At 68.9% G+C, this 111,922-nt stretch carries 102 protein-coding genes, 1 tRNA gene and 4 pseudogenes (2 of these 107 cut by a window edge); 60 read left to right on the forward strand and 47 right to left on the reverse strand.

Features of this window, described 5'->3' with window-relative positions:
• The 9 genes from MZV50_RS05215 to MZV50_RS05255 all read left to right on the forward strand — a co-directional run.
• Positions 1-1,854, forward strand: the 3' portion of a protein-coding gene (locus MZV50_RS05215; protein WP_252633351.1) for an indolepyruvate ferredoxin oxidoreductase family protein. Its footprint begins 1,590 nt before the window's first position; only the last 1,854 of its 3,444 coding nucleotides appear in the window; its start codon lies off the left edge, out of view; its stop codon occupies positions 1,852-1,854.
• 41 nt (positions 1,855-1,895) lie between these two features.
• Positions 1,896-2,204, forward strand: coding sequence for a hypothetical protein (locus MZV50_RS05220; protein ID WP_252633352.1), 309 nt, complete (start codon positions 1,896-1,898; stop codon positions 2,202-2,204).
• Positions 2,205-2,215: 11 nt separating this feature from the next.
• Positions 2,216-2,488: a type II toxin-antitoxin system RelE/ParE family toxin gene (locus MZV50_RS05225; RefSeq protein WP_252633353.1), complete on the forward strand. Its 273-nt coding sequence runs from the start codon at positions 2,216-2,218 to the stop codon at positions 2,486-2,488.
• Between the two features lie 44 nt (positions 2,489-2,532).
• Positions 2,533-2,820 (forward strand): hypothetical protein, encoded by a 288-nt coding sequence (locus tag MZV50_RS05230; protein WP_252633354.1) that lies wholly within the window; start codon positions 2,533-2,535, stop codon positions 2,818-2,820.
• Positions 2,821-2,827: 7 nt separating this feature from the next.
• Entirely contained in the window at positions 2,828-3,946 is a 1,119-nt protein-coding gene (locus tag MZV50_RS05235; RefSeq protein WP_252633355.1) for an NAD(P)/FAD-dependent oxidoreductase, read from the forward strand.
• An 85-nt stretch (positions 3,947-4,031) separates the two neighbouring features.
• Complete coding sequence (locus tag MZV50_RS05240; RefSeq protein WP_252633357.1) at positions 4,032-7,286, forward strand: S41 family peptidase; 3,255 nt, start codon at positions 4,032-4,034, stop codon at positions 7,284-7,286.
• Positions 7,287-7,399: 113 nt separating this feature from the next.
• The gene (locus MZV50_RS05245) at positions 7,400-8,452 is read left to right on the forward strand and encodes a glycosyltransferase (protein ID WP_252633359.1); all 1,053 of its coding nucleotides are present in this window, start codon (positions 7,400-7,402) and stop codon (positions 8,450-8,452) included.
• Positions 8,453-8,496: 44 nt separating this feature from the next.
• Positions 8,497-8,573: transfer RNA gene (locus MZV50_RS05250), tRNA-Met, on the forward strand.
• A gap of 69 nt (positions 8,574-8,642) precedes the next feature.
• Positions 8,643-9,104 carry a hypothetical protein gene (locus tag MZV50_RS05255; RefSeq protein WP_252633360.1) on the forward strand — a complete coding sequence of 154 codons (462 nt, stop codon included), beginning with the start codon at positions 8,643-8,645 and terminating at the stop codon, positions 9,102-9,104.
• Here MZV50_RS05255 and MZV50_RS05260 read toward each other — a convergent pair.
• The 3 genes from MZV50_RS05260 to MZV50_RS05270 all read right to left on the reverse strand — a co-directional run bounded on the left by MZV50_RS05260 (position 9,037) and on the right by MZV50_RS05270 (position 12,301).
• Complete coding sequence (locus MZV50_RS05260) at positions 9,037-10,056, reverse strand: glycerophosphodiester phosphodiesterase family protein (RefSeq protein WP_252633361.1); 1,020 nt, start codon at positions 10,054-10,056, stop codon at positions 9,037-9,039. The genes MZV50_RS05255 and MZV50_RS05260 overlap by 68 nt on opposite strands.
• A 278-nt stretch (positions 10,057-10,334) precedes the next feature.
• Complete coding sequence (locus MZV50_RS05265) at positions 10,335-11,771, reverse strand: sensor histidine kinase (RefSeq protein ID WP_252633362.1); 1,437 nt, start codon at positions 11,769-11,771, stop codon at positions 10,335-10,337.
• A gap of 71 nt (positions 11,772-11,842) precedes the next feature.
• A complete protein-coding gene (locus MZV50_RS05270) occupies positions 11,843-12,301 on the reverse strand; it encodes an Lrp/AsnC family transcriptional regulator (RefSeq protein ID WP_252635183.1) in 459 nt (152 codons plus the stop codon).
• 120 nt (positions 12,302-12,421) lie between these two features.
• Between MZV50_RS05270 and MZV50_RS05275 the strand changes: the two genes are divergently transcribed.
• On the forward strand, positions 12,422-13,627 hold the full coding sequence (locus MZV50_RS05275; RefSeq protein WP_252633363.1) for a methionine gamma-lyase: 1,206 nt from the start codon (positions 12,422-12,424) through the stop codon (positions 13,625-13,627).
• A gap of 94 nt (positions 13,628-13,721) precedes the next feature.
• Positions 13,722-14,075 carry a PilZ domain-containing protein gene (locus MZV50_RS05280; protein WP_252633364.1) on the forward strand — a complete coding sequence of 118 codons (354 nt, stop codon included), beginning with the start codon at positions 13,722-13,724 and terminating at the stop codon, positions 14,073-14,075.
• Between the two features lie 97 nt (positions 14,076-14,172).
• Here the strand turns inward: MZV50_RS05280 and MZV50_RS05285 are convergent, their stop codons facing one another.
• Positions 14,173-14,607, reverse strand: a complete 435-nt coding sequence (locus MZV50_RS05285; protein WP_223393193.1) for a helix-turn-helix domain-containing protein — start codon at positions 14,605-14,607, stop codon at positions 14,173-14,175.
• A gap of 215 nt (positions 14,608-14,822) precedes the next feature.
• On the reverse strand, positions 14,823-15,632 hold the full coding sequence (locus MZV50_RS05290; RefSeq protein WP_252633365.1) for an acyl-homoserine-lactone synthase: 810 nt from the start codon (positions 15,630-15,632) through the stop codon (positions 14,823-14,825).
• 144 nt (positions 15,633-15,776) lie between these two features.
• Between MZV50_RS05290 and MZV50_RS05295 the strand changes: the two genes are divergently transcribed.
• On the forward strand, positions 15,777-16,103 hold the full coding sequence (locus MZV50_RS05295; protein WP_252633366.1) for an Mpo1-like protein: 327 nt from the start codon (positions 15,777-15,779) through the stop codon (positions 16,101-16,103).
• Here MZV50_RS05295 and MZV50_RS05300 read toward each other — a convergent pair whose 3' ends face one another.
• The 3 genes from MZV50_RS05300 to MZV50_RS05310 form a co-directional block, all read right to left on the reverse strand.
• Positions 16,104-16,832 carry a helix-turn-helix transcriptional regulator gene (locus MZV50_RS05300; RefSeq protein ID WP_252633367.1) on the reverse strand — a complete coding sequence of 243 codons (729 nt, stop codon included), beginning with the start codon at positions 16,830-16,832 and terminating at the stop codon, positions 16,104-16,106.
• A 134-nt stretch (positions 16,833-16,966) separates the two neighbouring features.
• A complete protein-coding gene (locus tag MZV50_RS05305) occupies positions 16,967-18,502 on the reverse strand; it encodes a response regulator (protein WP_252633368.1) in 1,536 nt (511 codons plus the stop codon).
• Between the two features lie 206 nt (positions 18,503-18,708).
• Positions 18,709-21,543, reverse strand: a complete 2,835-nt coding sequence (locus MZV50_RS05310) for a TonB-dependent receptor (protein WP_252633369.1) — start codon at positions 21,541-21,543, stop codon at positions 18,709-18,711.
• Positions 21,544-22,030: 487 nt separating this feature from the next.
• Between MZV50_RS05310 and queC the strand changes: the two genes are divergently transcribed.
• The 3 genes from queC to MZV50_RS05325 all read left to right on the forward strand — a co-directional run bounded on the left by queC (position 22,031) and on the right by MZV50_RS05325 (position 23,827).
• Positions 22,031-22,759, forward strand: a complete 729-nt coding sequence (queC, locus tag MZV50_RS05315; RefSeq protein ID WP_252633370.1) for a 7-cyano-7-deazaguanine synthase QueC — start codon at positions 22,031-22,033, stop codon at positions 22,757-22,759.
• On the forward strand, positions 22,756-23,388 hold the full coding sequence (queE, locus tag MZV50_RS05320; RefSeq protein ID WP_252633371.1) for a 7-carboxy-7-deazaguanine synthase: 633 nt from the start codon (positions 22,756-22,758) through the stop codon (positions 23,386-23,388). The genes queC and queE overlap by 4 nt, the downstream gene beginning before the upstream one ends.
• 73 nt (positions 23,389-23,461) lie before the next feature.
• The gene (locus MZV50_RS05325) at positions 23,462-23,827 is read left to right on the forward strand and encodes a 6-carboxytetrahydropterin synthase (RefSeq protein ID WP_252633372.1); all 366 of its coding nucleotides are present in this window, start codon (positions 23,462-23,464) and stop codon (positions 23,825-23,827) included.
• A 122-nt stretch (positions 23,828-23,949) separates the two neighbouring features.
• On the opposite strand, the gene MZV50_RS05330 is transcribed toward MZV50_RS05325, so the two are convergent.
• From MZV50_RS05330 to MZV50_RS05360, 7 genes are all read right to left on the reverse strand, one after another.
• Positions 23,950-24,159: a hypothetical protein gene (locus MZV50_RS05330; RefSeq protein ID WP_252633373.1), complete on the reverse strand. Its 210-nt coding sequence runs from the start codon at positions 24,157-24,159 to the stop codon at positions 23,950-23,952.
• An 86-nt stretch (positions 24,160-24,245) separates the two neighbouring features.
• A complete protein-coding gene (locus MZV50_RS05335; RefSeq protein WP_252633374.1) occupies positions 24,246-24,782 on the reverse strand; it encodes a response regulator in 537 nt (178 codons plus the stop codon).
• Positions 24,783-24,962: 180 nt separating this feature from the next.
• Complete coding sequence (aroC, locus tag MZV50_RS05340) at positions 24,963-26,081, reverse strand: chorismate synthase (protein WP_252633376.1); 1,119 nt, start codon at positions 26,079-26,081, stop codon at positions 24,963-24,965.
• Positions 26,082-26,258: 177 nt separating this feature from the next.
• On the reverse strand, positions 26,259-27,611 hold the full coding sequence (locus MZV50_RS05345; protein ID WP_252633378.1) for a pectate lyase: 1,353 nt from the start codon (positions 27,609-27,611) through the stop codon (positions 26,259-26,261).
• Positions 27,612-27,711: 100 nt separating this feature from the next.
• Positions 27,712-29,043 carry a M56 family metallopeptidase gene (locus MZV50_RS05350; RefSeq protein ID WP_252633380.1) on the reverse strand — a complete coding sequence of 444 codons (1,332 nt, stop codon included), beginning with the start codon at positions 29,041-29,043 and terminating at the stop codon, positions 27,712-27,714.
• 24 nt (positions 29,044-29,067) lie between these two features.
• The gene (locus tag MZV50_RS05355) at positions 29,068-30,708 is read right to left on the reverse strand and encodes a M56 family metallopeptidase (RefSeq protein WP_252633382.1); all 1,641 of its coding nucleotides are present in this window, start codon (positions 30,706-30,708) and stop codon (positions 29,068-29,070) included.
• The gene (locus tag MZV50_RS05360; RefSeq protein WP_252633383.1) at positions 30,708-31,079 is read right to left on the reverse strand and encodes a BlaI/MecI/CopY family transcriptional regulator; all 372 of its coding nucleotides are present in this window, start codon (positions 31,077-31,079) and stop codon (positions 30,708-30,710) included. Before MZV50_RS05360 ends, MZV50_RS05355 begins: the two co-directional genes overlap by 1 nt.
• 140 nt (positions 31,080-31,219) lie before the next feature.
• Here MZV50_RS05360 and MZV50_RS05365 point away from each other — a divergent pair, with 140 nt between their 5' ends.
• The 4 genes from MZV50_RS05365 to MZV50_RS05380 all read left to right on the forward strand — a co-directional run bounded on the left by MZV50_RS05365 (position 31,220) and on the right by MZV50_RS05380 (position 33,901).
• A complete protein-coding gene (locus MZV50_RS05365; RefSeq protein WP_252633384.1) occupies positions 31,220-31,702 on the forward strand; it encodes a hypothetical protein in 483 nt (160 codons plus the stop codon).
• 67 nt (positions 31,703-31,769) lie between these two features.
• Entirely contained in the window at positions 31,770-32,726 is a 957-nt protein-coding gene (locus MZV50_RS05370; RefSeq protein ID WP_252633385.1) for a bifunctional helix-turn-helix transcriptional regulator/GNAT family N-acetyltransferase, read from the forward strand.
• Between the two features lie 6 nt (positions 32,727-32,732).
• The gene (locus MZV50_RS05375; RefSeq protein WP_252633386.1) at positions 32,733-33,242 is read left to right on the forward strand and encodes a GNAT family N-acetyltransferase; all 510 of its coding nucleotides are present in this window, start codon (positions 32,733-32,735) and stop codon (positions 33,240-33,242) included.
• A 98-nt stretch (positions 33,243-33,340) separates the two neighbouring features.
• Complete coding sequence (locus tag MZV50_RS05380) at positions 33,341-33,901, forward strand: hypothetical protein (RefSeq protein ID WP_252633387.1); 561 nt, start codon at positions 33,341-33,343, stop codon at positions 33,899-33,901.
• A gap of 4 nt (positions 33,902-33,905) precedes the next feature.
• Here MZV50_RS05380 and MZV50_RS05385 read toward each other — a convergent pair whose 3' ends face one another.
• Positions 33,906-35,213, reverse strand: a complete 1,308-nt coding sequence (locus MZV50_RS05385) for an aspartate aminotransferase family protein (RefSeq protein ID WP_252633389.1) — start codon at positions 35,211-35,213, stop codon at positions 33,906-33,908.
• A 95-nt stretch (positions 35,214-35,308) separates the two neighbouring features.
• Here MZV50_RS05385 and MZV50_RS05390 point away from each other — a divergent pair, with 95 nt between their 5' ends.
• The 9 genes from MZV50_RS05390 (at position 35,309) to MZV50_RS05430 (ending at position 46,109) form a co-directional block, all read left to right on the forward strand.
• Entirely contained in the window at positions 35,309-36,019 is a 711-nt protein-coding gene (locus MZV50_RS05390; RefSeq protein ID WP_252633390.1) for a GntR family transcriptional regulator, read from the forward strand.
• A 64-nt stretch (positions 36,020-36,083) separates the two neighbouring features.
• Positions 36,084-37,574: an aldehyde dehydrogenase gene (locus MZV50_RS05395; RefSeq protein ID WP_252633392.1), complete on the forward strand. Its 1,491-nt coding sequence runs from the start codon at positions 36,084-36,086 to the stop codon at positions 37,572-37,574.
• Positions 37,575-37,584: 10 nt separating this feature from the next.
• Positions 37,585-39,036: an NAD-dependent succinate-semialdehyde dehydrogenase gene (locus tag MZV50_RS05400; RefSeq protein WP_252633393.1), complete on the forward strand. Its 1,452-nt coding sequence runs from the start codon at positions 37,585-37,587 to the stop codon at positions 39,034-39,036.
• Complete coding sequence (locus MZV50_RS05405; protein WP_252633395.1) at positions 39,033-40,388, forward strand: aspartate aminotransferase family protein; 1,356 nt, start codon at positions 39,033-39,035, stop codon at positions 40,386-40,388. Before MZV50_RS05400 ends, MZV50_RS05405 begins: the two co-directional genes overlap by 4 nt.
• Complete coding sequence (locus MZV50_RS05410) at positions 40,385-41,764, forward strand: glutamine synthetase family protein (RefSeq protein ID WP_252633396.1); 1,380 nt, start codon at positions 40,385-40,387, stop codon at positions 41,762-41,764. Before MZV50_RS05405 ends, MZV50_RS05410 begins: the two co-directional genes overlap by 4 nt.
• A 52-nt stretch (positions 41,765-41,816) precedes the next feature.
• Positions 41,817-42,911 (forward strand): ABC transporter substrate-binding protein, encoded by a 1,095-nt coding sequence (locus MZV50_RS05415; RefSeq protein ID WP_436792208.1) that lies wholly within the window; start codon positions 41,817-41,819, stop codon positions 42,909-42,911.
• Positions 42,912-43,038: 127 nt separating this feature from the next.
• Positions 43,039-43,959: an ABC transporter permease gene (locus tag MZV50_RS05420; protein WP_252633399.1), complete on the forward strand. Its 921-nt coding sequence runs from the start codon at positions 43,039-43,041 to the stop codon at positions 43,957-43,959.
• Positions 43,960-44,130: 171 nt separating this feature from the next.
• Positions 44,131-44,994 carry an ABC transporter permease gene (locus tag MZV50_RS05425; protein ID WP_252633400.1) on the forward strand — a complete coding sequence of 288 codons (864 nt, stop codon included), beginning with the start codon at positions 44,131-44,133 and terminating at the stop codon, positions 44,992-44,994.
• Positions 44,991-46,109: an ABC transporter ATP-binding protein gene (locus MZV50_RS05430; RefSeq protein ID WP_252633401.1), complete on the forward strand. Its 1,119-nt coding sequence runs from the start codon at positions 44,991-44,993 to the stop codon at positions 46,107-46,109. The genes MZV50_RS05425 and MZV50_RS05430 overlap by 4 nt, the downstream gene beginning before the upstream one ends.
• A 10-nt stretch (positions 46,110-46,119) precedes the next feature.
• Here MZV50_RS05430 and MZV50_RS05435 read toward each other — a convergent pair.
• Positions 46,120-46,197 (reverse strand): annotated as a pseudogene (locus MZV50_RS05435) (hypothetical protein); the annotation flags it as partial.
• A 58-nt stretch (positions 46,198-46,255) separates the two neighbouring features.
• Here MZV50_RS05435 and MZV50_RS05440 point away from each other — a divergent pair.
• Positions 46,256-47,659: an aspartate aminotransferase family protein gene (locus tag MZV50_RS05440; RefSeq protein WP_252633402.1), complete on the forward strand. Its 1,404-nt coding sequence runs from the start codon at positions 46,256-46,258 to the stop codon at positions 47,657-47,659.
• Positions 47,660-47,661: 2 nt separating this feature from the next.
• On the opposite strand, the gene MZV50_RS05445 is transcribed toward MZV50_RS05440, so the two are convergent.
• Positions 47,662-47,937, reverse strand: coding sequence for a type II toxin-antitoxin system RelE/ParE family toxin (locus MZV50_RS05445; RefSeq protein WP_252633403.1), 276 nt, complete (start codon positions 47,935-47,937; stop codon positions 47,662-47,664).
• Positions 47,925-48,107 (reverse strand): antitoxin, encoded by a 183-nt coding sequence (locus tag MZV50_RS05450; protein WP_252633404.1) that lies wholly within the window; start codon positions 48,105-48,107, stop codon positions 47,925-47,927. Before MZV50_RS05450 ends, MZV50_RS05445 begins: the two co-directional genes overlap by 13 nt.
• Positions 48,108-48,170: 63 nt before the next feature.
• On the opposite strand from MZV50_RS05450, the gene MZV50_RS05455 reads away from it, so the two are divergent.
• From MZV50_RS05455 to MZV50_RS05485, 7 genes and pseudogenes are all read left to right on the forward strand, one after another.
• Positions 48,171-49,571 carry a glutamine synthetase family protein gene (locus MZV50_RS05455; protein WP_252633406.1) on the forward strand — a complete coding sequence of 467 codons (1,401 nt, stop codon included), beginning with the start codon at positions 48,171-48,173 and terminating at the stop codon, positions 49,569-49,571.
• Positions 49,564-50,834 (forward strand): annotated as a pseudogene (locus MZV50_RS05460) (NAD(P)/FAD-dependent oxidoreductase). The gene MZV50_RS05455 and the pseudogene MZV50_RS05460 overlap by 8 nt, the downstream one beginning before the upstream one ends.
• A 2-nt stretch (positions 50,835-50,836) precedes the next feature.
• A pseudogene (locus tag MZV50_RS05465) lies at positions 50,837-52,857 on the forward strand (tetratricopeptide repeat-containing sulfotransferase family protein).
• Between the two features lie 131 nt (positions 52,858-52,988).
• Positions 52,989-55,352, forward strand: coding sequence for a TonB-dependent receptor (locus MZV50_RS05470; RefSeq protein WP_252633407.1), 2,364 nt, complete (start codon positions 52,989-52,991; stop codon positions 55,350-55,352).
• A gap of 69 nt (positions 55,353-55,421) precedes the next feature.
• Positions 55,422-56,741 carry an APC family permease gene (locus MZV50_RS05475; protein ID WP_252633409.1) on the forward strand — a complete coding sequence of 440 codons (1,320 nt, stop codon included), beginning with the start codon at positions 55,422-55,424 and terminating at the stop codon, positions 56,739-56,741.
• Complete coding sequence (locus MZV50_RS05480; protein ID WP_252633410.1) at positions 56,738-58,027, forward strand: Xaa-Pro dipeptidase; 1,290 nt, start codon at positions 56,738-56,740, stop codon at positions 58,025-58,027. The genes MZV50_RS05475 and MZV50_RS05480 overlap by 4 nt, the downstream gene beginning before the upstream one ends.
• A 139-nt stretch (positions 58,028-58,166) precedes the next feature.
• Entirely contained in the window at positions 58,167-58,406 is a 240-nt protein-coding gene (locus tag MZV50_RS05485; RefSeq protein WP_252635184.1) for a hypothetical protein, read from the forward strand.
• A gap of 195 nt (positions 58,407-58,601) precedes the next feature.
• Here MZV50_RS05485 and MZV50_RS05490 read toward each other — a convergent pair whose 3' ends face one another.
• From MZV50_RS05490 to MZV50_RS05510, 4 genes are all read right to left on the reverse strand, one after another.
• Positions 58,602-59,213 carry a TetR/AcrR family transcriptional regulator gene (locus MZV50_RS05490; RefSeq protein WP_252633411.1) on the reverse strand — a complete coding sequence of 204 codons (612 nt, stop codon included), beginning with the start codon at positions 59,211-59,213 and terminating at the stop codon, positions 58,602-58,604.
• A gap of 40 nt (positions 59,214-59,253) precedes the next feature.
• Positions 59,254-60,408, reverse strand: coding sequence for an aromatic ring-hydroxylating oxygenase subunit alpha (locus tag MZV50_RS05495; RefSeq protein WP_252635185.1), 1,155 nt, complete (start codon positions 60,406-60,408; stop codon positions 59,254-59,256).
• 121 nt (positions 60,409-60,529) lie between these two features.
• Positions 60,530-62,161, reverse strand: coding sequence for a phytoene desaturase family protein (locus MZV50_RS05505; protein ID WP_252633412.1), 1,632 nt, complete (start codon positions 62,159-62,161; stop codon positions 60,530-60,532).
• 100 nt (positions 62,162-62,261) lie between these two features.
• Entirely contained in the window at positions 62,262-62,903 is a 642-nt protein-coding gene (locus MZV50_RS05510; RefSeq protein WP_252633413.1) for a glutathione S-transferase family protein, read from the reverse strand.
• A 103-nt stretch (positions 62,904-63,006) separates the two neighbouring features.
• Between MZV50_RS05510 and MZV50_RS05515 the strand changes: the two genes are divergently transcribed.
• Entirely contained in the window at positions 63,007-63,573 is a 567-nt protein-coding gene (locus tag MZV50_RS05515; RefSeq protein WP_252633414.1) for a TetR/AcrR family transcriptional regulator, read from the forward strand.
• Positions 63,574-63,689: 116 nt separating this feature from the next.
• Here MZV50_RS05515 and MZV50_RS05520 read toward each other — a convergent pair whose 3' ends face one another.
• The 3 genes from MZV50_RS05520 to MZV50_RS05530 form a co-directional block, all read right to left on the reverse strand.
• The gene (locus MZV50_RS05520) at positions 63,690-64,631 is read right to left on the reverse strand and encodes an alpha/beta hydrolase (protein ID WP_252633416.1); all 942 of its coding nucleotides are present in this window, start codon (positions 64,629-64,631) and stop codon (positions 63,690-63,692) included.
• 136 nt (positions 64,632-64,767) lie between these two features.
• A complete protein-coding gene (locus tag MZV50_RS05525; protein ID WP_252633417.1) occupies positions 64,768-67,836 on the reverse strand; it encodes an efflux RND transporter permease subunit in 3,069 nt (1,022 codons plus the stop codon).
• A 3-nt stretch (positions 67,837-67,839) separates the two neighbouring features.
• Positions 67,840-68,931, reverse strand: a complete 1,092-nt coding sequence (locus MZV50_RS05530; protein WP_252633418.1) for an efflux RND transporter periplasmic adaptor subunit — start codon at positions 68,929-68,931, stop codon at positions 67,840-67,842.
• A gap of 84 nt (positions 68,932-69,015) precedes the next feature.
• On the opposite strand from MZV50_RS05530, the gene MZV50_RS05535 reads away from it, so the two are divergent.
• Both MZV50_RS05535 and MZV50_RS05540 read left to right on the forward strand, forming a co-directional pair.
• A complete protein-coding gene (locus tag MZV50_RS05535) occupies positions 69,016-69,648 on the forward strand; it encodes a TetR/AcrR family transcriptional regulator (protein ID WP_252633420.1) in 633 nt (210 codons plus the stop codon).
• A 50-nt stretch (positions 69,649-69,698) separates the two neighbouring features.
• Positions 69,699-69,911 carry a hypothetical protein gene (locus MZV50_RS05540; RefSeq protein WP_252633421.1) on the forward strand — a complete coding sequence of 71 codons (213 nt, stop codon included), beginning with the start codon at positions 69,699-69,701 and terminating at the stop codon, positions 69,909-69,911.
• A 144-nt stretch (positions 69,912-70,055) separates the two neighbouring features.
• On the opposite strand, the gene MZV50_RS05545 is transcribed toward MZV50_RS05540, so the two are convergent.
• Together MZV50_RS05545 and MZV50_RS05550 are read right to left on the reverse strand one after the other, a co-directional pair.
• The gene (locus MZV50_RS05545; RefSeq protein ID WP_252633422.1) at positions 70,056-70,418 is read right to left on the reverse strand and encodes a nuclear transport factor 2 family protein; all 363 of its coding nucleotides are present in this window, start codon (positions 70,416-70,418) and stop codon (positions 70,056-70,058) included.
• Between the two features lie 11 nt (positions 70,419-70,429).
• Positions 70,430-71,185: an SDR family NAD(P)-dependent oxidoreductase gene (locus tag MZV50_RS05550; RefSeq protein ID WP_252633424.1), complete on the reverse strand. Its 756-nt coding sequence runs from the start codon at positions 71,183-71,185 to the stop codon at positions 70,430-70,432.
• Positions 71,186-71,301: 116 nt separating this feature from the next.
• Here MZV50_RS05550 and MZV50_RS05555 point away from each other — a divergent pair, with 116 nt between their 5' ends.
• On the forward strand, positions 71,302-72,207 hold the full coding sequence (locus MZV50_RS05555) for a LysR substrate-binding domain-containing protein (RefSeq protein ID WP_252633425.1): 906 nt from the start codon (positions 71,302-71,304) through the stop codon (positions 72,205-72,207).
• Here the strand turns inward: MZV50_RS05555 and MZV50_RS05560 are convergent.
• Positions 72,182-73,612 (reverse strand): aminotransferase-like domain-containing protein, encoded by a 1,431-nt coding sequence (locus MZV50_RS05560; RefSeq protein ID WP_252635186.1) that lies wholly within the window; start codon positions 73,610-73,612, stop codon positions 72,182-72,184. The genes MZV50_RS05555 and MZV50_RS05560 overlap by 26 nt on opposite strands.
• Between MZV50_RS05560 and MZV50_RS05565 the strand changes: the two genes are divergently transcribed.
• Positions 73,611-74,021 carry a DUF983 domain-containing protein gene (locus MZV50_RS05565; protein ID WP_252633427.1) on the forward strand — a complete coding sequence of 137 codons (411 nt, stop codon included), beginning with the start codon at positions 73,611-73,613 and terminating at the stop codon, positions 74,019-74,021. The two genes, MZV50_RS05560 and MZV50_RS05565, sit on opposite strands and share 2 nt — an antisense overlap.
• A 160-nt stretch (positions 74,022-74,181) precedes the next feature.
• Here the strand turns inward: MZV50_RS05565 and MZV50_RS05570 are convergent, their stop codons facing one another.
• A complete protein-coding gene (locus MZV50_RS05570) occupies positions 74,182-74,640 on the reverse strand; it encodes a carboxymuconolactone decarboxylase family protein (protein ID WP_252633428.1) in 459 nt (152 codons plus the stop codon).
• Between the two features lie 94 nt (positions 74,641-74,734).
• Here MZV50_RS05570 and MZV50_RS05575 point away from each other — a divergent pair, with 94 nt between their 5' ends.
• Positions 74,735-75,610 (forward strand): sigma-70 family RNA polymerase sigma factor, encoded by an 876-nt coding sequence (locus MZV50_RS05575; protein ID WP_252633430.1) that lies wholly within the window; start codon positions 74,735-74,737, stop codon positions 75,608-75,610.
• Here MZV50_RS05575 and MZV50_RS05580 read toward each other — a convergent pair.
• Positions 75,607-75,915, reverse strand: a complete 309-nt coding sequence (locus MZV50_RS05580) for a polyhydroxyalkanoic acid system family protein (RefSeq protein WP_252633431.1) — start codon at positions 75,913-75,915, stop codon at positions 75,607-75,609. The two genes, MZV50_RS05575 and MZV50_RS05580, sit on opposite strands and share 4 nt — an antisense overlap.
• A gap of 116 nt (positions 75,916-76,031) precedes the next feature.
• On the opposite strand from MZV50_RS05580, the gene didA reads away from it, so the two are divergent.
• Both didA and MZV50_RS05590 read left to right on the forward strand, forming a co-directional pair.
• On the forward strand, positions 76,032-76,253 hold the full coding sequence (gene didA / locus MZV50_RS05585) for a DNA damage-induced SOS-independent cell division inhibitor A (RefSeq protein WP_252633432.1): 222 nt from the start codon (positions 76,032-76,034) through the stop codon (positions 76,251-76,253).
• A 44-nt stretch (positions 76,254-76,297) separates the two neighbouring features.
• A complete protein-coding gene (locus tag MZV50_RS05590) occupies positions 76,298-77,299 on the forward strand; it encodes a dipeptide epimerase (RefSeq protein ID WP_252635187.1) in 1,002 nt (333 codons plus the stop codon).
• 121 nt (positions 77,300-77,420) lie between these two features.
• Here MZV50_RS05590 and MZV50_RS05595 read toward each other — a convergent pair whose 3' ends face one another.
• Positions 77,421-78,374: a winged helix-turn-helix transcriptional regulator gene (locus tag MZV50_RS05595; protein ID WP_252635188.1), complete on the reverse strand. Its 954-nt coding sequence runs from the start codon at positions 78,372-78,374 to the stop codon at positions 77,421-77,423.
• 122 nt (positions 78,375-78,496) lie between these two features.
• Between MZV50_RS05595 and MZV50_RS05600 the strand changes: the two genes are divergently transcribed.
• Both MZV50_RS05600 and MZV50_RS05605 read left to right on the forward strand, forming a co-directional pair.
• A complete protein-coding gene (locus MZV50_RS05600; RefSeq protein ID WP_252633433.1) occupies positions 78,497-79,720 on the forward strand; it encodes an acetyl-CoA acetyltransferase in 1,224 nt (407 codons plus the stop codon).
• Positions 79,721-79,811: 91 nt separating this feature from the next.
• Positions 79,812-80,618 carry a DUF1295 domain-containing protein gene (locus MZV50_RS05605; RefSeq protein WP_252633434.1) on the forward strand — a complete coding sequence of 269 codons (807 nt, stop codon included), beginning with the start codon at positions 79,812-79,814 and terminating at the stop codon, positions 80,616-80,618.
• A gap of 86 nt (positions 80,619-80,704) precedes the next feature.
• On the opposite strand, the gene MZV50_RS05610 is transcribed toward MZV50_RS05605, so the two are convergent.
• From MZV50_RS05610 to MZV50_RS05640, 6 genes are all read right to left on the reverse strand, one after another.
• A complete protein-coding gene (locus MZV50_RS05610; RefSeq protein WP_252633435.1) occupies positions 80,705-81,460 on the reverse strand; it encodes a DUF72 domain-containing protein in 756 nt (251 codons plus the stop codon).
• A gap of 74 nt (positions 81,461-81,534) precedes the next feature.
• Positions 81,535-81,900 carry a VOC family protein gene (locus MZV50_RS05615; protein WP_252633436.1) on the reverse strand — a complete coding sequence of 122 codons (366 nt, stop codon included), beginning with the start codon at positions 81,898-81,900 and terminating at the stop codon, positions 81,535-81,537.
• A 167-nt stretch (positions 81,901-82,067) separates the two neighbouring features.
• Positions 82,068-83,471 carry an L-serine ammonia-lyase gene (locus tag MZV50_RS05620; protein ID WP_252633437.1) on the reverse strand — a complete coding sequence of 468 codons (1,404 nt, stop codon included), beginning with the start codon at positions 83,469-83,471 and terminating at the stop codon, positions 82,068-82,070.
• A 191-nt stretch (positions 83,472-83,662) separates the two neighbouring features.
• The gene (locus tag MZV50_RS05625; protein WP_252633439.1) at positions 83,663-85,318 is read right to left on the reverse strand and encodes a M28 family metallopeptidase; all 1,656 of its coding nucleotides are present in this window, start codon (positions 85,316-85,318) and stop codon (positions 83,663-83,665) included.
• 185 nt (positions 85,319-85,503) lie between these two features.
• Positions 85,504-86,694, reverse strand: a complete 1,191-nt coding sequence (locus MZV50_RS05630; protein WP_252633440.1) for an alanine racemase — start codon at positions 86,692-86,694, stop codon at positions 85,504-85,506.
• Positions 86,695-86,853: 159 nt separating this feature from the next.
• Positions 86,854-87,831 (reverse strand): threonine ammonia-lyase, encoded by a 978-nt coding sequence (locus MZV50_RS05640; protein ID WP_252633441.1) that lies wholly within the window; start codon positions 87,829-87,831, stop codon positions 86,854-86,856.
• Positions 87,832-87,931: 100 nt separating this feature from the next.
• On the opposite strand from MZV50_RS05640, the gene MZV50_RS05645 reads away from it, so the two are divergent.
• The 6 genes from MZV50_RS05645 (at position 87,932) to MZV50_RS05670 (ending at position 95,822) form a co-directional block, all read left to right on the forward strand.
• A complete protein-coding gene (locus MZV50_RS05645; protein WP_252633442.1) occupies positions 87,932-88,555 on the forward strand; it encodes an acyloxyacyl hydrolase in 624 nt (207 codons plus the stop codon).
• Positions 88,556-88,669: 114 nt separating this feature from the next.
• Positions 88,670-89,956 carry an adenylosuccinate synthase gene (locus tag MZV50_RS05650; protein WP_252633443.1) on the forward strand — a complete coding sequence of 429 codons (1,287 nt, stop codon included), beginning with the start codon at positions 88,670-88,672 and terminating at the stop codon, positions 89,954-89,956.
• Between the two features lie 20 nt (positions 89,957-89,976).
• Entirely contained in the window at positions 89,977-90,777 is an 801-nt protein-coding gene (locus tag MZV50_RS05655) for a polysaccharide deacetylase family protein (protein WP_252633444.1), read from the forward strand.
• 98 nt (positions 90,778-90,875) lie between these two features.
• A complete protein-coding gene (locus tag MZV50_RS05660) occupies positions 90,876-92,021 on the forward strand; it encodes a hypothetical protein (RefSeq protein ID WP_252633445.1) in 1,146 nt (381 codons plus the stop codon).
• Positions 92,022-92,176: 155 nt separating this feature from the next.
• Positions 92,177-92,914, forward strand: a complete 738-nt coding sequence (locus MZV50_RS05665; protein WP_252635189.1) for a response regulator — start codon at positions 92,177-92,179, stop codon at positions 92,912-92,914.
• 238 nt (positions 92,915-93,152) lie between these two features.
• Positions 93,153-95,822, forward strand: a complete 2,670-nt coding sequence (locus tag MZV50_RS05670) for a TonB-dependent receptor (protein WP_252633446.1) — start codon at positions 93,153-93,155, stop codon at positions 95,820-95,822.
• A gap of 10 nt (positions 95,823-95,832) precedes the next feature.
• Here the strand turns inward: MZV50_RS05670 and MZV50_RS05675 are convergent, their stop codons facing one another.
• The 4 genes from MZV50_RS05675 to MZV50_RS05690 form a co-directional block, all read right to left on the reverse strand.
• Positions 95,833-96,558, reverse strand: a complete 726-nt coding sequence (locus tag MZV50_RS05675; protein ID WP_252633447.1) for an alpha/beta fold hydrolase — start codon at positions 96,556-96,558, stop codon at positions 95,833-95,835.
• Between the two features lie 30 nt (positions 96,559-96,588).
• Positions 96,589-97,050, reverse strand: a complete 462-nt coding sequence (locus MZV50_RS05680; RefSeq protein ID WP_252633448.1) for a hypothetical protein — start codon at positions 97,048-97,050, stop codon at positions 96,589-96,591.
• 91 nt (positions 97,051-97,141) lie between these two features.
• On the reverse strand, positions 97,142-98,038 hold the full coding sequence (gene rpoH / locus MZV50_RS05685; RefSeq protein WP_252633449.1) for an RNA polymerase sigma factor RpoH: 897 nt from the start codon (positions 98,036-98,038) through the stop codon (positions 97,142-97,144).
• Entirely contained in the window at positions 98,035-98,139 is a 105-nt protein-coding gene (locus MZV50_RS05690; RefSeq protein ID WP_252633450.1) for a hypothetical protein, read from the reverse strand. Before MZV50_RS05690 ends, rpoH begins: the two co-directional genes overlap by 4 nt.
• Positions 98,140-98,243: 104 nt before the next feature.
• On the opposite strand from MZV50_RS05690, the gene MZV50_RS05695 reads away from it, so the two are divergent.
• From MZV50_RS05695 to MZV50_RS05710, 4 genes are all read left to right on the forward strand, one after another.
• Positions 98,244-98,606, forward strand: coding sequence for a phage holin family protein (locus MZV50_RS05695; RefSeq protein ID WP_252633451.1), 363 nt, complete (start codon positions 98,244-98,246; stop codon positions 98,604-98,606).
• 217 nt (positions 98,607-98,823) lie between these two features.
• Positions 98,824-99,372 carry a VOC family protein gene (locus tag MZV50_RS05700; protein WP_252633452.1) on the forward strand — a complete coding sequence of 183 codons (549 nt, stop codon included), beginning with the start codon at positions 98,824-98,826 and terminating at the stop codon, positions 99,370-99,372.
• Entirely contained in the window at positions 99,372-100,007 is a 636-nt protein-coding gene (locus MZV50_RS05705) for a carboxymuconolactone decarboxylase family protein (protein WP_252633453.1), read from the forward strand. Before MZV50_RS05700 ends, MZV50_RS05705 begins: the two co-directional genes overlap by 1 nt.
• 160 nt (positions 100,008-100,167) lie before the next feature.
• Entirely contained in the window at positions 100,168-101,991 is a 1,824-nt protein-coding gene (locus MZV50_RS05710) for a putative bifunctional diguanylate cyclase/phosphodiesterase (RefSeq protein WP_436792209.1), read from the forward strand.
• Here the strand turns inward: MZV50_RS05710 and MZV50_RS05715 are convergent.
• The 3 genes from MZV50_RS05715 to MZV50_RS05725 all read right to left on the reverse strand — a co-directional run bounded on the left by MZV50_RS05715 (position 101,892) and on the right by MZV50_RS05725 (position 105,323).
• Positions 101,892-102,911 carry a threonine aldolase family protein gene (locus MZV50_RS05715; protein ID WP_252633454.1) on the reverse strand — a complete coding sequence of 340 codons (1,020 nt, stop codon included), beginning with the start codon at positions 102,909-102,911 and terminating at the stop codon, positions 101,892-101,894. The genes MZV50_RS05710 and MZV50_RS05715 overlap by 100 nt on opposite strands.
• A gap of 166 nt (positions 102,912-103,077) precedes the next feature.
• The gene (locus tag MZV50_RS05720) at positions 103,078-104,226 is read right to left on the reverse strand and encodes an epoxide hydrolase family protein (RefSeq protein ID WP_252633455.1); all 1,149 of its coding nucleotides are present in this window, start codon (positions 104,224-104,226) and stop codon (positions 103,078-103,080) included.
• A 203-nt stretch (positions 104,227-104,429) separates the two neighbouring features.
• Positions 104,430-105,323 (reverse strand): EamA family transporter, encoded by an 894-nt coding sequence (locus tag MZV50_RS05725; RefSeq protein WP_252633456.1) that lies wholly within the window; start codon positions 105,321-105,323, stop codon positions 104,430-104,432.
• A 154-nt stretch (positions 105,324-105,477) separates the two neighbouring features.
• Between MZV50_RS05725 and MZV50_RS05730 the strand changes: the two genes are divergently transcribed.
• Both MZV50_RS05730 and MZV50_RS05735 read left to right on the forward strand, forming a co-directional pair.
• Positions 105,478-106,545, forward strand: coding sequence for a DUF2855 family protein (locus MZV50_RS05730; protein ID WP_252633457.1), 1,068 nt, complete (start codon positions 105,478-105,480; stop codon positions 106,543-106,545).
• Positions 106,530-106,607: pseudogene (locus MZV50_RS05735) on the forward strand (hypothetical protein); the annotation flags it as partial. The gene MZV50_RS05730 and the pseudogene MZV50_RS05735, both read left to right, overlap by 16 nt.
• Positions 106,608-106,681: 74 nt before the next feature.
• On the opposite strand, the gene MZV50_RS05740 reads toward MZV50_RS05735, so the two are convergent.
• Complete coding sequence (locus tag MZV50_RS05740) at positions 106,682-107,386, reverse strand: ArsR/SmtB family transcription factor (protein ID WP_252633458.1); 705 nt, start codon at positions 107,384-107,386, stop codon at positions 106,682-106,684.
• Between the two features lie 84 nt (positions 107,387-107,470).
• Between MZV50_RS05740 and MZV50_RS05745 the strand changes: the two genes are divergently transcribed.
• Together MZV50_RS05745 and MZV50_RS05750 are read left to right on the forward strand one after the other, a co-directional pair.
• Positions 107,471-108,820 (forward strand): MFS transporter, encoded by a 1,350-nt coding sequence (locus tag MZV50_RS05745; RefSeq protein ID WP_252633459.1) that lies wholly within the window; start codon positions 107,471-107,473, stop codon positions 108,818-108,820.
• A gap of 62 nt (positions 108,821-108,882) precedes the next feature.
• On the forward strand, positions 108,883-109,485 hold the full coding sequence (locus tag MZV50_RS05750) for a methyltransferase domain-containing protein (protein WP_252633460.1): 603 nt from the start codon (positions 108,883-108,885) through the stop codon (positions 109,483-109,485).
• Positions 109,486-109,610: 125 nt separating this feature from the next.
• On the opposite strand, the gene secA is transcribed toward MZV50_RS05750, so the two are convergent.
• Positions 109,611-111,922: the 3' portion of a preprotein translocase subunit SecA gene (gene secA / locus MZV50_RS05755; RefSeq protein WP_252633461.1), read on the reverse strand. The gene runs 457 nt beyond the window's last position; 2,312 of the gene's 2,769 nt are visible here — the last part of the coding sequence; the start codon falls outside the window, past its right edge; its stop codon occupies positions 109,611-109,613.

Genomic DNA, 111,922 nt, shown 5'->3' on the forward strand with positions numbered 1-111,922 from the left:
GCCGTCGCCATGACCGGCGGCCAACGCGCCGAGAGCGGCTTCACCCCCGCCCAGATCACTCGCCAGCTGGCGGCCGAGGGGGTGACCAAGACGGTCATCGTCGTCGACGAGCTGGAGCGCTATCAGGGCGTCACCGACCTGGCCCCCGGCGTCGAGATCTTTCCGCGCTCGGACCTGATGCGTGTGCAGGAGATGCTGCGCGACACCTCGGGCGTCACGGTGCTGCTCTACGACCAGACCTGCGCCACCGAGAAGCGCCGCCGCCGCAAGCGGGGGTCGATGCCCAAGGCGACGAAGCGCGTCTTCATCAACCCGCTGGTCTGCGAAGGCTGTGGCGACTGCTCGGTCAAGTCCAACTGCGTCTCGGTCGAACCGCTGGCCACGGAGTTTGGCCGCAAGCGCAAGATCAACCAGTCATCCTGTAACCAGGACTACTCTTGCGTCGAGGGCTTCTGCCCCTCGTTCATCACCCTGGAGGGCGCCGAGAACGCCCAGTCCAAGACGCTGCCGGCGGCCCTGACCGCCGAGTCGACGCCGCTGCCCGAGTTCGAGCCGCTGCACGGCGTGCGCAAGATCCTGTTCACGGGCGTGGGCGGCACCGGCGTCACGACCGTGGCCTCGATCCTGGCCATGGCCGCCCATATCGACGGACGGGCCGGCAGCGTGGTCGACATGACGGGCCTCGCCCAAAAGGGCGGCTCGGTGTTCAGCCACGTCAAGATCGGCGAGACGGAAGAGACCATCGTCGGCGGCCGCGTGCCGGCCGCCAGCGCCGACGTGCTGATCGCCTGCGACCTGCTGGTCGCGGCCTCGCCCGAGGGGCTGTCGCTGTACGCCAAGGACCGCACGCGCGCGTTCGGCAACAGCGACTTCGCGCCGACCGCCGACTTCGTCACCAGCCGCGACGTCCGCTTCGACAGCGGGGCCATGGCCCGGCGGGTCAAGGGCGCGACCAACACCTTCGACGCCTGCCCGGCCCAGCACCTGGCCGAAAGCCAGTTCGGCGACGCCATCTATGCCAACATGATCATGGTCGGCTTCGCCTGGCAGCGCGGGGTGATCCCGGTCTCCAGCCGCGCCCTCTATCGCGCCATCAAGCTGAACGGCGTCGACGCCGAGGCCAATCTGCAGGCCTTCGAGCTGGGTCGCCGCGTCGCCCATGATCCGTCGTCGGTCGAGGTCAAGGAAGACAAGACCCCGACGCCGGAGATGATGCCGCTGGACGACCTGATCGCCCACCGTACGGCTGAGCTGACCGCCTACCAGAACGCCGCCTACGCCCGGCGCTATGCCGACAAGGTGGCCAAGGTGCGCGCGGCCGAGGAGGCCGTCAGCGGTCCGGACGGCGCCCTGCCGCTGACCCGCTCGGCGGCGGTGAACCTCTATAAGCTGATGGCCTACAAGGACGAGTACGAGGTCGCTCGTCTCTATACCGACGGCCGCTTCAAGGCCGAGCTGGCCGGGACCTTCAAGGGCGGTCAGGCCAAGGTCTGGCTCTCGCCGCCGCTGCTGGCCCCCAAAGACAAGGATGGCAAGCCCCGGAAGATCGCGTTCGGCGGCTGGATGCTGGACGTCGCCTTCCCGCTGATGGCCAAGATGAAGGGCCTGCGCGGCGGGGCGCTGGACCTGTTCGGCCATACCGAGGAGCGCAAGATGGAGCGCGGCCTGATCGCCAGCTACGAGGTCGCCCTGGACCGCCTGACCGCCGGGCTCTCGAAGGAGAGCCTGCCCCTGGCCGTGCGCATCGCCGAGATCCCGCAGCAGATCCGCGGCTATGGCCACGTCAAGGATGCCTCGGTCGTCACGGCCAAGGCGGCCGAGGCCAAGCTCTGGGAGCAGTTGGGCGGTCGCTGACCACCCTGGCGTGGCGGGAGGTTCGTGCTAGGCTTCCCGCCATGAACAAGCTGGTGCGGACAGGTTCGGTCTCGGTCACCCTCCCGACCAGCGCGGTCGAGGAACTCGAGACGCGTGTCGCGGCCGGCGAGTTCGCGACCTTGGACGAGGCGGTGACGGCGGCGTTGCTGGAGCTTGAACACTTCCGCGCCATCGAACTGGTCGGCGGGGAGGCGGCGTTCCAGGCTTTGGCCGAAGAGATCGAGGTCGATCCGAGCGCGGGCATGGGCGAGATCGACGCCTTCGAGTTCCTGCACGCGCTCAAGGCGAAGTATGACGGCATGGCGGATGCGCGGGACGAGCGCGCTTGAAGCCTGTCCGCTTGAGCGCCCCGGCCGCCAAGGACATTCAAGGAATTGGCGACGAAATCGCGGCGGATAAACCCAAGGCCGCGTCGGCGTTCGTCGTGCAACTGCTTCAGCGTTGCCAGAGCCTCGCCAATGCGCCGGAAGGTTATGGCCTGAGGCCGGAGTTCGGTGTGGCCGTCAGAGGCGTGACCGTGCCGCCTTATGTGATCCTCTATCGTGTCCGTCCCCGTGACATCCTAATCCTCGGCGTTCGACACGGTGCGCGACAGCCGGTTGTCTTCAAGTGACGCGCGCGATGGCGTGGCGGGAGGTTCGTGCTAGGCTTCCCGCCATGAACAAGGCTCTGCACCCGGTGACCGTGACCCTCAGCGCCGAGGACGCCGCCGACCTGCAGGCGCGGGTCGAGCGCGGCGAGTTCGCGTCGCTAGACGAGGGCGTCGCGGCCGAGCTGGCCGAGCTGAACTACCGCCGGGCGGCCGAGATCGTCGGCGGCCCGGAGCAGCTTGAGGCGCTGCTGGATCAGCTGGAAACGTCCCCGACGCTGGACCCTTCGGAGTGGGTCGGCGGCGAGCGCTCGCTGTCCGACATGCTGGCGGACCTCAAGGCGCGCGGATCCTAGGCGCGCCATGACCCAGGACTTCGATTTCGACGCCGTGGTCGTCGGCGCCGGCGCTGTCGGGCTCGCGTGCGGCCATGCGCTTTCCAAGCGGGGCCTGGTCGTCGCCGTGCTGGAGGAGCAGGGCCACATCGGCCAGGGCGTGTCGTCGCGCAATTCCGAGGTGATCCACGGCGGGCTCTACTATCCGACCGGTTCGCTGAAGGCCAAGCTGTGCGTGAAGGGGCGGCGCTTGTTGTACGCGTTCCTCGACCTGCACGGCGTCGCCTACAAGCGCTGCGGCAAGCTGGTGGTGGCGACCTCCGAGGACGAGATTTCGCGCCTGGACGCCATCTGGGACCAGGCCCTGGCCAACGACGTCGAGGGCATGGAGCGGCTGACCGGCGAACAGGCCCGGGCGATGGAGCCGGGCCTCAACGCCCACGCGGCGCTGCTGTCGCCGCAGAGCGGCGTCTTCGCCAGCCACGACTACATGCTGGCCCTGCAGGGCGAGATCGAGGCGGCCGGCGGGGCGGTGGTGCTGTCGACGCCGTTCGAGCGCGCCGAGCCCTTCAAGGGCGGCGGCTTCAAGGTGCGGGCGGGCGGCGCCGATCCGACCAGCCTGACCTGCCGGCTGCTGGTGACCGCGCCGGGCCTGTCGTCGCAGGAGGCCGCCGGTCGTATCGAGGGTTATCCGGCCGACCGCATCCCCAAGGCCCACTACGGCAAGGGGGTCTATTTCCGCCTGACCGGCAAGGCGCCGTTCCAGCGGCTGATCTATCCGCCGCCGATCCACGGGGCGCTGGGCACCCACTATCGCAACGACCTCGGCGGCCAGGCCGTGTTCGGGCCCGACCTGGAATACGTGCCCGCGCCCGACTATTCGGTCGACCCCGGCAGGGCCGAGGCCTTCGCCGCCTATATCCGCAAGTTCTGGCCGGGCCTGCCCGACGGCGCCCTGACCCCCGACTACGCTGGCGTACGGCCCAAGCTGCACGGCCCGGACGAGCCCCAGCCCGACTTCCAGCTGCGCGGCGCCGACGATCACGGCCTCGAAGGTCTGATGGCCCTGTTCGGCATCGAGAGCCCCGGCCTGACCAGTTCGCTGGCGATCGGGGAAGAGGTCGCCGACCGTCTGCTGGGCGCATGACAAATCGTTCATGAGGCCTGGCCTTGGCCGGGCCCTCCCGCGTGCTAGCAATTCCGTCTTCGGAGTTTCGGGCGAGGGGCGTCCCATGGGTATCAAGGTCAAGGCGCTGCTGGGCGCGGTGTCGGCGGTCGCACTGGGCGTGGCGGTCTCTTCCTCTGCCCTGGCCGCCCAGGCCCTGCCGTCGTTCGCCGAGCCGGCCCTGTCGCCGGACGGAAGCGAGATCGCCTTCGCCTCGGGCGGCGACCTCTGGACGGTCCCGGCCGGCGGCGGCCAAGCGCGCCTGCTGGTCACCGACGAGGCCATGGAGTCCCGGCCGCTGTACTCGCCCGACGGCCAGTCGCTGGCCTTCGTCTCGACGCGCTCGGGCGTGGCCAATCTCTACGTCCTGACCCTGGCGACCGGCGAGGTCCGCCGCCTGACCTTCGGCGACAGCCCCGAGGTCCTGGACGGCTGGTCGCGTGACGGGAAGTGGATCTACTTCACCTCGGGCGTGAACGACGTCGCGCGCCAGGGCGACATCTTCCGCGTGGCGGCTTCGGGGGGCACGCCCCTGGAGGTCAGCCGCGAGCGCTACCTGAACGAATACGAGGGCGCGCCCTCGCCGGACGGCCGCTCGATCGCCCTGGTCGCGCGGGGGCTGTCGAACCAGCAGTGGTGGCGCAACGGCCATTCGCACATCGACGAGAGCGAGGTGTGGCTGAAGCCCCTCCAAGGCGACGGCGTCGGCTACCAGAAGCTCATCGCGGGCGGCGCCAAGCGCGCCTGGCCGATGTGGAGCCCCGACGGCCAGGCGCTCTGGTACATGAGCGACGAAGGCGGGACCGAGAACCTGTGGCGTCTGCCCATTGGAGGCGCGCCGCAACAGGTGACCCGGTTCACCGACGGCCGCGTGCTGTGGCCGACCATCGGCTATGACGGCAAGGCGATCGTCTTCGAGCGCGACTTCGCCGTCTGGCGCCTGGACACCGCCACCGGCCAGGCGACCAAGGTCCCGATCGTCCTGCATGGCGCGCCCGCCGCCGATGGCGAGACGCACAGGAACGAGACCAGCTTCGACAGCCTGGCGCTGTCGCCCGACGGCAAGAAGGCCGCGATCATCGCCCATGGCGAGGTCTTCGCGGTGTCGACCAAGGACGGCGGGGCGGCCCAGCGCGTCACCCGCACTCCGATCCTGGAACGCGATCCGGTCTGGTCGCCCGACAGCAAGCGGCTGATCTATGTCTCGGAGCGCGACCGCGCGGCCAATATCTACGCCTACGACTTCGCGACCGGGCGGGAGACGGCCCTGACGACGGGGGGCGCGCGCAGCACGGTCCCGACCTGGTCGCCGGACGGCAAGGTCCTGGCCTATGTCCGCGACGGCAAGGAGGTCCGCGCCATGACCTTCGACCCGGCCGGCAAGGTCGCCAGCGACCGGGTGCTGTTCCAGGGCCCGCTGGGCGGGTTCGACGACACGCCGCTGACCTGGTCGCCCGACAGCCGTTGGGTCGCCTTCACGGTCACCGACCGCAAGGCGTTCGACAACGTCAACGTCGTGTCGCTGGACGGCGGGGCGGCGCGGCCGGTGACCTTCCTGGCCAACGGCCAGGTCGGCAAGGTCGCCTGGTCGCCGGACGGCAAGTACCTGCTGGTCGACATGGGCCAGCGCAGCGAGGACGCCAAGATCCTGCGCGTCGACCTGCTGCCCAACGTGCCCAAGTTCAAGGAGGACGCCTTCCGCGACCTCTTCAAGCCCGCCGACGCGCCCGACAAGTCGGTCCCTGGACCAGTCCCCGGCCCGGACTCCAAGGCCGAGCCCGCCAAGGCCGAGACGCCGCCCAAGCCCATGCCGGCCAGCGACGCCAAGACCGCCGCGCCGAAGAAGAAGGTCGAGCCGGTCCGCATCGTGTTCGACGGCCTCCGCGAGCGGGCAACTTACCTGCCGCTGGGCATGGACGTCGGCGATCCGCTGATCAGCCCGGATGGCAAGACCCTGGTGTTCCGCGCTCGCCAAGCCGGCCAGACCAACTTCTACAGCTACGGCCTGGACGAACTGGCCAAGGAGCCGCCGGTTCCGGTGCAGCTGACCTCGACCCGCAAGCCCAAGGGCGACATCGCCTTCACGCCCGACAGCAAGGAGGTGTGGTTCCTGGAGGGCGGGACGATCGTCTCGACGCCCATCGACCAGCCCAAGCCCAAGCCGCTGGCGGCCAACGCCGAGCTGGACGTCGATTTCGACGTCGAGAAGACGGTGGTGTTCGAACAGGCCTGGGGCGTGCTGAACCGCGGCTTCTATGACCCCAAGTTCCACGGCGCGAACTGGGAGCAACTGCGCCAGCGCTGGGAGCCCTATATCGCCGGGACGCGCACGGGCGACGAACTGCGCCGCGACATCAACCTGATGATCGGCGAGCTGAACGCCTCGCACTCGGGGATCAATAAGCCGGCCGATCCCGCCACGCCGATCACGCGGGCGGCCAATCTGGGCCTGCGCTTCGATCGCGGCGCGGCCGAGGCCGGCAAGGGCCTGGTGATCCGCGAGGTGATCGCCCTGGGCCCGGCGGCGCTGGAAGGCTCGATCAAGCCCGGCGAGACCCTGGTCGCGGTCAATGGCGAGACGCTGTCGCCGGGCGTCAACCTGGACAAGCTGCTGCGCGGCGCGGCGGGCAAGCGCACCGTGCTCACCGTCGCCGACCCGGCCGGCAAGGCGCGCGAGGCCGTCGTGCGGCCGGTCCCGACCACGACGGCCACGGGCCTGCTCTATCGCCAGTGGGTCAACGACCGTCGCGCCTATGTCGACAAGGTCAGCGGCGGCCAGCTGGGCTATGTCCACATCGCCGATATGTCGGACGCCTCGCTGGCCCAGCTCTATATCGACCTGGACGCCCAGAACCAGGGCAAGCAGGGCGTGGTCATCGACGTGCGCAACAACAACGGCGGTTACGTCAACGGCCACGTGCTCGACGTCTTCGCCCGCCGCAACTACCTGATGATGACACCGCGCGACCGCTTCCCGGTGCCGTCGCGCCAGAACCTGGGCCAGCGGGCCCTGGGCCTGCCGACCGTGCTGGTGACCAACGAGTCGTCGCTGTCCGACGCCGAGGACTTCACCGAGGGCTATCGCTCGCTGGGCCTGGGCAAGGTGGTCGGCAAGCCGACCGCCGGCTGGATCATCTTTACCGGCGGCCGCCAGCTGATCGACGGCTCGGTCGTGCGCCTGCCGTTCATCCGCATCGACGACCTGCGCGGCCAGAACATGGAGCTCAATCCTCGGCCGGTGGACGTCGACGTCGATCGTCCGCTGGGCGAGGCCGGCGACGCCCAGCTGGACGCGGCGGTGAAGGTGCTGCTGGGGCGGTAAGGTCCGAAAATCCTCCCCCCAGCGAGGGAGGATCTGAAGCCTCGACCGCCGCGTTGACACCACGGCCGCCGGCCACGATGGTCGCGCGCCGCAACGCCGTCCCGGAGCCCGCCTTGACCAACATCCTGCACGCCATGCTGGGCAAGGGGCTGGGCGGCCTGGAGCAGGTGTTCCTCGACTACCAGCCGATTCTCGAGGCCTGGGCGGCCAGGCATGGCGGCGCGTGCGTGGGCGTGGTGCGAAAAGGCGGCAAGGTCGCCGCGCGCGAGGCCGGGCGGACGCCGCCGCTGGTCGCCATGCCTGCCTTCACCGACTGGGATCCGCTGACCCTGGGCGCGGCCAAGGGCGTCGTGCGCGCGGCCGCGCCGAACCTGATCCTCAGCCACGGCCAGCGACCGGCGCGGGTGTTCGGCAAGGTCGCTCCGGCCGGCGCGATCCAGGCCGTCTGCCTGCACAAGCCCGTCTTCGATGTCGCGCCCGGCGTCCACTACCTGGCCGTCGGCCGGCACCTGGCGCGACTGGCGCTGGAGCGCGGCGCGGCCGAGGACCACGTCTGGTTCATCCCCAATTCGGTCGAGGCCCCGACCGCGCGCGCCACGCCGTTCGCGCGCCCCGAGGGCCAGCCGGTGAAGATCGTCGCCGCAGGCCGCCTGCACCCCAAGAAGGGCTTCGATGTCCTGATCCAGGCGATGGGCAAGCTGCGCGCCTGGGACTTCGACGTCACCTGCGAGATCGCCGGCGAGGGCGACGAGCGCGACGACCTGGAAACCTTGATCCGCAAGCTGGACCTGGACCCCTGCGTCAAGCTGACGGGCTGGACCGACGACGTCGCCGGCTTCCTGGCGACGGGCGATCTGTTCGCCTTCCCGTCGCACCAGGAAGGCTTCCCGCTGACCCTGCTGGAGGCCATGTCGGTCGGTCTGCCGGTGGTGTCGAGCGAGATCGACGGGCCGGACGAGATCCTCAAGGAGGGCGTCAATGGCCGTCTCGTGCCCGACGACGATCCCGATCGCTTGGCCGAGGCGCTGGGCGAGCTGATCAGCGACCGGGAGACCGCCCGGCGGCTGGGCGCGGCCGCGCGTGAGCTGGTGCTGCACGAATACGGTCCCGGCGAGCTGGCGCGACGCTTGGAAGCGGCTCTCGACGGAATGCTCGCCCGGGCTTGATGTGCCGGCCGCTCGGGAGTATGACCCCCGTCCGTCCTGGCGATGGCTGGGTAGCTCAGATGGTTAGAGCGGTGGATTCATAACCCACAGGTCGGCGGTTCGATCCCGCCCCCCGCCACCAGGACGGACTGACTTTCCTTTATCTTTCCAGGGTTTGGAACAGCGCCGCGACGCCGGCCGTTGTCGCGCCATGGCTCGCGCGCCCAAGGTCTTCACGTGGTCGGACGGCTTTCACCGCTACACCGTGGCGGCGACGTCGCGCGCCAAGGCGTTGGCGGCCTGGGAGACCGACCGCGATCTCTTCAAGGAAGGCGTGGCCCAGGAAGCGCCCGACGCGCCGGACGCCAAGGCCGCCCTGGCCGTGCCGGGGGCGGTGATCCGTAGGGCCGAGGCCGGGCTGAAGTCGGCGGTCGACAAGCTGCCCAAGCCGAAGCCCCGGAAGGTCGACGACGCGGCCGAGGCCAAGCGAAAGCAGGCGCTCGCCGAAGCGGAAGCCGCGCTCGAAGCCGCCGAGACCGAGCAGCGCGACGCCGAGGCCGATCTGGAGCGTCGACGCCGGAAGCTGGACGCCGAGGCGGCCGCGCTCAGCGACTCCTGGACGACGCGCCGAGCGGCGCTGGCGCGGACGATTCAACGTCTGCGGTCGCGATAGAGGTCGGCACGTGGCCGCGCAGGCCGCGGTTGTCCAGATAGTCCAGCAGGGCGGTGGGATAGTCGGTCTGAACGATGCTGACGCCCTGGTCGATCAGCCGGCCCCAGGCCTTGTCCGGATCGCGCAGCGCCTTGCGGTCGCCGGACTGGTCCAGCACGCCGCGCAAGCCCTTGGTGGCCAGGGTGTTGGTCCAGACGCGGATGCGGGCGGCGCGGGCCGCGTCGCGGACGGCGACGAAGCCCTGGCGCTTCAGGGCGACCATCTCGACCGCCGGGATCTGGCGGTCGCCCGACGCCTGGCGGGCGGTGATCTGGGCCAGGCCGGGGGCGCGCTTGGCGGCCTTGCTGGCCACCATCGGCATGAAGGCCAGACCCCGGTACAGCGGCAGGTCGGCGATCGGCGGCGCGTCCAGCCGGACCCTGGCCTTGAACAGCACCCAGTCGGCGGCGTCGGCGCGGCGCACGATCTGCGCGGCTTCGCCCGCCAGCGAGCCCTTGAGGTCGATATTGACCAGGATGCGGCCGCGCGCGGCGCGCAGGAACGCCTCCAGGGTCGGCGGCGCCTCGGTCCCGCCGTGGGCGTCCTTCAGGCGCAGGGCCTGGACCTGGGCCAGGGTCAGGTTGGACACCCGACCCTTGCCATCGGTGGTGCGGTCGACCTTGGCGTCGTGCATCACGATCAGGTCGCCGTCGCGGGTGCGGCGCACGTCGATCTCGACCAGATCCACGCCCAGGGCGATGCAGCGCTCGAGGGCCGCCAGCGAATTCTCGGGGACGGGCTGTTCGAAGCCGTGGCTGGGCGCGGGCTGGTGGCAGGCGCGGTGGGCGACCACCAGCACCCCGTCGCCGGGATCATAGAGCCGGTCGCGCAGCACGCCAGCTTCGGCCGGAGCGGCCAAGACGGCCAAGGCGCCGACCACGGCGGGGAAAAGAACGGGCGCGAGACGTCGCATGAGGGCCTCCGGCCTCCACATGACCGATTCACGCGACGAGCATACGGCAGTTCGGGCTTACTAGGATGACGGCGCCGCGCGAGCTTGACCGCAATCAATCGGCGTTTTTCGTCCCGTATCCGGAGATGATGAGGGCGAGGGGGAAAGTGGCCGGCCGGGATTCACGACATCCCGGCCGGCAAAGGCCGCCCGGCGGGTGGGATGCGCCAGCGGATCTGCAATTCAAGGACGACACACTTGGACCGAACCCGCCATATGATGGTCGACTAAGTTTCCTATTAGGCGGGGGGAAGGCCCGGTCGATCCTCCGGCGCCTCGGGCAAACGGGCGCTCAGGACGCACCGCAGGCCCTCGGGGCGATAGTCCATGGCCGCCGAGCCCTTCAGCTCGCCGCGCAGGCTGCGCTCGATCAGGCGCGAGCCGAATCCCTTGCGCGTCGGTTCGGTAACCGGCGGGCCGCCGCTCTCCAGCCAGAGGCCTTCCAGCACGCGCGTCGCCGGATCGTAGGTCCAGGAGAGGTCCACGCGTCCCTCGGGTCGCGACAGCGCGCCGTACTTCAGCGCGTTGGTGGCCAGTTCGTGCAGGATCAGCGCCATGGTCAGGGCGCCGCCGGGCTGCAACCGAACCGGCGGGCCCCGGATGCTGAACCGCGTCCTGGCCTCGTCGAACGGCCGCAGGGCCCGTTCGACCACCTCATGCAGCTCGGCGCCGTGCCAGCTTTCGCGGGTCAGGATGTCGTGCACCCGCGACAGGCCCATCAGGCGAGCCTCGAACTTCTCGAAGGCCACGGTCGGGTCGGGTTCGTTGCGCAGGGTCTGGGCCGCCATCGACTGGACGGTGGCCAGGGTGTTCTTGACCCGGTGGTTCAGCTCGTTGATCAGCAGGCGCAGCTGGCTCTGGTGGTCGGCCTGGGCGGTCTCGGCCTGCTTGCGGGCGCTGACGTCGGAGATGATCGCCAGAATATAGGCCGGCTCGTCCTCGACGCGGACCATCGAGGCGGTCAGGTGGATCCAGATATCGCCGCCCGGCACCAGGAAGCGGCGCTCGGCCGAGCAGGTCTCCTGCTCCCCGGCCAGCAGGGCGGCGCTGGATCTCAGCATCGGCTCTAGGTAGTCGGGATGGGCCAGGCTCTGCAGCGACGTCCCCAGCAGCGCGTCGCGCGGACGCTGCAGCAGGGTGCAGAAGCTGTCGTTGGCCTCGAGGATCTCGCCCGTCGGCGTCAGCCGGGCCACGCCCATGGCGGCCTGGTCGAAGACCGCGCGATAGCGGGCCTCGGCGGCCTCCAGCTTCAGGCGGGCCTCGATATTGGCGGTGACCACCTCGGTATAGAGCACCAGGCCGCCGATCTGGCTTTCTCCAGCCTCGTCGGCGTCGGTGCGCCAGGGCGCCATCGACCAGCGGATCCACTCGGTGCGCCCCTCGCGGTCGACATAGGGGTCGCCCTCGTGGCGGAGTTCGACCCCCTCGGCGATCACCCGGGCGTGCAGGTCGCGCCATTTCTGGGGGATTTCGGGAAACACGTCGTAGTGCCTGCAGCCGATCAGCGGCAGGTCGGCGGGCAGGTGCTGGTCGGTCAGATACTGACGCGAGGCGGCCAGATAGCGCATCTGGTTGTCGAAGATGGCGATGCCCAGCGGCGCGTGCTTGAGGGCCGTGGTGACGCTGGGCGACGTGGCCAGGAAAGGCGTGGAAGAGGGCGGCGCTTCGTCGATCATCGCTCCCCCATGGTAGCGCTCCAGTCTTCGGCGTCGAAGGGTGATTTGTCTGACTTTCGCGTGAGGCGCGATTAACTAGAAAGCGGAAACACGCGGGTCTGTTTCACGACGCCGTACGCGAAGCTGGTGTCGATCGAGGCGATGCCCGGGATGGCGTGGAGTTTTCGTCGCATGAAGTCCTCGTAGGCCTCCAGACTGTCGACGATCACCCGCAGCAGATAGTCGTCCCCGCCGGCCAGCAGGAAGCAGTCGAGGATCTGGTCGATGCGGGCGACCTGCTCCTCGAAGCCCTTGATCAGATCCTGGCCGTGGCGATCCAGCCGCACACGGACGAAGACAGTGATCGGCAGGCCGTAGGCCTTCTGGTCGACCAATGCGGTATAGCCGGTGATGACCCCCTCGGCCTCCAGGTTGCGCACGCGTCGCAGGCAGGGAGAAGGCGACAAATTGACCCGCTCGGCCAGCTCCTGATTGGTCAGGCGGCCGTCCTTCTGCAGCTCACGGATGATCTGGCGGTCCTTGGCGTCCATCGACATCGTTCGGGGCGACCTCTTGAGCAGAATCTGCCAAAATAGAAGCTCATCGTGGCAGACTTCGCAATCCATCGCGCCCGACTCCGCGCCACTGTCCTCTCCACGGAGGATTGACACATGCGCACCGACCAGGCCGGCTTTTCGACGCGGGCGATCCATGCGGGCTATGACCCGGCCGATGAGCACGGGGCGCTGACGCCGCCGGTCCACCTGACCTCGACCTTCGCCTTCGAGAGCGCCGAGGCCGGCGGCGAGATGTTCGCGGGGACGCGCGAGGGCCACTTCTACTCGCGCATCTCCAACCCCACGACGGACCTGCTGGAGCGTCGCCTGGCCAGCCTGGAGGGCGCGGAGGCCGCCGTGGCGACGGCCTCGGGCATGGGGGCGATCACCGCCACCCTGTGGAGCTTTCTGCGGGCCGGCGACGAGGTGGTCACCGACCAGACCCTCTACGGCTGCACCTTCGCCTTCCTGCGTGACGGCCTGACCCGGTTCGGCGTGACCGTGCGGCAGGTCGACATGACCGATCCCTCGGCCCTGGCGGCGGCGATCTCGGACAGGACGCGGATCGTCTATTTCGAGACCCCGGCCAATCCCAACATGCGCCTGGTGGACATCGCCGCGATCAGCCGGATCGCCCACGAGAAGGGCGCCAAGGTGGTGGTCGACAACACCTACGCCACGCCCGTCCTGACCCGGCCGATCGCGTTGGGCGCCGACGTCGTCGTCCACTCGGCCACCAAGTACCTGGGCGGTCACGGCGACCTGATCGGCGGGATCGCCGCCGGCGGCGTCGAGGACATGGCCCGCGTGCGCCTGGTCGGGGTCAAGGACATGACCGGGGCGGTGATGTCGCCGTTCACGGCCTTCCTGGTGCTGCGGGGCCTCAAGACCCTGGCGCTGCGCATGGCCCGCCACGGCCAGAGCGCCCAGGCCGTCGCCCGTTGGCTGGAGGCGCATCCGGCCGTCCAGCGCGTGTTCTATCCGGGCCTGCAGAGCTTCCCGCAAGCCGCCCTGGCCGCGCGCCAGATGGCCGGCGGCGGCGGCATGATGGCCTTCGAACTGAAGGGCGGTCATGGGGCCGGGGTCGCGATGATGAACCGCCTGACCCTGATCCGTCGGGCCGTGTCGCTGGGCGACGCCGAAACGCTGATCCAGCACCCGGCCAGCATGACCCATTCGACCTATGCGCCCGAGGAACGCGCGGCGGCGGGCATCGGCGAGGGGCTGGTGCGGCTGTCGGTGGGGCTGGAGGACGTCGGCGACATCCTGGCCGACCTGGAGATGGCGCTGGAGCCGGAACGGATCGTGGCGCTGGCGTGATCGCGCTTCGCGCGAGGCGACTCAACGTTAACGATTGGTGGGAAATTCCCGAATTCTGCACCGGCGATTAACCGCCTCATGCGTTTATCCCGGGATGGCGAAATTCCCGTCAGACATGGACCAAGACCGGCGGTCGGCCGTCCGGATCCCGACCCAGCGGTCGGGCAAGCTGCTGTGCGGCGCCTTCGCGTGGGACTGCCTGATCCGCGACCTGTCCGGCGGCGGCGCCAAGGTCCAGATGCTGTCGAACGCCGCCCCGCCGGGACAGGCCCAACTGGTCGATCTGGCGGCCGGTCTGGCGCACGACGTGACGGTGGCCTGGCGGCGCGACCGCGAGGCGGGCCTGCGCATCGTGCGCACCTACGACCTTCGCGGCCTGGCCCCGGCCGCGGCCGGCATGGCCAAGCGGATCTGGCTGGCCTCGCAGTCGGACGTCTCGACCGGCTGAAGTCCGCGAAGACCCCGCAACGAAAAGGACCCCGGCCCGCCGACCGAGGTCCTTTCCCAAGCTCGTCCCAGCCGCCTCTGGAGGCGCTGAGGTCTTCCTAGGCCGCACCTTCGCGAGCGGCTTCGTCGGCCATCGCGCGGACCAGGTCCAGGACCTGACGCCGAACGCGGCCACGACCGATCTTCGGGAACACCTCGGCCAGTTCCAGGCCTTCCGGCGTGGTCAGGAATTCCTGCACCACCTTCTCGGCGTGCTGGGCGGCGTCGTCGACCTCGGCGCCGTTCATCGGATCGGCCAGGCCGTCGAAGAAGAACGATACCGGGACCTGCAAGGTCTTGGCGATCTCGTACAGCTTGCTGGCGCTGACGCGGTTGGCGCCGCGCTCGTACTTCTGCACCTGCTGGAAGGTCAGGCCCAGGCTGTCGGCCAACTGCTCCTGGCTGACGCCCAGCAGCTTGCGACGCATCCGAACCCGGCCGCCGACGTGCAGATCGACGGGGTTGGGGCGTCGGCCTTCAGTTTCTTCGCTCATGTGTTTTCCGCCTCCAACGGTTGTTCGGGGAAAATGACACGACCGTGACGTCGGTGGAAGCGAAGGACCATCAAGCGCGGCGTCATGTCGCGATGGTTCAGCTTCCATCCCCGAAACGAGGAAGCTAGCGGTCCGGACGCCGATTCGGCGCCAACCGACGCGCGATCCGCTCGCGTCAGAAGGGTGTCGCTTAGCGATCGCCGGGCTTTGTCCGATCAGGCGTTGAGGCTTCGGGCGCGGCCGTCCCAGATCCGCCGGGCCTGGCCGCTGCTGTCGTGCAGGCGGAACAGGGTCTCGGCGGCCAGGGTCTCGTCGCGCTCGGCGCCGGCCGTCAGCTGCGGCGTCATGGCGCGGGTCACCTGGCGCTGCACGGCGGCCAGGTCGCCGAACGCCATCATGTCCAGGGCGTCGATCTCGTAGCCGATCGGCGACTCGCGGCCGATCGCCTCCAGCACCCGATCCAGCAGCGCTTGCGAGATGGCGATCTCCGAGCCGGCCACCAGACCGAAGGCGTAGGGACGCGGGATACCGACCAGACGGGTGTCGATCGGCGAGTTGAGGATGCCGGGATAGAGCTGCAGGTCGATCATGCCGACGAAACGGCTTACGCCGCGACGCAGCGCCAGCTCGAACGCCGCCGCCCAGCACTCGAACACCCGCTCGCCGCGACCCGAGCCCTTGCGCTCGCGATAGGCCTCGGTGGTGAACAGGCGCGTGGCCTCCCAGACATCGGCGCCCTTCTTGGAGGTCTCGCCCGGGGCGATCAGATGGGCGAACTTGTCGGCCAGCATGCAGCGGTCGTCGGTGGGGCGCAGACGCAGGCCGACCTCCAGCCGCATCGCGTCGTCGAAGCCCAGCAGGTAGATGGCGCGATGGTCGTCGTAGTCGTCGACCTCGCCGCCGTCGAGCACGACCAGGTCGACCCAGCCGTTCTTCTCGACGCACTGGCGGCGGCGTTCCTCATGCATGGCCCACAGCTGCGGGCCGTAGAGATGGCGGTTCTCGGAAGTGATGATGTGGATCATGGCCGGCCCCCGAACCCTGACGTTGGACGGTCCGGATTAGGCGGCATGATCCGCGGAAACGACGATAGGCCAAACGGCCTATGGCGGCGTCTATTCCCGCGTGGGAGGCTTGCCAGGCTGATGGGCGAGGATCAGCATCGAGGCATGAACACCGCCGCGCCGCATGGGACCGAGGAACGCTATCGCAGTTTCGCGGCCTTCTATCCGTTCTACCTGACCGAACACGTCAATCCGGTCAGTCGGCGACTGCACGTGGTGGGCACCACCCTGGTGGTCGTCTGTCTGGTCCTGGGCGTTATGCGCGACGGGCGGTTCTTCGTGGCCGCGCCGCTGGTCGGCTACGGCTTCGCCTGGATCGGCCATTTCGTGTTCGAGAAGAACCGGCCCGCGACGTTCAAATATCCGCTCTACAGCCTGATGGGCGATTTCCGGCTGTGGTTCGAGACGGTGACGGGGCGGCGGAAGTTCTGATCAGAGCTTCGAAAACAGCCCCAATTCCCCGGCCTTGAGCACCGCTTCCTGCCGCTTCACCACGCCCAGGCGCTTCTTGGCGGCCTCGATGTGGTGGTGGACGGTGCGCGGCGACAACTCGAGGATCGCGCCGATCTCCCAGTCGGTCTTGCCCCGGCTGGCCCAATAGAGGCACTGGGCCTGGCGTTCCGAGATGACTCCGTAGTCGGGATTGTCGTCCTGCAGCTCCCAGTGCTTCAGCATGGTCGCGCCGAACACGGTGGCCAGGCTCTCGATCACCGCCCGCTGGGCGGGATCGGTGTCGGGGGCCTCGGTGGACATGCGGATCAGCACTTCCTGGCCGGCGGGGCCGAACACGCGCACGACATAGCCGTCGTTCATGCCCAGCTCCGAGGCCTCGCCCCACATGGTCTGCGCCCGGCTGTCGCCCAGCGGCTTGGCGTCGGTCCAGGCGAACGCGCGCGGCGACTTCAGCAGCAGTTTGACGCACGGATCGTGGACCACGTAGCGCTCGCTCCAGTAGCGCTGGTCCCACTGGTCGAAGTCGCGGCGGCTGAGCGTCGGCGGCTCCTTGCCGTAGTGCTCGGCGTTGACCAGGGTGGCGCAGAACCGGTCGTAGCCGAAGGCGGCGATCGCCCGCGCGAAATGCGCCTCCACCTCCTGGGCCGAACCCAGATGCGGCGCCTGGCTGAGAAACGCCCAGGCCTGTTGTTCCGCCGTGTTCAGCACGCGTCCCCGCTACTCCGCACTCACGCCGAGGTCAGGCTATGCGCGGATACAGCCCGGCGCCAAGCGCCTGCTATCCCAAGTCGTGTGGATCCTTGGCGGCGAAAGGACGCGGCCGGCCTGCTCAGGACGACGGCTCAGGCCGCGGCTTCCTCGCCCTCGCCGTCCTCGCCGCCCAGGAGAGCGTTCAGCACGGCGGCCAGGCGTTCGGGCTTGATCGGCTTTTCGACGACGTCCTGCATGCCGGCGGCGACATAGGTCTGGACGTCGGCGGGGTCGGCGTTGGCCGTCAGGGCCACGACCGGCACGGCGCCGGCGCGGCCGCTCATCTCACGGATGGCGCGGGTGGCGGCGATGCCGTCCATGCGCGGCATCTTGATGTCCATCAGGATCAGGTCGTAGCGCCCGCTCTTGGCCATCTCGACCGCCTCGAGGCCGTCGACCGCCTGTTCCGACGTACATTCGAACATGTCGCAGAGCGCCTCGGCGACCATGCGGTTGGTGGCGTTGTCGTCGACGATCAGGATATGGGCCGCGCGGCCGGACACGGTTGGCTCGGCCTCGGCGCGGGCGACCACGACCGAGGCCGGGGTCAGCGACAGGGCGAAGCCCACGGTCAGACCGGCGCCGCGATTGGCCTCGGCGCGCAGCGGGCCGCCCATGGCGCGCAGGAGGCGGCGGGCCAGGGCCATCGCCACGCCCAGAGCCATTTCGCTGCGGTCCTGCTGGCTGGCGCCGCCCAGGGGATCGTGGACGCGGGCCAGGCGTTCGTCGGCATGGCCTTCGGTGTTGTCGCGGACCTGGCCTTCCAGGCGGATCTGGTCGCCGTCGGCGCGGGCCGTCAGGCGGGCCTCGATCATGCCGCGGCCCGAGGCCAGGGCGTTCTCGATCAGGATGTCGAACACCTGCAGCATTCGCTCGCCGTCGACATCGACGCCGCATTCCGGATCGCCGTCGTAGGAGACGAGAAGCGTGGAGCCGCCCTCCTGGGCGCGGGCGGCCCAGCGGGCCTCGACCGCGTCTGCGAAGTCGCGCAGGCGCACGGGGGCCGGCGAGAAGGTCAGCTGGCCGCGGGCCGAGCGATGCAGGTCGATGGCGCGGCCGACCGTCTCGCCCATGTCGCGGCTGGTGTCGCCGATGGCGCGGACGAAGGCGGCGGCGTCGGGCGTCAGGCGTTGCTGCTCGAGGCGCCCGGTGATGGCCAGCACGCCGTCCAGGTGCGCGCCGATGTCGACGGCCATGCGCTCGACCATGGCCATGGCGTCGCGCGCCTCGCCCTGGCGACGGCGGTGCGAGGCCAGCAGCGAGGCCAGGCCGCCTACGCCGACATAACGACCGCCGGCGTCGACGGCGACATAGGCCGTACGGAACACCGGGGTCGGGCTGTCGGCCAGGTCGTTGACGAAGCTGTTGGCGTCGGTCTGGGCCATGACCGACCGGGGGGCGGTGTCCATGACCTCGGAAATCGGCTTGTCGGCCAGCTGCTCGCCGGCCACGCGCATCATGCCTTGCAGGACGTCGCGATAGACCAGGCCCACGGGCGCGCGATCGCCGTCGACGACGGCCAGGGCGGCCAGGGCCGCGTCGGCGTCGAACATCGCCGCGACATCGCCGCAAGGCGTGCCGGGCGCGATCGGGGCGCGTGGGTCGATCAGACGGTTCAGCGTATCCATACGGCGCTTCGCTGGGACTTGGAGCCGCACCTTGCCCCGGGCGCCCTTGCGGAGTCGTTAAGTCGACGCCGCCGCCCGGCGCGGTACCGACGGAAAGTGCTGGTCTTTTCGCTTTCCGGCCCGCCGGAGGGTAAAACGGGGCCGGACGGAAAAGGGGCGGCGGAAAACCGCCGCCCCCTCCAGCATCCCCTGGGTGCGCGGGCGCCTTACCAGGACTTGGTGATGGCCACGCCGTATAGACGTGGTTCGGCGGTGATCACGTTGGTGAACAGGCCCGAGCTGTCGTCGGTGGTGTAGGCGTCGACGATCGGGGTCTTGTTGCCGATGTTCTTCACGTAGGCGTCGATCGACAGGCCCCACTCCGGCTTTTCCACCTTCAGGGTGATGTTGCCGTTGTCCCAGGCCTTCAGGCGGTCGTAGTCGGTGTTGTAGACGCGGGCGAACTGCTTGCTCTGGCGGTAGTAGTCGCCGCGCAGGGTCGCAGACCAGCCGCTCGAGAGCTCGAAGGTGTATTGGGCGCCGACCGAGGTGGTCCAGTGCGGCGAGTTGGGCAGCTCGTTGCCCGACAGGTTCGCCGCCGTGCCTTCGATCGAATAACCGGCGCCGTAGGTGTAGAGGCCGGTGGCGTTGGCCAGGAAGGCGGCGGTCGGGGCGGGCAGGCCCGCGCCGCCCAGAGCGGCCGGGGTCGACAGGAACGCCTGGTAGGCCGCGGCGCCCGAGCAGGCCCAGGGCAGGGTTGCCCCCGCGCCCGCGCCCAGGATGGTGGCGACGCCGGCGGTGGACAGCACGCAGTTGGCGCCGACCGCCGACGAGTTCGGGCCCACCTTCACGACCGTGTAGGCGGCGTTGGACTGGGTCCGGTTCATCGTGTCGATCGAGGTGACGCCGGCGCCGATCTTGGTGTGCAAATAGCCGATGTTGGCGTTGAGCTTGAGGTTGCGGACCGGCGACCAGATCGATTCCAGCTCGAAGCCGTACACCTTGGCGTCGACGTTCTCGTTGACCGAGGTGCGGTTGACGATCTTCGAGATCTGATAGCCCTGGTAGTCGTAGGCGAACCCGGTCGCGTTCAGCAGGACGCTGCCGCCCGCCAGGGTGTTCTTCGTGCCGATCTCGATCGCGTTGACGAATTCGGGAGCGAAGGTCTGCTTGATGCCGACCGAGTCCGCCGGAACGCCCGGATTGATGCCGCCGCCCTTATAGCCCTTGGAATAGAAGGCGTAGAGCAGGGTGTCGTCGGTGAAGCCCAGGTGGGCCTTGTAGTCGAAGCCGAAGCGGCCGGTCAGCTCGCTGAAGCGGGCGCGCTGGTCGGGGTTGGTCGGGTTCAGCGTCAGGCCGTAGCCGGGCGCGAGCAGCACGGTCGAGTAGTTCTTGACCGCCTTCTTGTCGCGGGTCTGGCGCAGGCCCAGGGTGAACTTCAGGTCCTCGTTGGCCTGCCAGTACAGTTCGCCGAACAGGGCGTCCGAGGTCAGGTTATAGGGCGTGCGGTTGTCATAGTAGTTGTGGCCGTCGCCGGTCGGCGTGGCCGCCGTATCGATGCCGATGCAGCGGGCGTTGGTCGCGGGGCTGCAGTTCGGATTGCCGGTGTTGGAGAAGTTCAGCGCCAGCGACGACAGGGTCAGCGAGTTGCCGATCACATAGTAGTCGGTGGTCGTGCGGTAGGTGAAGTGGATGCCGCCGACGTTGAAGTTCAGCGGGCCGTCGAAGGCCGACTGCAGGCGGATTTCCTGGCTGAACTGCTCGGACCGGCCGGACGAGATGTCGATCGTCGTGAACTTGTTGGTGTTGCCGACCTGCGGGTCGTTGAAGAAGCCGCCGGGCGTGAACGGCGTGCTGTTGAAGGCGACCGGCGAGACGTTCCGGTTGTAGTCCTGCTTCGTGTAGACGCTGCCCTTGCTGTAGGCCGTCATCGACGTCAGCGTCAGTTGGTCGGACAGGTCGTAGTTCAGGGTGAACTGGTAGACGTTCGAGGACGATTGGTAGAGCGGATCCAGCGCCGTCTCGATCTCGCGCAGGTCCCTCGAGGTGGTGTCGCCGGCGTTGGCGTCGCCCGAGGTGAAGCCGAAGATGTTGCCCAGCAGGCCCGTCAGGGTGCCCGAGGTGTTGACCGTGCCATAGGCGGCGGCGTTGTACAGCGAGGCCGACAGACAGCCTTGTGTCAGGTAGCGGCGGGACGCGCCCGTGGGCACGCCGCCGACCGCGGCGGGACCGTCGTCCTTGGTGCACAGCTGCTTGCCGGTGCGGGCGCGGCCGTCATCCTCGTGGAAGCGTTCCCACAGGAAGTTGGTGCGCAGCTTCTCGGTCGGATTGAACATCACCTGGACGCGGGTCGAGTACAGGTCTCGGTCGTCGACGACGTGGTTGTTGAACGTGTTGGTGACGAAGCCGTCGCGTTTCAGCGTCGTGCCCGACAAGCGCACCGCCAGCTTGTCGCCGAAGATCGGCACGTTGACCATGCCGCGCAGCTTGACCGAATTGTAGTTGCCGTACTCGGCGCGGACATTGGCCTCGAACTGGTCGGTCGGCTTGGCGGTGATCACATTGACCACGCCGCCGGTGGCGTTGCGGCCGTACAGCGTGCCTTGCGGGCCGCGCAGCACTTCCACGCGCTCGACGTCGTAGAACTCGGACTCGAACAGGTTGCCCGCCTGCATGGGGGCGTTGTTCATGTGGACGCCGACGCCCTGGTCGGCAGAGGCGCCGACGGCCTTGGCCCCGATGCCGCGGATCTGGAAGTTGAAGCTGTTGGTGAAGTTGCTGCGGGCGAAGGTGACGTTGGGGATCGCCTGCTGCAGGTTCGGGCCGCCGTCGATCTTCTGCGCTTCCAGACTGTCCTGGCTGAAGGCCGACACCGCGATCGGCACGTCCTGAAGCGCTTCTTCCTTCTTCTGAGCCGTGACCACCAGCTCCTCGATGACGGTAGTGTTCTGCTGGGCGGGCGGCTTGGCCTGCTGGGCGAAAGCGGGGACGGCGAGAGCCGAGATCGCGACCGCCGAAGCGCCCATGACCAAAAGGCTCCGCATACGCAGAGTTTGCGACATTGAATTCCCTCCCTGGACCCGGGCGGCGCCTTATGGGTGGAGCCTGCGAGGGTCGGTGTTTCCTCGGCGCCGTACTGTTTTTCACCACGCGGGCGTACGGCGAGCCCCTCGCAGCATTGGGAGATTGCATACTTGCGTTTGAAAGCTGTCAACTGGCCTGATCGTAAGTGAACAGCGATAGGTTACAGCTTTTCACTTTCCGGGAGGTGGTGTTATCCTGGGTGTGGCAAGTTCACGACGCATTAGAAGGTCGGGTTTGTCGTTTCCGTAGCGTAACCTCGACGATCGAGTCGCGCCTGTGTCCAGCAATAGCAGCGCTAAGGCTTAATTCGTGGGCGAAAGACTTCGTCATCGTTCGTCGTCGGAGTATCGCGCGGATCGCGGCCGCGACACCCGCGCTGTTCCGGGGTGGCCTTGCCTCGTGTAGAGGAGGGCCCATGTTCCCCGTCCTTCAAGCCTTCCCCATCCTTCAGGTCGAGACCCTCGCATGAGCCCCCGCGAGACCAATGCCGCGCTTGTTCTGTTTTCCGGCGGCCAGGACAGCAGCGTCTGCCTGGCCTGGGCGCTCGAGCGCTACGCGCGGGTCGAGACGGTCGGCTTCGACTACGGCCAGCGCCATTCGATCGAGATGGAGGCCCGTCAGGCCGTGCGCCGCGAAGTGGCCGCCCGCTTTCCGCACTGGGCCGACCGCCTGGGCGAGGACCATGTGCTGGACATCAGGAGCTTCGGCCAGGTCGCCCAGTCGGCCCTGACCGCCGACCGGGCCATCGAGATGACCGAGCGCGGCCTGCCCTCGACCTTCGTGCCGGGGCGTAATCTGGTGTTCCTGATCTACGCCGCCGCCCTGGCCGACCGGCGAGGCGTCGAGGCCCTGATCGGCGGCATGTGCGAGACCGACTTCTCGGGCTATCCCGACTGTCGCCGCGACACGATGGACGCCATGCAGAGCGCCCTGAACCTGGGCATGGACCGGGCTTTCCGCATCGAGACGCCGCTGATGTGGCTGACCAAGGCCCAGACCTGGGCCCTGGCCAAGACGCTGGGCGGCGAGGACCTGGTCCGGCTGATCGTCGAGGAGAGCCATACCTGCTACCAGGGCGAACGCGGCCAGCTGCACGCTTGGGGCCACGGCTGCGGGACCTGCCCGGCGTGCGAGCTGCGCGAGAAGGGCTACGTCGAGTGGGACGCGGCGGGGCGCGAAGCGCTCGCCCAATGACCTACTCCGTAAAAGAGATCTTCCTGACCCTGCAGGGCGAGGGCGGCCAGGCGGGCAAGGCGGCGGTGTTCTGCCGCTTTTCCGGCTGCAACCTATGGACCGGCCGTGAGCAGGACCGGGCCAAGGCCGTCTGCACCTTCTGCGACACAGACTTCGTCGGCACGGACGGCGAGAACGGCGGCAAGTTCGCCACGGCCGAGGCCCTGGCGGCGGCGGTCGAGGCCCAGTGGACCGGTGGGCCGGACGACCGCCTGGTGGTCTGCACGGGCGGCGAGCCGTTCCTGCAGCTGGACGAGGCGGCGATCAAGGCGCTGCACGCGCGGGGTTTCCAGATCGCGGTGGAGAGCAACGGCACGCTCGCGGCCCCGGCCGGGATCGACTGGATCTGCATCAGCCCCAAGGCCGACGCCCCGGTGGTCCAGACCTCGGGCCAGGAGCTGAAGCTGGTCTTCCCGCAGGACAAGGCCATGCCGGAGCGCTTCGCGGGCTTGGATTTCGAGCGCTTCTACCTGCAGCCGATGGACGGGCCGGACCGCGACAGGAACACGCAATTGGCGGTCGCCTATTGCCTTTCGCACCCACAATGGCGTTTAAGCGTCCAAACGCACAAATATCTCGGCCTGCCCTGACGGATAAGGCGCGCGACTTGGTGACAGGGTCGTTGCGCTAGAGCCTCCCAGGCCTAGTCAAAAGAAGTCACAGATGAAGCCCGTCTTCGAGATCACGAAGGCCGCGTTCTTCGACGCGGCCCATTTCATCGAGCAGGGTCCGACGGACCACCGCTATCGCAAGCTGCACGGCCACTCGTTCAAGGTCGAGGTCAGCGTGCGCGGCGAGATGAGCGAAGAGGGCTGGGTCGCCGACCTGGAGACCCTGGACGTGGCGCTGAAGGCCGTCGCGGCCGAGCTGGACCATGGCCTGCTCAACGACAAGCCGGGCCTGGAAGTCCCGACCCTGGAACGCCTGTGCCTCTATTTCGCCGAGCGCCTGAAGGTCCAGTTCCCGGGCCTGTCGCGCGTGGAGCTGTCGCGCCCCACGATCGGCGAGCGCTGCGCGCTGGTGGTGTAGACTGAATTCTCCTCCCCCTTCGGGGGAGGTGGCCCGGAGGGCCGGAGGGGGCAGCTCGGCCCAGGCCGCATTAGCCCCCTCAGTCGGCTTCGCCGACAGCTCCCCCGGAGGGGAGCAGATTTCTAGCGCTCCGCGCGGTCCTTCTTCCCGTCGCCCGGGATCACCGCCTTGCCGGTGGCGACCACGGCCTTGCCGGCGCCGCCGACGACCGCGCCGGTGACGCCGATGGCCGCGCCGGCCACCGTGCCCACGGCGGCGGCGACGCAGGCCGTCTGCGAGGTCGCGACGATCGCGAGGAGGACAGCCAAGGGCGCCAGGCGGGAAAGAGTCATGGTGAAGCTCACAAAACGCTGTTCACCAGGTTCTACCGGGCGAAGGGTTTAAAATCTCCGCGTCGGATGGCCGCGCCGTGGCGATTCTAGGCCCGAGGCGTGTGCTTCGGGCTCTGGAAGACGTCCACATAGGTCACGCCCCGGTCTTCGTCGCGCCGCCGGTCGCCCTGGTAGCGGGCGTCGTCGCGGCGGCGGCGGTCGGGGCCGACATAGGCCTGGCTGCGCACGAACGCGCGGGGGTTCTCGATCAGCAGGCCGAGGCGATGCACGACCCCGCGCGCGGTGACCGGCTTGGCCAGGAATTCGTTGACCCCGGCGTCGCGCGCCTCGTGCACCCGGCGCTCGGTCGAGTGGCCGGTGATCATCACGATCGGGCAGAACGGATTGGGGCTGTCGGGCGAGCGGCGGACCAGGTTGACGAACTCGATGCCGTCCAGGCCCTTCATCGACAGGTCGGTAAACACCACGTCGACGGCGACCTTGCGCAGGATCGCCAGGGCCTCGGTCCCGTCGACCGCCTCGTAGACCTGGCGAACGCCGACGGCGCGCAGGATCTCGATCAACAGCAGCCGCATGTGCGGATTGTCGTCGACCAGCAGAATCTTCAGCAGATCGAACCGCACGCGCCGAGCCCCCTCCGCCATCGCGTCCTGGATTTCAGCAACCTATGCGGGTTGTTCCCCATCCCGAAGCTTGCTTCGGCGAGCCTTTACGCTTGCGAACATGGGCGCGTCAATCGAAAAGCCGAGATAAATCAGAGGTAAGACCAATGTAACCGAAGTTCTTTGACCTCTGTTCTCCAACTATCGGCTCTCGCCAGGCGCGAACACGCGTCCGCCGGTTTGGCCGCGATGGCGCAGGAAGGCGTCGGCCAGCACGCAGGCGGTCATCGCCTCGACCACCGGCACGCCGCGAATGCCCACGCACGGATCGTGGCGGCCCTTGGTGCGCAGGTCGATCTGCTCGCCGGCCTCATTGACGGTCTGGCGGGGGATCAGGATCGACGAGGTCGGCTTGAAGGCCACGCGGGCCACCACCGGCTGGCTCGTCGAGAGGCCGCCCAGCACGCCGCCGGCGTGGTTGGACAGGAACACCGGCTGGCCATCCTCGCCCATCCGCATGGCGTCGGCATTGTCCTCGCCGGTCAGGGCGGCGCTGGCGAAACCCTCGCCGATCTCGACGCCCTTGGCGGCGTTGATCGACATCAGGGCGGCGGCCAGTTCGGCGTCCAGCTTTCCGTACAGCGGCGCGCCCCAGCCGGCCGGCACGCCCGTGGCCTCGACCTCGACGATGGCGCCGGTCGACGAGCCGGCCTTGCGGATGGTCTCCAGGTGCTCTTCCCAGACCGGGATGATGGCGGCGTCCGGCGACCAGTAGGGATTCTGCTCGGTCTGAGCCCAGTCCCAGTTGTCGCGGTTGATGGCGTGCGGGCCGATCTGGACCAGGGCGGCGCGGATCGTCACGCCGGGGATCACCAGCCGCGCCACCGCGCCGGCCGCCACCCGCGCGGCGGTCTCGCGCGCCGAGCTGCGGCCGCCGCCGCGATAGTCGCGGACGCCGTACTTGGCGAAATAGGGATAGTCGGCGTGGCCCGGGCGGAAGGCCTGGGCGATCTCGCCATAGTCCTTGCTGCGCTGGTCGGTGTTCTCGATCATCAGGCTGATCGGCGTTCCGGTCGTGCGCTGGCCGTCGGTGCGCTCGTCCTCGAACACGCCGGACAGGATCCTCACCGCGTCAGGCTCCTGGCGCTGGGTGACGAACTTGCCCTGGCCGGGACGGCGCTTGTCGAGGAACGCCTGGATCATCTCCGCCGTCAGGGCGATGCCCGGCGGCACGCCGTCGACGACGCAGCCCAGGGCCGGGCCGTGGCTTTCGCCCCAGGTGGTGACGCGGAACAGGTGACCGAAGGTGTTGTGCGACATGGGGCGGGGTTTAGCCGAAAGCTGGGCGCGTCGCAAAAGGGGGGATGAGCTTGCTCACTTGCCCCCTCCGGGCCTGCGGCCCTCCTCCCCCGGAGGGGAAAGAAGGGCGCTTCCTTCCGCCCGCCTTTGGGGGCGGACGATCGCGAAGCGATCAGGTGGGGGTTCCGAGCTGGCCGTTTATCCTCGCACCTTGGCCGCCTCGGCCAGATAGAGCTCAAGGTTCGTCCAGCCCGAACCGTCCTTGGCCAGCAGCGCGCCGTCGGTCCTCTTCGGATCCAGGCCGTGGGCCTTCTCCCAGGCGTCGGGCATGCCATCCCCATCCGTATCCTTGGCCGCCTTGCCCGCCGGCAGTTCTGGCCAGCCGCCGACATCGGCCTGGGTGTTGATCACCTGGCCGGTGCGGGTCTTGACGCCTTCCAGGATCCGCTTGTCGACCGGGTCGCGCCATACCGAGGCGCCGGCGTCGGCCAGGACGTGGGCGTAGGCCTTGTCGGCCGGCTCGGGCGTCACCGGCGCGACGTCGACCGGGGCGGCCAGGCGATAGCCGGCGGGCTCGGGGATGGTGAAGGTCACCAGGCTCCAGGGATCGGCCGGGATCACGCCGTCCATGCTGTTGCCGGCGAAGTACGCTTTCGCCAGCGTATCGCTTTCCTTGAAGGCGATGGCCTTCTGCGTGTTCGGGCCGGGGATGTAGGCGTTGTCGACGAAGTTGTAGGCCGACAGCGTGGCCTTGTCGGCGTTGTAGCCCGACTTGTCGCTTCCCCAGTTGTAGAAGACGTTCGAGCGGAAATCGAAGAACGCCCCGACCGGATCCTTGTCCGGCCCCTCGTAATTGCCGGGACGCGGGGCGCGGGCCATGTGGTTGGCCCACAGGTTGTGGTGGAAGCTGATCCTCGACCCGTCGCCGCCTCGGATCAGGCTGCCATAGCCGTGGTCGCCCTTGACGTGGATCGAGTGGGCCAGGCTCTCGGCGATGATCGACCACTGGACGGTCAGGTCATGGAAGCCTTGGCCCGGTTTGTCGTAGCGAGCCGAGGCCGAGAGGGTCTCGTCGACCGACCAACTGGCCGAGACGTGGTCCAGAATGATCCGGCGGCCGCCCGAGATCCAGATCGCGTCGCCCTCGACCTTGCTCTCCGCGCCCAGGCGCGAGCGGATGAAGCAGATGATCACGTCGTCGGCGCCAACGACCAGGGTCTGGTCGCGCAGGGTGATCCCGCCACCCGGCGCGGTCTGGCCGGCGATGGTGATCTGGCCGTTGCTGATCTTGAGTTCGCGCTTCAGCGGGATCGTGCCGGCGACGTCGAACACGACCGTGCGCGGGCCGGTGGCGGCGATCGCGGCGCGCAGGGATCCGGGGCCGTCGTCGTTCAGGTTGGTGACGTGGATCACCGCCCCGCCCCGGCCGCCGGCGCTGAAGCGGCCCGCGCCCTCGGCGCCGGGGAAGGCCAACTGCTCCCCCGCGAAGACCGGACCGGCCGCGAGAGCCAGGGCGAGCGCGCCGGCGGCGCGAAGAGAGCGAGCGTGCATGGTCCATCCCCGAAGCGACGGCGACGTGCTTGGCGTCGCCGTCTGATCAGGGCTGAAAATGCAGAGCGAAACCGGCTTTGTCCACCGGTGTCATTCGCCTCTACATGATGAAGTTCAACACCATGCGGGGCGCCTTGCCGGGCAGGTTGGTGACTTCCAGTGACTGGATCGAGCGGGACGGCAGGACGGTCGGGTCGAAGTCCGCCGGCGCGGGCTTGCCGTTCAGCAGCACCTGCATCTCGGGCTGCATGAGCCGGCCGCGCACCCGGACGTCGCCCAGATAGACCGCCGTCTGACCGACCTCCAGCTTGGGCTTGCCGTCGACCACCTCGGTATTGGTCAGGCGGACGCGGTCGGACTCGATGTCCAGGAACCGACCCTTCTCGCTGTCGCTGACGATCGTGCGCGTGTGGCCGTTGCGGCCGTCGCCTTGCTGGGCCAGGGCGATCGAACCGACGGCGGCGGCGGTCACGGCCAGCAGGCCGGCCAGGGTCAAGGCGGCGCGACGGGCCGGGCCGGCGGGCGTGCGCGGGTCGGTGATGGCTTTCAGGCGCATGAGGGTCGGTCTCCTTCCCTTGCCGGTGAAGGCCGGGTGCAGGGCGGGCGCGGCGCGGGTGCGCAGCACGTCGATCAGGGTCTCGGCATAGGTCCGGCGAACGGCCTGGGCCGCGCCCTCCAGGGCCAGGGCGTCGGCCAGCTCCTCCCGCGTGGCGGCGGCGCGAGCGCGCAGGGCGGCGTAGGGCGGGACCATCCAGAACAGGCCGCCCAGCAGGTGCTCGGCCAGCAGCCGCCAGTTGTCGCCGCGCTTCAGGTGAGCCAGCTCGTGAGCGCAGATCGGCACCAGGCGCGCGACATCCAGGCGCGCGACAAGGTCGGCGGGCAGCAGGATGACCGGCGTGGTCAGGCCCGCCAGCAGCGGCTGGTCGATGGCGTCGCTGATCTTCACCTCGGGGCGGCCCGTGTCCATGCGGCGGGCGGCGGCGCGAACGGCCAGGGCCAGCTCCTGCGAGACCGGACGGGCCTCGCGGACGATGCGCTTGAGCTTGGCGCGGCCCAGCACCTGGCGTGTCGCCGCGACGGCCAGGCCGCCCAGCGCGCCCAGGATCAGCACGCCGCCAAGCGTCTCGGCGCCGTTCAGGCCCGACAGCGCCCGGACCGAGGCCTCGTTCATCGCCGCGCCGGCGGTGGCGACGGCCCCGGAGGCCAGGGCCGCCTGGTAGACGGGGGCGGTGGTCTCCTCGGGCAGGGCCGAGACGCCGGTCATCAGCGCCAGGACCGCCGGCGGCAGGGCGATGGCCCGGTTCCAGGCGCGGCTGCGAGGCTCGGGATCGCCGGTCAGGCGGTCGGCCGTCTTGCCCAGCGTCCAGCCCAGGCCGCTGATCGGCCAGGCGGCGACGAGCGCGAGGGCGGCGGATGCGAACAGCGGGTGCATGGGGGGTCTCCGCGGCGCTCGGGTTTACGGGACGGTCTTGAGGACGACGTTGACCGTCATCTTCTTGTCGGTGGACAGGTCGCGCGGGGTCACCTCCAGGCGCTCGATCATGCCCGGAGCCAGATCGGCGGGCGCGAAGTCGATCGGCGCCATGCGACCGTTGACCTTCAGATTGACCAGCAGCGGGTTCAGCTTGCCGCGCAGGCTCACGTCGCCCAGGTAGATGGTCCTGTCCGGGGTGCGCTGCTGCTGATCGGCCCGGATCTCGATGCGGGTCTGCTCCTGGTCGACATTGACCTCGATGTCCCGCGCCACCCGCCGCTCCGGCTGGGGATTGGGCGTCGGGTTCGGGCGCGGATCAGGGTTCGGGTTCGGGTTCGGATCGGGGTGCGGGTCGGGACCGCCGCTCATCCGCGGCGGAGCCATCGGCGCGAACGCCGCCGGCGGCGCGGCCGCCACCGTCATGGGCGCCGCTTCCGCGACAGGCGCGGCCGGAGCCGCCGGGCGCGCGATGGCGGCCTCCGCGGTCATCTCCGCGGCGGGGGCGGCTTCGACCGCCGGCGCGGCGTCCTCGGCGGCGATGGCGGTGACCGCCTTGGCGGCGGCGAAGGTTTCGGGCGGGGCAAGGCGGCGCGCCTGGCTGGCCAGGGCCAGCGAGCCCCAGCCGGTGGCCGCCGTCAGCAGGCCGCCCAGCGCCAGGGCCGCGCCGATCCGCACGGCCGACGCGTGGCCGTGCGGCTGCAGGATGGACGACAGGCGCATGCGGACCAGGCCGCGATCCCGGCCGGTGAAGGCCGACACGAAGGCCGATTGCGGTGCGGGCAAGGCGTTGATGCGCAGGGCCTCGACCAGTACGCGGGCATAGTCGCGGCGGGCCTCTGGCGCGGCGCCGTCCAGGGCGGTCTGATCGCAGACCGCCTCGCGGGCGGCCAGCATCCGGCCGCGCAGGATCGCGACGGGCGGGCTCAGCCAGAAGAGGCCGGCCAGGGCCTCCTCGGCCGGGATCCGCCAGTTGTCGCCGCGGCGCAGGTGGGCCAGTTCGTGGCCGCAGACCAGCTCCAGGCGGCTCGCGTCGGTTGCCTCGGCCAGGGCCTGGGGCAGCAGGATCACGGGGCGGCGGGCGCCGGCCAGCAGCGGCTCGCCGACGTCGGCGCTGATCCGAACGCGCGGGGGCTTCACACCCAGGCGCGCGGCGCGCGCTCGGACGGCGTCAATCAGGGCGTAGTCCTGGCAGGGCTGGGCGGCGGCGCGGGCGGCGGCCAGCCTGCGGCGGCCCCGGTTCCAGCGCCAGCCGCGCATCAGGAGACCGGCGGCGGACAGGCCGACGAGGCTCCAGGCCAAGTCTTCGACCAGCCCCGGCGGCGGCGCCCAGGCGGCCGGCGGGGGCGCGACGGTTGGGGCGGCCGCGCTCTGGGCGGTTTCGGGGGCGTCGGCGACCGCGATTATCATCGGCGGGGCTTTGGGCGTGGGGGCGGGTGCGAAGGTCAGGGCCACGGTCGCGGCCAGGGCCGCGGGGGGCAGGGCGTAGGCCAGGCTCCAGGCGGCGGCGCGCGGGCGCGGGTCGTCGGTCAGGCGTTCGACCAGGCGGCCCAGGCCCAGGCCGAGCGCGCCGACGGGCCAGGCGGCGACCAGGCCCAGGGCGGTGGAGGCGAGCAGCGGATGCATCACTCGGCGTCCTTCGTGCTGGTGTTGAGCAGGGTCTCCAGTTCCTGGATCTCGGTCTCCGACAGGATCTGGCTGCCCGAGAAGGCCGAGGCCGGCAGGCGGCCGTCGATCTCCAGCAGGCCGCGCAGGCGGTTCAGCACCCCGCCGATCACGTCGACCTTGCCCTTGTGCGCTTCGTAGACCGCCAGGCCATGCACCGAACGGCGGACCAGCAGGCCCTTGGCCACCATCCGCTCCAGCACGGTGCGGGTGGTCGAGGCGCTCCAGCCCAGCTCGGGCTCGATCAGCCCCTGCGCTTCCCGGGCGCTCATCGCGCCGCCGCGCCAGAAGGCCTTCAGCACTTCCAGTTCCAGATCGGAGGGTTCGGTCATGGGGTACGGCCTAGCTGATGTCACGGGTACGCTACAAATGTAACGAGGTGGCGTCAAGTGTGATGAACGACGTTCGGTAGTGACAGGCGAGGTTTCTTGATTTACGCATGTAGATCAAGATTACAAACGTGAGTTTTTCTATGGCCGCCGACCAGGTCAGTATCCGGAAGTTGCCTCTCGAAGGTCGTGCGCCAAGTCGCTGGCGGTGGGTGGTCGTCGCCATCGGCTTCGCCGCGCTGATCGGCGTGGGCGCCGAAGTCATGGCGCGACACGACCGCGCCGAGCAGGCGCGCCGCGACGCGTACTGGCGCCTCGACGGACCGCCCTGCGCGCCGCTCGATCCGACGATCTTCCGAGGCCTGCGCCGCTATCCCCAGGCCACGCCCTACGACGAGACGCTGTATCGGCGCGCGGGCGGGGCGATGACCTGCACGCATCTGGTCGACCGCATCGGCGGCGCGAAGGTCCGCTACCAGGTCTGCAAGTTCAACGCGCCGGACTATCTGCTCGTGTTGCAGAGCGGGCGCGACCGCTTCTACGATCTCACGGCGGGCCGCTCGGCCTTGGTCACCGTCGTCAAGGACGAGGTGCGCTGCGTCGTCATCCCGCCCTTCAGGATGTGATTGGCCCTTGCCTTGGCCTCATATTCATAGCTAGCTATATAGCGTGCTATAGATATGGAGCGTGGCGATGGAAGTCGATCTGCTGGCGGGCTTCGGCGTGGGGTTCCTGGGCAGCCGGCTCAAGCGGCTGGCCGAGCGGATGCAGGCCGACGCGGCCGAGGTGGCGCGGTTCCTGGACCTGCCGGTCCAGCCGGCCCAGATGTCGCTCTTGATGACCATCCGCCTGCACGGCCCGATCACCGTGGGCGAGCTGGCCGAGCGTCTGCAGCTGGCCCAGCCCACCGTCACCCGCGCCCTGGGAACGCTGGGCGAGTTCGTCGAGGCCCGCCGCGCGCCGGGCGACGCGCGCTCCAAGTCGCTGGCCCTGACCCCGGCGGGAGAGGCCTTGCTGGTCCGGGTCCAGACCCAGCTCCTGCCGCGCATCGAGCCGGCCGCCGCCGAGCTGGTCGAGGGCCTGTCCGGCGACTTCATGCAGGGCCTGGCCAAGGTCGAGGCGCGGCTGGCCGAGATCTCGCTGCTGGCCCGCATCCAGCGCGCGCCGCCGCCCAGCATGTGGGCGCGCGACTTCTCCGACGATCTGGCGGAGGCCTTTCACCAGATCAACGCCGAATGGATCAGCGAGATGTTCGCCTTGGAGCGGAACGACATCGACCTGCTGTCACGGCCGCGCGAGCTGATCCTCGACAAGGGCGGGGTGGTGCTGTTCGCGGAGACCCCGGACCTGGGCGTGGTCGGGACCTGCGCCCTGATGGTCTCCAAGGACGGCTGGGTCGAGCTGACCAAGATGGGCGTGCTGAAGAGCGCGCGCGGTCTCAAGGTCGGCGAGTTCCTGCTGGCCAAGACCCTGGAGCGCGCCGCCAGCCTGGGCATGGACAAGGTCTATCTGCTGACCAACAAGAAGTGCGCCGCCGCCATCCACCTCTACGAGAAGCTGGGCTTCGTCCATGACGCCGAGATCATGCGACTGTTCGGCGCGCGGTATGAGCGTTGTGACGTGGCCATGTCGTACGCGCCGAGAGGTTAGGCGCCGGTGCGGGAAGCGGCCTTCGAGATCATCGACTATGCCGGCGGGCGCGACCCTGAGGTCGCCGCGCTCATTCTTTCCGTGCAGCGCGACGATGTCGGTCTCTTCGTGCCGGTCGAGGAGCAGCCGGAGCTGCTCGACATCGCCGGCGCCTATCGCGACGGCGGCTTCTGGGTGGCGATGGCGAGCGGCGAGATTGTCGGGACGATCGGCATGATGCGCTATGGATCGAGCGGCGTGCTGAAGAAGCTGTTCGTGCGGCGGGACTATCGCGGGCCGGACGGGGCGGCTCACGGCCTGTACGACAGGGCCATCGCCTGGGCCGAGGCGCGCGGCCTCGCCGCGATCTTCCTGGACACACCCGCGGTGGCGACGCGGTCGCACGCCTTTTACCGGCGTCGGGGTTTCTGCGTCGTGGACCGCGCCGAACTGCCGAGGGGCTATGATTTCCCCGATCGCGACAGCCTGATCTTCAAGCTCGACATGCCCGCGCGACCTGGTGGGCCAGGACGCTAGACGCCACGGCGCGGTGGCAGGCGCACCCGCGCGCCAAAAAGCCTTGTCGCCCTGACCGAAATCCGCGCCCTATCCCATCGCAACCTGGGAGCTGCGGCATGGTCGTCCGTTCACTCTTCACGCTTGCCCTCCTGGTCATGCTGGCGGGCTGCGACCAGCGTCCGGCGAAGACCGAGCCGGAGGCGAAGGCTCACCCGGTTCGCTACGATCGCGCGGCTGACGGGGCGCCGCGCTGCGCGGCAGGCGAGCGCCGGGTCTATAGCTGCGCGTTCAAGCAGAAGACCGTGTCCGTGTGCGCCACCGATCGCACCGTGACCTACCGGTATGGCGCCGCCAACAAGACCGACCTGACGATCGTCAGCGATGGCGCTGACGGCAAGGCGCACGCGACCTCGATCCGCGGGCCGGGACGTGGCGGTTTCCAGACCAGCTTGAGGTTCTCCAACCAAGGCTACGAGTACATCGTCTATTCGGCGATCGGCGGCGCGGACACGGAGGTCGCCGGGCGGCGCTGGTCGGGCCTGGTGGTCATGAAGGGCGGCGACCAAGTTTCCAACCAGGAGTGCCCCACGGCTGGGCCTGGCCAGCGTTTCACGCTCGACACGGCGCCGTCTTTCATCCCCGACGAGACCAATCCCGAATTCGAGGCCTGGTACTGAACAACTAGGCGACCCGGCTCAGCACCTTGCGGATGATCTCCACCATCCGGTCGATGTGGCTCTTCTCCAGGATCAGCGGCGGCGACAGGGCGATGATGTCGCCGGTGACGCGGATCAGCAGGCCCTCGTCGAAGCAGGTCTCGAACACCTCCATGGCCCGGGCGGTCGGGGCGCCGGGGCGGGGCTCCAGCTCGATGCCGGCGATGATGCCCAGGTTGCGGATGTCGACCACGTGGCGAGCGTCGGCCAGGCCGTGCATGGCGTCCTGCCAATAGGCCTCGATGCCGGCGGCGCGGGCGAACAGGTCGTCCTCCTGGTAGGTCTCCAGCGTGGCGATGCCGGCGGCGCAAGCGAGCGGGTGGGCCGAATAGGTGTAGCCGTGGAAGAGCTCGATCGCCGCGTCGGCGCCGTCCAGCATGGCGTCGTAGATCTTGGTCGAGGCGGCGACCGCGCCGGCCGGGACGGCGGCGTTGGTCAGGCCCTTGGCCAGGCACATCAAGTCGGGCGTGACGCCGAAGCGGTCGGCGGCGAACGGCGCGCCCAGGCGGCCAAAGCCGGTGATCACCTCGTCGAAGATCAGCAGGATGTCGTGCTTGTCGCAGATCGCCCGCAGGCGTTCGAGATAGCCCTTGGGCGGAACCAGCACACCGGTGGAGCCGGCCACCGGCTCGACGATCACGGCGGCGATGTTGGAGGCGTCGTGCAGGGCCACGATCCGCTCCAGGTCGTCGGCCAGGTGGGCGCCGTGCTCGGGCTGGCCCTTGGCGAACAGGTTGCCGGCCACGCCGTGGGTGTGGGGCAGGTGGTCGACGCCAGTGAGTAAGGATCCGAAGTACTTGCGGTTGGTCGGGATGCCGCCCACCGAGATGCCGCCGAAGCCGACGCCGTGATAGCCGCGCTCGCGGCCGATCAGCCGGGTCTTGGTCCCCTTGCCCCGGGCGCGGTGATAGGCCAGGGCGATCTTCAGCGCCGTGTCGACCGACTCCGAGCCCGAGTTGGTGAAGAAGATCCGGTCCAGGCCGGCGGGCGTGATCTGGGCCAGGCGCGAGGCGAACTGGAAGGCCAGCGGATGGCCCATGTTGAAGCTGGGGGCGTAGTCCATCTCGGCCGCCTGCTTCTGGATGGCCTCGCGGATCTTGGGGCGGTCGTGGCCGGCGTTGACGCACCACAGGCCGGATGTGGCGTCCAGCACCTCGCGGCCGTCAGGCGTCTTGTACAGCATGCCGCTGGCCGACGAGAGCATCCTGGGATGGCTCTTGAACCGCCGGTTCGGGGTGAACGGCATCCAGAAGGCGTCGAGGTCGTTGGACATGGCAAGGGCTCCGCGGGGCCTTGCATTGTGATCGCAATGGCGCCCCTCTCGTAAAGAGAGGTTTTTTCGCCCGGCTTGGAGAGGAGGTGGACGAGATGGCCAGAATCCGCCGCCCCCTGGCCGACCAGACCGCCGTCCACGACCAGGTCTACGAGGCGATCCGCCAGGCCCTGATCACCGGCCGCATCGCGCCCGGCAAGGGCGTGTCCCTGCGCAGCCTGGCCGCCGAGCTGGGGGTCAGCCCCATGCCGGTTCGCGACGCGGTCCGACGCCTGGTGGCCGAGCGCGCCCTGGCGATCAATCCGGCCAACAAGCGCCTGTCGGTGCCCTCGCTGACCGCCGGCCGCCTGGAACAGCTGTCGCTGGCCCGGCTGTGGGTCGAACCGGAGCTGGCGGCCAGAGCCGTCACGAGGGCCGCCGCCAATTCCGACGCCAGCCTGGTGCGCCAGCTGCAGGCCATCGACGCCGATGTCGACGAGGCCCTGCGGCTGGGCGACGTCGACCGCTACATGACCGCCAACCACGCCTTTCACTTCGCGCTCTACGAGCGGGCGGGGGCCGAGGTGCTGCTGGCCATGGCCGGCGGCCTGTGGCTGCAGGTCGGACCGTTCATGCGGGTGGTGTTCGGCCGGGTCGGCGCCGATGGCCTGGTCGCCGACCGACATGCCGAGGCGATCGAAGCCTTGCGCGCCCGAGATCCCGACGGCGCCCGCCGGGCGATCGCCGCTGACCTTTCCGAAGGCATGGACAAGATGCGGGCCGCCGTCGAAGCCGGCAACGGGGCGCCCCATGAAGCGTCGCCATGAGTCGGACGCTTGACACTTCCGGTTTGCCGGAAAACTGTGATCACAATAGTCCGGATTTTCCCGCGTGACCTTGCCCGCCGACATCTCGGAGCGTCTCTCACGCCTGGCCCTCCCCGGGCAGGCGATCATCGACGGCGCGCGGGTCGAGGCCGCCTCGGGCGCGACCTTCCACAACGTCTCGCCACGCGATGGGCTGGTGCTGAACCAAGTGACGGCCTGCCAGGGCGAGGACGTCGCCCGCGCCGTCGCCTCCGCCCGCGCGGCCTTCGAGGACGGCCGCTGGCGCGACCAAGGGCCGCGCGCCAAGAAGAAGGTCCTGTTCCGCCTGGCCGAGCTGATGGAGCGCGACGCCGAGGAGCTGGCCCTGCTGGAAAGCCTGGACGTCGGCAAGCCGATCCGCGACGCCCGCAACGTCGACATCCCGCTCGCGATCGGCACCTGCCGCTGGTACGCCGAGGCGCTGGACAAGGTCTATGGCGAGGTCGGCGCGTCGCCGGTCGATCGCCTGAGCTACGCGGTGCACGAGCCGCTGGGCGTGATCGGGGCGATCGTGCCGTGGAACTTCCCGCTGCACATGGCGATGTGGAAGGTCGCGCCGGCCCTGGCCATGGGCAATTCGGTGGTGCTGAAGCCCGCCGAGCAATCGCCGCTGACCGCCCTGAAGCTGGGCGAACTGGCCCTGGAAGCGGGGCTCCCGGCCGGGGTGCTGAACGTGATCCCCGGCCTGGGCGGCGTCGCCGGCGAGGCCCTGGCCCTGTCGATGGACGTCGACATGATCGCCTTCACCGGCTCGGGCCCCGTGGGGCGCAAGCTGATGGAATATTCGGCCCGCTCGAACCTGAAGCGGGTCAGCCTGGAACTGGGCGGCAAGTCGCCCCAGATCGTCTTCGCCGACTGTCCGGACCTGGACGCCGCCGCCGAGGCCGCCGCCTGGGGCGTGTTCTATAATCAGGGCGAGGTCTGCACCGCCGCCTCGCGCCTCTTGGTCGAGGCGCCGATCAAGGAACAGTTCCTGGAGCGGGTGGTGGCCGTGGCCAAGACCCTGGTCCCCGGCGATCCGCTGGATCCGGAGACGGTGTTCGGGGCCATGGTCAGCGAGCGGCAGATGAAGACCGCCCTCGACTACATCGCCACCGCCGACAGCCAGGGCGCGCGCCGCGTGCTGGGCGGCCAGCGGGCGCGGAAGGACAGCGGCGGCTTCTATGTCGAGCCGACGATCTTCGACCGTGTCGAGGCTGACCACACCCTGGCCCGCGAGGAGGTGTTCGGGCCGGTCCTGGGGGTGCTGACCTTCAAGGACGAGGACCAGGCCATGCGCCTGGCCAACGACACGGTCTACGGCCTGGCCGCCGGCCTGTGGACGTCGGACATCAACCGCGCCCTGCGCGGGGCGCGGCGGTTGAAGGCCGGGCTGGTCTGGGTCAACGGCTGGGACGCCTGCGACATCACCATGCCGTTCGGGGGCTTCAAGCAGTCCGGTTTCGGCCGTGACCGCAGCCTTCATGCGTTGCACAAGTACGCCGACCTGAAGTCGGTGTCCGTGACGCTGAGGTGAGTGCCGCCCAATGACCAGCAAGTCCCTGAATCTCGTTGAAACCGAAGCCTTCATCGACGGCCTCTGGATCGAGGGCGACAAGACCTTCGAGGTGCTCAATCCGGCCGACGGGACGGTGATCGCCAAGGTCGCCGACCTCGGCCCCGGCGAGACGCGCGTGGCCATCGAGGCCGCGCATCGGGCCTTCCCGGCCTGGGCCGCCAAGACCGCCAAGGAACGCGGGGCGATCCTGCGTCGGTGGAGCGACCTGATGCTGTCTCACGCCGAGGATCTGGCCCGGCTGATGACCGCCGAGCAGGGCAAGCCGCTGGCGGAAGCCAAGGGCGAGGTGGCCTATGGCGCGGCGTTCATCGACTGGTTCGCCGACGAGGCCAAGCGCGCCTACGGCCACACCATCCCGACCCCGATGCCGGGCAAGCGCCTGGCCTCGATCAAGCAGCCCGTAGGGGTCTGCGCGGCCATCGCGCCGTGGAACTTCCCGATCGCCATGATCACCCGCAAGGTCGGCCCGGCCCTGGCCGCCGGCTGCACGGTGGTGGTCAAGCCGGCCGCCGAGACGCCGCTGTGCGCCCTGGCCATCGCCCGCCTGGCGACCGAGGCGGGCGTGCCGGCCGGCGTGCTGAACGTCGTCACCGGCAAGGACAGCAGCGGCATCGGCAAGGCGCTGTGCGAGGACAGCCGCGTGCGCAAGCTGTCGTTCACGGGCTCTACCCCGATCGGGAAGATCCTGTACGAGCAGTGCGCCGGCACGATGAAGAAGCTCAGCCTGGAGCTGGGCGGCAACGCGCCCTTCATCGTCTTCGACGACGCCGACCTGGAGGCCGCCGTCGACGGCGCCATCGCCAGCAAGTACCGCAACACCGGCCAGACCTGCGTCTGCGCCAACCGGCTGATCGTCCAAGCCGGCATCCACGACGCCTTCGTCGCGCGCCTGGCCGAGAAGGTCGCGGCGATGAAGGTCGGGCCGGGGACCGGCGAAGGCGTCGTGATCGGCCCGCTGATCAACGACAAGGCCATCGTCAAGGTCGAGGCCCTGGTGCGCGAGGCCGTCGCGGGCGGGGCCAAGGTGGTGGTCGGCGGCGACCGCCACGACCTGGGCGGGCTGTTCTACCAGCCCACGGTGCTCAGCGATGCGACGCCGGACATGCGGTTGTTCAACGAGGAGATCTTCGGTCCCGTCGCCCCGGTCGTGAAGTTCCACACCGAGGAGGAGGCCATCCACCTGGCCAACGCCACGCCCTTCGGCCTGGCGTCGTACTTCTACAGCAAGGACGTGGCCCGCTGCTGGCGGGTGGCCGAGGCCATCGAGGCCGGCATGGTCGGCATCAACGAGGGGCTGATCTCCACCGAGGTGGCGCCCTTCGGCGGGGTCAAGGAATCCGGCCTGGGTCGCGAGGGGTCTTCCGAGGGCTTGGATGAGTACCTGGAGACCAAGTACCTGTGTTTCGGCGGGGTCGGATGATCGCCGAGCTCACCCGCACCGCCACGGACATCCTCGCCGACGAGCGCGCCCGGTTCGTCGCCGAGCATCCGCGCTCGGTCGCCATGGCCAAGGCCGCGGCCGGGGTCTGGCGCGGCGGGGCGCCGATGCACTGGATGAACGACTGGGCCAGTCCGTCGCCGATCTTCGCCGCCCAGGGCGTCGGGGCGCAGGTCACCGACGTGGATGGGAAGTTGTATGACGACTTCTGCCTGGGCGACACGCCGTCGATGTTCGGCCACGCCGACGCCTCGGTGGCGGCGGCGGTCGCCGACCAGATCAAGCGCGGCGCGGGCTTCATGCTGCCGACCGCCTCGGCGGTGATCGTCGGCAAGCTGCTGGCCGAGCGCTTCGGCCTGCCGCTGTGGCAGACGGCGACCACGGCCAGCGACGCCAACCGCGCGGCGATCCGCTGGGTGCGGGCGGTGACCGGGCGGCCGGTCGTGCTGGTGTTCGACGGCTGCTACCACGGCATGGTCGACGACGCCTTCGTGGTGCTGAAGGACGGCGCTTCGGTGATGAAGCCGGGCCTGCTGGGCCAGGTCCACGACCTGACGACCACCACCCGTGTCGTGCCGTTCAACGATCTCGCCGCCCTGGAAGCGGCCCTGGCCCCCGGCGACGTCGCCGCCGTGCTGGCCGAGCCGGTGATGACCAACTGCGGGATGATCCTGCCCGAGCCTGGCTTCCACGACGCCCTGCGCGCGCTGACCCGCGACGCCGGAACCCTGCTGGTCATCGACGAGACCCACACCATTTCGACCGGTCCCGGCGGCTATACCCGCGCCTTCGACCTGGAGCCCGATGTCTTCGTCCTGGGCAAGGCCGTCGCCGGCGGCGTGCCGGCCGCCGTCTGGGGCGTCACGGCCGAGCTCTCCGCGCGGATGGACGCGGCCCAGGCGCGGATCGGTCCTGGCCAGTCCGGCATCGGCACCACGCTGTCGGGCAACGCCCTGGCGATGGCCGCCATGCGCGCCATGCTGTCCGAGGTGATGACCGAGGCCGCCTACGCCCGGATGCTGGCCGGGGCCGAGCGCCTGGTCGCGGGCCTGAAGGGCGTGATCGCCGCGCGCCGCTTGCCGTGGTCGGTGGTGCATGTCGGGGCGCGGGTGGAACTGGTCTTCGCCGACCCGCCGCCCAAGACCGCCGCCGCGATGCGGAAAGCGCTGGACCACACCGCCGTGGAAGCGCTGCATCTGTGGCTGATCAACCGGGGCGTCCTGATCGCGCCCTTTCACAACATGATGCTGGTCTCGCCCGTCACCGACGACGCGGCGATCGACCGGCTGGTCGCGGCCGTGGACGGCTTCGCGGTCGCGATGGGGGACGCATGAGCGCTGTAGCCGACATCCAGGAATGCCGGGACTTCCTGGCCGCGAACCCGCAGGTGAAGTTCGTCGACGTGTTCTTCACCAGCATGACCGGGGTGCCGCGCGGCAAGCGGCTGCGGATCCACGAGCTGCCGGCGATCTACGAATACGGCCGCTTCCTGCCGGGCTCGATCCTGGTGGTCGACACCCTGGGCGCCGACTGCGAGGACACGGGCCTGGTTTGGGAGGACGGCGACGCCGACCGCCGCGCGCGGCCCGTGCCAGGCACCCTGACCCTGGCGCCGTGGCTGGGTCCCGACGTCGCCCAGGTGATGCTGTCGCTGTACGAACTGGACGGAACGCCCAACGACTTGGATCCGCGCCACGTCCTCCAACGTGTCCTGGACCGCTACGCCGCCGACGGCCTGACGCCGGTCGCGGCCTGCGAGCTGGAATACTACCTGGTCGACCTGGAGCGCGGCCCGAACGGCGAGCTGCAGCCGGCCAAGTCGATGCAGACCGGCCTGCGCCCCAGCGGCATCCAGGTCTACGGCCTGCCCGAGCTGGAGGCCCACGCCCCGTTCCTGCGCGAGCTGTGGGACACCGCCGACGTGATCGGCGTGCCGCTGGAAGGCGCGATCTCGGAGTTCGCCCCGGGCCAGGTCGAGCTGACCTTGATGCACAAGCCCGACGCCCTGCGCGCCGCCGACGACGCGGTGCTGTACAAGCGCGCCGCCAAGGGCGTGGCCCTGCGCCATGGCTGCGAGGCGACCTTCATGGCCAAGCCGTGGAGCGACCGCGCGGGCAACGGTTTCCACGTCCATCTCAGCGTCAACGACGCGGCCGGAAACAACCTGTGCGCCGCCGAGGACCTGGAAGGTTCGCCGCTGCTGAAGCACGCTATCGCCGGCATGAAGGCCCTGCTGGGCGAGGGCATGGCGATCCTGGCGCCCAACGCCAACAGCTATCGCCGCTTCAAGGCCAACAGCTACGCGCCGGTGGCCCCGACCTGGGGCGTCAACAATCGCACGGTCAGCCTGCGCGTGCCGGCTGGTCCGCCCAAGACCCGGCACGTCGAGCACCGCGTGGCCGGGGCCGACGGCAATCCGTACCTCGTTTTGGCCGTGCTGCTGGCCAGCGCCCACCACGGCATCACGAACAAGCTGGATCCGGGCCCGGCGGTGGTCGGCGACGGCTACGCGGCGGCGGCCAAGGAGAACATCCGCCTGCCCAACAACTGGTTCGCGGCGGTCGACCTGTTCGAGCGGTCGACCGTGCTGCGCGACTATCTCGGCGACCGCTTCGTGGACATGTTCGTCTCGGTCAAGCGCACGGAACAGGCGCGCTTCTTCGAGGTCGTCACCGAACTCGATTTCGATTGGTATCTCCGCAACGCCTGACGGCTGAGTAGCGCCCAAGGCACGACACACACGGAACATGAGGGAGTTTCGAATGAGCGGATATCGTAACGGCGGGGCCTCGCGGCGCTCGCTTCTGACGGCCTTCGGCGCGGCCGCCATCGGCTTCAGTTTCACGGCCTGCGGCGAGAAGCCCAAGGCCGCGGGCGCGGGCGGCGAGGAGCCCAAGCTGAACTTCTACAACTGGGACACCTATATCGGCGAGACCACGCTGGGTGACTTCAAGAAGGCGTCCGGCATCGCCGTGAACATGAGCCTGTTCGCGACCAACGACGAACTGTTTGCCAAGCTGAAGGCCGGCAATCCGGGCTTCGACGTCATCGTCCCGTCGAACGAGTTCGTGACCCGCATGGGCCAGGCCGGCATGCTCGAGCCGCTGGATCACGCCAAGATCCCGAACATGAAGAACATCGACCCGTCCTTCCTCAATCCGGACTTCGATCCGGGGCGGAAGTACTCGATGCCCTACACCTGGCTGCTGCTGGGCATCGGCTATCGCAAGAGCAAGGTCGACGGCGTGCCCGACAGCTGGAAGTGGCTGTTCGACAGCGACAAGTACAAGGGCCGCATCGCCCTGTTGTCGGAGAGCGCCGACCTGGTCCGCCTGGCGGCCAAGTACCTGGGCCACTCGGTCAACAACATCCCCGAGGACATGCTGCCGAAGATCGAGCAGATGCTGATCAAGCAGAAGCCGTTCGTGAAGGCCTTCCACGACGACAACGGCCAGGACCTGCTGGTCTCGGGCGAGGTCGACCTCGTTTTGGAGTATAACGGCGACATCGCCCAGGTGATGAAGGACGACCCGGACCTCGACTTCGTGGTGCCCAAGGAAGGGTCGTTGATCAACTCCGACACCCTGTGCATCCCGAAGGGCGCGCCGCGGCCGAACAACGCCCACGCCTTCATCAACTACCTGCTGGACGCCCAGGCCGGAGCCGAGATCACCAAGACGATCCTCTATCCGACCCCCAACGCGGCGGCCAAGGCGCTGATGCCGGCCAGCTATCGCGAGAACAAGGTCATCTTCCCGCCCGCCGAGGTCATGGCCAAGTGCGAGTACGGCGCCTTCGAAGGGGCCGAGAAGGCCAGCCAGTACGAGGAGCTCATCACGCAGGTGCGGGCGGCTTAGGGGGCTGGTGAAGTCAAAATCCTCCCCCTAGCGGGGGAGGTGTCGCCGCAGGCGACGGAGGGGGAAGTTCTGCTGACCCTGCGACTTCCCCCTCCGGCCTTCGGCCGCCTCCCCCGCTGGGGGAGGATTGGAGAACATGATGGAACAATCCTGGAAACAGGCGAAAGCCGTCTTCGCCGCGGCGCTGGGACCGCCGCTGGTGTGGCTGGCGCTGTTCTTCCTGGCGCCGATGGCCATCGTCTGGGCCTACAGCTTCGGCCACAACGAGGGGCTGACGCAGATCGCCATCACCGGCACGTTCGGCAACTACGCCCGGGCGATCGAGCCGCTGTACCTGAAGATCTTCCTGAAGTCGGCCTGGGTGGCAGGCCTGACCACGGGCCTGTGTCTGGTGCTGGGCTTCCCCGTGGCCCTGGCCATCACCTTCGCGTCCGACAAGGCCAAGACCTGGCTGCTGCTGCTGATCATGCTGCCGTTCTGGACGAACCTCCTGATCCGTACCTACGCCCTGATCGCCGTGCTGCGCACCGAGGGCTACGTCAACCAGAGCCTGGAGTGGCTTTGGAAGGGCGGCGGGACCCTGGCGGCGCTTTTGGGCCTGCAGCCGCTGGGCGACTTCCAGCCGCTGGAGCTGCTGCACAACAATTTCGCGGTGATCCTGGGGCTGGTCTATGTCCACCTGCCGTTCATGGTGCTGCCGCTGTATTCGGCGCTGGACCGGCTGGACAAATCGCTGCTGGAGGCCAGCCTGGACCTTGGCGCCGGGCACATGCGAACCCTGTTCAAGGTGGTCGTGCCGCTGGCCCTGCCCGGCATCGCCTCGGGGATCCTGATCACCTTCATCCCGGCCCTGGGCGCCTATCTGACGCCCGACCTTCTTGGCGGACCCGACAGCCAGATGATCGCCAACGTCATCGAGCGCCAGTTCAAGCGCGCCAACGACTGGCCCTTCGGCGCGGCCATGTCGTTCGTGCTGATGTACCTGACCTTCATCGCCATCGCGATCCAGGCGGTTCTGGCCAAGCGGACCCCGGAGGCCAAGGCATGAGCTTCATCGATCCGGTTGCCAAGCCACAGGATCCCGTCTTCCCGGCGAAAGCCGGGACCCAGATTCAGCCTGAGCATCCGGGGTGTTCGCGCCCTTCGACGGTGTCCGCTGGTGTGGCGCCCATGGGTTCGATCTGGGCCCCGGCTTTCGCGGGGGAAGCGGGGAAGGGGAATGCGAATGGCTAAACGCGCGCCTCCCGGCCCCCTCGAATACCTCCGCCGCTGGCCGATGCAGGCCTGGCTGGCGATGGTGGGGTTGTTCCTCTACGCGCCGCTGATCGCCCTGATGGCGTTCAGCTTCAACGACAGCCGGCGCAACATCGTCTGGAAGGGCTTCACACTCAAATATTACGACAAGCTGTTCAATGACTCCGCCCTGCTGGAGGCGTTCGGCAACAGCCTGACCATCGCGGCCGTCTCGACGGTGATCAGCCTGGTCCTGGGGGCGGCCGCCGCCCTGGTGCTGTGGCGCTTCCGCTTCCCCGGCAAGACGGCGCTGGACGGGGCCCTGGCCCTGCCGATCGTGGTGCCCGAGATCTGCATGGGGGTGGCCATGCTGGTGTTCTTCGCCAAGGTCATGCCCTGGCCGCAGGGCCTGGCCTGGCCGCTGAATCTGGGGGCGATCATCATCGCCCACGTATCGTTCTCGTTCCCGTTCGTGGCGGTGGTCGTGCGCGCGCGCATGGCCAGCTTCAACCGCGAGATGGAAGAGGCGGCCCGCGACCTGGGGGCAGGCGAGTTCCGCACCATCAGGGACGTGATCCTGCCGCATATGGCCCCGTCGCTGGTGGCCGGGGCGCTGCTGGCCTTCACGCTCAGCCTGGACGACTTCGTCATCACCTTCTTCACCGCCGGTCCCGACACGGTGACCTTCCCGGTGAAGGTCTATTCGATGGTCCGCTTCTCGGTGACGCCGGAGGTCAATGCGGCCTCGACGGTGCTGATCGTGCTGACCGTGCTGCTGACCGCGGCGGCGCTGAAACTGCAGGGGGACCCAGCCGCCACAGCGGGGCATGGGGCGGGGGACGCTAAATGAGCAAGCCGATCATCACCTTTGAGAACGTCACCAAGCGCTTCGGCAAGATGGTGGCCGTCGACAACGTCTCGCTGACCATCAACGAGGGCGAGTTCTTCTCGCTGCTGGGCCCGTCGGGCTGCGGCAAGACCACCCTGCTGCGGATGCTGGCCGGCTTCGAGACGCCCACCGAGGGGCGGATCCTGATCGACGGCCAGGACATCTCGAACGTGCCGCCCAACAAGCGGCCGGTGAACATGGTGTTCCAGTCCTACGCCGTGTTCCCGCACATGACCGTATCCGACAACGTCGCCTACGGCCTGGTCGTGGACAAGGTCGGCAAGGCCGAGCGCGACCGGCGCGTCGAGGAGGCGCTGGAGCTGGTGCAACTGGGCGGTCTGGGCCATCGCAAGCCCGACCAGCTGTCGGGCGGTCAGCGCCAGCGCGTGGCCTTGGCCCGGGCCCTGGTCAAGCGGCCGCGCGTGCTGCTGCTGGACGAGCCGCTGTCAGCCCTGGACGCCAAGCTGCGCGAGCAGATGCGCACCGAGCTGTGCACCCTGCAGGAGAAGGTCGGCATCACCTTCATCATGGTCACCCACGACCAGGACGAGGCCCTGGCCCTGGCCTCGCGCTGCGCGGTGATGAGCCGGGGCGTGCTGCAGCAGGTGGCCACGCCCAGCGATCTCTACGAATTCCCCAACAGCCGCTTCGTGGCCGACTTCATCGGCAGCGTGAATCTGTTCGAGGGCGTGCTGGCGGTCGACGAGCCCAGCCACGCGGTGATCAAGTCGCCGGACCTGCCGGTCGACATCTTCCTGGACCATGGGGTGACCGGCCCCCGCGGCGGCGCGGTCTGGGCGGCGATCCGGCCCGAGAAGATCGAGCTGCACAAGAAGGAGGGCGACGAGCCCCCCAACCTCGGCGACTGCCCGCGCGGCACCAACGCGGTGGCGGGTGTCATCAAGCACGAGGCCTATCTGGGCGGCGCCTCGACCTATGAGGTCGAGATCACCAGCGGAAGGCGCGTGAAGGTGCAGCGCTCGAACCTGACCCGCTGGGACCAGGAGGATTTCAAGCTGGGCGAGACCGTCTGGCTGTGCTGGCACGCGTGTTCGCCGGCGGTGCTGTTGTCATAGATCTCACTCGCCCCCTCCGCGCTACGCGCTCCTCCCCCGGAGGGGGAAGAAGGGCGCCGCGCACCTTCCGCCCCCTCTGGGGGCGGACGACCGCGAAGCGGTCAGGTGGGGGCAAGTGATCGAGGAAACCAGGAAGTGAGAGTGAAATGACCGTCCCGATCCGCAACCACGACATCGCCGAGCTCCGGCGTCTGGACCTGGCTCACCACCTGCCGGCTCAGGCCGACCACAAGGTCATCGCCGAGCTGGGCGGCAGCCGGATCATCACCCGCGCCGACGGCGTCTACATCCACGACGGCGAAGGCCACCAGATCCTGGACGGCATGGCCGGCCTGTGGTGCGTCAATGTCGGCTACGGCCGCACCGAGCTGGCCGAGGCCGCCTACGAGCAGATGCTGGAGCTGCCGTACTACAACACCTTCTTCAAGACCGCGACGCCGCCGACCGTGACCCTGGCGGCCAAGATCGCCGAGAAGATGGGCGGCCACCTGACCCACGTCTTCTACAACTCGTCGGGGTCCGAGGCGAACGACACGGTCTTCCGCCTGGTGCGGCACTACTGGAAACTGAAGGAGCAGCCGCAGCGGACGGTCTTCGTCAGCCGCTGGAACGCCTATCACGGCTCGACCGTGGCCGGCGTCTCGCTCGGCGGCATGAAGCACATGCACAAGCAGGGCGACCTGCCGATCCCCGGCGTCGAGCACGTCATGCAGCCCTATCCGTTCGGCGACGGCTTCGACGAGGACCGGGCCGCCTTCCGCGATCGCTGCGTCAAGGCCATCGAGGACAAGATCCTCGAAGTCGGCCCCGAGAACGTCGCCGCCTTCATCGGCGAGCCGGTGCAGGGGGCGGGCGGGGTGATCATCCCGCCGGACGGCTACTGGCCGGCGGTCGAGGCCCTGTGCCGCAAGTACGGGATCCTTCTGGTCTGCGACGAGGTGATCTGCGGCTTCGGGCGCTTGGGCGAATGGTTCGGCCACCAGCACTACGGGATCAAGCCGGACCTGATCGCCATGGCCAAGGGGCTGTCGTCCGGCTACCTGCCGATTTCGGCCGTGGGCGTGGCCGACCACATCGTCGCCGAGCTGCGCGAGAAGGGCGGCGACTTCATCCACGGCTTCACCTATTCGGGCCACCCGACCTGCGCGGCCGTGGCGCTGAAGAACATCGAGATCCTCGAGCGCGAAGGCCTGGTCGAACGCACCCGCGACGACACCGGCCCTTACCTCGCCAAGGCGCTGGCGACCCTGAACGACCACCCGCTGGTCGGCGAGACCCGGTCGCTGGGCCTGATCGGCGCCGTCGAGATCGTCCGCGAGAAGGGGACCAACCATCGCTTCCTCGACAAGGAGGGCGAGGCCGGGCCGATCGTGCGGGATCTGTGCATCAAGAACGGCCTGATGGTTCGCGCCATCCGCGACAGCATCGTCTGCTGTCCGCCGCTGATCATCACCCACGCCGAGATCGACAAGCTGGTCGCCATCATCCGCCAGTCGCTGGACGAGGCCGAGCCGGTGCTCCGCGCGCTCAAACCGGAGAGCGTGTCGTGAGGTTAGAGGGGACGTCGTGCGCTATGGCGGACGCTGCCAATGACGACGCGATCGCCGACGACGCGGTAGCGCAGCACGTACGGTGGGACGGCGGCGATTTCGCGACGTCCTCTCGTGCTGAGGCGGCCCCGCTCAGGATGGTCCGCCAAGCTTTCGCCGGCAGCGAACAGTCTATGACCCAGACGTTGCGCGGCGAGAGGGCGAGATTGGTTGGAGATATAGGTGACGATAGCGTCGATATCGGCCAGCGCTTGGTCGGTCCAGATTACTTGCGCCACGAATATGGCGTGGGTAACTGGTTAGGTGTCCCTAAGGACTTCAGCCACTCCCGCACGCGCTCGTGCGGAACGACGCGGCCAGCTTCGAGATCAGCGTCCGCAGCGGCATCGGCAGCCAATTCGGCTTCGTCTTCCAACTCGTCGAAGATCTCGGGTTCGGGCTCGGCCATGCCACATGATAACAGAAACCTTTCGAGAACAAATCTCGAAAAATCGAGCTCTCGGAGCGCGTCATGAAGCCCAAGCACAGCAAGGCCAAGCGCGACAGCATCCTCAATCGCGGGGTCTCGACCCTGGAGGAGGCCCAGAGCTGGTTCGCCCGCCAGGCCATCGAGGAGATCGAGTGCGTGGTGCCCGACCTAGCCGGCGTGGCGCGGGGCAAGATCATGCCGGTGCGCAAGTTCCTGGGTACGCCGTCGATGAACCTGCCGCTGGCGGTGTTCTACCAGACCATCACCGGTGACTTTCCCGAGTTCGAGGGGGCGGTGAACGCGGTGCAGTCGGACACCGACATCTTCCTGACCCCGGATTTCGCGACCCTGGCCGCCGTGCCGTGGGCCCAGGACCCGACGGCCCAGGTGATCCACGACGCCTTTCATCCCGACGGCCGCCCGGTCGAGGAAGCCCCGCGCCAGGTGCTGCGTCGGGTGCTGGCGCTCTATGCCGAGAAGGGCTGGGTCCCGATCGTGGCCCCCGAGATCGAGTTCTACCTCGTCGACAAGAACACCGACCCCGACTATCCGCTGAAGCCCCCCATCGGCCGCTCGGGCCGGCCCGAGACCGGGCGCCAGGGCTACTCGATCAGCGCGGTCAACGAGTTCGACGCGTTGTTCGAGGACATGTACGAGTACTCCGAGCGCCAGGGCCTGGAGATCGACACCCTGATCCACGAGAGCGGCGTGGCCCAGATGGAGATCAATCTGCGGCACGGCAATCCGCTGGAGCTGGCCGACCAGGTGTTCATGTTCAAGCGCACCATCCGCGAGGTGGCGCTGGAGCATGAGATCTACGCCACCTTCATGGCCAAGCCGATGGCCAGCGAGCCGGGCAGCGCCATGCACATCCACCAGTCGATCGTCGACAAGGACGGTGACAACCTGTTCTCGCACCGCAAGTCGGGCGAGGAGACGGCGCTGTTCCATGGGTTCATCGCCGGGCAGCAGACCTATCTGCCGGCCATCATGGCCATCCTGGCGCCGTACGTGAATTCCTATCGCCGCATCGCCCGCGACAGCGGCGCGCCGGTCAACACCCAGTGGGGCTACGACAACCGCACCTGCGGCCTGCGGGTGCCGCCGTCGGATCCGAGCAACCGGCGGCTCGAGAACCGCATCCCGTCGTCGGACGCCAATCCCTACCTGGCGATCGCGGCCTCGCTGGCGGCGGGCTATCTGGGCATGGTCCAGGGGCTGAAGCCCACCGCGCCGGTCGACACCGACGCCAGCGTGCTGGGCGTGCAATTACCGCGCAGCCTGTCGGAATCGCTGCGGCTGTTCGAGGCCTGCGAACCGCTGGTCGAGATCCTGGGGCCGATCTTCTGCCAGGCCTACGATCGCGTGAAACAGGCCGAGTACGAGACCTTCATGCGCACGATCAGCCCGTGGGAGCGGGAGTTCCTGCTGCTGAATGTCTAGCGTCTACGGGAACGGGAACTGGTACGCCGACACCGTCGGCGACGTTCCCGACCGACCGCCGCTGCGCGGCGACGTCGCCGCCGACGTCTGCGTGGTCGGGGCGGGGTTCACGGGCCTCGGCGCGGCGCTGACCCTGGCTTCGCGGGCCAAGGTGATCCTGCTCGAAGCCGGCCGCGTCGGCTGCGCCGCCACCGGCCGCAACGGCGGGCAGGTCCATACCGGCCAGCGGCGCGACCAGGCCTGGCTGGAGAAGGCCGTCGGCCGCGACGACGCCTTGGCCCTGTGGCGGCTGGCCGAGGATGCGCGGGTCCACTTCAACAGCCTGACCGACGCGATCCCCTGCGACTGGCGGCCGGGCATGATCCACGCCCGCCACAGGCCGAACGGCGAGGTCGAGGACGCGGCCCACATCGCACTGATGAGCGACCGCTACGGCTACGACCAGCTGGCGCTGATCGGCGAGGCCGAGCTCGCCGAAGACCTGGGGACCGACGTCTATCACGGGGGCCTGATCGATCGCGGCGGCGGCCATGTGCATCCGCTGAAACTGGCCCTGGGCATGGCGCGTGCGGCGATAGCGGCGGGCGCGGTGGTCCACGAGCACAGCCGCGCCGAGGCCTGGCGGCGCGAGGGCGGCAGGATCGTCGTCGAGACCGCGACCGGTCGCGTCACCTGCGACCAGCTGATCCTCAGCGGCGACGGCGCGCTGAACGCCATGGCCGGCCCGGCCCGGTCGCGGGTCATGCCGATCAACAACTTCATCGCCGTCACCGCGCCGCTGGGCGAACAGGTGGACGAGATCATCCGCTCGAACGCGGCGGTGTCGGACAGCCGCTTCGTCGTGAACTATTTCCGCAAGACGCCCGACGGCCGGCTGCTATTCGGCGGCGGCGAGAACTATCGTCACGGCTTCCCGCGCGACATCGCCGGCCTGGTTCGCGGCAATCTGGCCAAGGTCTATCCGCGCCTGGCCGACGCGCCGATCACCCATGCCTGGGGCGGGACGCTCGGCATCACGATGAGCCGCATGCCGTTCGTCGGCGAGGTCGCGCCGGGCGTGCGGGCCGCCTCGGGCTATTCGGGGCAGGGGTGATGCTGGCGCCCTATGTCGGCAAGCTGCTGGCCGAGGCGGCGCTGGGTCAGACCGGTCCGTTCGACCTGCTGTCTCGCCTGCCGACTCCGCCGTTCCCAGGCGGCCGCCTGCTGCGGTGGCCGCTGACGGTGGCGGGCTTGACCTGGTACGCGCTGCGGGATCGTCTGTAGTCATGAGCTCCACGACCGCCCAGCCCGCCGTCAGCCTCGCCGAGGCCTTTGAGCACGCCGAGCGGTTGCTGGACACGGCGCCGGAGCTGGCCGTCGAGCAGGCGCGGGCGATCCTGGAGGCGGTTCCCCGCCATGCCGACACCACCCGCGTGCTGGCCGCCGCGCTGCGTCTTTCCGGTGATCCGCGCGCGGCGCTGGACACCGTCGCCCCCTGACCGCCGCCCTGCCGAACCTGCCGCTGGCCCAGCTGGAACTGGCTCTGGCCCTGGAGCAACTGGGTCGCACCGCCGAAGCCGTTCGCGCCTTCGAGCGAGCCAGCGCCCTTGAGCCGCGGTTGTCGGAAGCCTGGCGCGGCCTGGCGGAAAACCTCGACCTGCTGGGCGACACGGCCGGCGCCGAGCGGGCCCTGGCTCGCCAGCTGCGCGCCTCGACCCGCGATCCGGACCTGATCGAGGCCGCCTCGGCCCTGGCTGACAACCGGCTGGGCGAGGCCGAGCGGATCCTGCGCGCGCGGCTCAAGGCCGACAGCGCCGACGTCGCCGCCATCCGCATGCTGGCCGAAACCGGCGCGCGGCTGGGCCGTTACGCCGACGCGGAAGGTCTGCTGACCCGCTGCCTGGAGCTGGCCCCGAACTTCGCCGCCGCCCGCCACAACCTGGCGACCATGCTGTATCGCCAGAATAAGAACGCCGAGGCCCTGGCGCAGATCGAGGCCTTGACCGCCAAGGACGGCCGCCATCCCGGCTACGCCAATCTGCACGCCGCGATCCTGGCGCGACTGGGCGAATACGACCGCGCCATCGCCGTCTACGAGCGGGTGCTGGCCGACTATCCGAACCAGCCCAAGGGCTGGATGAGCTATGGCCACGCGCTGAAGACCGTGGGCCGCCAGGCCGACAGCGTCGCGGCCTATCGCCGGGCGCTGGAGCCGGCCCCGACCCTGGGCGAGGCCTGGTGGAGCCTGGCCAACCTCAAGACCGTCAAGTTCACCGACGCCGACCTCTCGGCCATGACCACGGCCCTGGAAACGCCCGACCTGTCGGACGACGACCGCCTGCACCTGCGCTACGCCCTGGGCAAGGCGCACGAGGACGCCGGCCTGTGGGACGCCGCGTTCGCCCACTACGCGGCCGGGGCGGCGATCCGCCGGAAGCAGCTGGACTATGATCCGGAAGAGAACGCCTGCGACACCGCGCGGACCAAGGCGGTGTTCACCCCCGCCTTCGTGGCGGCGCGGGCGGGGCAGGGTTGCCCGGCCCCGGATCCGATCTTCATCGTCGGCCTGCCGCGCTCGGGCTCGACCCTGGTCGAGCAGATCCTGGCCAGCCACTCGCTGGTCGAGGGCACGATGGAGCTGCCCGACTTGATCGTCATGGCCCGGCGGCTGGGCGGCAAGACCGCGACCCGCGCTGAGTCGTCCTATCCCGAGAGCCTGGCCGATCTGTCGCCCGACGCCCTGAAAGCCCTGGGCGAGGAGTTCCTCGAACGCACCCGCATCCAGCGCAAGACGGACCGGCCGTTCTTCATCGACAAGATGCCCAACAACTTCGCGCACGCCGGGCTGATCCACCTGATCCTGCCCAACGCCAAGATCATCGACGCGCGCCGCCATCCGCTGGGCTGCTGCTTCTCGGGGTTCAAGCAGCATTTCGCCCGGGGGCAGGCGTTCAGCTACGACCTCGCCGACATCGGCCGCTACTACGCCGACTACGTGGCGCTGATGGCCCATTTCGACGCGGTGCTGCCGGGCCGTGTCCACCGGGTGATCTACGAGCGGATGATCGCCGATCCCGAAGGTCAGATCCGCGCCCTGCTGGCCCATTGCGGCCTGCCCTTCGAAGAGGCCTGCCTGTCGCCGCACGAGAACGACCGCGCCGTGCGCACCGCCAGTTCCGAGCAGGTGCGTCGACCGATCTTCAAGGACGCCGTCGAGCACTGGCAGAAATTCGAATCACATCTGGGTCCGCTCAAGCAGGCATTGGGACCTGTGCTGGACGCCTATCCGGACGCGCCCGTTATTTGACCATTTGTGTCGGGACCTGCCATTTCTGCAACACTCGCCAGAATTGACGACAGGCCGAAATTTCCAATCTTGCCGGACGCTTACGGCGGGTCGAACGTCGTTCGATCAAGGCCGTCAAGGGGAGCGACTGTATGTCGTCGGGTTCGGTTCGATTGAAGAAGGCCGGCGTCTGTTCCGCCGCCCTGTTCGCCTCCACAATGCTCACGAGCGTCGCTTACGCTCAGTCCAACCAGGGCAATACGGCGCTCGAGGAAGTCGTCGTCACCGCCCAGAAGCGCAGCGAAAACCTGCAGGACGTGCCGGTCAGCATCCAGGCTCTCGGCGGAGAGAAGCTGGAGCAGCTGCAGGTCTCGGCCTTCGTCGACTATGTGAAGTATCTGCCCAGCGTCTCGTTCACGACCTCGGGTCCGGGTTTCGGCCAGGTCTATATGCGCGGCGTGGCCAGCGGCGGCGACGGCAACCACTCCGGTTCCCTGCCCAGCGTCGGCGTCTATCTGGACGAACAGCCGGTCACCACCATCCAGGGCGCGCTGGACATCCACGTCTACGACGTCGCCCGGGTCGAGGCCCTGGCGGGTCCGCAGGGCACCCTCTACGGCGCCAGCTCCCAGGCCGGCACGCTGCGGATCATCACTAACAAGCCCACGACCGTCGGCTTTGCGGCCGGGGTCGACGCCGAGGTGAACCAGGTCGACCACGGCGGCATGGGCCACACGCTGGAAGGCTTCGTGAACATCCCGCTGTCGGACAAGATCGCGGTGCGGGCGGTCGGCTGGGACGTCCGCGACGCCGGCTATATCGACAACGTGGCGGGCACGCGCACCTATACGCGGGGCGACGACGATCCGACCAACGACTACACGATCAACAACAAGGCCCGGGTGCGGAAGGACTACAACCGCGTCTACACCCAGGGCGGCCGCGCGGCCCTGCGAGTCGAGCTGAACGAAAACTGGGTGATCACCCCCAGCGTCATGGGCCAGGTGCAGAAGTCGGGCGGCCTGTTCGCCTTCGACCCCAAGGTCGGCGACCTGAAGGTCACCCACTTCTATCCGGAAAGCGCCAAGGACAAGTGGGTCCAGGCGGCGATGACCATCGAGGGCCAAATCGCCAATCTGGACGTCACCTATGCCGGTTCGTACCTGAAGCGGAACGACGAGACCAACCAGGACTATACCGACTACTCGTACTTCTACGATCAGGTCGGCTACGGCTTCTACTGGACCGACGACAACGGCAACCTGGTCAATCCCTCGCAGTACATCCAGGGCCGCGACCGCTACCGCAAGGAAAGCCACGAGATCCGCATCGCCTCGCCGCAGGACCAGAAGTTCAGGTTCGTGGTCGGCGGCTTCTACCAGAAGCAGAAGCACGGCATCTTCCAGAACTACAGGATCGACGGGATCGGCAATTCGATCTCGGTGGAGAACTATCCGGGCACCATCTGGCTGACCGCCCAGGAGCGGATCGACCGCGACAAGGCCGTGTTCGGCCAGGCCGAGTACGACATCACCGACAAGCTGATGCTGACCGCGGGCATCCGCTTCTTCAAGGCGCACAACACCCTGGTCGGCTTCTTCGGCTACGGCTCGGGCTACTCCAGCAGCAACGGCGTGGCCTCGTGCTTCAAGGGGCCGGTGGTGTCTGGGGCGCCGTGTACGAACCTGGACAAGGGCGTGAAGGAAAGCGGCAACTCGCCCAAGGTGACGCTGACCTACAAGCTCGACAGCGACAAGCTGGTCTACGCCACCTATTCGAAGGGCTTCCGGCCTGGCGGCATCAACCGTCGCTCGACCCTGCCGCCGTACCACGCCGACTATCTGAAGAACTATGAAGCCGGCTGGAAGACCTCGTGGGGCGGGGCGTTCCGCTGGAACGGCGCGGTGTTCATGGAGGACTGGTCGGGCTTCCAGTTCTCGATCCTGGGGGCCAACGGCCTGACCGAGATCAAGAACGCCAACCAGGCCCGCATCAAGGGCATCGAGAGCGACATCACCTGGGCCCCGGCCCATGGGTTCACGCTGAACGCCTCGGCCGCCTATACCGACGCCAAGCTGTCGGCCAACTACTGCGGCGCGACCGACGACTCGGGAAATCCCATCACCGACTGCGCCAAGCCTCAGGCGCCGGACGGCACGCGTCTGCCGATCACGCCCAAGTTCAAGGCCAACCTCACGGCGCGCTACGAGTACAATATCGGCGCATATGACGGCTTCTGGCAGGTGGCCCTGATGGGCCAGACCTCGAACTGGACCGACCTGCGGCTCAAGGAACGCGAGATCATCGGCAAGCAGGGCCGCTATTCGGTGGTCGACTTCTCGACCGGCGTGTCGCGCGAAGGTTGGTCGGTGCAGGCCTATCTCAAGAACGTCTTCGACAAGCGGGCCAGCCTGAACCGTTACGCCGAATGCGCCGAGGCGGTCTGCGGAACCCAGGCCTACATCGTGCCGAACCAACCCCGCACCGTCGGGCTCAAGGTGGGTAAAGAGTTCTAGAATTGCTGGGGTGAGTGCGGGGCGGCTCGGAAAAAGGGCCGCCCCTTTTGCTTCGCGTTAGGGGGAAACATGGCGTCGTCGAGCGCCCGCCCGCTGGGCCTGTGGATGTGCACGGCCCTGGTCGTGGGCAACATGATCGGCTCGGGCGTGTTCATGCTGCCCGCGTCGCTGGCCCCGTACGGCTGGAACGCGGTGATTGCCTGGCTGATCACCATCGGTGGGGCGCTGTGCCTGGCGCTGGTCTTCGCGCGCCTGGCCCGGGCCTTTCCCCGTGCGGGTGGGCCCTTCGCCTATACCGAGGAGGCGTTCGGCCGGCCGGCCGGCTTCATGGTCGCCTGGTCCTATTGGATCTCGGTGTGGGTCTCCAACGCCGCCCTGGCCATCGCCGCCGTCAGCTATCTGAGCGTCTTCGTCCCCGCCCTGGCCAAGGTGCCGGTGCTGGCCGCCCTGGTCACCGTGACGGTGGTGTGGGTCGCCACGGCGATCAACTGCGTCGGCGCGCGAACGGCCGGCTGGACCCAGATGGTCACCACGGTTCTGAAGCTGGCGCCGCTGGCGGCGGTGGCGAGTCTGGCGGCCATGATCCTGCTGCGCAAAGGGCCGGCCGCCATCGCCCCGTTCGAGCCCTCGGCCCTGTCGGGAAGCGGGATCACCGCCGCCGCCGCCCTGACCCTGTGGGCCCTGCTGGGCGTGGAGTCGGCCACCATTCCCGCCGAACAGGTGGACCGGCCCGAGCGCAACATTCCTCGCTCCACCCTGCTGGGCACGGCGTTCACGGGCCTGATCTACCTGCTCGTCTCGTCGGGCGTGCTGCTGCTGACGCCGGTCTCGGTGCTCAAGGACTCGAACGCCCCGCTGGTCGATTTCATGGCCTATCACGGCGGCGGCGACTTCCGCCTGGCCCTGGCCGCCTTCGCCGCGATCAGCGCCCTGGGCGCCCTGAACGGCTGGGTGCTGCTGCAAGGCGAACTGCCGGCGGCCATGGCGCGCGAGGGCGTGTTTCCGGCCTGGATGGGCAAGACCACGGCGAACGGCACGCCGGTGCGCGCCCATATCCTGTCCAGCGTCCTGGTCACGATCCTGGTGCTGATGAACTACGCCAAGTCGATGGCCGACACCTTCACCTTCATGGCGCTGCTGGCGACGGCTTCCAGCCTGTTCGCCTATCTGTTCTGTTCGCTGGCGGTGCTGAAGCTGGGCGCGCAGAGGCGGATGCCCGTCTCGCCGGCCTTCGCCGCCGTCGCCGCCGTGGCGGCGGTCTATTCGGCCTGGACCTTCTACGGCGCGGGCTGGTCTGTGACCTTCTGGGGCCTGGTCCTGCTGGTGGCCGGCGCCCCCGTCTACCTGTTGATGCGCCGCGCGCGCCTGGCCCGGGAGGCCGCCCGATGATCGTCCGCTTGGCCGCCACCGTCCTGCTGGCGGGACTCCTGGTCCCGGCCGTCGCCAGCGCACAGCTGTCCTATGTTCACGCCGGCAGGCTGGTGGATCCCCAGGCCGGCAAGGTGCTGACCGACCAGCTGGTCCGCGTCGAGGGCGACAAGATCGTCGCGGTCACGCCGTGGAAAGGCGCCCCCACGGATGGCCCCGTCACCGACTGGAGCCGTCTGACCGTGCTGCCCGGTCTGATCGACATGCACACCCACATGGTCGACGACGAGCAGAGCGAGAACATCGCCCAGCCCCTGCTGCGCAGCGCCGCCCAGCAGGCCTATATCGGCGCGGCCCACGCCCGCGCGACCCTGATGGCCGGCTTCACCAGCGTGCGCGATGTCGGGACCTGGCGGGCGTTCGGCGACGTGGCCCTGCGCGACGCGATCGAGGCCGGTTATGTGCCGGGACCGCGGATGTCGGTGGCCGGCGCCTATGTCACCGCGCCCGGCGGCGGCGGCGAGATCACCGGGATCGCGCCTGACGTGGTGATCCCGGCCGAGATGCGGCGCGGCGTGGTCGAGGACGCCGCCGACGTGCATCGCAAGGTCCATGACCTGCTGGTTCACGGGGCCGACTTCATCAAGCTGATCGCCACCGGCGCGGTGCTGACCGAGGGCACCGAGCCCGGCCAACTGGAGCTGTCCGAGGACGAGATCCGCGCCGCCGTCGAGGAGGCGGCCAAGCGCGGGACCTACGCCACCGCCCACGCCCACGGCGCCGAGGGCATCAAGACCGCCGTCCGCGCCGGGGTGCGCTCGATCGAGCACGGCTCGCTGATCGACGACGAGGGGATCGCCCTGATGAAGGCCAAGGGGACGTTCCTGGTGGCCGACATTTACAACGGCGACTTCATCGACACCTATGGCCGCGAGCACCACTGGCCCGACGGCATGATCCGCAAGAACCGTGAGACCACCGACGCCCAGCGCGAAGGCTTCCGAAAGGCGGTGAAGGCGGGGGTCAAGATCGCCTATGGCACCGACGCCGGCGTCTATCCGCACGGCTGGAACGCCCGGCAGCTGCCCTACATGGTCAAGTACGGCATGATGCCGATGCAGGCGATCCAGTCGGCCACCACCGTGGCCGCCGATCTGATGCGCAAGACTGGCCAGGTCGGCTGCGACGCGGCGGGCTGCTTCGCCGACCTGATCGCGGTGGACGGTGATCCGCTGGCGGACATCTCGGTGCTGACCCGTGCGCCCAGGGTCATGAAGGGCGGGGTCGTGGTTAAGAGCGAACCGTGACGGACGGTGAAGAACTGCACAGTCGCGCTTGGCCCGGATCATGCATTGTGCATCGCAGCGCAATTTTGTTGTGCGATAGCGAAACAACTGTCATGTCTACGTGGTTAGCACCACGTTGAGTATGTCCAAGGAGGTCTTCATGGCCGAGAATCACTACTACGTCCGCCCGGTCGCCGGCGTGTGGCATGTGACCTGGAACGACTCGGCCGAGCTGATCGGGTCCTACTCGTCGCAACACGAGGCCGAGGCCCTGGGTCAGTTGCTGGCGCGCCACATGCTCGCCCAAGGGCGCAAGGCGCAACTGCATGTTGAGGCGCCCGAGGTCCGGACGCCTTCTTGGGGCCGTAATCGCGCCGCACATCAAGCCGTGGCGGCCTAATTTGAGTTCGCCTGATGAGTTTTTGAGCGCGGCGGCCCCGCCGCGTTCACAAAGATAGGGGGCATCCGGTCTTCCCGGCGACAGCCGGCCGTCGAGACGCTTGGGGTGGTGGGAATGGCGCTGCAACGACAGCGCGCCCCGGCGTTTCCTTGAGCGGGCATTGTTGGGAAGACCGGAGTTCTCTCCCCCTCTTTTTCAGTCTCCGGAAGATTTCGAGGGCAGCCATCCCTCCAGCGCGTGGGCGATGATCCGCGCCGCCTCGTCGGGACCGAAGGTCGCCGGGTCCAGGCAAAGCTCCAGCCACAGCCCATCCACCGTCGCGGTCAGGGCGATCGCCGCCAGGCGTGTCTCGCGCGCGCCGGCCTCATCCAGCAACCCTTCCAGCCGCGCCCGGAAATCCGCGTACGACGCCGCGTGGATGGCGGCCATGCGCGGCTTGGTCTTGACCAGGCTCCAGAAGCCGATCCAGGCGGCCAGCAGGCGTGGGTCCAGCACGGGCGGCGCGAAGCTGGCGGTGAGATAGGCCAGCAGCCGCGCGCGGGGCGTCGGTCCGGCGGCCGCCAGCGCCGCGTCCAGAGCCGTGTCGATCCGTTGACCCACGGCCTCGTAGGCCGAGGCGATCAGCTCGTCGACGCCCTCGAAATAGTGCCGCAGCAAGCCCGGCGAGACGCCGGCCTCGGCGCAGATGGTCCGCACGCTGGTCCCGCCCACGCCCTCGCGGGCCAGCACAGTCTCGGCGGCGGTCACCAGCGCTTGCCGCCGGACATCGGGCGCTTCACGGGTGAAGGCGGCGCGAGAGACTTTCACCAAGTCCCCACCACACGGTGATCTTGCTGGAGAAAGATGTTCACCAGCCCTCCGGCGGCCTCTGCAGTCGGCTTTCCGGAATCAGCGCCCGCATCTTCCGGCCAAAGCTTCTCAGGGAGACCTCGCTGGTCGCCAGCGGCCCGGCCGTGAACGTGCGCGAGGCCATGCCCTGCTGCACGCGGGCCACCAGTTCGGTGTCCTCGGTGTTGACCTGGCGGTTGATGCGCCAGTTCAGATAGCGCGCCGCCTTCATCTCGCGGCGCGCGTCGGGCAGGGCGTAGGCGATCTCGCGGATCATCGTCTGGGTGGCCGAGACCGGGATGAATTGCATGAAGTCCACCTGGTCCGGATAGATGTCGAAGGCGAAGTTCGGCCACAGCTTGAAATAGGTCCACAGCCGCTTGCGGTCGGCCGGCAGGTGTTCGACGTCGGGCAGCAGGTCCTGGTAGAGGCGCTCGGACGGACTGTCCGACGGTTCATCGATCAGCTGGCCCCACATCTTGTCGACGAAGGTCTTGGCCTCGACGCCATAGCCCTTGCCGAACAGCCGCGTCAGGCCGGGGTGGGCGACCGGGATGTGCAGCCCGTCCGAATAGTTGTCGCTGATATTCTTCCAGTTCACCGCGCGCGGCCGCAGGGTGACCCGGCCGAACGGCTGCAGGTCCTCGAAGCGGTAGTGCGCGACCTCGTCCTCGTAGGGGGCCATCATGGTGGCGACGGACGGGCCGTCTCCCCCCTGTTGGTGTTTGGCGATCCGGAGGAAGACGAAGCCGCGCCAGATCTCGGTCTCGATCCGGGACAGGCCCTGCTGGGCCATGTCCAGCGCCGGATAGTCGTCCCGCATCGGGACGCCGATCAGCCGGCCCTCCAAGTCGTAGGTCCAGGCGTGATAGGGACAGACGATCCGCCCGCAGCGGCCGACGGGGCCGTCCAGCAGCCGCGCGCCGCGGTGGCGGCAGACATTGGCGAAGGCGCGCACGCCGCCGTCCTTGCCCCGAACCACGACCAGGCTCTCGCCGACGACGTCGAAGGTATGGAAGTCGCCCGCCTGGGGGATGTCGTTCAGGTGGCAGACGATCTGCCACGACGGGCGGAAGATCTTGTCCTGCTCCTCGCGGAAGAAGCGCTCGGAATGATAGATCCAGCCGGGCAGACCCCAATCGGCTTGCGGGTCGTCGTTGGGGATCTGGGTCACTTGCCCCCTCCGCGCTGCGCGCTCCTCCCCCGCAGGGGGAAGAAGGTCGCGGGCCTCCTTCTGCCCCCTTTGGGGGCGGACGACCGCGAAGCGGTCAGGTGGGGGCAAGTGCTGAGCATGATCACCGCCCCACCACCGACAGCTTCACGGCCGTGGCGAAGTCCTTGTCGCGCAGGATCTCGCGCGCGGCGTTGCGGCCCGGATTGCCCGACACCCCGCCGCCGGGATGCGTGCCGGCCCCGCACATGTAGAGGCCGGCGATCGGGGCGCGGTGGCTGGCGTGGCCCAGGAACGGGCGGGTGGCCCACAGCTGATCCAGCGACATGTGGCCGTGCATGATGTCGCCGCCGATCAGGCCGAACTTGCGCTCCAGGTCCAGGGGCGACAGCAGGGTGCGGCCCAGCACCGAGGCCTTGAAGCCCGGGGCCCACTTCTCGACGGTGTCGATGATCAGGTCGGCGGCGGCCTCGCGCTCGTCGTCCCACGAGCGGCCGTTCGGCAGGGTGGGCGCGAACTGCTGGCAGAACAGGCTGGCCACGTGCTGGCCCGGAGGGGCCAGGGAGGTGTCGATGGTCGAGGGGATCAGCATCTCGACGATCGGGGCCTTGCTGATCCCGTCCGCTTTCGCATCGCGATAGGCCGCGTCCATGTAGTCCAGGCTGGGGGCGATCACGACGCCCGACTGATGATGCTCGGCGGTCTCGCGGCCCGGCAGGCAGGTGAAGCTGGGCAGCTCCGACAGGGCCACGTTCATGCGGAAGGTGCCCGAGCCGTTCTTGTAGCCGTCGACGGCCTTGCGGAAGTCGGCGGCCAGGGCCGAGGGCGGAACCAGCTTCTTGTAGAGCAGGGCGGGATTGACGTTGGCGCTGACGATCGGGGCCATGACCCGGCGGCCGTCGACCAACTGGACGCCGACGGCCTTCTTGCCGTCCACCTGAACGGCCTCGACCGGCGCATCCAGCAGGATCTCGACGCCGGCCGCTTCGCAGGCCTTCCCCATGGCCTGGGTAATCGCGCCCATGCCGCCGACCGCGTGGCCCCAGGCGCCCTTCTTGCCGTTCACCTCGCCGAAGGTGTGATGCAGCAGGACATAGGCCGAGCCGGGCGTATCGGGGCTGGCGAAGTTGCCGACCACGGCGTCGAAGCCGAAGGCGGCCTTGACCGGATCGCTCTCGAACCAGCCGTCCAGCACGTCGCGGGCGCTCTTGGTGAACAGGTCCAAGAGGTCGCGCTTGCGCTCGCGCGACAGCATGGCCAGACGCCCGCCCTGGCGCAGGGCGCGCAGCAGGCCCGGCAGGCCGTCGCCCAGGTTCGGCGGCGTCTCCTGGGCGAAGTCGCGCAGCACGTCGCCGATCTCGTCCAGCATGGCGTAGTAGGCCGGCAGCACCTCGGCGTCGCGGCGGCTGAACTTGCGGAATTCCTCCTGGGTGCGCTCCAGGCCCCCACCCAGCTTCAGATATTTGTCGTCCGACAGCGGCAGGAAGTTCGAGATCGGCCGTTCCAGGAAGGTCAGGCCGTAGTCGCGCAGGCCCATGTCGGCGATCACGCGCGGGTTCAGCAGGCTGACGGTATAGCTGGCTACGGAGTTGCGGAAGCCGGGGTGGAACTCCTCGGTCACCGCCGCCCCGCCGACCACGCCCCGCGCCTCGCAGACCGTGACCTTCAAGCCGGCCTTGGCCAGGTAGAAGGCGCAGACCAGGCCGTTGTGACCCCCGCCGATGATCACGGCGTCGCGCGTGGTGGTGACGGACATCGGCGCTCTCCCCAGAGTATGGGGGAAGGTTGCTATACGATCGTATAATAGGCAAGGGGCTGATGCTCCCCCGCGTCGCGGGAGAGCATCCATACGCCGACTAGGCCGCCTTCACGCTGGGCCGTTCCTGCACCCGCGTCCGCCAGGCCGAGAGCGCCGTGCAGTCCTCGGGCACGTCGAGCTTGGCGAAGCCGGCGAAGACCAGGCCGCCCAGCACGGTGATGTCGGCCATCGAGAACTGGTCGCCGGCCACATAGGGCTGGTCGCGCAGGATCTGGTCGAAGTAGCGCATTCCCGCCACGGCGCGGTCGCCCTGCTTGCGGCCGAAGGCGTCGCGGCCGGTCCAGACGGTCTTCTTGCCGTCCTCGATCTTCGGGCCCAGGCCGGGGGTGGCGTAGTGGAAGTAGTCGGCGACCGCGTCGATCAACTCGGCTTCAGCGCGCTTCTGCATCATGTGGATGACGGCCTTGTCGCGCGGCGTGGCTCCGGTCAGGGCCGGCTTGCCGTCCAGGTGGTCGACGTACTCGGTGATGGCCGTGCACTCGGAAATGTAGACGCCGTCCTCGAGCTCCAGCACCGGCACGGTTCCGGAGGGGTTCTTGGCCAGGAAGGCGTCTTCCTTGTGCTCGCCGCCCAGCAGGTCGACCTTCACGAACTCGACCTGGTCGGTCAGGCCCTTTTCGGCCAGGGCGATCCGCACGCGCAGCGGGTTCGGGAAGCCGGGAACGTCGTAGATCTTCATGATGTCCTCCATTTATCTACCTATCGATAGGTAGATACGAAATCGGCATAGAGGCTTCCGTCGGCGGCTGTCAACGTCTATCTACTGATAGGTAGGAGTGACCATGGCGACCAACGACACCCGCGAGACCATCCTGGCGGCCGCCCAGGCCACGGTGCAGGCCAGGGGCTACAACGCCCTGAGCTTCCGCGAGCTGGCCAAGGACGTCGGCATCAAGAGCGCCAGCATCCACTACTACTTCCCGACCAAGGGTGACCTGGGGGCCGAGCTGGCGCGGCGCTACACCGACAACGCGGTCGGCTATTTCGAGCAGCTGATCGCCAAGGGCGGGCCGATCGACGAGACCTTCGCGCGCTACGTGGCGGTGTTTCGCGCCGCGCTGCAGAACGACAACCGCATGTGCCTGTACGGGGTGATGGCGGCCGAATACGGCGACCTTCCGGAGACGGTGCGGACCGAGGTCGACGCCTTCAGCGAGGCCAACGTCCGCTGGCTGGTTCGTCTGCTCGGCCCGCGCCACCCGGAGTTGGACACGGCGGTCCTTCGCGACCGCGCCCTGGCCATCTTCGCCGCCATCGAGGGCGCCCAGCTGGTGGCGCGGGGGCGAGGGGACATCGCGGTGTTCGACCAGACCATGGCGGCCTACCGGGCGGCGAGCCTGACGCCTTAAGGGGATCTCGTGATCCGCCCCACCCCGGTCGCGACTCAGGAAAGCGGACGTTGCGACGGGATGTTTCGGGCCGGAAGCGGCCGTCCATTTTCAGGGGCGGCCGAGACTGGAGCCGATCACGCCTTCAGATAAAGCCACTGCAGGCCCTGCATCAGGCCGATCGGGAAGGTGGTTTCGTGGAAGCCGTCTTCCACGACGTTTGTTCTGATCTCCAGCCCCGGATAGGCGCGGCTCTTCAGGATCGCCGCGAGCCGCGCCTGGTCGGCGACCATGTCGTTGTCGCAATCGGCGCATCCGCCGGGGCCGGGATGTTCCCGCGAACCCGTCGCCAAATAGATCCGGGCCGGCAGATCCTTGTGGCTCGCCGCGTAGGCCGCCTCGCTTCGCAGGACCGCGCGGTCGGCGAACCAGATCGAAGGGCTAGTCAGGATGTAGTTGCGAAACAGTTCCGGCTCATGGAACGCCACCCACAGTCCAAAAAGGCCCCCATAGGACTGTCCCGCCAAGGTGCGGTCGGCGCGATCGACGCGATAGCGGGTCTCCACCAGCGGCATCGCCGCCTGCTTGAGGAAGGTGAAGAAGGCTTCGCCGCCGCCTGTGACGCCGTTGATCTCATGATCGCGCCACGGCGTCAGGTCGCGTCTGCGGCTGTCGGCGGGAATCTCGCCCCGCGCGTACGACAGACCGACGATGATGAACTCACGAAACCGCCCATGATTGAAAGGCACGCGCGTCAGCCCTGAAGCGACCTGGAAGGTGTAAGGGCCGTCGGTGAGATAGAGCACGGGGTACCGGCGGTTCGCATTCTCGGGCTTGTCGTACCCGGGCGGGGTCTTGACGTAGATTTCGTAATCCCGTCCCGAGACGGTCGAGCGCAGCGGGATGACCGTGCTGTTCTCGATGACGAAGCCGCCGACCGCGCTCGGCGCGCTAGCGCCAGCCGCGCCCGCGTCCCGTTCAGCGACGGGCCCCTTGATGGCGGTGGGGCGTCGCGTATCACCGCACGCACTCAGGATCAGGGCCGCCGCGAGGATCGCTAACCTGGGGGAAAAACGCATGGATGCCACCTGACGCACTTCGGAGAGCGGATCAGTACAGCCTTGGCGGCCCAAGGCGAGGCGCCGAAACCAGCTATCCCCAGGGATCTCGCAGGGGCGGGAATGACGAGCATTGGGGGATTGTGGCGTGCGAGCCCTACACCCGCTCGGCCTTCCCCCGCGCCGTCAGCCAGTACATCACCGGCGTCGCCACGCGGCTCAGCAGGGTGCTGGTCACCAGGCCGCCGATGATGGCGATGGCCAGGGGCGAATAGAGGCCCGAGCGCTCGAAGGCCAGCGGCAGCAGGCCGCCGATCGCCGTCACCGAGGTCAGCAGCACGGGCAGGAAGCGGACCTCGCCGGCCTTCTCGATGGCGTCGTGCAGGTTCATGCCCTCGCGGCGCAGCTGTTCGGTGAAGTCGACCAGCAGGATCGAGTTCTTGATCTCGATGCCGATCAGGGCGATCAGCCCGATCGTCGCCGTGAACGACAGCGAGTAGCCGGTCAGGGCCAGGGCCAGCACCGCGCCGAACACCCCGAACGGGATGATGCCGGCGACCACGATGGCGGTCTTGAACTTCTGGAACTCCAGAACGAGCACGGCCAGGATACCGAACACCGCCACCAGCACCGCCGCGCCCAGGCCCGCGAAGCTTTCCGAGGCGGCCTCGGCCTCGCCGCCCAGCGACATGCGGTAGCCGGGGGGCAGGGGCAGGTCCTTCTGCAGCCGCGCCACCGCGTCCTGGGTCACGCCCGAGGCCAGGAAGCCGGTGCGGACATAGGAGCTGATGGTCACGGTCCGCTCGCGGTCGAAGCGATCGATGCGCGAAGGGCTGGACTTGAGCCTGGGCGTGGCGATGGCGTCCAGCGGCGCGGCCAGGCCGTCGGCGGTCGGGACATAGACGCCCTTCAGCGCCGACAGCGGATTGCGCGGCGCGCCGTCGGCCTGGACCATCGGCAGCCGCACCTTGACCGCGTAGTCGTCGCCGTCGGGATCGCGGAAGCGGCCGGTTTCCTCTCCCGACAGGGCCAGGCGGGCGATGCGCCGGGCCGCGCCGGCCGGCACGCCCAGGGCGGCGGCCTTGGCCTCGTCGACGCCAAGGTCGAGGTCGGTGCGGTCCAGGCGCACGGGGTTGGTGACATCGCGCGTGCCGGGCGTGGCCTTGAGGATCGCCTCGGCCCGCGCCGATAGCGCCTTCAGCACGTCCAGGTTCTGGCCGGTCAGGCGGATGGCGACCGGCGCGTCGATCGGCGGACCGTTCTCGAAGGTCTGGACGCTGATCCGCGCGCCGGGGAAGGCGTTGAAGTCCTTGCGCAGCCGGTCCAGCACCTGCTCGCTGCGACCTGGCTCCCACCGCTTCAGGCTGACGAACACCTCGGCGAAGGTGGTCGAGCTCTCGCGCTGGCTGCGGTTGTAGAAGATCTGCGGATTGCCCCGCCCCAGGTTCGAGGCCTCCCAGATCACGTCCGGCTCCTGCTTCAGGCGCCTCTCGACATAGCGCAGCACGCGGTCGGTGCGGGCCAGGGACGAGCCGTCGGGCGTCTCGATGCGGATCAGGAACTGCGGGGTCTCGGCCGAGGGGAACAGGCTGGAGCCGATCAGCTTCACCAGCGGCAAGGTCGTCAGGCAGATGGCCAGCAGGATGGCCAGGGTCAGCCACGGCCGCGCCAGGGCCCGGTGCAGCACCGGCCGGTAGAAGCGGTGGATGCCGTCGTTGACCGCCCGCAGCAGGGCGTTGCCCTCCGGATCGGAGTGCTTGTCCAGCAGGCGGCTGGCCAGGAACGGGATGATGGTCATCGAGACCAGCAGCGAGGCGGCGATGGTGCACAGCACCGTCACCGGCAGCGACTTGATATAGGCCCCCGAGCCGGCCGGCAGGGCCATCAGCGGCAGGAAGGCCAGCATCAGGGTCGCCGTGCAGCCCAGCACCGCCAGGCTGATCTGGCGCGTGCCGTTGATCGCCGCCTCGACCCGGTCCTCGCCCTCGCGCACCCGGCGGGCGATGTTCTCGGTGATGACGATGCTGTCGTCGACCAAGAGGCCCAGGGCCAGCACGAAACCGGCGATCGACAACTGGTTCAGGGTGAAGCCGAACGCCTGCAGCAGGGTCAGGCCGATCAGCAGGCTCAGCGGGATCGAGACCATCACCACGACCCCGGCGCGCGGGCCCAGCGGCAGCAGGGTGATCAGCACCAGCGCCAGGGCGATGCCGAAGTCGCGGAACAGGTTGTTCAGCCGGTGCTTGACGTTCTCGGCCTGGACGAAGCCGCGCTGCATCTTCACGCCGGCCGGCAGGGTCTTCTCGTAGTCATCCAGCACCGCCTGCACGGCCTTGGTGATCTTGGCGACGTCCTGGCCGTCCTTCTGGGTCACGGTCAGGAACACGGCGCGCTGGCCGTTGAAGCGGGTCAGGTGCGAGGGCTCCTGCTGGGCCCAGGCCACGGTGGCGACGTCGCGCACGCGGGTCACCTGGCCGCCGATCGAGCGCACCGGCGTGTTGGCCACGGTCGAGAGATTCCGGAAGGCCCCGCCGGACTTGACGTTGAAGCGTCGCTCGCCGGCCTGGACGGCGCCGATGGGCGCTTCGGCCCCCGCCTGCTTCAGGGCGTCGGCGACCGAGGTCGCGGGCAGTTTCAGGGCCGAGAGGCGGGCCAGGTCCAGGGTCACCTGCACCTCCGACGGCGGCGCGCCCCAGTACTTGGCCTCGCGCACGCCCGCCACGCGGTCCAGCCGCTCGCGCAGGCGGTCGGCGGTCTTCTCCAGCCGCCGCATCGGCAGGATGTCCGAGGTCAGGGCCACCTGGACGATCGACACTTCCGAGGTGCGCACCCGCTGGATGTCGAGCAGGGTGAGGCCGGCCGGCAGGTTGCCGCGGATGGCGTTCACCTCGCGGACGACCTGGTCGTACTTGCGCTCGGCGTCGACGTCCCAGGTGAAGTGGACGCGGACCGTGGCCGCGCCGTCCAGGCTGGTCGACTCGACCTTGTCGATGTTGTCGAGGCCGTCGACGGCGTCCTCGATCGGGTCGACGACCAGCTGCTCCATCTCCGACGGCTCGGCGCCGGGTAGGACGGCGCGGACGATGACGATCGGGGTGGGGAAGTGCGGGTCCTCGGACCTGGGCACGTTCAGGAAGGCGTTGATCCCCAGCATCACCAGCAGGCCGAAGGCCACCAGGGTGAATTGCCAGCGACGGACGGCGAAGGTCGCGAGGTCGAACGTCACGGTCTAGCGGCCCAGATGGGTGGGGTCGACGACGCGCACTGCCTCGCCGTCGGCGACGAAGCCGGCCCCGGCGGTGATCACCTGGGTTCCGTCCGGCAGGCCCGCCACCAGGGCGTCGTCGCCGTCGAAACCACCGAACGTCACGGCCGTCCGGCGGGCCTTGCCGCGATCGAAGCGGTAGACGAAGCCGCGCTGGCCGCTGGCTTCCAGCATCGCCTCGGCCGGGATGCGGGAGAAGGTGGCGGCCTGGGCGGGCGCGGCGCGGACCTGGAGGGTGGCGTGGGCCACCTGGCCGCTGCGCAGGGCGGGCGGCGGGGCGGAAAGCTCGATCTCGACGGCGATGGCGCCGGTGCGGGTGTCGGCGGCCTCGCCGACGCGGGTGACGCGGCCGGACAGGGCCTGGTTTCCCAGATCCTCGACCATCACCTGGGCCGTGTCGCCGACCCGGACCCGGGCCGCCTCGCGGGCGGCCAGCGGCAGGCGCAGCACGAGCGGGCTGGACAGGTCGGCGACCCGCGCCACCACCTGGCCGGCGGCCACCACCTCGCCCGCCTGGGCCCGGCGCTCCAAAACGACGCCCGACACCGGCGAGACCAGGCTGGCCCATCGGCGGTCGAAGCGGGCGGCGTCGTAAGACGCCTGGGCGGCCTTCAGCGCGCTCTGGCGGTCGTCGATGCGCTGGCGGCTGACATAGCCCTTGTCGAACAGAGCCCGGTCGCGCTCGACGTCGCGACGGGCCCGTTCCAGGTCGGCGGCGGTCTGCTGCTGGCGGGCGTCGACGCCCGCCGGGTCGATCGCGGCGATGGCCTGGCCGGCCCGGATGCTGTCACCGGCCTCGACCCGCATGGCGGTCAGGACGCCGGGGATGCGGAACGACAGCGCCATCTCGCGGCGGCGCTCCAGCGTGCCGGCGCCGGTGACGGTTCCGGACGCCCCGGGGGCGGCCACCCGGGCGGCCTCGACCGGCGTCGGGGCGATCGGTTCTTCGGCCTTGGGCTTGCCGCCGCAACCGGCCAGCGCGCCCGCGGCGAGCAGCGCTCCCAAGGCAAGCATGGGCGAGGCCAGCAACCGAGTCCGCCACATAAGCTGTTCCAAATCGATCGGTGATAAGTTATCAGTGATCGACAATGCGTTCTTGTCAAGCTCCGATAGCGGTGGTCAACGACCCGAATGTCTTCGATGCGTACCCCCAGGACCCGGTCCCCGCGTAAGCCCAAGGGGCAGGGCGCCGAGCGCCGCGAGGAGATCCTCGACGCCGCCCAGACTCTGTTCGCCCAGAAGGGCGTCCATGCCGTCTCGACCCGCCAGATCGCCGAGATCGCCGGCATCTCGCAGCCGGCCCTCTACGCCTATTTCACCACCAAGGACGACATCGCCGCCGAACTGTGCGTGCGCGCCTTCGCCATCCTGGGCCAGCGGATGGCCGACGCGCGGGTCGGCTACACCCCCACGCCCGAGAACTTCGAGCGCTGTCTGCGGGTCTATATCGACTTCGGCCTGGACCATCCCGACGCCTATCGCGTGGCCTTCATGCTGGAGAAGAGCGTCGACGGCAGCTTCCTGCAAAAGACCGGCGATCGGCCGATGATCGCCGGCAAGCAGGTCTTCCAGGTCTTCGTCGAGATGGTCGGCGAGCTGCACGCCAAGGGGCGGATGGCCGGCGACGACGCGATGGCCGCGACCCAGGCGCTGTGGGCGGGCCTGCACGGCCTGGTCTCGCTGCTGATCGCCCGGCCGGAGTTCCCGTGGGTCGAGCGCGAGCAGTTGATCGCGACCCATGTGGCCATGCTGCGGCGTGGAGCGTTGAAGTAGAGGCCTCGCGCCTCTAAGTGACGCCCTCGCTCTTTCGGGAAGGATCACCCATGGCCAAGCTCCTGCCGCTCCAATCGTTCAGCCTGCAGGAGACCGAGGACGGCTACCGCCTGCTGGTCTCGGCCATCGGCGGCGAGTCGCTCTATGTCTCGATCACCCCCGACCAGATGGACGACATCATCGACAGCCTCGAGAACGCCATGGGCGGCGAGGGCGAGGGTGAAGAAGGCGCCGAGGGGAACGAGGACGACGTCGAGTACTGAGCTCCAAATCCGTCTCCCCGGCGAAAGCCGGGGCCCAGATCTCATTGCGCTGGGGATGATTGGACGGGCGCGGCGCTCTCTAGAACCTACCCCAGCGCTCTTCCAGCTGGGCCCCGGCTTTCGCCGGGGAAGCCGGTTGGGGAGCTACTTATCCTCCCCGTCCAGGAACACGTAGATCGCCGCGATCCTGCCGTCGCGGACCAGGATGAAGTCGTGGCCCGCGTAGCGCGGCGGTTCGCCGGGAGGGCCCGAGACCCATGACAGTCGACCGGCGTCGTGGCTGGCCTGAGCCGGCGAGGTTTCGGTGTAGGCGAAGGTCGGATGACCGGCCCGGATGATCCCGGCGATACGATCGATCGCCTCGCGGCCCCGGTGGCTGTCGCCGTTCGGGCCGTGGAACACCGCGTCCTCGGCGTAGAGGGCGTCGATCGCGGCCCGGCGGCGGGCCGGATCGCCCTCGCCGAACACCTCATGCAGATTGCGGATCAGCAGTTGTTCGATGGTCATGGCGTTTCTCCTCAGACCTGGGTCATGCCGCCGTCGACGAACAGCTCGGCGCCGGCGATGAAGCTGGCGTCGCTGGACGCCAGGAAGGTGACGGCCTTGGCGATCTCGGACGGGTCGCCGACGCGGCCCAGCGGGATCTGGCTGGCCATGAAGTCCAGGAGGCCTTGCTGGGCCGCCGCGTCGGTCCCGGCCAGCTCGACCAGGCCCGGCGTCTTGATCGGCCCGGGCGAGACGACGTTGACACGGATCTGGCGGTCCTTCAGGTCGGCGGTCCAGCCGCGCGCCAGGTTGCGCACCGCGGCCTTGCTGGCGCTGTAGACGCTGAAGGCGGGCGTGCCCTGCACCGCCGCCGTCGAGCCCATCAGCACGATCGCGCCGCCGTCGCGCAGCAGCGGCAGGGCCTTTTGCACGGTGAAGATCACGCCCTTCACGTTGCGGCCGAAGATGTCGTCGTAGTGCTCTTCGGTGATCGCGCCCAGCGGCAGCATGTTTCCGCCGCCGGCGTTGGGGACCAGCACGTCGATATGGGCGTGGCGCTGTTGGATGACGTCGTACAGCCGGTCCAGGTCGGCCAACTTGGAGGCGTCGCCCTGGACGCCGGTCACGTCGCCGCCGATCGCCTTCACGGCGGCGGCCAGCTCGGCCTCGCGGCGACCGGTCACGTAGACCGAGGCGCCCAGTTCGGAAAAGCGCTTGGCCGTGGCCAGGCCGATGCCGCTGGCGCCGCCGGTCACCACGACGACCTTGTTCTCGAAAGTCTTGCTCATGTTCGTCTCCTTGGTTTCGCCGGCGGGGCGTCCGTCGGTGGAAACAAGATGCATTCGGGACAGAAAGCGGAGTAGACGGGTAAATCGGCTTTCAGCGTTCCATAAATGAGACAATCATGGCCGTCGATCTCAACGACTACGTCCTGTTCGCCGAGGTGGTGGCGCATGGCGGCTTCGCGGCGGCGGGGCGGGCCCTGCGCCAGCCGAAGTCGACCCTGAGCCGTCGCATCGCCGCCCTGGAAGCGCGGCTGGGCGTGCGGCTGATCGAGCGCTCGACCCGCCGCTTTCGGGTCACCGAAGTCGGCCAGGCCTTTCACGAGCGCTGCCGCCTCCTGATGCTGGACGCCCAGCAGGCCGACGCGGTGGTCGCCGAGGCGCTGAGCGAGCCGCATGGTCTGGTGCGCTGCAGCTGTCCGGTCGGGCTGGTCGAGGCGCTGTCGCCAACCTTCCAGGCCTATATGGCGCGCTATCCCAAGGTGCGGCTGCAGGTGGTGGCCATCGACCGGCCGGTCGACCTGATCGCCGAGCGCATCGACCTGGCCGTGCGGGTGCGCCTGACCCTGGACACCGATGCGGCCCTGACCCTGCGCACCCTGGGGCGCTCGACCCGGATCCTGGTGGCCGACCCGCGCCTGGCGATGCGCTGCGCTGGCCAGCCGCTGTCGTTCCTGGCCGAAGCGCCGACCCTCAGCCCCACCGACCAGATCGGCGAGTTGGCGTGGGAACTGGTCAACGCCGAGGGCGAGGCGCGGACCGTCACCCACACGCCGCGCATGACCTGCGGCGACTTCGGCGCCTTGCGCGACGCGGCGGCGGCCGGGCTGGGCGTGGCTTTCCTGCCCGACCATGCGTGCCGTGACCTGATGGAGAGCGGCCGCCTCGTGCGGGTGTTTCCGGACTGGAGCAGTCGGGTCGGCATCGTCCACGTGGTCTTCACCACCCGGCGCGGTCTGCCGCCCGCCGTCCGCGCCCTGATCGATCAGCTGGCCGAGGCGTTCAAACGGGGTGGACTGACGGACTAGTCAGGACCCGCAGCTCGGTCAGGGCCCTGCTCAGCATCGCCCGCTTGCCCGCCGCGCCCAGCGAGATCCGCAGGCCTTCGCCGAGCGCGCCCGGGGCCCGGAATGCGTCCGCCCCGACCAGGGCCAGGCCGCGCTCTCGCGCCGCCGGGCTGGCCGTCGCGCCGGGCAACCAGACGTGCAGGCTCTCGGGTCCGCCCACCGCCGCCGGCAGCAGGTCCGCCGCGAGGGCGCGTCGCGCCACGGCCTCTTCCCGCACCCCCGCAAGCACCCGCGCGGCGACGCCCCCGCGGATCCAGTGGGTGACGACCGCGGCCATCAGCGGCGCGGGCATCTGGGCGATTGCGTGCAGCGCCGCCGCAAAGCCTTCGGCCTGGCCGGGCGGGGCGACGACATAGGCCAGGCGTAGGCCGGGCGACAGAGCCTTGGCGGTGGTGGCGACGTGGAACACGCCCTCCGGCCACAGGCTGGCCAGGGCGGGCATGGGCGCGGCCGGCAGCAGGCCGTAGGCGTCGTCCTCGATGATCGTCACCCCGGCCGCGCGGGCGATGTCGATGATCGCCCGCCGCCGTTCCAGGCTCATCGTCGCCCCTGTCGGGTTCTGGAAGGTCGGGGTGCAGCACAGCAGGCGCGGCTGATGCTCGGCGATCAGTCGTTCCAGGGCGTCGGGCGCCAGGCCCTCGGCGTCCAGCGGGGCGGCGATCACCCGAAGCCCACGCCGGGCGGCGGTGGCCAAGAGGCCCGGATAGGCGAAGGCCTCCGCGAGGATCGCATCGCCCGGCGCGGTCAGGTGGTCCAGCAGGGCCGACAGCGTCGTCTGGGCGCCGCTGGCCACGACCACGCGGGCGGGATCGACCGGGCCCAACGCCGGCGCCAGCCAGGCCGCGCCGGCCGTGCGCTGGGCGAGAGAGCCCGCGCCGGGGTGATAGGCCATCAAGGTCGCCGGATCGGTGCGGGCCAGGATCGCGCCTGTCGTCTCACGCAGCAGCGCCGCCAGGTTCAGCCCCGCCGGCGGGGGCGGCAGGTTCATCGACAGGTCGACCAGCCCGGCCTCATTCTCGATCGTCCGTGAGCGGATGAATGTGCCACGTCCCGTCGTCCCCTCGATCAGGCCCCGCTCGCGGGCCAGGGCGTAGGCGCGGGTGACGGTGGTGAAGTCGATTCCGACAAGACGGGCGACCTCGCGCTGGGCTGGGATCTGGTCGCCGGCCTGCAGTTCGCCCTCGGCCACGGCGGCTTCCAGGGCGTCTGCGATCCGGCGATAGGCGGGGCCATCCAGCGCTCCGATCCGTCGCAACCACGCGGCGGCCGGATTCGGTGATCCCTTAGTTGTCGCCACGCGTCTATATCCATACATTACATGCGCAATGTATGGATCATTTCCGCGATTGTAGGAAGGGCCCCCGATGGCCGACGAACCGTTCTACGACTCCCCGACGCCGATCGAGGCGGGCCTGAGGTGCTGCTGCCCGCGCTGCGGCGAGGGCAAGCTGTTCCAGGGCTTCCTGAAGCTGGCGCCCCAATGTGACCGCTGCGGCCTGGACTATGGCTTCGCCGACCCGGCCGACGGTCCGGCCTTCTTCGTGATGAGCGGCGTCGGCATCGTGGTCACCGCCTTCTTCGCCTATGCCGAGGTCATGTGGCAGCCGCCGATCTGGGTGCACCTGGTGACCACCTTCCCGGCCCTGATCATCGGCTGCCTGGCCACCCTGCGCCCGGTGAAGAGCTGGCTGGTCGCCTCGCAGTACATCAACAAGGCCGAGGAAGGTCGCTTCGAAAGCCTGGGGCGGCACGACTACGATCCGCGGCGGCTGTAAAGCTTCAACCCCCGCTTCCCCCAATCCGCTTCCCCGGCGAAAGCCGGGGCCCAGATCTCAGGACGTTTGGGCTGACGGGAAGGGCGCGGAGCTCATAGAACCCGCTCCAGCGCTCTTCCAGCTGGGCCCCGGCTTTCGCCGGGGGAGGTGGGGAGGGGGTTCACACCCCCAGGCTTCCCGCCACCTGCCGCGTCGCCGCGTTCAGGCGGTTCCAGATGTTGATCGCGCCGATGCTGATCAGCAGGCCCGCCAGGGCCTTTTCGTCATAGTGGCGGGCGGCCTCGTTCCAGACCTCGTCCGGCACCGGGTCGGCCCTGTCGGCGACCCGGGTCACGGCCTCGGCCAGGGCCAGGGCGGCGCGCTCGGCGTCGGTGAAGTAGGGGGTGTCGCGCCAGCCGGCGACGGTGGCCAGGCGCTCGGCGCTCTCGCCGGCCTTGGCGGCGGCGCGGGCGTGCATCTCCAGGCAGACGCCGCAGCCGTTGATCTGGCTGACGCGCAGGTGCAGCAGTTCGTGCAGGGTCTCGGGCACGCCCTCGACATGGGCGGACTTGGACAGGGCCATCAGCGCCTTCATGGCGTCGGGCAGCAGGAAGGCGGGTTGTTTCATGCGGGCGTGCATCGCGGGCTCCTTGCGATTTGCTGACGCCGCCGGTCACATCCGGCGATTTCGTCTCGTCGAAGAGGTGACGAAGCCCGACGGAGCGATGTGACCGATGCCCCCCGAAAAAAGTTCAGAGCAGAATTTCCTCGCCGACAGGTTCGAAGCCGACCGGACCCGTCTGCGCGGCGTGGCCTATCGCATGCTGGGCTCGCTGCCCGAGGCGGAGGACGCGGTGCAGGAGGCCTGGCTGCGCTTGGCGCGGGCCGACACCAGCGGCGTCGACAACCTGTCGGCCTGGCTGACCACCGTGACCTCGCGCGTGTGCCTGGACATGCTGCGGTCCCGGAAGTCGCGCCGCGAGGACGCGCTCCTTGAAGGCGGACCCGAGCCGTCGGTCAGCGGCGAGGAGGCGATCGAGCGCGAGACCATCCTGGCCGATTCCGTCGGCCTGGCCCTGCTGGTCGTGCTGCAGGCCCTTCAGCCCGCCGAGCGCATCGCCTTCGTGCTGCACGATCTGTTCGACATGCCGTTCGAGCAGATCGCCCCGATCGTCGAGCGCACGCCCGACGCCGCCCGCCAGCTGGCCAGCCGGGCTCGGCGTCGGGTGCGCGGCGGCCCCGCGCCGCTGGATGCGGCCCAGACCGCCCAGAAGAGCGTGGTCGACGCCTTCCTGCTGGCGTCGCGCACCGGCGATCTTGCGGGGCTGATGGCGGTGCTGTCGCCGGACGTCGTGGTCCGGTCCGACCTGCTGGGCGGCGGCGGTCAGGTTCGCGAACTGCGCGGCGCCGAGAAGGTCGCCAACTTCTACAACGGCCTGGCCCAGACGGCGCGCACGGCGCTGGTCGACGGCGCGATCGGGGCGGTCGTGGCCCCGCTGGGCCAACTGACCCGCGTGCTCGACATTCGCGTGGAGAACGGCCTGATCGTCGAGATCTTCGTCGCCGGCGATGTCGAACGCCTGGCTGGCGTCGAAGTGTCGATGGTCTAGCGCAGCAGCAGCTGTCCGCGACGGTTCAGCTCGTCCTTGATCTTGCCGGCGGCCATGCCCAGCAGGCCGGGCAGGGAGATGTCCAGGCGGGCGTGATCCTCCAGCACCTGGACGACGCCGGTGATGGTCGAGCCCATGGCCACGGCCGAGAAGTTCAGCACGTCGCCGGCCCAGCTCTGGGTGAAGCGGCTGGCGTCGCCGCCGGGGATCTGGCCGGCCAGCTGCGACAGGCCCTCCTCCAGGCGGCGCTTGGCCTCGGCCGCGCCCAGCTGGTGGGGGATGTTGATGCTGACGGTCTTGGCCATGGGATCCTCGAGAAAGACGCCCCGGCGAAACGCGGCCGACGCGGTCCGGGTTCTATACGTCCGTTTCTGGCGTATGCGAAGGCCAAGGTCGTCTCCATCAGATGAGGGACCCCGACATGACCGACTTCGCCATGACCCCGCCGTTCACCGCGCCGCGCCGTTCCGCCAAGTCGCGCTTCGTGCGTCCGGGCCGCCCCGGCGGCCTGTGGGGCGCGGCGCACTATGCCGGCGTGCTGCTGGTCTGGGCCGTGCTGTTCGTCGTCGACCGTCCGCTGGCCCTTAAGGTGATGGCCGAGCGCCGTGCCGACTCGCCGATCCCGCGCCACTGGGGGTGGTGATCCGGGGCTGGCGGGACTTCGCGAAACGCGGCATGCCTGCGGACATGTCGATCGTCGCCTCCGCCCGCCCGGTCTCGCACCTGCTGAAGGCCCCGTTCCGCATCTCGCGCGGGGTCAAGACCGCCGCCGAGGTGATCGAGGTAAGCGCGCGGGCCGGCGGCCATGTCGGGCGTGGCGAGAGCGTGCCCTACGGCCGCTATGGCGAGACGGTCGACAGCGTCCTGGCCCAACTGGCGCCGGCCCTGGCGTCGGACGACGTCGAGGCCGCCTGCGCCGGCCTGCCGCCCGGCGCCGCGCGCAACGCCCTGGACCTGGCGCTGTGGGACCTGCGCGCCAAGCGCACCGGCGTCGGCGTCGCCCAGGCGACCAGCCTGCCGGTTCCGAGCGGACTGGTCACCGCCGTCACCGTCAGCCTGGATACGGTCGAAGCCATGGGTGCGGCCGCTCGCGCCGTGGCCGACGCGCCGCTGATCAAGATCAAGCTGTCGGCCGAGGACCCGGCCGCACGCCTGCGCGCCGTGGCCGCCGCCGCGCCCAATTCGCGCTTCATCGTCGACCCCAACGAGGGCTGGACCTTCGCCATCCTGCGCGACTTGAAGCCCCTGCTGGCCGACTTGCCGATTGCCCTGGTCGAGCAACCGCTGCCGGCCGACGCCGACCACGACCTGGACGGCTGGGATCCGCCGTTCACGGTATGCGCCGACGAGAGCGTCCATGTCGGCGGCGACCTCGCCGCCCTGCGGGGCCGCTATCGGGCGGTGAACCTCAAGCTTGACAAGACCGGCGGCCTGACCGAGGCGGTGGCCATGCTGAAAGCGGCGCGTCGCCTGGGCTTCCAGGTGATGACCGGCTGCATGGTCGCCTCGTCCCTGGGCGTCGCGCCGGCGCTGCACCTGGGCGGGGCCAGCGACTTCGCCGACCTGGACGGGCCGTGGTGGCTGGCGATGGATCATCCCGGCGGCCTTAGGGTCGCGCGCGGCCGGATCACGCCGCCGAAGCCGGGGTTCTGGGGGGATGCGGTCGAAGCCGAGGGGCTTTGGTTGTAGCCCCCAAATCCTCTCCCTAATGGGGGAGGTGGCGCGAAGCGCCGGAGGGGGAACTTGTCCTGGCCCGACCTCTTCCCCCTCCGTCGGCTGCGCCGATACCTCCCCCACTAGGGGGAGGATTTCAGCTGGTCGCCCCGATCGCCGTATTCCCCACGTCCACCGCTCCGTCGCAGGCGCCGCAGCGCACCACAGGCTCCAGACGCGCGCCGCAGTGGTGCGTCAGGATTTCCGGACTTCCCTCGCTTCCCGCCAGCCATCGGTTCCCCCACGCCATCAGCGCCGCGATCAGCGGGAACAGGTCGCGGCCTTCGCGGGTCAGGCGGTACTCCCAGCGTTCCGGCCGGTCCTGATACCTCACCCGCTCCAGCACGCCGCGCGCGACCAGGCGGCCCAGGCGGTCGGTCTGGATGTTGCTGGCGACCTTCAGCTCGGCCTGGAAGTCCTTGAAGCGGCGCAGGCCGTAGAAGGCCGCGGCGATCAGGTGGGCGGTCCAGCGGTCGCCCAGCACCTCGATCCCGCGCTCCAACATCGGATGCAGGGCCGGGCCGCCGACGTCGTCATGGCTGGCGCGGCGCGAGTGGCGGGCTGGCGGGGCCGGCTCCAGCCCCGCGCCCGGGCCGGTTGACAGGGTGACGTCGCGCACCTTCACCGCCTCGCCGCAGGCCTTGCAGACCAGCACCGGCCTCAGCGGCTGGCCGCACGGCTCATGGACGATGCGGTGCGACGGACAGTCGGGATCGAAACGCCAATGCATCTCCCAGCCCAGCAGCATCAGCGCCGAGTCGTAGAGGTCGCGGCCCATGGCCGTCAGCCGGTACTCGTGACGCGGCGGGCGATCCTGGTACGGGCGCCGCTCTAGGATCCCGGCCGCCTCCAGGCGCTTGAGCCGATCGGTCAGCAGCGAGCGGGCGATACCGGTCAGGTCGACGAAGCCGTCGAACCGCTTGATCCCCATGAAGGCGGCGTAGAGCACCAGCAGCGTCCAGCGGTCGCCGATCAGGTTCAGCGCGCGGGCGGCTGAACTGCGTCTGACCAGGGACGGGGCCTTAGGCGCTTCGGCCTTCTGCGGGACCATGGCGGCTTGGTGGGCCGCTTCGGCTTGGCGAGTCAATGTTCGGCGAGGTCGTGGACATGGCGACAGTCGCTTGTATAATCGGACTCACTAAGAAAGCGTCCATCTGGGGAGGAGGCGCGTCCATGGTCTACGTGCTGGGCGGCTGGCAGAGCGATTTCGCCGCCAACTGGAGCCGCGAGGGCCGCGACCTGGCCGACGCCTTCGCCGAGGCCGTGGGGGAGGGGCTGGCGGCGGCCGGTCTCGACGTGGGGGACGTCGAGACCGGCCATGTCGGCAACTTCGCCGCCGAGCTGTTCGCCGGCCAGGGTCTGCTGGGCGGCATGTTCGGCCTGGTTCATCCGACTTTTGACGGCCTGCCGACCGCCCGGCACGAGGCGGCTTGCGCCTCGGGCAGCGTGGCGATCCTGGCCGCGACGGCCGAGATCGAGGCCGGCCGCTACGATCTGGCCTGCGTGGTCGGCATCGAGCAGATGCGCAACGTTCCCGGCCAGACGGCGGCCCAGAACCTGGGCAGCGCCGCCTGGGCCGGCCACGAGTTCCAGGACGCCCGCTTCCTCTGGCCGCGCGCCTTTTCAGACCTCGCCGACGAGTACGACCGCCGCTATGGCCTCAAGTACGAGCACCTGATGGGCATCGCCGAGGTCAATTTCGCCAACGGCAAGCGCAATCCCAATGCCCAGACGCGCAGCTGGAACTTCGGCTCAGACGCCTTCACCGCCGACGACGTCGCCAATCCGGTGGTCGAGGGCCGCACGCGCAAGCAGGACTGCGGCCAGGTCACCGATGGGACCGCCGTGGTGTTCCTGGCCTCGGAGCGGCGGGCGCGCGCCTATGCCGACAAGCGCGGGATCGCCCTGGACAGCATTCCGCGCATCAAGGGCTGGGGCCATCGCTCGGCGCCGATCAGCTACGCCCGCAAGGTCGAGGCCAGTCGGGATAGCGAGTACGTCTTCCCGCAGGTGCGCCGCGCCATCCTGGACGCCCGGAGCCGGGCGGGGATCGCGCCGGACGTGTCGGGGATCGACGCGGTCGAGACCCACGACTGCTTCACCGCCACCGAATACATGGCCATCGACCACCTGGGCCTGACCGCGCCGGGCGAGAGCTGGAAGGCGATCGAGGCGGGCGATATCGCCATGGGAGGCAAGCTGCCGATCAACCCCTCGGGCGGGCTGATTGGCACGGGGCATCCGGTCGGGGCCACGGGCGTGCGGATGCTGCTGGACGCCTGGAAACAGACCTCGGACCAGGCCGGCGACTACCAGGTCGAGGGAGCCAGGACCGTGCAGACCCTGAACATCGGCGGCTCGACCACGACGACGGTGAGCTTCGTGGTCGGGACTTGAGGGGCGGCTCACGCTCCTCCCCTCTGGGGGAGGAGAGATCCGCCATCGATCCTCGTCCGTATCTCCCGTGGCCCCGCTGCAAGGTTCGTTCATGCCGCCCATCCTCGCCGTCCTCGCCATCAACGCCGCCGTCGCGGTCGTCGCCTTCCTGGCGCTGTGGGTCGTCAGTCTACGGATCAAGGACGTCAGCTTCATCGACGCCTGGTGGGGGCCCAGCATGGCGCTGCTGGCCTGGAGCACCCTGGCGCAGGCTCATCTGAGCCCGGGCGGGGTGACGCCGCATGGCCTGTTGTTGACCGGTCTCTGCACCCTGTGGGCGGCGCGGCTGGGCGGCTATCTGTTCTGGCGTTGGCGCCGGCACGGGGCCGACCGGCGCTATGTCTCGATGATCGCCCACGCCGAGAAGACCCGCGGCTGGAGCTTCGCCAAGACGGCGTTGATCTTCGTGTTCGGCCTGCAGATGGTCCTGGGTTTCGTCGTCGCCCTGCCGGCGCAGCTGGGCCAGCAGGCCGGACCGCTGGGACCGCTGGCCTGGGGCGGTGCGGCGCTGGCCATCGTCGGCATCGCGTTCGAGACCATCGGCGACGCCCAGCTGACCGCCTTCAAGGCCGATCCCGCCAATGCCGGCAAGGTCATGGACCAGGGCCTGTGGCGCTACACCCGCCACCCGAACTATTTCGGCGACGCCTGCGTCTGGTGGGGCCTGTACCTGATCGCCGCCGAGACCGGCCTGGGCGCCTGGAGCCTGCCGGGACCGGTGCTGATCACCTTCCTGCTGACCAAGTGGAGCGGCGTGCCGACGACCGAGGGGCGGATGCGGAAGTCAAAGCCGGGTTATGCCGAGTACGTGGCGCGGACCAGCGGCTTCGTGCCGTGGTTTCCGAAGAAGGCGGCTTAGCGCCCCCTCCGGCCCTCCGGGCCACCTCCCCCGTGAAACGGGGGAGGTGGATCGCTGCGGATACGCGGCGAGACGGAGGGGGCGCTCTACGCCCCCAGCTTCTCGATCAGCGCTATCGCCGCCGCCGGATTGCGCACCTTGGCCCCGGCGATGAAATAGGCGAACACGTCGCCGCGACCCGCCCAGTCGCGGGCCTGCTTGACGATCCCGTCCAGCTCGTCAGAGCTCATGCCCGTCGGCTCGTCGGCCTTGCTGGACATCAGCCGGGCGTAGGTGAAGTCGGCGGTGGGCTGGTCGATGCAGGGCCAGGTCGGCTCCTCGTCGTCGACGGCGTAGACGATGGCCGCGCCGTACTTGGCGGCCAGGTCGTAGAACTCCTGGCAGGCGAAGGTCGGGTTACGGACCTCCAGCGCGTGGCGCAGGCGCACACCGCCGCGCTCCTTTGGCAGCAATTTCAGGAATCCCTCGAAATCAGCCGGATCGAACTTCTTCGTGCCCATGAACTGCCAGTTGATGGGACCCAGCTTGGGGCCCAGTTCTTCGAGCCCCTGGGACAGGAATTTCTCGAGCGAGTCGTTGTTCTCCGACAGCACCTTGCGGTTGGTGCAGTAGCGGCTGGCCTTGACCGCGAACACGAAGTCGTCGGGCGTCTCGTCGCGCCACTTCTGCCAGCTGTTGGGCTTGAAGGTCGAATAGTAGGTGCCGTTGATCTCGATGCTGGTGACCTTGGACGACGCGTATTTCAGCTCGTCCTTCTGCTTGAGATCGTCGGGGTAGAAGGTCCCGCGCCAGGGTTCGAACGTCCAGCCGCCGATGCCCGTCCGGATCACGCCCTTGGCCATGTTTGTTCCCTTCCTGTTCACGGCGGAACTTAGGCGAGCGCGGACGCGGCGTCGAGGGGATTCGACGCCGCTTTTCAGCCGGCGATCGGCTGGCCGAAGGTGATCCAGAAGCGGTTCAGATCGCGGATGATGAACTCGCGCATGCCGTACTCGGTGTCGTGCGGCGGCTGGAACACGTCGACCCGGTCCTTGAGGTCCTCGAACAGGGCGTCCAGGCCCTCGTCGACCCCGACATACAGGTCGACCTCGCGCCGGTGGGCCAGGGACGGCAGGCCGCCTGTGCCGAACATCACCGCCCCGTCGCCCATCGTCAGCCGCGCCCAGCTCCAGACGCCGTCCACATTGTTGAAGCCGGTCAGCACGAAGCCGAGGTCGCGGTACCAGTCGGCGGCCGCGCGGACGTCGGGGACGTGGACCATCGGGGTGATCGAGCCGGGCATGGGTGTCCTCCGGAGGGGGAGCGTAACGCGCTTGACGGGAGTCGCGCCAGCGCCACCCCCACCTGACCTGCTACGCAGGTCGTCCGCCCCCAAAGGCGGGCGGAAGGCGCGCGATCCTTCTTCCCCCTATGGGGGAGGAGGGCCGAAGGCCCGGAGGGGGCAAGTCCTCAGCACTCCACCCGGTTCACCGACAGCCCCACGGCCAGGCCGCCCATCGAGGTTTCCTTGTAGATCTCGTTCATGTCCTCGCCCGTGCGCTTCATGGTGGCGATGACCTTGTCGAGGCTGACCGAATGCTGGCCGTCGCCCAGCAAAGCCAGGCGGGCGGCGTCGATGGCCTTGATGGCGCCCATGGCGTTGCGCTCGATGCAGGGGATCTGGACCAGGCCGCCGATCGGGTCGCAGGTCAGGCCCAGATTGTGCTCCATGCCGATCTCGGCGGCGTTCTCGATCTGGGCGTTGGTCCCGCCCAGCGCCGCCGCCAGCCCGGCGGCGGCCATCGAGCAGGCGACCCCGACCTCGCCCTGGCAGCCGACCTCGGCGCCGCTGATCGAGGCGTTGCGCTTGTAGAGCGCGCCGATCGCGGCCGCCGTCAGCAGGAAGGTCCTGATCTGCTCGGGCGTACCCTTGTAGAACCGGACGAAGAACCGCAGCACGGCCGGGATCAGCCCCGCCGCGCCGTTGGTCGGGGCGGTGACGACGCGGCCGCCGGCGGCGTTCTCCTCGTTGACCGCCATGGCCCACAGGTTGACGAAGTCCATGGCCGCCAGCGGGTCGCTCATCTGGCGCTCCATCCGGCCCTGGATGGTCTGGTGGATCTGGCGGGCGCGGCGCTTGACCGTCAGGCCGCCGGGCAGGACACCGTCCTGGCGCATGCCGCGATCGATGCAGGCCTCCATCGCCGCGAAGATGCGGTCGAGGCCGGCGTTCATCGCGCCCTCGTCCATGCGGGCCAGCTCGTTGGCGGCCATGACCCCGGCGATGCTGAGGCCCGCCTGCTCGGCGCGGTCCAGCAGGTCGGCGCTGCTCTCGAACGGGAAGGGGATGGCCGGGCCGTCCTCGGGCGGCGCGTTGCGGCCCATCTCGCTTTCCTCGCGCACGAAGCCGCCGCCGACCGAGAAATAGGTGCGCTCGGCCAGCACTTCACCTGCTGCGTCGAAGGCGGTGAAGGTCAGCCCGTTGGGGTGTTGCGGCAGGCGCTCGTGGCCCAGCCAGACGATGTCGCGGGCCTCGTCGAAGCCGATGGGGTGGTCGCCGCCCCCCATCTGACCGCCAAGCGATAGCGACTGGGTGGCCTGGACCTCCAGCAAGGCCGCCTCGCCGGCGTCGGGATCGAGCGTGGCGGGCACGAAGCCCATCAGCCCCAGGATCACCGCGCGATCGGTGGCGTGCCCGCGGCCGGTCAGGGCCAGTGAGGCGTAGAGGCGGATCTCGACCCGGGCCACGGCGGCCAGCTTGTCGGCGTCGCGCAGCCGCTGGAGGAACAGCCCGGCGGCCGTCATCGGCCCCATGGTGTGGCTGCTCGACGGGCCGACGCCGAGTTTGAACAGGTCGAAGACGGAGGCGGTCATGGGGAACTCTGGATCGTCACTTACTGCCCCCAAATCCGATCTCCCCGGCGAAAGCCGGGGCCCAGATCGAACTCAGGAGCGCTTGCCGAACGGTCGAGGCTGTTGGCGAACCCGCCCCAACCGCTCAGGCTGAATCTGGGCCCCGGCTTTCGCCGGTGAAACGGGGGAGGGGCCCCCTCCCCGAAGATGCGTTACTTCCGCTGCGCCGCCGTCTGGTCGCGCAGGGCCTTGAACTCCGAGCCCTTCTGCCATTGCGGCCAGACGCGCGAGTTGGCGAGGTCGGCGCCGATCTCATAGACGAGACCCAGGTCCATCGCCTGGCCCGACAGGTCCCAGCTCGCCGACCATTCGTCCGCTGGCTGGTGGTAGCGGTTGTCGGTATAGTCGGCCTCGGCCTTCTCGCCGGCTTCCTTGCCGCCGTTGACCAGGTCGTTGCCCGAGCCGATCGAGATGGCCGGCACGCCGCGCTTGGCGAACGGGAAGTGGTCCGAGCGGTAGAAGTGGCCGGCCTGCGGCGTCGGGTCGGGCGTGAAGTAGCGGCCGTGGGCCTTGGCCTTGGCGGCCAGCATGTCCTGAAGGTCGACCTTGCCGTCGCCCGAGGTGGTCACGTCCTTGGCCGGACCGGCCGCCGACAGGGCGTCGATGTTGATGTCGCCGACCGTGGTCGCCAGCGGGAACAGCGGGTTGGCGCCATAGTATTCCGAACCCAGCAGGCCCTTCTCCTCGGCGGTCACGGCCAGGAACAGGATCGAGCGTTGCGGGGCGGGTCGGCTCTTGAAGGCGCGGGCCAGCTCCAGCAGGGCGGCGATCCCGTCGGCGTTGTCGACGGCGCCGTTGTAGATCTTGTCGCCCTTGGCGTCCGGGGCGCCGACGCCCAGGTGGTCCCAGTGGCCGCTGTAGATGATCGTCTCGTTCGGATACTTGGCCCCGACGATGCGGCCGGCGACGTTCTTGGACGTGATGACCTCGTGCTTGACCTTGTAGTCGGCCGAGAAGGTCACGCCCTTCAGCTCCACCGCCTTGAAGTCGCGGCTCTGGGCTTCTTTCTTCAGGGCGTCGAAGTCGAGGCCCGCCTGCTTGAACAGGTCGACAGCGACGTCGCGCTGGATCCAGGCTTCCAGCTTGGGATGGCTCTTGGCCGGATCCTTGCGGACGATGTCGAACATCGTATTGGTGTTCGAGTTCTTGACCGTGTTCCAGCCGTACGAGGCGGGCGCCGTCTCGTGGACGATCAGCACGCCGGCCGCGCCCAGCCGGGCGGCCTCCTCGTACTTGTAGGTCCAGCGGCCGTAATAGGTCATGGCCTTGCCGCCGAAGTCACCGGATCCCGTCTCGAAGTCCGGGTCGTTGATCAGCACGACCAGGATCTTGCCCTTCACGTCCAGGCCCTTGAAGTCGTCCCAGTTCCGCTCCGGCGCCTTGACGCCATAGCCGGCGAAGACGATCGGGGCGTTCTTAATCGCGACGGCGTCGACATTGGTCATGGCCGCGCGGATGGCGATCTGGTCGCCCTGGGCCAGGGGGGTAGCCTTGCCGTCCTTGGCGAAGGACGCCGCGACCGGGCCGGCCATTTCGAAGCGGGCCAGCGGCACGTTCTGGGTCCAGGCGCGCTTGCCGTCCTTCTGGACCTGGCCGGCGGGCGAGAGGCCGATGGCCTTCATCTGGTCGACGATGTAGCCGACGGCTTTGGTCTCGCCGGCCGTGCCGGGCCCCCGGCCCTCGAACGCGTCGGACGACAGCACCTTGATGTGCGCCGACAGCTTGGCGGGGTCGATCTTGGGCGCGTCCGCCGCGTGCGACAGCATGGGCGCGGCGATCAGGACGGTGGCGAGCAGCAGGCGTTTCATCCGAGGCCCTCTTTGGGGGGAAATCTTGGCGCGGACCCTAGCGAGGGTTTCGAAAGCTCGCCAGCGCTACTTGCCCCCACCTGACCTGCTCCGCAGGTCGTCCGCCCCCAGGAGGGGGCGGAAGGTCCGTGGACACCCTTCTTCCCCCTGCGGAGGAGGAGCGCGAAGCGCGGAGGGGGCGAGTGTCAGACGCTGACCCTTCGCCCGTCCACCGCCCAGCGCTCCAGCTTATCGCCGTCCCAGACATGCAGGGCGTCGTAGAGGTTGATGGTCGGATCGCAGTGGCCCGGCTGCAGCCAGACGAGGTCGCCGACCCGGGGCGCGTCGAGGGGGACTTCCCGCGCCGGATCGGCGTCGGCGGCGGCCACGGCCTTGTCGAAGCCCAGCGGGTCGCGGCCGGCGGCCTTCAGCACGTCGATAAGGGCGGGGTGGGCGATCATGCCGTGCTCGTCGCCCATCGGCCGCCACAGGGAGCCGGGCGCGGCGCCGGCGACCACGCGGGCCGGTGGGCCGTCCATCGACACGGCCTTGAAGCCGGCGTCGACGGTGACGTGGCTCTTGTGGTTGGCCGAGACGACGCTGGCGGCGATGAACAGGGCCGGCTCGAACGCCCAGGCCTCGCCGTCCGGCGCGCCGCAGGCGTCGTACTCGACGTCCATCACCGCGTAGGAGCCGGCCTGCAGCTCGGTATAGACGCCCGAGGCCAGATCGAAGGCGTGGGTGCCGGTGCCGCCGCCGGTGACGACGCCAGGCGGCAGGCCGGCGGCGGTCAGCTCGGCGACCAGGTTCTTCAGCGTGGCGAAGGCGGCCTCGTCGGCGGCCTTGCGCAGGTCCAGGTCGTCCATGTGCTGCAGGTGGCCGAGATAGGCCTGGATCCCGGCGAAGCGCAGGCTGGGCGCGGCGTCGGCGGCGCGGGCCAGTTTCAGGGCGTCCTTCGGATAGGCCCCGGCGCGGTGGGTGCCCAGGTCGAGGTCGACGACCAGGTCCAGGGTGACGCCGGCCGCCACGGCCGCGTCGGAGAGGCGGTCGATCTGGCCCTCGTCGTCGGCGACGACGCCGATCGTGGCGACCTTGGCCAGCTTCGCCAGCCGCGCCGGCCCCCAGGGCGGGACGGGGGCGGTGACCAGCACGTCGCGGATCCCGCCGGCGACATAGGCCTCGGCTTCGCCGACCGTCTGGCAGCACAGCCCCACGGCCCCGCGCTCGACGATCAGCCGGCCCAGCGTCGAGCACTTGTGGGTCTTGCCATGAGCCCGCAGCCGCACCCCGGCGGCGTCGCACAGGACCTGCATGCGGGTGAGGTTGCGCTCGAGGGCGGCGCGGTCGACGACCAACAGCGGGGTCTGGGGGAGGGCGGTCGCGGGCGGCAGGTTCATTTGGCTTCCTCTTCGCCGCGACCGTAGCGCCCCCTCCGTCACGCGGCTACGCCGCGCGCCACCTCCCCCGTTTCACGGGTGAGGAGGAAAGGCTCCCATCCTCCCCCGTCTGCGGGGGAGGTGGATCGGCGCGGATACGCGACGAGACGGAGGGGGCGTCTAGATCTCGCCCTTCAGCACGCTCGCGAACAACCCCGGATCGACATTGCCGCCCGACAGCACGATCGCCGCCGTCTTGCCCTTCAAGTCCACCTTGCCCGTCAGCGCCGCCGTCAGGGCCACGCAGCCGCCGGGCTCGACCACCAGCTTCAGCGTCCCGAACGCATAGCGCATCGCCTCGGCGACCTCGGCGTCGGTCACCGCCACGACGCCGGACAGGTTCCGCTGATTGATCGGCCAGGTCAGTTCGCCGGGGATCGGGGTCAGGAGGGCGTCGCAGATCGAGCGGGCGTCCTTGTCGATGGTCTCGCGGCTTCCGCTCTCCAGCGAGCGGCGGGTCTCGTCGAAGCCGGCGGGCTCGGCGCCCCAGACCTCCGTGGACGGCGACAGCGCCTTCACCGCCGTCGAGGTTCCGGCGATCAGCCCGCCGCCGCCGACCGGCGACAGCACGCGGTCGAGTTCGACACCCAACGCGCGGGCCTGGGCGACGATTTCCAGGCCCAGCGTGCCCTGGCCGGCGATGATGTGCGGATCGTCATAGGACGGCACGACCGTGCAGCCGCGTTCGGCGGCGATCTGGTCGGCGATGGCGATGCGGTCCTCGGTGAAACGGTCGTAGAATCGGATCTCGGCGCCGAAGCCCTTCGTGCCCTCGACCTTCACGGCCGGCGAGTCCGACGGCATGACGATCAGGGCCGGGATTTCCAGCAACTGGGCCGCCAGCGCCACCCCCTGGGCGTGGTTGCCGGACGAGAAGGCCACGACGCCGCGCGACTTCTCCGCGTCGGTCAGCTGGCTCAGGCGATTATAGGCGCCGCGGAACTTGAAGGCCCCGGCCCGCTGCAGGGTCTCGGGCTTGAGGAACACCCGTCCGCCTAGGCGTTCGTTCAGGGCGGGGCTCTCGATCAGCGGCGTCTCGACGGCCTGGCCCTTGAGGCGTTCGGCGGCGGCTTGGATGTCGGAAAGGGCGATACTCATGGGCCGAAGGTCTAGCTCGCGATAAGCCTCACCGAAACCCTTTGCGACCCGCATCGTTCGATCCATATAGGGCCAGGGCTCAGCTGTTCAGGACGACTCCATGAAGACCGCCAAGTTCGCCGTCGCGGCGTCCCTTCTGTTGGGGAGCGCCGCGTTAGGGGTCGCCGCGCCCGCGGTGGCCGGGGAAGCCTTCGTCGGCGTCTACAAGCACGACGTGACCTTCATCGGCAAAGCCGTCGGCCTGGGGGCCGCGGGCCGCGAGGATGGCTACGACGTCCATCTGGGCTATCGCACCGACAAGCTGGAAAATCTGCGCTGGCTGGGCAAGCCGCAGGTCCACACGATGGTGTCGATCAACAGCGAGAACAAATCCAACTTCGTGGCCGCCGGCTTCGATTGGAAGATCGATTTCGGCCAGCCGGGCGGCTTCTACCTGCGCCCCGGCATGGGCCTGGCCTATACGGACGGCAAGGCCAAGCTGCCGCCGGCCAACGCCCCGAACATCAGCGACGAGGAGCGGGCCCGCCGCACCTATCTCTACTATCACCGCATCGAATTCGGCTCGCACGTGCTGTTCGAGCCGGAGCTGGCCCTGGGCTACCAGGTCAGCGACAAGGTGTCGGTGGAACTCAGCTACACCCACCTGTCGAACGGCCAGATCTTCCACCAGGGCAAGAACCAGGGGCTTGACGACGCGGGGGTCCGGCTGGTTTACGCCTTCTGACTTCGCTCTTTCCTTTAAGAGCGCCGCCGCCCAAAACTGATTGAACGTCCGGGGTCGAGTCCTGTCGAAGGACCCCGCGACGTCACCCGGCAGGCGACAAGGCATATCTCTACCATGGCCAACGTGACCGTTGTCGGCGCCCAGTGGGGCGACGAGGGCAAGGGCAAGATCGTCGACTGGCTCAGCAACCGGGCCGACGTCGTCGTGCGCTTCCAGGGCGGGCACAACGCCGGCCATACGCTGGTGGTGGACGGCAAGGTCTACAAGCTGGCCCTGCTGCCCTCGGGCGTGGTGCAGGGCAAGCTCTCTGTCATCGGGAATGGCGTCGTCGTCGACCCGTGGCACCTGTTGGGCGAGATCGACAAGATCGCCGACCAGGGCGTCAACATCACGCCCGAGCTGCTGATCCTGGCCGACAACGCCTGCCTGATCCTGCCGCTGCACCGTGACCTGGACCAGGCGCGCGAGGCCGCCTCGACCCAGAAGATCGGCACCACCGGCCGCGGCATCGGTCCGGCCTACGAGGACAAGGTCGGCCGCCGCGCCATCCGCGTCGCCGACCTGGCCGATCCGGAAGCCCTGAAGCCCAAGATCGAGCGCCTGCTCAGCCACCACGGCGCCCTGCGTCGCGGCCTGAACCTGCCGGAGGCCTCGGCTCAGGAGCTTTTCGACGCCCTGATGGAACTGGCCCCGCGCATCCTGCCCTACGCCCAGCCGGCGTGGCGGGTGCTGGACCAGGCTCACAAGGCCGGCCGCAAGATCTTGTTCGAAGGCGCGCAAGGCTCGCTGCTGGACGTCGACCACGGCACCTATCCGTTCGTGACCTCGTCCAACACCGCCGCCGGCCAGGCCGCTGCCGGCTCGGGCATGGGCCCCTCGGCGACCGGCTTCGTGCTGGGCATCGTCAAGGCCTACACCACCCGCGTGGGCGAGGGCCCGTTCCCGGCCGAGCTGTTCGACGACGTGGGCAAGCACCTGTCGACGGTCGGCCGCGAGGTCGGGGTCAACACCGGCCGCGCCCGCCGCTGCGGCTGGTTCGACTCGGTGCTGGTGCGCCAGTCGGTGGCCATCAACGGCATCCACGGCGTGGCCCTGACCAAGCTGGACGTGCTGGACGGCCTCAAGACCCTGAAGATCTGCGTCGGCTACAAGATCGGCGACAAGGTCGTCGACTACCTGCCGGCCGGCCTGCGCGACCAGGCCGCCGCCACGCCGGTGTATGAAGAGATCGAGGGCTGGACGGAAAGCACCGCCGGCGCCCGCTCGTTCAAGGACCTCAACGCCAACGCGATCAAATACGTGCGCCGCGTCGAGGAACTGATCGGCGCCCCGGTGGCCCTGCTGTCGACCAGCCCTGAGCGGGACGACACCATCCTGATGCGCGACCCCTTCCAGGGCTAGCGAAGAACGGAGCTGGGGCCATGCGCGGGATCTTCATCGTTCTGATCGCGCTGGTCCTGGCCTCTCCCGCCGTGGCCGGATCGTTCGACTGGCCCGGCGGGCGCAAGGCGGCGATCGTCCTGACCTATGACGACGCCCTGACCTCGCACCTCGACGTCGCCGCGCCGCAGCTGGAGGCGGCGGGGCTGCGCGGGACGTTCTTCCTCAACGGGACCTTCCCGGCGGCGGACATCCCGCGCTGGCGGCGACTGGCCGAGCGCGGGCACGAGCTGGGCAACCACTCGATGTTCCACCCGTGCCCGCAAGCATCCTTCGCCATGGACCCGCAGTTCAATTCCGAGCGCTACACGGTTCCTGGCATGCTGCGCGAGATCGGGGCGATGAACACCCTGCTGACCGCGATCGACGGCCGGACCGAGCGGACCTATTCGGTCCCGTGCAGCGTCAGCCTGGCCGGCGGCGTCGACTATACCGACGCGTTGCGGGCGTCCGGGACGATCCGCTACGTCCGCACCGGCGTGCCCAGCGGCGGGGTGATCAGCGACCCGGCGATGCTGGACCCCTTCCGCGTCCCCAGCCGCTCGTTTCCCGAGACCGCCACGGCCGACGATCTGATCGCCTATGTGCAGGACGTGCGGCGTGCGGGCGGGCTGGGCGTCTTCATGTTTCACGGCGTGGGCGGCGACTACCTCACGGTCTCGTCCGAAGCCCATCAGGGCCTGTTGCGCTATCTGAAGGCGCACGCGGACGAGATCTGGGTCGCGCCTTTCCAGGACGTGATGCGGCGCGCCACCGCGAGCGGCGCGCCGCCGCGCCCCTGACCTTACCCGTTTCCGGTTTCGCGGATCGATCGCGCGCGATCCGGTTAGCGTTTGTTAGCCTCGACCCCCTAAGACGGCTTGTTCACACAGGGGTTCCCGTGTCCGCACACGCGCGCCGTCGCAAGATCAAGCCGATCAACCAGGCCGACCGCGTCACGCGGAGCCTGCGCGCGCTCGAGCATACGGCCTCGACCAGCCGGGTGCTGAACCTGCTGGCCATCGAGGCCGAGAGCGGCCACCGGCCGGAATACGGCGAGCAGCCGCTGTTCCAGAACAAGATCCTGAACACGGCGCTGATCATCAAGCACCGCCTGCGCAACGACGACCTCTACCTGTTCGACGAGGCCCGCCAGACGGCGACCAAGGTCATCATCCCCTTCGACCGCAACGACCTGAAGTATGGCGGCCAGTCGGTGTTCGTGGGCCAGCGCGGCTGGCAGCAGATGCTGATCGAGGCCTGCAACGCCTCGGGCAATCTGAGCCGCGACCTGGAGACCCTGGAAGCGATCGACACCTTGCCGTCGCTGGACCCGTTCCTGCTGCGCGAGCACCTGCGCCGCCACCGGATCGCGGTGGCCGGCTGCTACTTCACCCTGTCGCCCGCCGACTACGAGGCCATGCAGGGCTTCGTCGGCATGGAGATCGCGCATCTCATCGAGTTGGCCTATCGCGACGCGGGCGGCCTGCGCCGGATCCACTCGGCGCGGCTGGTCGAGGCGCTGCTGGCGGCCGATGTCGACGAGCGGCTGGAGCCGCTGCGCAACACCCTGGTCATGGAGGGGCGCAGCTTCCGCGAGGGCGTCTTCAGCTGGAAGGGCTTCCTCTATTACAAGTGGATGCTGACCAAGCTGTGGCCCATGCTGACCGACGTCGGCGCCGAGATCAGCGCCATCACGGTCACCGGCCAGCGCGACGCCGAGGCCGACCAGTATCTGGACGGGGTCCGCAAGCGCCTGCAGGGCGGGGTGATGGTCGAGCGGGCCGCCATCCTGCGCACGCTGAAGGTCTATGACGACGCGTTCGAGAGCCTGACCAGCAACGGCCGGCCTCAGCAGTTCCGCGACTTCCTGTTGCGCGCCCCCGAGCTGTTCCTGAGCCTGGGCGAGCGGGTCGGGGTGATCTCGCACATCTCCAGCTTCTGGCGCTATCGCTTCCCCAAGGGCCAGGCGACCTCGGTCCATGTCGACGAGGCGATCGACATCTTCATGGATTTCGAGGCCAATCTGTCGCCGCCGAATACCTGAAACCGGGACAATCCGCCGCGAGGGCGACCTCGATCATCAAGCTGATTTTTACGTTCTGAGCCTAGTGATCGGGTTCAGTTTCGAGGAGCCGCGAGTCCGTGTTCGACGGGAACGCCCGTACAATCCAGCGTGTCGCCGCCAAGACGCGGCGGGTGATGGTCGTCGATCCGAACCCCGCGACCGCGCGTCTGCTGGCTGAACACCTGCGCCCGCTGGGCGGCGTGCAGATCTTCGCCGCCGCGACGGCGGAGAAGGGCTACGCCATGGCTCGGGCGGTCGAGCCGCAGCTGATCTTCGTCGAGCACGCCCAGAACGGCGTCGACGGCCTGGCTTTCACCCGCAAGATCCGTCGCAGCGACCTGACGTGCCGCGAGGCCCCGGTGATCATGTGCACGGCCGACGCCACCGCCGAGACGATCTACGGCGCCCGCGACGCCGGTGTTCATGAATTCATGCGCAAGCCCTTCAACCTGAAGGACCTGGAACGCCGCCTCGAGGCGGTGACCCTGAAGCCGCGCGGCTGGGTCGAGGCCGTGGGCTATGTCGGTCCCGACCGCCGGCGCTTCAACTCGGCCGACTACAAGGGGCCGCGCAAGCGCGAGGCCGACCAGGCCGGCACGCCCGCCGCGCGCCTCTCCCAGGCCCTGCGCATCGTCAAGTCGGCCGCCCAGGCCCTGGACAGCGATCCGGCCCAGGCCCGCCGCGCCCTGGCGGCCCAGGCGGTCGAGCTCCGGCGCGTCGGCGAGGCCATCAAGGACGCCCGCCTGATCCAGGCGGCCGCGGCGCTGGAATCCTGCACGGGCGGTCAGGCCGGCGGCCGCGCCGAACTGGTCAAGCGCATCGACGCTCTGATGGGCTTCATGAGTCCCGAGGACACGGGCCGGGCGGCCTGAGGGCGGGGCGTTCGAACAGCGGTCGTCGGCCGCGTTTACCCAGAAAAAGCCGCTTTTGGATGGCGTAAGCTGATCTCGCCGTCGGAAGAGCCGCAATAGAGCGCGGGCCTTCACGAACCGGTCGCGAAAGCTACACGACACTGTCTTCCAGCTGTCGTCGATCAGCCATGTCCGACGTCTAACAGCCTCCCCATAGAACTGGAATCGCGCGCAGCCGCGATCGGGTCAGGGGAAATTCATGATCATGCGTACCCAGACGGCGCTGCTGCGCCGCGCCAGCGCGTTCGCGCTCGTCATCGCCGCGGCCACCATGGGCGTCGCCCACGCCGAGGACGACAACGCGGTCACCGACGTCGTCGTCACGGCCCGCCGTCCGCTGGCCGAAAGCCAGGCCGTGGCCCTGCAGATCCAGAAGAATTCCGACTCGCTGGTCAGCGTGCTGTCGGCCGACGCCGTCGGCGCCTTGCCCGACCAGAACATCGCCTTCGCCGTCGGCCGCCTGCCGGGCGTGGGCGTCGAGCGCGACCAGGGTCAGGCCCGCTACATCAACCTGCGCGGCGCGCCGGTCTACTGGACGACCCTGTCGTTCGACGGCCTCAGCGTGGTTAGCCCGGAAGGCCGCTCCAGCCGCTTCGACAACATCCCGTCGGCCATCGCCAGCCTGATCACGGTCGAGAAGGCCATCGTGCCGTCGATGCCGGGCGACACCGTCGCGGGCAATGTCGACATCCGCACCCGCCGCGCCTTCGACTACAACGGCCAGAAGATCAGCGGCAAGCTGGGTATGGGCCGGGTTAAGCTGGGCGGCGGCGACGAGATCGACAGCAACCTCGTCTATTCGAACGTCTTTGGCGACAAGCTGGGGATCGTGGCCCAAGCCTCGTACTATTCGCGCGAGATGGCGACCGACAACTGGGAGACGGATCCGTACCTCTCCAACACCGTCGATCCCAGCAAGCACTTCGCCCGCGAGCACGAGAACAAGCACTATCGCCTGACTCGCGAGAACATGTCGGCTTCGATCCGGCTGGACTACAAGTTCGACGATAACAACTCGATCTTCGCCAGCACGATCAACACCTATTATCACGACGACGAGCTGCGCGATAACTTCATCTTCCGCCTGGACCAGGGCACGGACGCGGCCGGCGCCAGCTACACCAGCGCCGCCTATATCAACGGGAACAACCCGACCTTCGGCACGGTCTACGGGGCGCGGATCAACGGCCGCATCGACTATCGCGACACCAAGGAAGCGATGTCGACCAACACCGTGGGCGGCGAGCACAGGTGGAACAAGCTCAGCGCCTCGTGGCGCCTGAACTACACCTACACCCAGGACGGCCGCGACACGCCGGTGACCATGGCCTTCCAGAGCCCGTCCAGCTTCCTGCTGCGTCCGACCGTCGAATACGACTTCCGCAACGGCGACGTGAACACCGTGAAGCTGTTCTCGACCGGCGGCGTGACGGGGGCCCGCGTGAAGGGCGCCCAGATCACCAACATCGAGGACTTCCAGTTCCCGCTGACCAGCGCCGGCAACCTCAAGGGCGGCGACTACACCAACGCCTACACCGCCAAGGCCGACTTCGACTACGAGGGCGAGCTGGCCGGTCACGAGACCAAGTTCGAGTTCGGCGGCCTGTGGACCGACCGCACCAAGAAGTCGCGCGAGAGCAGCTTCACCCGCAACTATTCGGGTTCGGGCGTGCCGACCTGGGCGCAGTTCGCCAGCAACATCGGTTATCTGGGCAGCCAGAACCTGAACTACACCTTCCGCTATACCAACAAGGAAACCACCGAGGCGTTCGTCGACGGCCTGGTCCGCGACGGCACGGCGATCAAGAACGACACCACCGCCAACTATTGGCGCGTGGGCGAGACGATCACCGCCGGCTACGCCATGGCCACGACCCGCTTCGACTGGGGCAATATCGTCTACGGCGCTCGCGTCGAGCACATCGAGAACGAGGGGCAGGCCTATGTCGGCTCGCGCCTGGTCAAGGTGAAGAGCGACGATACGCTGTACTATCCCAGCGCCCACCTGAACTGGAACCTGCGCGAAGACCTGAAGCTGCGCGTCGGCGTCACGACCTCGGCCTCGCGCGCCGACTTCGACGACCTGCGTCCGAACTATACCTACAGCGACTCCAACCAGACGGTGTCGGGCGGCAATCCCTATGCCAAGCCCGAGCGCCAGGTCGGCCTGGACACCTATCTGGAATGGTACGCCGGCCGCGAGACCTTCGTGTCGGCGGGCTTCTTCTACAAGGACCTGAAGGACGTCCTGGTCCAGACCTCGCGCACGTTCGGCGAGACCACGCTGAACAGCGGCGGCGTTGACCGGTCGGGCTATGCCTACACGGGTATCGACAACGCCGGCGAAGGCCACTTGCAGGGCTTCGAGGCGTTCTTCAGCGGCACGGCCGAGACCTTCGTCCAGTCGCATGGCCTGCCGTCGTGGCTGGGCGGCTTCGGCACGCGCCTGTCGGGCACCTGGACCTCGTCCAAGGTCACCCTGCCGTCGGTCGGCGGCGTGCCGGCTCGCACCATCTCGCTGCTGGGCACCTCGGACGCCGTCTACAACGTCCAGGCCATCTACGAGAAGTACGGCCTGACCCTGCGTCTGGCCTACCAGTACCGCACGCCGTGGGGCCAGTCGGTGGGCGCGTACCGCACCATCAACGGTGGGACCTACGCCACCGACAACGGCGACATCTTCTGGGACAGCGACGAGGAGATGGACTTCTCGGCCCGCTATCAGGTCAACAAGAACGTCGAGGTGTTCTTCGACGCCAGCAACCTGACCAACCAGGGCGCGCGCCGCTACGGCGACCAGTCGCGCTATCCGATCGAGTTCGAACGGTTCGGCCGCCGCTATGTCGGCGGGGTGCGCTTCAACTTCTAGCGCTTACCGCCTAACGCTTTCCGGCGGGGCGCTGCAGCCAGTGGCGCAGCGCCCCGTTGACCGGGCTGGGCGCCTCCATCGGCGTCATGTGGCCGGTCTTCGGGATCACCACGAGGTGGGTGCAGCCGATCGCCCAGGCCATCTCGCGGTGGCCGGCGGCGGGGGTGATCTGGTCGTTCTCGCCGACGATGATCACCAGCGGCACGTGCAGGGCCTTCAGCGCCGCCTCGCCATCCTCGCGCTCCAGGCTGTTCTGGCGCAGGAAGACCTCGCGGCCCAGGCGCTGGGTCATCTCGACGATGCGGGTGGTCAGGTCGAGGTCATCGAGGCGCGAGGCGTCGATGTAGCTCTTCATGATCGCCTGGCCGATCCCTAAGAACGTCCCGCCCTTGGCGGCGGCCTTGTTCAGCGCCCGACGCTGGGCGGCGCGCTCGGCGGTGTCGACGCGGATCGAGGTGTCCAGCAGGGCCAGGCGCTGGATGCGCTGCGGCGCGATCCGGGCGATCTCCTGGGCCACATAGCCGCCCATCGAGAACCCGGCCAGGGCGAAGGTCGGCTCGGCCTTGTCCAGCACGCTCTCCGCCATCTCGCGGATCGTCGCGTAGGGCGTCAGGTCCGGGACCCAGATGCGGGCGACATCCGACAGATCGCTGATCTGGTCGCGCCACAGCTCGGCGTCGTTGAGCAGGCCGGGCAGCAGGATCAGCTGGGGGAGGGAAGCGGTAGGGTCGGTCATCGCGGCCTTATAGCCCGACGCGCGGACGGTTCAGAAGGGCTCGTCCGTCGTGCGCGCGGCGGCGATGGCCAGCTCGTGGGCGTGCAGAGGAAGCAGGTCGCGGGCGCGCTGGGTGAACTCCAGCCCGTGGGCGTCGACATAGGCGCGATCGACCTGGCCGCCGGGCTTGGGGTCGATGATCTTCTCGCCGTCCCAGAACACCGCGTGGCCCGTGCCGGGCAGGGTGGGCGACAGCACGCCAACGATGCCAGGACTGGCCCACAGCATGTAGATGCCGCTCAGCAGCATGAAGCCCCAGCCGTGCGCCACGCTGCGCAGGATCGAGTGGCTCATGGGGCCCTGGACCGGGAACGCTGGGTCGTGGGCGAGCGCGGCGGCGACCACATCCTCGTAGGATCGGCCGGTCAGCATCGCCAGGACGCAGATCATGCAGTCGTCGGGCGAGCGTTGGTAGACGGCCGGCTGGCCGGTGTGGGCGCAGATCAAGGTCATGGTCCGAGTCTTGTAGATCATCGGACCGGTAACGAAAAAGGGGCGCTCCGGAGAGCGCCCCTTTCCGTCTCACTGGTGTGAGCAGTGCTTGTTACGCATCCACCATGTTCTTGGCGATGGCCGCCTCGCGCATGGTCTTCTGCAGCTTCTCGAACGCGCGGACCTCGATCTGGCGGACGCGTTCGCGGCTGACGCCGTACTGGGCGGCGAGCTCTTCCAGGGTGGTCGGCTCGTCCTTCAGGCGGCGCTCGGTCAGGATGTGACGCTCGCGGTCGGTCAGTTCGACCATCGCTTCTTCCAGAAGCGACATCCGCAGCGACTTCTCCTCGTTGTCGGCGACCAGGGTCTCTTGCGAAACTTGGTCCTCGTCCGCCAGCCAGTCCTGCCACTCGCTCTCGCCGTCGGCGCGCAGCGGCGCGTTCAGCGAGGCGTCGGGGCCCGACAGGCGACGGTTCATCGAGATGACCTCGCTGTCCAGCACGCCCAGCTTGGTGGCGATGGCGCTGACCTGGTCGGGGTGCAAGTCGCCTTCCTGGAAGGCGGCGATCTGGCTCTTGGCCTTGCGCAGGTTGAAGAACAGCTTCTTCTGCGCCGCGGTCGTGCCCATCTTCACCAGCGACCACGAGCGCAGGATATATTCCTGGATCGAGGCGCGGATCCACCACATGGCATAGGTCGCCAGGCGGAAGCCCTTCTCGGGTTCGAACTTCTTGACGGCCTGCATCAGGCCGACATTGCCTTCCGAGATCACCTCGCCGATCGGCAGGCCGTAGCCGCGATAGCCCATGGCGATCTTGGCGACGAGACGCAGGTGCGAGGTCACCATCTTGTGGGCCGCTTGCGGGTCCTGGTGCTCTTTCCAGCGCTGGGCCAGCATGAACTCTTCGTCCTTGCTGAGCATCGGGAACTTGCGGATCTCGGTGAGGTAACGCGACAAGCCGCCGTCCGGCGACATCACCGATAGAGAATTCACGGCCATCTTACTCATATCCCCTTGCGTGCGGATCCGCTCGCCGTTCGCGCGCGATCATCCCCCACACGAGGGAATAGATAGTTCACGGAGCGGCGGTTGGAAGGGTGGTAACGCATTTGTAATGTCCGAGTTCACAGCTGGGATATTGTACGAATGCGGCGTCACTTTGATCCCGCGCGCGGTTAGGCCAATCTTCCCTCGAAAAAGGGGAGTCGCTCGCATGATCCGTTTCATTCTCCGCGTCCTGATCGCCGCCGCCGGCCTGTGGCTGGCCGCCCGGATCATCCCCGGCGTCACCGCCGACGGGTGGAAGACCCTGATCATCGCCGGCTTCCTGCTAGGGATCGTCAACGCCATCGTGCGCCCCGTGGTAACGGTGCTGACCTTCCCGCTGACCATCGTCACCCTGGGTCTGTTTCTGCTGGTGGTGAACGCGGCGATGATCGGGCTGGTGGCTTGGTTCCTGGACGGCCTGGCGGTGAACGGCCTGTGGGCGGGGATCCAGGCGGCCGTGGTGACCGGGATCGTCAGCTGGATCGGCCAGGTGCTGCTGGGCGACGCCCAGAACAAGGCGCGGGAGTAAACCCCTTCTCCGTTTCCCCGGCGAAAGCCGGGGCCCAGATGAAAGAGCGCTGGAGGGGGGTCTAGGACGTTGCGCCCTTCCAATCAGCCCGTGCGCCCTGAGATCTGGGTCCCGGCTTTCGCCGGGAAGACGGATTGGGGCGGGGCGCCCCAACGGCACGCTCGACGCCAGGACGCATCGGCGTAACCTCGGTCTCCGGGAGGAAGCCGAGATCGAGATGAACATCAACGGCGTCAATCACCTGGCTCTCGTCTGCCGCGACATGGCGCAGACGGTGAAATTCTACACCGAGGTGCTGGAGATGCCCCTCGTGAAGACCGTGGCCTTGCCGGACGGCGGCCAGCACTTCTTCTTCGACTGCGGCGGCGGGTCGTGCCTGGCCTTCTTCTGGTGGCCCGAGACGCCGCCGGCCGCGCCCGGGATCGCCTCGGTCAGGGCCTTTCCGGCCGACTCCAAGACCGCCGTCGGCTCGATGAACCACATCGCCTTCACCGTCGACGAGGCCGACCTCGAGGCGTGTCTGGAGCGCCTTCAGGCCGCCGGCGTCCCGGCCCTGCCGGTGGTGGTCAATCACGACGACAGCGAGATGGGCGTGGCCAGGACCCCGCATCCCGGCGTCTTCGTCCGCTCGGTCTACTTCACCGATCCGAACGGGATCATGATGGAGCTGGCAGCCTTCACCCGCGACTTCGGGCCCGAGGACGTGCGCCACGAACCGGCCGGCGCGTCGAAGCCGCTGCCCGAAAAAGAAGGGGTGGTCGCCTGATGCCGCGGCTGCGCGAGATCCCGCGCGACGAGGTGACCGACAAGGGGACGCTGAAGCTCTACGACCTGCTGTTCGGCGACCGCGACCCGGTGAGCGCGCCCGGCACGGCGACCGGCACGCGCGGCGACTGGTGGACGGTGTTCGCCGGCAGCCCCGACGTGCTGCGCCACGCCGCCCAGGGCTTCGCCCTCTATCGTGACCCGGCCCGCAAGATCGATCCGGTGCTGCGCGAGCTGGCCCAGACCCGGGCCGGCTGGGCGCGGGGCAGTCAGTTCGTGTTCTCCCAGCACTGCAAGTCGCTGCGCGGCCTGGGCGTGGCCGAGGAAAAGATCGCCGCCGTGCCGCACTGGCAGGTCGCCGACGTGTTCGACGCCCACGAGCGGGCGGTGCTGGCCTATGCCGACGGCCTGGTGCTGGACGGCGGCCGCATCGCCGACGGGGTGTTCGCGGCGCTGAAGGCCTTCCTGAGCGACGAGCAGATCCTGGAACTGACCTACATCACCTGTCTCTACGAGATGCACGCGGTGATGAGCCGGGCCCTGCGCACCGAGTTCGACGACCGCGACGAGCCGGTGGTCGAGGTCGCCGCGCCGGAGGATTTCACGGCCCGGGATTTCATGGATACCGGGCGCTAGATCAGCGGTTCTCCCAGAAGTAGTCAGGTACAGTAAACGGCCTCACAAACACTGTGACGGCGTCGTGAAGTTTTCGCGAAATGCACCGCCGACAGCTGGGCTATTAGCGCCCCGTTAGCCCAGGAAATGATCCCTCCCGCTCGTGAGTGGAGGCGTATCGATGTTCACCCTGCGGGACACGGTTTCTTCCCTGACGCCCGCGCGTCAGGACGATCTGGGCAAGGCTCTGTACGAGCGATTCCGCGAGGAGCCCGACACCCTGATCGTGCCCGTGCTGGACGCCGACGACCGTCCGATCGGCATCGTCGAGCGCAACGCCTTCTTCCTGCGCATGGCCGCCGAGTACGGCCGCGCCCTCTACGCCAACCGTCCGATCTCCAGCCTGATGGACCGCGAACCGCTGGTCGTCGACGCCGACACCGAGCTGGCCGAGTTCACCACCGACAGCCTGTCGTACCGCGCGTCCGACCTGCTGCGCGGCTTCATCGTCACCGACAACGAGCGCTATCTGGGCGTCGGCACGGTGCTGGGGCTCTTGCAGGCGTCGAACGAGACCAACCGCCGGGGCGTGGCCCAGATCGCCCGCCTGGCGCACTACGACCCGCTGACCGACCTGCCCAACCGGGTGCTGTTCCAGAAGTCGCTGTCCGAGGCCCTGGCCCGCCGGTCGCGCAAGGGCGACCAGCTGGCGGTGCACTTCATCGACCTGGACCGCTTCAAGACCGTCAACGACACCCTGGGCCACCCGCTGGGCGACGCCCTGCTGCGCGAAGCCGCCGAGCGCCTGCGCCGCTGCGTGCGCGACGGCGACACCGTGGCTCGCCTGGGCGGCGACGAGTTCGCGGTGGTCCAGACCGGGCTCTCGGACATGGCCGGCGCCACCCGCCTGGCCGGCCGCGTGGTCGAGGCCATGGCCGCGCCGTTCGAGCTGCAGGGCCACCAGGTGGTGATCGGCGCCAGCGTCGGCGTCGCGGCCGCGCCCTCCGACGGCGAGGACGCCGACGAACTGCTGAAGAAGGCCGACATGGCGCTCTATCGCGCCAAGGCCGACGGGCGCGGCGCCTTCCATTTCTTCGAGCGGGCCATGGACGAGCAGCTGCAGGCTCGCCGCGCCCTGGAAATGGATTTGCGCCGGGCGCTGCAGGATGGCGAGTTCGAGCTGTACTACCAGCCGCTCTATCACCTGGGCGACGAGCGGGTGACCGGCTGCGAGGCCCTGCTGCGCTGGCGCCATCCCGAGCGGGGCATGGTCTCGCCGGCGGACTTCATCCCGCTGGCCGAGGAGATCGGCCTGATCATGCCGCTGGGCGAATGGGTGTTGCGTCACGCCTGCGCCGAGGCGGCCCGCTGGCCCGAACATGTGCGCCTGGCGGTGAACCTGTCGCCCGCCCAGTTCCGCGACCGGGGCCTGGTGCGCACCGTGGTCTCGGCCCTGGCCGCCTCGGCCCTGCCGGCCCAGCGCCTGGAGCTGGAGATCACCGAGTCGGTGCTGCTGCAGGACAGCGTGGCCAATATGAGCATGCTGCACGACCTCAAGGCCCTGGGTGTGCGCATCTCGATGGACGACTTCGGCACGGGCTACAGCTCGCTGAGCTATCTGCGCAGCTTTCCGTTCGACAAGATCAAGATCGACCAGACCTTCGTCCGCGACATCCTCGACGACAGCGACGCCATGGCCATCATCAAGGCCGTGCTGGACCTGGGCGCCTCGATGGGCATCGTCACCACGGCCGAGGGCGTCGAGACCCTGGAACAGATGAACGCCCTGCGCGGCCAGGGCTGCGCCGAGATCCAGGGCTACTTCATCAGCCGCCCTGCCCCGGCGGCCGAGATCGCGCGGCTGCTGGGCGTGGAGCGCGCGGCGACGGACGAGCAGGGCGGCGCCTACGCCACCCGCTTCAGCGCTTCCCCCAGGTCCTCGACCATTTCGGGCGTCGTCGCCCAGGAGCACATGAAGCGCACCGTGCCGTCCAGGAAGCGGTAGACGAACCAGCCCTCGCGGCGCAGGCGCTCCAGGGTCGGCTCGTCCATCTCGACGAAGATGCCGTTGGCCTCGACCGGGTGCCTGATCGGGAACGGCATCAAGTCGGCCAGTTTCCGGGCCATGGCGTTGGCGTGGGCCGCACGATCCGCCCAAGGCCCCGTCCCGCCATCCTCGCCCAGCAGGCCCAGCCACGGGGCGGCCAAGAAGCGGCCCTTGCTGACCAGCTGACCGGCGTGTTTCAGCCGGGCGTCCAGGCGGCGGGCATGGGCGGGATTGAGGAACACAACGGCCTCGGTCGGGGTCGAGCCGGCCTTGGTGCCGCCCATCACCAGGATGTCGACGCCCATCTTCGCGACGCTCTTCAGGTCGAAGCCGGCGGCGACGGCGTTGGCCAGCCGCGCGCCGTCCAGATGGACGCCGCAGTCCTTGGCCTTGGCCGGCGCGACCAGGCTGCGCAGATGGTCTTCCGCATAGACCGTGCCGTATTCGGTGGCGGTGGTCAGCGACAGGGCGGCGGCGGGCTGGTTGTACGAGACCTCGGGCCGGGCCAGGGCGGTTTCCAGGCTCGCGAGGTCGATCCGCCCCGAGGCGCCGGCCAGGCCGATCAGCCCCACGCCCTGGCCGAAGAAGCCCGGAGCGCCCGTCTCGTCGGTGCAGATGTGGGCGTGCTCGTGGGCCAGCACCGCCTCGTGCGGCTGGGCCAGCAGGGTCAGGGCGAAGGCGTTGGCGGCCGTGCCCGAGGCGGTGAAGCGGACCTCGGCGTCGGCGTCCAGCACGGCGCGGATGCGGTCGGCGGCGGCGCGGCTGACGTGGTCCGTGCCATAGCCCGAAGCGGTTCCGGCATTGGCGGCGACCAGGGCCTCGATCACCTCGGGCATGGCGCCGGCGACGTTGTCGGACGCGAAATCGTAGCGGGCCATGCGGCGAACTCCGGAAGGACTAGGCGCGGGATGCCATGGCTTCCGAGGCGCGTCTAGAAGCGTCCTTCCCCCTTGATGGGGGAAGGGCAGGGATGGGGGGTGAACGACTGAGTTGGCCGTCGTGCGCGGCATCGACCACCCATCACCCCACCCCTACCCCTCCCCATCAAGGGGAGGGGAGCTCCCGCGCCCAGGCCCGCAGATCCTCCACGAACAGCCCCGGCTCCTCCATCGCCGCGAAGTGGCCGCCGCGCGGCTGTTCGGTCCAACGGACGATGTTGTACGCCCGGTCGGCCCAGGAGCGGGGCGGGGGCTTGTAGATGCTTTCGCCCGGGAAGTTGGCGAAGGCGGTCGGGGTCTCGCAGCGCTGGCCCGGGGCCAGCACCGGCCCGCCTTCCTCCAGCATGGCGCGGTAGTACCAGGCGCCGGTCGTGAAGCTGCCGGTCATCACGTAGATCATGATGTTGGTCAGAAGCTGGTCGCGACTGAACACCTGCTCGAACGGCTTGGTCGAGAGATCGGCCCAGTCGTGGAAGCGCTCCAGGATCCAGGCGGCCTGGCCGACGGGGTTGCTGGCGCCGAGCCAGGCCACGGACTGCGGCTTGCTGGCCTGCAGGCGGAAATAGGCGCCCCACAGGTCCATCTGGGCGCCGAAGCCGGTGATCCAGCTGATTTCTTCCGGCGTGGTCGGCGGACCGGCCGGGCGCAGGCCGATCATGTTCAGGTGGATGGCCTTCACGTGCTCGGCGTGGTCCAGGCCCAGCCACGAGGTGACCAGCCCGCCCCAGTCGCCGCCCTGGGCCAGATAGGCCGGATAGTCCAGCTCGCGAGTCATCAGCGTGTCGAACAGCCGCGCCGTCGCCCGCTGGCCCAGCGGCCGCTTCGGCTTTCCCGAGAATCCGAAGCCCGGCAGGGACGGGATCACCAGGTCGAAGGCGTCGGCCGGATCGCCGCCGTGCCGCGAGGGGAAGGCCAAGGGTTCGATGGCGTCCCAGAATTCGAAGTGGCTGCCCGGCCAGCCGTGGGTGATCAGCAGGGGCCGCTTGCCGCCCGCCTCGCCGATCACATGGACGAAGTGGATGTCGAGGTCCTCGATGCGGGCCGTGAACTGCGGGAAACGATTGAGGTTGGCCTGGGCGGCGGCGATGTCGAAGCCGTCGGTCCAGTACGCGGCGAGGTCCTTCAGGAAATCGGCGTCGCAGCCATAGCCCCAGCCGCCGCCTTCCGGCGCGGGCGGGAAGTCATAGGCGCGAACCTGGGCCAGGACCTTGTCGATCTGCGCGCGGCTCCAGTTCACCTCGAACGGCGTGGGCATGGCGGACCTCCCTTTGTTTTGGGAAAGCGTCCGCTCGTTTACGTCGGGGAGGTCAAGCATCCCCTCACCCGCCTCCCCGGCGAAAGCCGGGGCCCAGATTCATCAGGAGCGGCTTGGGAGGATCCGAGCTAGGCCCCGGCCGCTTGCTGCGCAGCTCTGGGTTCGATCTGGGCCCCGGCTTTCGCCGGGGAAGCGGCTGGGTGCTAAGCCGCGACCATCCTCGCGCGCAGCTTCGGCCACAGCATGTTCACCGCCAGGCCGGTCAGCACCAGGGCGGCGGCGATCAGCTTCCAGGCCGGCAGGCCCTCGCCCAGCAGCAGGGCCGAGGTGCCCATGCCGAACACCGGGACCAGCAGGGCCATCGGGGTGACGGTGGCGGCCGGGTGGCGGGCCAGGAGCCAGCCCCAGGCGGCGTAGCCGAACATGGTGTTGCCCACCGCCTGCCAGGCGACCGCCAGCCAGGTCGAGACGCCCGCCTCGGTCACGCCCTTGACCATGGCCGGCCAGCCTTCCAGCCACAGCGACATCAGAAACAGCGGCGGGATCGAGAACAGGCTGGCCCAGACGACATAGCCCAGCATGTTCACCGGTCCGGCCTGGCGCGCGACGATGTTGCCGCCCGACCAGCTGGCCGCCGCCAGCAGCACCAGCAGCACGCCCAGCGGGGTGGCCGAGCCGCCGCCGTGCGCGGCGATCAGCACGATGCCCGAGGCGGCCAGCAGCAGGGCCACGACCTGGAAGCCCTGCACCCGCTCGTTGCTGATCCGCATGGCCATGCCGATGGTGAAGAACACCTGGGTCTGCACCACCAGCGAAGCCAGGCCCGGCGAGATGTGGCCCTTCATGGCCACGAACAGCAGGCCGAACTGGCCCGCCCCGATCAGCACGCCGTACGCCGCCAGGTTCTTCCAGGACACCGCCGGGCGCTTGACGAAGAAGGCCATCGGGACCAGCACCAGGCAGAAGCGCAGGGTGGCGAACAGCAACGGCGGCAGGTGATCGAGGCCGATGCGGATGACCACGAAGTTCGTCCCCCACACCGCCACCACGGCCAGGGCCAGCAGGAAGTGGCGCAAGGGCAGGGGCGTGTTGGTCATGACCGTTCCAATCGCAAGCTGGACTGGCCGGGGCTTGCGCCTTCGAGGCCGGCGTCGCAACGGAAACATTGTCCCCGTGACAATTCGAACGCCTGTTTGACTTGATCGCGCGCCGAAGGCTTAACTCGCCGCGAACCCCAAACCGGAGGCTCCGATGGCCTGGGATTTCTTGGTCGCCAAGTCCGACCTGCGCCGCACGCAATTCCGCGACGTCCAGCCGCCGCCGCTGGAGGACGGCCAGGTGCGCCTGGCCATCGAGCGCTTCGCCCTGACGGCCAACAACATCACCTATGCGGTGTTCGGCGAGATGATGAAGTACTGGGATTTCTTCCCGGCGCCGGAAGGGTTCGGCCGCGTGCCCGTGTGGGGCCACGCCCGGGTCGAGGCCTCGGCCCATCCGGAGATCGCGGTCGGCCAGCGGTTCTACGGCTACTGGCCGATGTCGACCCACCTGACCGTCCAGGCCAAGGTCGGCAAGACCGGCTTCACCGACGTCTCGCCCCATCGCCAGCCCATGGCCCTGGTCTACAACCAGTATCAGGCGGTCGGGCCCGCAGATGGACCCCATGGGGGCCTGGAGGCGCACAAGGCGCTGCTGCAACCACTGTTCATGACCTCGTTCCTGATCGAGGATCTCCTGGACGAGAGCGCGCTGTTCGGGGCCAAGTCCGTGGTGCTGTCCAGCGCCTCGTCCAAGACCGCGATCAGCCTGGCCTACCTGCTCAAGCAGCGCGGGGCGGCCAAGGTCGTGGGCCTGACCTCGCCGCGCAATGTCGGGTTCGTCGAGGCCCTGGGCTACTACGACCAGGTCGTGACCTATGCCGACCTGCCGACGGCGGCGATCGACCGGCCGGCGGTGTTCGTCGACTTCGCCGGCGACGCCGGGGTGCTGAGGGCGGTGCATGAGACCTTCGGCCAGGACCTGGCCTTTTCGCTGCTGGTCGGCGGCACGCACTGGGAGGCGGAAAAAGGCGGTGGCGAGCTGCCTGGGCCTAAGCCGGTGTTCTTCTTCGCCCCCGACCGCATCGCCAAGCGTCGCCAGGACTGGGCGCCGGGCGAGTTCGAGCGGCGCTATGGCGCGGCCTGGGCGGGGTTCGTGGCCGACGCGCCGCGATGGCTGACGGTCGACGCGCGCCAGGGGCGGGCGGCGATCCAGCAGGCGTTCCTGGCGCAGGTGGAGGGCGGGACGCCGCCGGACGTGGGCGTGGTGCTGGCGCCTTAGAACGCCCCCTCCGTCACGGCGCGTATCCGCGCCGCGCCACCTCCCCCGTTTCACGGGTGAGGAGAAGACGCTTCCATCCTCCCCCGCGCGCGGGGGAGGTGGATCGCTGCGGATACGCAGCGAGACGGAGGGGGCGCTAAGCCGCCACCCGTCCCTCGTCCTCCAGACTCACCCCCAGCCGGTCTTGCAATGCTGTCGCCCCCTCGGCCGTCAGGCGCACCGCGCGGCCCTTGGCCTCCAGCGCCAGCCAGCCGCGCGCGGTCATGGCCTCCAGCAGCTTCACCCCCAGCGGCCCGGCCAGGTGATGCCGCCGCTCGGTCCAGTCCAGGCACTGGCGGGCCACGCCGCGCGGCGAGCGCAGGGTCTCGACCGCCACCCCCAGGTCCTCGAACCAGCGGCGGCCTTCGGGCGTCACCTCATACAGCTTCTCGGCCGCTGGGCGGATCAGGTCGCGGGCGACCAGGGCGTCGCACACCCGCACCCCCAGCCGTCCGGCCAGGTGGCCGTAGCAGCAGCGGGCGTCGCGCAGGGCGCGGGCCTTGGGCGAGCGGGGGACTTCCAGCGAGCGCACCGGCGCGGCCAGCACCGACAGGGCCTCGATGGCGTGGGCGACCTCGGCGCTGGCGAGGCGATAGTAGCGGTGGCGGCCCTCGCGCTCGACGGCCAGCAGGCCGCCGTCGACCAGCCTGGCCAGGTGGTTGCTGGCCGCCTGGGCGGTGACCCCGGCGGCCCAGGCCAGGGCGCTGGCCGGCTGGGCGCGGCCGTCCTGCAGCGCCTGCAGCATGGCCGCGCGGGTCGGGTCGCCGATCAGGGCGGCGGGGGTGGCGATGTTGGCGTCCATACAAGCATCATAGGGCCATCGCCGGCGGAATGGTTCATCGGCGCGTGTAGCATCCGGACGCCGGATCGGGGCAAGTCCAGGACCATGCGTAACAGCCGCCTGTCCCTGATCACCGCCGCCGCCAGCTTCGGCTTCTTCGTCACTCAGCTGGACGTGACCATCGTCAACGTGGCGCTGGACGCGATCGGCGTGGCGTTCGACGCGCCGACGGCCCAGTTGCAGTGGGTGGTCGACGCCTATGTGCTGGCCCTGGCGGCCATGCTGCTGTCGGCCGGGGCGATCGGCGACCGGGTGGGACCGCGCCGGGCCTTCGTGGCGGGGCTGGTGCTGTTCGGCCTGGCCTCGGCGGCCTGCGGCCTGGCCGCGAGCCCGCTGATGCTGATCGCCGCCCGCGTGGCCCAGGGCGCGGCGGGGGCGCTGCTGATCCCGCCGTCGCTGGCCTTGATCGCCCACGCCGCGCCCAATGATGGAAGGGAGGGGGACCATGGCAAGCGCGCCTCGGCCGTGGGCTGGTGGACGGCGGCCGGCGGGGTGTCGATCGCCGCGGGGCCGGTGCTGGGCGGCCTGCTGGTCGAGACGCTGGGCTGGCGCTGGGTGTTCTTCGTCAATCTGCCGATCTGCGCGCTGGGCGCGGTGCTGACCCTGCTGGTCGCGCCGCTGACCCCGGCCAAGCCCAGGGTCCCGCTGGACCTCCCTGGCCAGGCCCTGGTCGTCGCCGCCGTCTCGCTGCTGGTCGGCGGGCTGATCGAAGGCGGTCACAGGCGTTGGAGCGGCGGGCCGCTGCTGGCCCTGGTCGCGGGCCTCCTGCTGGCCGGGGCCTTCGTGCTGTTCGAGCGCCGGACGGCCCATCCGACCATGCCGCTGAGCGTCTTCCGCAAGCGCCCGGCCTGGACGGCGGTGGTCGTCGGCTCGGCGCTGAACTTCACCTATTACGGCCTGATCTTCGTGCTGGGCCTCTACATGCTGCGGGCCCTGCACTGGAGCCCGTCGCGGGCGGGCCTGGCCTTTCTGCCGCTGACGGCGACCTTCATCGTCTCGAACCTGGTCAGCGGCGGCCTCGTGGCCCGCTTCGGCGCGCGGACGGTGACGACGGGCGGAGTGCTGGTCGCCGCCTGCGGCTACGCCCTGACGGCGCGGCTGGGCGTGGACAGCGGCCTCGCCGACATGTTGCCCGGCTTCGCCCTGATCCCCGGCGGCATGGGCCTGGCGATCCCGGCCCTGACCAGCGGCCTCCTGGCCAGCGTCGACCGCCACGAGGCCGGCGCGGCCTCGGGCGCGCTCAACGCCTGTCGTCAGGTCGGCGGGGCGGCCGGGGTGGCGATCTTCGGCGCGCTGGCGAGCGTCGATGTCGTGGCGGGCCTGCGAAGCTCGGCGATCGTGGCGGCGGTCGTGCTGGCGGCGGCGGGGGCCTTGGCGGCGCGCCTCCGCGCTTGACCGCGAGCGCGGTTCGCCGCCAGTTGGCGGTTCCGGTGAACGTGTCCGGTGGGGCCAGGTCGATGCACGAATCCAGCAAGTCGGTTTTTCACAAGATCAAGGATTCGCGCTACGCGACCCGCTACATCGTCGGCGACGGCATCGACATCGGGGCCGGCGAGGACACGATCGGCCAGTACTACGAGTTCTTCCCGCTGATGAAGTCGTGCCGCGGCTGGGACCTGCCCGACGGCGACGCCCAGCTGATGGAGAGCGTCGCCGACGCGACCTTCGACTTCGTCCATTCCTCGCACTGCCTGGAGCACATGCGCGACCCCAAGGAAGCGCTGGAGAACTGGCTGCGGATCCTCAAGCCGGGCGGGCACCTGGTGTGCCTTATCCCGGACGAGGACCTGTACGAGCAGGGTGTCTTCCCCTCTACCTTCAACGACGACCACAAGCACACCTTCACGATCTTCAAGAAGGCCTCGTGGTCCAGCGCCAGCATCAACCTGACCGAGCTGCTGGCCGGCCTGTCGGCGAACGTCGAGATCAAGAAGATCGAACTGATGGACGCCACCTTCCGCTACGAGCTCAACCAGCGCATCGGCGTGGACCGCTTCGACCAGACCCGCACCACGGTCGGCGAATGCGCGATCGAGTTCGTGCTGAAGAAGATCGGGTAGGGCGAGGCAACCAATCTCACCTCCCCGGCTTTCGCCGGGGAGGTGGAGTTTTTTGGCTCTGAAAACAAAACGCCCGCCCCGGTCTCCCCGGGGCGGGCGTTCTTGTCTCTAAGCTCAGCTCAGGCTCACACCAGCGAGCCGTGGCACTGCTTGAACTTCTTGCCCGAGCCGCAGGGGCAGGGGGCGTTGCGGTTGGTGCGGTCCCAGCCTTCCGGCAGGGCCGAGACCGGCAGGGCCTCGCGCTGCTGGGGCGACAGGCCGTCCGGGATCGCGCCGGCGACGGCGGCGTTTTCGCCGGTCAGCGGGTCCAAGTGGACCTCCTGCAGGCCGTCCAGCGACGTGTGCGGGATCTCCGGCTCGGCATAGGCGATCTCGACCGTCATCAGCCAGCGGGTCGTGTTGGTGCGCAGGTCGCCCAAGAGCTTCTCGAACAGCGAGAAGGCCTCGGTCTTGTACTCGTTCAGCGGATCGCGCTGGCCGTAGCCGCGCAGGCCGATGACGTTGCGCAGGTGGTCCAGGTGCATCAGGTGCTCGCGCCACTGCAGATCGATCATCTGCAGCAGGAAGTTCTTCTCGACCGAGCGCATCTGCTCGGGCGTGATGATCACTTCGCGCTGGGCGGCGTACTCGTCGGCTGCCTTCTGGATGCGGTCCTTGATCTCCTCGTCGGCGATGCCTTCCTCGGCGGCCCACGCCTCGATCGGCAGGTCCAGGCCCAGGATCGACTGGACGCGTTCCTTCAGGCCCTCGACGTCCCACTGCTCGGCATAGGCCTTGGGCGGCAGGTGGCGGGCGACCAAGTCGTCGATCGTGTCGTGACGCATCTCGACGATGATGTCCGACAGGTCGTCGCTCTCCATGAACTCCTGGCGCTGCTCGAACACGGCCTTGCGCTGGTCGTTGACTACGTCGTCGTACTTCAGGAGGTTCTTGCGGATCTCGTAGTTGCGCTGCTCGACGCGCTTTTGCGCCGTGGCGATGGCGTTGTTCAGCCACTTGTGGGTGATGGCCTCGCCTTCCTGGACGCCGAAGGTGCGCATGATCGCGTCCAGGCGCTCGCCGGCGAAAATGCGCAGCAGGTCGTCCTCGCACGACAGGAAGAACTTCGAGCGGCCGGGGTCGCCCTGACGGCCGGTGCGGCCGCGCAGCTGGTTGTCGATCCGGCGGCTCTCGTGGCGCTCGGTGCCCAGCACGAACAGGCCGCCGGCGTCCAGGGCCTGCTTCTTGCGATCGGCGATCTCGGCCTCGATGCGCGCGCGCTCCTCGACCTCGTCCTCGTGGGTGACCTCAAGGCCCATGCCGCGCTGCTGCTGACGCCAGTTGGCGAGGCGCATGTCGACATTGCCGCCCAGCTGGATGTCGGTGCCGCGGCCGGCCATATTGGTGGCGATGGTCACCGCGCCGGGCACGCCCGCGTCGGCGACGATGCCGGCTTCCTGCTCGTGGAAGCGGGCGTTCAGCACCTGGTGCGGGATGCCCTTCTGCTTCTTGCCGTTGTTCTCGAACGAGAAGCTGGCCAGCAGCTTGGACAGCTCTTCCGACTTCTCGATCGAGACGGTGCCGACCAGGATCGGCTGGCCGCGCACGTGGCAGTCGGCGATCTGCTTGAGGATGGCTTCGTTCTTCTCGCGCTCGGTGCGATAGACCTCGTCGTCGTCGTCGATGCGCTGGATGGTGCGGTTGGTCGGGATCTCCGACACGCTCATCTTGTAGATGTCGTCGAATTCCTGCGCTTCCGTCGACGCCGTGCCGGTCATGCCCGACAGCTTCTTGTAGAGGCGGAAGTAGTTCTGGATGGTCACCGAGGCCAGGGTCTGGTTCTCGGGCTGGATGTCGGCGCCTTCCTTGGCCTCGATGGCCTGGTGCAGGCCTTCCGACAGGCGGCGGCCGGTCATCATGCGGCCGGTGAACTCGTCGATCAGGATCACCTCGCCGCCCTTGACGATGTAATCCTTGTCGCGCGTGTACAGCACGTTGGCGCGCAGGGCCTGGTTGACGTGGTGCACCACAGAGACGTTGGCCGCGTCGTACAGCCCGGCCGAATCCTCGGCCAGGTGGCCGCCGGCCATCAGGATCTCCTCGATCCGCTCCTGGCCGTCCTCGGTCAGGATGACCTGCTTCTGCTTCTCGTCGTGGTCGTAGTTCGACTTGTCGAGGATCAGCTGCTTCACCAGCACGTCGATCGTCTTGTAGAACTCGCTGCGGTCCTCGGTCGGGCCCGAGATGATCAGCGGCGTGCGGGCTTCGTCGATCAGGATCGAGTCCACTTCGTCGACGATGACGAAGTTGTGGCCGCGCTGGACCATCTCCTCGACGCTGTAGACGAGGTTGTCGCGCAGGTAGTCGAAGCCGAACTCGTTGTTGGTGCCGTAGGTGATGTCGCTGCGGTAGGCGCGCTGACGCTCACCCTGGCTGAGGCCGTTGACGATGACGCCGT

This window comes from Caulobacter segnis, from assembly GCF_023935105.1.
GTDB lineage: Bacteria > Pseudomonadota > Alphaproteobacteria > Caulobacterales > Caulobacteraceae > Caulobacter > Caulobacter segnis_B.

Coding starts and splice junctions, on each gene's coding strand:
- MZV50_RS05220 (WP_252633352.1), top strand. CDS start 1,896: ATGAACAAGCTGGTGCGGACAGGTTCGGTCTCGGTCACCCTCCCGACC.
- MZV50_RS05230 (WP_252633354.1), top strand. CDS start 2,533: ATGAACAAGGCTCTGCACCCGGTGACCGTGACCCTCAGCGCCGAGGAC.
- MZV50_RS05235 (WP_252633355.1), top strand. CDS start 2,828: ATGACCCAGGACTTCGATTTCGACGCCGTGGTCGTCGGCGCCGGCGCT.
- MZV50_RS05240 (WP_252633357.1), top strand. CDS start 4,032: ATGGGTATCAAGGTCAAGGCGCTGCTGGGCGCGGTGTCGGCGGTCGCA.
- MZV50_RS05255 (WP_252633360.1), top strand. CDS start 8,643: ATGGCTCGCGCGCCCAAGGTCTTCACGTGGTCGGACGGCTTTCACCGC.
- MZV50_RS05260 (WP_252633361.1), bottom strand. CDS start 10,056: ATGCGACGTCTCGCGCCCGTTCTTTTCCCCGCCGTGGTCGGCGCCTTG.
- MZV50_RS05265 (WP_252633362.1), bottom strand. CDS start 11,771: ATGATCGACGAAGCGCCGCCCTCTTCCACGCCTTTCCTGGCCACGTCG.
- MZV50_RS05270 (WP_252635183.1), bottom strand. CDS start 12,301: ATGGACGCCAAGGACCGCCAGATCATCCGTGAGCTGCAGAAGGACGGC.
- MZV50_RS05275 (WP_252633363.1), top strand. CDS start 12,422: ATGCGCACCGACCAGGCCGGCTTTTCGACGCGGGCGATCCATGCGGGC.
- MZV50_RS05280 (WP_252633364.1), top strand. CDS start 13,722: ATGGCGAAATTCCCGTCAGACATGGACCAAGACCGGCGGTCGGCCGTC.
- MZV50_RS05285 (WP_223393193.1), bottom strand. CDS start 14,607: ATGAGCGAAGAAACTGAAGGCCGACGCCCCAACCCCGTCGATCTGCAC.
- MZV50_RS05290 (WP_252633365.1), bottom strand. CDS start 15,632: ATGATCCACATCATCACTTCCGAGAACCGCCATCTCTACGGCCCGCAG.
- MZV50_RS05295 (WP_252633366.1), top strand. CDS start 15,777: ATGAACACCGCCGCGCCGCATGGGACCGAGGAACGCTATCGCAGTTTC.
- MZV50_RS05305 (WP_252633368.1), bottom strand. CDS start 18,502: ATGGATACGCTGAACCGTCTGATCGACCCACGCGCCCCGATCGCGCCC.
- MZV50_RS05310 (WP_252633369.1), bottom strand. CDS start 21,543: ATGTCGCAAACTCTGCGTATGCGGAGCCTTTTGGTCATGGGCGCTTCG.
- queC (WP_252633370.1), top strand. CDS start 22,031: ATGAGCCCCCGCGAGACCAATGCCGCGCTTGTTCTGTTTTCCGGCGGC.
- queE (WP_252633371.1), top strand. CDS start 22,756: ATGACCTACTCCGTAAAAGAGATCTTCCTGACCCTGCAGGGCGAGGGC.
- MZV50_RS05325 (WP_252633372.1), top strand. CDS start 23,462: ATGAAGCCCGTCTTCGAGATCACGAAGGCCGCGTTCTTCGACGCGGCC.
- MZV50_RS05330 (WP_252633373.1), bottom strand. CDS start 24,159: ATGACTCTTTCCCGCCTGGCGCCCTTGGCTGTCCTCCTCGCGATCGTC.
- aroC (WP_252633376.1), bottom strand. CDS start 26,081: ATGTCGCACAACACCTTCGGTCACCTGTTCCGCGTCACCACCTGGGGC.
- MZV50_RS05345 (WP_252633378.1), bottom strand. CDS start 27,611: ATGCACGCTCGCTCTCTTCGCGCCGCCGGCGCGCTCGCCCTGGCTCTC.
- MZV50_RS05350 (WP_252633380.1), bottom strand. CDS start 29,043: ATGCACCCGCTGTTCGCATCCGCCGCCCTCGCGCTCGTCGCCGCCTGG.
- MZV50_RS05355 (WP_252633382.1), bottom strand. CDS start 30,708: ATGCATCCGCTGCTCGCCTCCACCGCCCTGGGCCTGGTCGCCGCCTGG.
- MZV50_RS05360 (WP_252633383.1), bottom strand. CDS start 31,079: ATGACCGAACCCTCCGATCTGGAACTGGAAGTGCTGAAGGCCTTCTGG.
- MZV50_RS05365 (WP_252633384.1), top strand. CDS start 31,220: ATGGCCGCCGACCAGGTCAGTATCCGGAAGTTGCCTCTCGAAGGTCGT.
- MZV50_RS05370 (WP_252633385.1), top strand. CDS start 31,770: ATGGAAGTCGATCTGCTGGCGGGCTTCGGCGTGGGGTTCCTGGGCAGC.
- MZV50_RS05380 (WP_252633387.1), top strand. CDS start 33,341: ATGGTCGTCCGTTCACTCTTCACGCTTGCCCTCCTGGTCATGCTGGCG.
- MZV50_RS05385 (WP_252633389.1), bottom strand. CDS start 35,213: ATGTCCAACGACCTCGACGCCTTCTGGATGCCGTTCACCCCGAACCGG.
- MZV50_RS05390 (WP_252633390.1), top strand. CDS start 35,309: ATGGCCAGAATCCGCCGCCCCCTGGCCGACCAGACCGCCGTCCACGAC.
- MZV50_RS05400 (WP_252633393.1), top strand. CDS start 37,585: ATGACCAGCAAGTCCCTGAATCTCGTTGAAACCGAAGCCTTCATCGAC.
- MZV50_RS05405 (WP_252633395.1), top strand. CDS start 39,033: ATGATCGCCGAGCTCACCCGCACCGCCACGGACATCCTCGCCGACGAG.
- MZV50_RS05410 (WP_252633396.1), top strand. CDS start 40,385: ATGAGCGCTGTAGCCGACATCCAGGAATGCCGGGACTTCCTGGCCGCG.
- MZV50_RS05415 (WP_436792208.1), top strand. CDS start 41,817: ATGAGCGGATATCGTAACGGCGGGGCCTCGCGGCGCTCGCTTCTGACG.
- MZV50_RS05425 (WP_252633400.1), top strand. CDS start 44,131: ATGCGAATGGCTAAACGCGCGCCTCCCGGCCCCCTCGAATACCTCCGC.
- MZV50_RS05430 (WP_252633401.1), top strand. CDS start 44,991: ATGAGCAAGCCGATCATCACCTTTGAGAACGTCACCAAGCGCTTCGGC.
- MZV50_RS05440 (WP_252633402.1), top strand. CDS start 46,256: ATGACCGTCCCGATCCGCAACCACGACATCGCCGAGCTCCGGCGTCTG.
- MZV50_RS05450 (WP_252633404.1), bottom strand. CDS start 48,107: ATGGCCGAGCCCGAACCCGAGATCTTCGACGAGTTGGAAGACGAAGCC.
- MZV50_RS05455 (WP_252633406.1), top strand. CDS start 48,171: ATGAAGCCCAAGCACAGCAAGGCCAAGCGCGACAGCATCCTCAATCGC.
- MZV50_RS05470 (WP_252633407.1), top strand. CDS start 52,989: ATGTCGTCGGGTTCGGTTCGATTGAAGAAGGCCGGCGTCTGTTCCGCC.
- MZV50_RS05475 (WP_252633409.1), top strand. CDS start 55,422: ATGGCGTCGTCGAGCGCCCGCCCGCTGGGCCTGTGGATGTGCACGGCC.
- MZV50_RS05480 (WP_252633410.1), top strand. CDS start 56,738: ATGATCGTCCGCTTGGCCGCCACCGTCCTGCTGGCGGGACTCCTGGTC.
- MZV50_RS05485 (WP_252635184.1), top strand. CDS start 58,167: ATGGCCGAGAATCACTACTACGTCCGCCCGGTCGCCGGCGTGTGGCAT.
- MZV50_RS05505 (WP_252633412.1), bottom strand. CDS start 62,161: ATGTCCGTCACCACCACGCGCGACGCCGTGATCATCGGCGGGGGTCAC.
- MZV50_RS05510 (WP_252633413.1), bottom strand. CDS start 62,903: ATGAAGATCTACGACGTTCCCGGCTTCCCGAACCCGCTGCGCGTGCGG.
- MZV50_RS05515 (WP_252633414.1), top strand. CDS start 63,007: ATGGCGACCAACGACACCCGCGAGACCATCCTGGCGGCCGCCCAGGCC.
- MZV50_RS05520 (WP_252633416.1), bottom strand. CDS start 64,631: ATGCGTTTTTCCCCCAGGTTAGCGATCCTCGCGGCGGCCCTGATCCTG.
- MZV50_RS05535 (WP_252633420.1), top strand. CDS start 69,016: ATGCGTACCCCCAGGACCCGGTCCCCGCGTAAGCCCAAGGGGCAGGGC.
- MZV50_RS05540 (WP_252633421.1), top strand. CDS start 69,699: ATGGCCAAGCTCCTGCCGCTCCAATCGTTCAGCCTGCAGGAGACCGAG.
- MZV50_RS05545 (WP_252633422.1), bottom strand. CDS start 70,418: ATGACCATCGAACAACTGCTGATCCGCAATCTGCATGAGGTGTTCGGC.
- MZV50_RS05550 (WP_252633424.1), bottom strand. CDS start 71,185: ATGAGCAAGACTTTCGAGAACAAGGTCGTCGTGGTGACCGGCGGCGCC.
- MZV50_RS05555 (WP_252633425.1), top strand. CDS start 71,302: ATGGCCGTCGATCTCAACGACTACGTCCTGTTCGCCGAGGTGGTGGCG.
- MZV50_RS05565 (WP_252633427.1), top strand. CDS start 73,611: ATGGCCGACGAACCGTTCTACGACTCCCCGACGCCGATCGAGGCGGGC.
- MZV50_RS05570 (WP_252633428.1), bottom strand. CDS start 74,640: ATGCACGCCCGCATGAAACAACCCGCCTTCCTGCTGCCCGACGCCATG.
- MZV50_RS05575 (WP_252633430.1), top strand. CDS start 74,735: ATGCCCCCCGAAAAAAGTTCAGAGCAGAATTTCCTCGCCGACAGGTTC.
- MZV50_RS05580 (WP_252633431.1), bottom strand. CDS start 75,915: ATGGCCAAGACCGTCAGCATCAACATCCCCCACCAGCTGGGCGCGGCC.
- didA (WP_252633432.1), top strand. CDS start 76,032: ATGACCGACTTCGCCATGACCCCGCCGTTCACCGCGCCGCGCCGTTCC.
- MZV50_RS05590 (WP_252635187.1), top strand. CDS start 76,298: ATGTCGATCGTCGCCTCCGCCCGCCCGGTCTCGCACCTGCTGAAGGCC.
- MZV50_RS05595 (WP_252635188.1), bottom strand. CDS start 78,374: ATGGTCCCGCAGAAGGCCGAAGCGCCTAAGGCCCCGTCCCTGGTCAGA.
- MZV50_RS05600 (WP_252633433.1), top strand. CDS start 78,497: ATGGTCTACGTGCTGGGCGGCTGGCAGAGCGATTTCGCCGCCAACTGG.
- MZV50_RS05605 (WP_252633434.1), top strand. CDS start 79,812: ATGCCGCCCATCCTCGCCGTCCTCGCCATCAACGCCGCCGTCGCGGTC.
- MZV50_RS05610 (WP_252633435.1), bottom strand. CDS start 81,460: ATGGCCAAGGGCGTGATCCGGACGGGCATCGGCGGCTGGACGTTCGAA.
- MZV50_RS05615 (WP_252633436.1), bottom strand. CDS start 81,900: ATGCCCGGCTCGATCACCCCGATGGTCCACGTCCCCGACGTCCGCGCG.
- MZV50_RS05620 (WP_252633437.1), bottom strand. CDS start 83,471: ATGACCGCCTCCGTCTTCGACCTGTTCAAACTCGGCGTCGGCCCGTCG.
- MZV50_RS05625 (WP_252633439.1), bottom strand. CDS start 85,318: ATGAAACGCCTGCTGCTCGCCACCGTCCTGATCGCCGCGCCCATGCTG.
- MZV50_RS05630 (WP_252633440.1), bottom strand. CDS start 86,694: ATGAACCTGCCGCCCGCGACCGCCCTCCCCCAGACCCCGCTGTTGGTC.
- MZV50_RS05640 (WP_252633441.1), bottom strand. CDS start 87,831: ATGAGTATCGCCCTTTCCGACATCCAAGCCGCCGCCGAACGCCTCAAG.
- MZV50_RS05645 (WP_252633442.1), top strand. CDS start 87,932: ATGAAGACCGCCAAGTTCGCCGTCGCGGCGTCCCTTCTGTTGGGGAGC.
- MZV50_RS05650 (WP_252633443.1), top strand. CDS start 88,670: ATGGCCAACGTGACCGTTGTCGGCGCCCAGTGGGGCGACGAGGGCAAG.
- MZV50_RS05655 (WP_252633444.1), top strand. CDS start 89,977: ATGCGCGGGATCTTCATCGTTCTGATCGCGCTGGTCCTGGCCTCTCCC.
- MZV50_RS05665 (WP_252635189.1), top strand. CDS start 92,177: ATGGTCGTCGATCCGAACCCCGCGACCGCGCGTCTGCTGGCTGAACAC.
- MZV50_RS05670 (WP_252633446.1), top strand. CDS start 93,153: ATGATCATGCGTACCCAGACGGCGCTGCTGCGCCGCGCCAGCGCGTTC.
- MZV50_RS05675 (WP_252633447.1), bottom strand. CDS start 96,558: ATGACCGACCCTACCGCTTCCCTCCCCCAGCTGATCCTGCTGCCCGGC.
- MZV50_RS05680 (WP_252633448.1), bottom strand. CDS start 97,050: ATGACCTTGATCTGCGCCCACACCGGCCAGCCGGCCGTCTACCAACGC.
- rpoH (WP_252633449.1), bottom strand. CDS start 98,038: ATGAGTAAGATGGCCGTGAATTCTCTATCGGTGATGTCGCCGGACGGC.
- MZV50_RS05690 (WP_252633450.1), bottom strand. CDS start 98,139: ATGCGTTACCACCCTTCCAACCGCCGCTCCGTGAACTATCTATTCCCT.
- MZV50_RS05695 (WP_252633451.1), top strand. CDS start 98,244: ATGATCCGTTTCATTCTCCGCGTCCTGATCGCCGCCGCCGGCCTGTGG.
- MZV50_RS05700 (WP_252633452.1), top strand. CDS start 98,824: ATGAACATCAACGGCGTCAATCACCTGGCTCTCGTCTGCCGCGACATG.
- MZV50_RS05705 (WP_252633453.1), top strand. CDS start 99,372: ATGCCGCGGCTGCGCGAGATCCCGCGCGACGAGGTGACCGACAAGGGG.
- MZV50_RS05710 (WP_436792209.1), top strand. CDS start 100,168: ATGTTCACCCTGCGGGACACGGTTTCTTCCCTGACGCCCGCGCGTCAG.
- MZV50_RS05715 (WP_252633454.1), bottom strand. CDS start 102,911: ATGGCCCGCTACGATTTCGCGTCCGACAACGTCGCCGGCGCCATGCCC.
- MZV50_RS05720 (WP_252633455.1), bottom strand. CDS start 104,226: ATGCCCACGCCGTTCGAGGTGAACTGGAGCCGCGCGCAGATCGACAAG.
- MZV50_RS05725 (WP_252633456.1), bottom strand. CDS start 105,323: ATGACCAACACGCCCCTGCCCTTGCGCCACTTCCTGCTGGCCCTGGCC.
- MZV50_RS05730 (WP_252633457.1), top strand. CDS start 105,478: ATGGCCTGGGATTTCTTGGTCGCCAAGTCCGACCTGCGCCGCACGCAA.
- MZV50_RS05740 (WP_252633458.1), bottom strand. CDS start 107,386: ATGGACGCCAACATCGCCACCCCCGCCGCCCTGATCGGCGACCCGACC.
- MZV50_RS05745 (WP_252633459.1), top strand. CDS start 107,471: ATGCGTAACAGCCGCCTGTCCCTGATCACCGCCGCCGCCAGCTTCGGC.
- MZV50_RS05750 (WP_252633460.1), top strand. CDS start 108,883: ATGCACGAATCCAGCAAGTCGGTTTTTCACAAGATCAAGGATTCGCGC.